The 115343-nt window shown below is 68.5% G+C and carries 98 protein-coding genes and 1 tRNA gene (2 of these 99 only partly in view); 46 read left to right on the top strand and 53 right to left on the bottom strand.

Annotated elements, in window-relative coordinates; translation table 11 throughout:
• Nucleotides 1–519, bottom strand: partial view of an ATP-binding cassette domain-containing protein gene (locus tag H7F51_RS06875; protein WP_185663491.1) — the 5' end (the start) only. It extends 1371 nt beyond the left edge of the window; only the first 519 of its 1890 coding nucleotides appear in the window; the start codon lies at nt 517–519; its stop codon lies beyond the left edge, outside the window.
• A gap of 86 nt (nt 520–605) precedes the next feature.
• Here H7F51_RS06875 and trhO point away from each other — a divergent pair, with 86 nt between their 5' ends.
• On the top strand, nt 606–1565 hold the full coding sequence (gene trhO / locus H7F51_RS06870; protein ID WP_185663490.1) for an oxygen-dependent tRNA uridine(34) hydroxylase TrhO: 960 nt from the start codon (nt 606–608) through the stop codon (nt 1563–1565).
• A gap of 92 nt (nt 1566–1657) precedes the next feature.
• Nucleotides 1658–2086, top strand: coding sequence for an organic hydroperoxide resistance protein (locus H7F51_RS06865; protein WP_185663489.1), 429 nt, complete (start codon nt 1658–1660; stop codon nt 2084–2086).
• 4 nt (nt 2087–2090) lie between these two features.
• Here H7F51_RS06865 and H7F51_RS06860 read toward each other — a convergent pair whose 3' ends face one another.
• From H7F51_RS06860 to H7F51_RS06845, 4 genes are all read right to left on the bottom strand, one after another.
• Entirely contained in the window at nt 2091–2636 is a 546-nt protein-coding gene (locus H7F51_RS06860) for a pseudouridine synthase (RefSeq protein WP_185663488.1), read from the bottom strand.
• 22 nt (nt 2637–2658) lie between these two features.
• The gene (locus H7F51_RS06855; protein WP_185663487.1) at nt 2659–3090 is read right to left on the bottom strand and encodes a reverse transcriptase-like protein; all 432 of its coding nucleotides are present in this window, start codon (nt 3088–3090) and stop codon (nt 2659–2661) included.
• Nucleotides 3062–3730: a polyamine aminopropyltransferase gene (locus H7F51_RS06850; RefSeq protein WP_425491012.1), complete on the bottom strand. Its 669-nt coding sequence runs from the start codon at nt 3728–3730 to the stop codon at nt 3062–3064. The genes H7F51_RS06855 and H7F51_RS06850 overlap by 29 nt, the downstream gene beginning before the upstream one ends.
• Before the next feature lie 215 nt (nt 3731–3945).
• Entirely contained in the window at nt 3946–4944 is a 999-nt protein-coding gene (locus tag H7F51_RS06845) for a hypothetical protein (protein ID WP_185663485.1), read from the bottom strand.
• Between the two features lie 304 nt (nt 4945–5248).
• Between H7F51_RS06845 and H7F51_RS06840 the strand changes: the two genes are divergently transcribed.
• Nucleotides 5249–6508 (top strand): cell wall hydrolase, encoded by a 1260-nt coding sequence (locus tag H7F51_RS06840; protein WP_343061237.1) that lies wholly within the window; start codon nt 5249–5251, stop codon nt 6506–6508.
• A 208-nt stretch (nt 6509–6716) separates the two neighbouring features.
• Nucleotides 6717–6956, top strand: a complete 240-nt coding sequence (locus tag H7F51_RS06835) for a hypothetical protein (RefSeq protein ID WP_185663484.1) — start codon at nt 6717–6719, stop codon at nt 6954–6956.
• Nucleotides 6957–6975: 19 nt separating this feature from the next.
• Here H7F51_RS06835 and H7F51_RS06830 read toward each other — a convergent pair whose 3' ends face one another.
• From H7F51_RS06830 to H7F51_RS06820, 3 genes are read right to left on the bottom strand one after another with little or no spacing between them, the layout of a single operon-like run.
• The gene (locus tag H7F51_RS06830; RefSeq protein ID WP_185663483.1) at nt 6976–8115 is read right to left on the bottom strand and encodes a glycosyltransferase; all 1140 of its coding nucleotides are present in this window, start codon (nt 8113–8115) and stop codon (nt 6976–6978) included.
• Nucleotides 8112–10244, bottom strand: coding sequence for a GumC family protein (locus H7F51_RS06825; RefSeq protein WP_185663482.1), 2133 nt, complete (start codon nt 10242–10244; stop codon nt 8112–8114). Before H7F51_RS06825 ends, H7F51_RS06830 begins: the two co-directional genes overlap by 4 nt.
• Before the next feature lie 49 nt (nt 10245–10293).
• The gene (locus tag H7F51_RS06820; protein ID WP_185663481.1) at nt 10294–11685 is read right to left on the bottom strand and encodes an outer membrane beta-barrel protein; all 1392 of its coding nucleotides are present in this window, start codon (nt 11683–11685) and stop codon (nt 10294–10296) included.
• 100 nt (nt 11686–11785) lie between these two features.
• On the opposite strand from H7F51_RS06820, the gene H7F51_RS06815 reads away from it, so the two are divergent.
• Nucleotides 11786–11926 (top strand): hypothetical protein, encoded by a 141-nt coding sequence (locus H7F51_RS06815; RefSeq protein WP_185663480.1) that lies wholly within the window; start codon nt 11786–11788, stop codon nt 11924–11926.
• An 18-nt stretch (nt 11927–11944) separates the two neighbouring features.
• On the opposite strand, the gene H7F51_RS06810 is transcribed toward H7F51_RS06815, so the two are convergent.
• Nucleotides 11945–12694, bottom strand: a complete 750-nt coding sequence (locus H7F51_RS06810) for a sugar transferase (RefSeq protein ID WP_185663479.1) — start codon at nt 12692–12694, stop codon at nt 11945–11947.
• Nucleotides 12695–12982: 288 nt separating this feature from the next.
• Between H7F51_RS06810 and H7F51_RS06805 the strand changes: the two genes are divergently transcribed.
• Both H7F51_RS06805 and H7F51_RS06800 read left to right on the top strand, forming a co-directional pair.
• Nucleotides 12983–13588, top strand: coding sequence for a polysaccharide biosynthesis/export family protein (locus H7F51_RS06805; RefSeq protein WP_185663478.1), 606 nt, complete (start codon nt 12983–12985; stop codon nt 13586–13588).
• A gap of 374 nt (nt 13589–13962) precedes the next feature.
• Nucleotides 13963–14484, top strand: a complete 522-nt coding sequence (locus tag H7F51_RS06800) for a LuxR C-terminal-related transcriptional regulator (protein ID WP_246447923.1) — start codon at nt 13963–13965, stop codon at nt 14482–14484.
• 10 nt (nt 14485–14494) lie between these two features.
• Here H7F51_RS06800 and H7F51_RS06795 read toward each other — a convergent pair whose 3' ends face one another.
• The 4 genes from H7F51_RS06795 to pdeM all read right to left on the bottom strand — a co-directional run bounded on the left by H7F51_RS06795 (nt 14495) and on the right by pdeM (nt 19139).
• The gene (locus H7F51_RS06795) at nt 14495–15118 is read right to left on the bottom strand and encodes a molybdenum ABC transporter ATP-binding protein (RefSeq protein WP_185663476.1); all 624 of its coding nucleotides are present in this window, start codon (nt 15116–15118) and stop codon (nt 14495–14497) included.
• Nucleotides 15108–15812 carry a molybdate ABC transporter permease subunit gene (gene modB / locus H7F51_RS06790; protein ID WP_185663582.1) on the bottom strand — a complete coding sequence of 235 codons (705 nt, stop codon included), beginning with the start codon at nt 15810–15812 and terminating at the stop codon, nt 15108–15110. Before modB ends, H7F51_RS06795 begins: the two co-directional genes overlap by 11 nt.
• A gap of 89 nt (nt 15813–15901) precedes the next feature.
• Complete coding sequence (locus H7F51_RS06785) at nt 15902–18271, bottom strand: TonB-dependent receptor (RefSeq protein ID WP_343061236.1); 2370 nt, start codon at nt 18269–18271, stop codon at nt 15902–15904.
• A gap of 187 nt (nt 18272–18458) precedes the next feature.
• The gene (gene pdeM, locus H7F51_RS06780; RefSeq protein ID WP_185663475.1) at nt 18459–19139 is read right to left on the bottom strand and encodes a ligase-associated DNA damage response endonuclease PdeM; all 681 of its coding nucleotides are present in this window, start codon (nt 19137–19139) and stop codon (nt 18459–18461) included.
• Nucleotides 19140–19207: 68 nt separating this feature from the next.
• Here pdeM and hemF point away from each other — a divergent pair, with 68 nt between their 5' ends.
• The gene (hemF, locus tag H7F51_RS06775) at nt 19208–20083 is read left to right on the top strand and encodes an oxygen-dependent coproporphyrinogen oxidase (protein ID WP_185663474.1); all 876 of its coding nucleotides are present in this window, start codon (nt 19208–19210) and stop codon (nt 20081–20083) included.
• Here hemF and H7F51_RS06770 read toward each other — a convergent pair.
• The gene (locus tag H7F51_RS06770; protein ID WP_185663473.1) at nt 20049–21335 is read right to left on the bottom strand and encodes a hypothetical protein; all 1287 of its coding nucleotides are present in this window, start codon (nt 21333–21335) and stop codon (nt 20049–20051) included. The genes hemF and H7F51_RS06770 overlap by 35 nt on opposite strands.
• A 118-nt stretch (nt 21336–21453) precedes the next feature.
• Between H7F51_RS06770 and H7F51_RS06765 the strand changes: the two genes are divergently transcribed.
• Nucleotides 21454–23547, top strand: a complete 2094-nt coding sequence (locus H7F51_RS06765; RefSeq protein WP_185663472.1) for a RelA/SpoT family protein — start codon at nt 21454–21456, stop codon at nt 23545–23547.
• Here the strand turns inward: H7F51_RS06765 and H7F51_RS06760 are convergent.
• Nucleotides 23544–23867: a DUF1905 domain-containing protein gene (locus tag H7F51_RS06760; protein WP_185663471.1), complete on the bottom strand. Its 324-nt coding sequence runs from the start codon at nt 23865–23867 to the stop codon at nt 23544–23546. The genes H7F51_RS06765 and H7F51_RS06760 overlap by 4 nt on opposite strands.
• A 75-nt stretch (nt 23868–23942) precedes the next feature.
• On the opposite strand from H7F51_RS06760, the gene H7F51_RS06755 reads away from it, so the two are divergent.
• Nucleotides 23943–24033: transfer RNA gene (locus H7F51_RS06755), tRNA-Ser, on the top strand.
• A gap of 251 nt (nt 24034–24284) precedes the next feature.
• Here the strand turns inward: H7F51_RS06755 and H7F51_RS06750 are convergent.
• Nucleotides 24285–25370: a YeiH family protein gene (locus tag H7F51_RS06750; protein ID WP_185663470.1), complete on the bottom strand. Its 1086-nt coding sequence runs from the start codon at nt 25368–25370 to the stop codon at nt 24285–24287.
• A 202-nt stretch (nt 25371–25572) separates the two neighbouring features.
• Between H7F51_RS06750 and H7F51_RS06745 the strand changes: the two genes are divergently transcribed.
• On the top strand, nt 25573–26760 hold the full coding sequence (locus H7F51_RS06745) for an MFS transporter (protein ID WP_185663580.1): 1188 nt from the start codon (nt 25573–25575) through the stop codon (nt 26758–26760).
• A 133-nt stretch (nt 26761–26893) separates the two neighbouring features.
• Here the strand turns inward: H7F51_RS06745 and H7F51_RS06740 are convergent, their stop codons facing one another.
• On the bottom strand, nt 26894–29233 hold the full coding sequence (locus H7F51_RS06740; RefSeq protein ID WP_185663469.1) for a TonB-dependent receptor: 2340 nt from the start codon (nt 29231–29233) through the stop codon (nt 26894–26896).
• 206 nt (nt 29234–29439) lie between these two features.
• On the opposite strand from H7F51_RS06740, the gene H7F51_RS06735 reads away from it, so the two are divergent.
• The 12 genes from H7F51_RS06735 to H7F51_RS06680 all read left to right on the top strand — a co-directional run bounded on the left by H7F51_RS06735 (nt 29440) and on the right by H7F51_RS06680 (nt 45561).
• Complete coding sequence (locus tag H7F51_RS06735) at nt 29440–31446, top strand: alpha-glucosidase (RefSeq protein ID WP_185663468.1); 2007 nt, start codon at nt 29440–29442, stop codon at nt 31444–31446.
• Complete coding sequence (locus H7F51_RS06730) at nt 31443–32501, top strand: LacI family DNA-binding transcriptional regulator (protein WP_185663467.1); 1059 nt, start codon at nt 31443–31445, stop codon at nt 32499–32501. The genes H7F51_RS06735 and H7F51_RS06730 overlap by 4 nt, the downstream gene beginning before the upstream one ends.
• The gene (locus H7F51_RS06725) at nt 32498–33412 is read left to right on the top strand and encodes an aldo/keto reductase (RefSeq protein ID WP_185663466.1); all 915 of its coding nucleotides are present in this window, start codon (nt 32498–32500) and stop codon (nt 33410–33412) included. The genes H7F51_RS06730 and H7F51_RS06725 overlap by 4 nt, the downstream gene beginning before the upstream one ends.
• A 123-nt stretch (nt 33413–33535) precedes the next feature.
• Nucleotides 33536–34624, top strand: coding sequence for an LLM class flavin-dependent oxidoreductase (locus H7F51_RS06720; protein ID WP_185663465.1), 1089 nt, complete (start codon nt 33536–33538; stop codon nt 34622–34624).
• Between the two features lie 18 nt (nt 34625–34642).
• Nucleotides 34643–36145 carry a glycerol-3-phosphate dehydrogenase gene (locus H7F51_RS06715; RefSeq protein WP_185663464.1) on the top strand — a complete coding sequence of 501 codons (1503 nt, stop codon included), beginning with the start codon at nt 34643–34645 and terminating at the stop codon, nt 36143–36145.
• Nucleotides 36127–36702, top strand: coding sequence for an NADPH-dependent FMN reductase (locus tag H7F51_RS06710; RefSeq protein ID WP_185663463.1), 576 nt, complete (start codon nt 36127–36129; stop codon nt 36700–36702). The genes H7F51_RS06715 and H7F51_RS06710 overlap by 19 nt, the downstream gene beginning before the upstream one ends.
• The gene (locus H7F51_RS06705; protein ID WP_185663462.1) at nt 36699–37313 is read left to right on the top strand and encodes a 3,4-dihydroxy-2-butanone-4-phosphate synthase; all 615 of its coding nucleotides are present in this window, start codon (nt 36699–36701) and stop codon (nt 37311–37313) included. Before H7F51_RS06710 ends, H7F51_RS06705 begins: the two co-directional genes overlap by 4 nt.
• A 37-nt stretch (nt 37314–37350) precedes the next feature.
• Nucleotides 37351–38832, top strand: coding sequence for a glycerol kinase GlpK (locus H7F51_RS06700; protein WP_185663579.1), 1482 nt, complete (start codon nt 37351–37353; stop codon nt 38830–38832).
• Between the two features lie 127 nt (nt 38833–38959).
• On the top strand, nt 38960–39625 hold the full coding sequence (locus H7F51_RS06695; RefSeq protein ID WP_185663461.1) for a response regulator transcription factor: 666 nt from the start codon (nt 38960–38962) through the stop codon (nt 39623–39625).
• Entirely contained in the window at nt 39622–40965 is a 1344-nt protein-coding gene (locus H7F51_RS06690; protein WP_185663460.1) for a sensor histidine kinase, read from the top strand. Before H7F51_RS06695 ends, H7F51_RS06690 begins: the two co-directional genes overlap by 4 nt.
• Before the next feature lie 299 nt (nt 40966–41264).
• Complete coding sequence (locus H7F51_RS06685; RefSeq protein ID WP_185663459.1) at nt 41265–44135, top strand: TonB-dependent receptor plug domain-containing protein; 2871 nt, start codon at nt 41265–41267, stop codon at nt 44133–44135.
• A 76-nt stretch (nt 44136–44211) separates the two neighbouring features.
• Nucleotides 44212–45561, top strand: a complete 1350-nt coding sequence (locus H7F51_RS06680; protein ID WP_185663458.1) for an alpha/beta fold hydrolase — start codon at nt 44212–44214, stop codon at nt 45559–45561.
• 68 nt (nt 45562–45629) lie between these two features.
• Here H7F51_RS06680 and allB read toward each other — a convergent pair whose 3' ends face one another.
• Together allB and H7F51_RS06670 are read right to left on the bottom strand one after the other, a co-directional pair.
• Nucleotides 45630–47045, bottom strand: coding sequence for an allantoinase AllB (gene allB, locus H7F51_RS06675; RefSeq protein WP_185663457.1), 1416 nt, complete (start codon nt 47043–47045; stop codon nt 45630–45632).
• Between the two features lie 54 nt (nt 47046–47099).
• The gene (locus tag H7F51_RS06670) at nt 47100–47891 is read right to left on the bottom strand and encodes an SDR family NAD(P)-dependent oxidoreductase (protein WP_185663456.1); all 792 of its coding nucleotides are present in this window, start codon (nt 47889–47891) and stop codon (nt 47100–47102) included.
• 163 nt (nt 47892–48054) lie between these two features.
• Between H7F51_RS06670 and H7F51_RS06665 the strand changes: the two genes are divergently transcribed.
• Nucleotides 48055–49041, top strand: coding sequence for a LysR substrate-binding domain-containing protein (locus H7F51_RS06665; RefSeq protein WP_185663455.1), 987 nt, complete (start codon nt 48055–48057; stop codon nt 49039–49041).
• Between the two features lie 13 nt (nt 49042–49054).
• Here H7F51_RS06665 and H7F51_RS06660 read toward each other — a convergent pair whose 3' ends face one another.
• Genes H7F51_RS06660 through H7F51_RS06650 form a run of 3 tightly spaced genes read right to left on the bottom strand, consistent with a single transcriptional unit; the run spans nt 49055 to nt 53800 of the window.
• Nucleotides 49055–50710 carry a hydantoinase B/oxoprolinase family protein gene (locus tag H7F51_RS06660; protein ID WP_185663454.1) on the bottom strand — a complete coding sequence of 552 codons (1656 nt, stop codon included), beginning with the start codon at nt 50708–50710 and terminating at the stop codon, nt 49055–49057.
• A complete protein-coding gene (locus H7F51_RS06655) occupies nt 50707–52809 on the bottom strand; it encodes a hydantoinase/oxoprolinase family protein (RefSeq protein ID WP_221774029.1) in 2103 nt (700 codons plus the stop codon). The genes H7F51_RS06660 and H7F51_RS06655 overlap by 4 nt, the downstream gene beginning before the upstream one ends.
• Complete coding sequence (locus tag H7F51_RS06650; protein WP_185663452.1) at nt 52802–53800, bottom strand: isopenicillin N synthase family dioxygenase; 999 nt, start codon at nt 53798–53800, stop codon at nt 52802–52804. Before H7F51_RS06650 ends, H7F51_RS06655 begins: the two co-directional genes overlap by 8 nt.
• Nucleotides 53801–54060: 260 nt before the next feature.
• Here H7F51_RS06650 and H7F51_RS06645 point away from each other — a divergent pair, with 260 nt between their 5' ends.
• The 4 genes from H7F51_RS06645 to H7F51_RS06630 are packed head-to-tail and all read left to right on the top strand — an operon-like array spanning nt 54061 to nt 57982.
• Complete coding sequence (locus tag H7F51_RS06645) at nt 54061–54852, top strand: SDR family NAD(P)-dependent oxidoreductase (RefSeq protein ID WP_185663451.1); 792 nt, start codon at nt 54061–54063, stop codon at nt 54850–54852.
• Between the two features lie 14 nt (nt 54853–54866).
• Nucleotides 54867–56066 (top strand): cystathionine beta-lyase, encoded by a 1200-nt coding sequence (metC, locus tag H7F51_RS06640; RefSeq protein WP_185663450.1) that lies wholly within the window; start codon nt 54867–54869, stop codon nt 56064–56066.
• Nucleotides 56067–56088: 22 nt separating this feature from the next.
• Complete coding sequence (locus tag H7F51_RS06635) at nt 56089–56505, top strand: DUF3830 family protein (RefSeq protein ID WP_185663449.1); 417 nt, start codon at nt 56089–56091, stop codon at nt 56503–56505.
• A gap of 4 nt (nt 56506–56509) precedes the next feature.
• Nucleotides 56510–57982 (top strand): aldehyde dehydrogenase family protein, encoded by a 1473-nt coding sequence (locus H7F51_RS06630; protein ID WP_185663448.1) that lies wholly within the window; start codon nt 56510–56512, stop codon nt 57980–57982.
• Nucleotides 57983–58047: 65 nt separating this feature from the next.
• On the opposite strand, the gene H7F51_RS06625 is transcribed toward H7F51_RS06630, so the two are convergent.
• Nucleotides 58048–58638: an LOG family protein gene (locus tag H7F51_RS06625; protein ID WP_185663447.1), complete on the bottom strand. Its 591-nt coding sequence runs from the start codon at nt 58636–58638 to the stop codon at nt 58048–58050.
• 200 nt (nt 58639–58838) lie between these two features.
• Here H7F51_RS06625 and H7F51_RS06620 point away from each other — a divergent pair, with 200 nt between their 5' ends.
• Nucleotides 58839–60164 carry an aromatic ring-hydroxylating dioxygenase subunit alpha gene (locus H7F51_RS06620; RefSeq protein WP_185663446.1) on the top strand — a complete coding sequence of 442 codons (1326 nt, stop codon included), beginning with the start codon at nt 58839–58841 and terminating at the stop codon, nt 60162–60164.
• Nucleotides 60161–61606 (top strand): type I glutamate--ammonia ligase, encoded by a 1446-nt coding sequence (locus H7F51_RS06615; RefSeq protein WP_185663445.1) that lies wholly within the window; start codon nt 60161–60163, stop codon nt 61604–61606. Before H7F51_RS06620 ends, H7F51_RS06615 begins: the two co-directional genes overlap by 4 nt.
• Before the next feature lie 81 nt (nt 61607–61687).
• Here the strand turns inward: H7F51_RS06615 and H7F51_RS06610 are convergent, their stop codons facing one another.
• Genes H7F51_RS06610 through H7F51_RS06600 form a run of 3 tightly spaced genes read right to left on the bottom strand, consistent with a single transcriptional unit; the run spans nt 61688 to nt 64193 of the window.
• Nucleotides 61688–62509, bottom strand: a complete 822-nt coding sequence (locus tag H7F51_RS06610) for an SDR family NAD(P)-dependent oxidoreductase (RefSeq protein ID WP_221774028.1) — start codon at nt 62507–62509, stop codon at nt 61688–61690.
• Nucleotides 62510–62511: 2 nt separating this feature from the next.
• Nucleotides 62512–63369 (bottom strand): phytanoyl-CoA dioxygenase family protein, encoded by an 858-nt coding sequence (locus H7F51_RS06605; protein ID WP_185663444.1) that lies wholly within the window; start codon nt 63367–63369, stop codon nt 62512–62514.
• A complete protein-coding gene (locus H7F51_RS06600) occupies nt 63366–64193 on the bottom strand; it encodes a D-glutamate cyclase family protein (protein ID WP_185663443.1) in 828 nt (275 codons plus the stop codon). Before H7F51_RS06600 ends, H7F51_RS06605 begins: the two co-directional genes overlap by 4 nt.
• Nucleotides 64194–64326: 133 nt before the next feature.
• Here H7F51_RS06600 and H7F51_RS06595 point away from each other — a divergent pair, with 133 nt between their 5' ends.
• Complete coding sequence (locus H7F51_RS06595; RefSeq protein WP_185663442.1) at nt 64327–65049, top strand: SDR family NAD(P)-dependent oxidoreductase; 723 nt, start codon at nt 64327–64329, stop codon at nt 65047–65049.
• 3 nt (nt 65050–65052) lie between these two features.
• On the opposite strand, the gene H7F51_RS06590 is transcribed toward H7F51_RS06595, so the two are convergent.
• Entirely contained in the window at nt 65053–66300 is a 1248-nt protein-coding gene (locus H7F51_RS06590) for an MFS transporter (protein WP_185663441.1), read from the bottom strand.
• Nucleotides 66301–66372: 72 nt separating this feature from the next.
• Complete coding sequence (locus H7F51_RS06585; RefSeq protein ID WP_185663440.1) at nt 66373–68703, bottom strand: TonB-dependent receptor; 2331 nt, start codon at nt 68701–68703, stop codon at nt 66373–66375.
• A gap of 351 nt (nt 68704–69054) precedes the next feature.
• On the opposite strand from H7F51_RS06585, the gene H7F51_RS06580 reads away from it, so the two are divergent.
• A complete protein-coding gene (locus H7F51_RS06580; RefSeq protein WP_185663439.1) occupies nt 69055–70548 on the top strand; it encodes an amidohydrolase family protein in 1494 nt (497 codons plus the stop codon).
• A 4-nt stretch (nt 70549–70552) separates the two neighbouring features.
• Here the strand turns inward: H7F51_RS06580 and H7F51_RS06575 are convergent, their stop codons facing one another.
• Genes H7F51_RS06575 through H7F51_RS06535 form a run of 9 tightly spaced genes read right to left on the bottom strand, consistent with a single transcriptional unit; the run spans nt 70553 to nt 77326 of the window.
• Entirely contained in the window at nt 70553–71881 is a 1329-nt protein-coding gene (locus H7F51_RS06575) for an amidohydrolase (RefSeq protein ID WP_185663438.1), read from the bottom strand.
• 3 nt (nt 71882–71884) lie between these two features.
• A complete protein-coding gene (locus H7F51_RS06570) occupies nt 71885–72433 on the bottom strand; it encodes a HupE/UreJ family protein (protein ID WP_185663437.1) in 549 nt (182 codons plus the stop codon).
• Nucleotides 72430–73074: an urease accessory protein UreG gene (ureG, locus tag H7F51_RS06565; protein ID WP_185663436.1), complete on the bottom strand. Its 645-nt coding sequence runs from the start codon at nt 73072–73074 to the stop codon at nt 72430–72432. Before ureG ends, H7F51_RS06570 begins: the two co-directional genes overlap by 4 nt.
• The gene (locus H7F51_RS06560) at nt 73071–73838 is read right to left on the bottom strand and encodes an urease accessory protein UreF (protein WP_246447921.1); all 768 of its coding nucleotides are present in this window, start codon (nt 73836–73838) and stop codon (nt 73071–73073) included. The genes ureG and H7F51_RS06560 overlap by 4 nt, the downstream gene beginning before the upstream one ends.
• Nucleotides 73741–74268: an urease accessory protein UreE gene (locus H7F51_RS06555; RefSeq protein WP_185663435.1), complete on the bottom strand. Its 528-nt coding sequence runs from the start codon at nt 74266–74268 to the stop codon at nt 73741–73743. Before H7F51_RS06555 ends, H7F51_RS06560 begins: the two co-directional genes overlap by 98 nt.
• A gap of 13 nt (nt 74269–74281) precedes the next feature.
• Complete coding sequence (gene ureC, locus H7F51_RS06550) at nt 74282–75994, bottom strand: urease subunit alpha (RefSeq protein ID WP_185663434.1); 1713 nt, start codon at nt 75992–75994, stop codon at nt 74282–74284.
• 1 nt (nt 75995) lies between these two features.
• The gene (locus H7F51_RS06545) at nt 75996–76301 is read right to left on the bottom strand and encodes an urease subunit beta (RefSeq protein ID WP_185663576.1); all 306 of its coding nucleotides are present in this window, start codon (nt 76299–76301) and stop codon (nt 75996–75998) included.
• Between the two features lie 25 nt (nt 76302–76326).
• Nucleotides 76327–76629, bottom strand: coding sequence for an urease subunit gamma (locus tag H7F51_RS06540; protein WP_185663433.1), 303 nt, complete (start codon nt 76627–76629; stop codon nt 76327–76329).
• 13 nt (nt 76630–76642) lie between these two features.
• A complete protein-coding gene (locus H7F51_RS06535) occupies nt 76643–77326 on the bottom strand; it encodes an urease accessory protein UreD (protein ID WP_343061233.1) in 684 nt (227 codons plus the stop codon).
• Between the two features lie 349 nt (nt 77327–77675).
• Here H7F51_RS06535 and H7F51_RS06530 point away from each other — a divergent pair, with 349 nt between their 5' ends.
• Nucleotides 77676–78683: an acyltransferase family protein gene (locus H7F51_RS06530; protein WP_185663432.1), complete on the top strand. Its 1008-nt coding sequence runs from the start codon at nt 77676–77678 to the stop codon at nt 78681–78683.
• A gap of 9 nt (nt 78684–78692) precedes the next feature.
• Here the strand turns inward: H7F51_RS06530 and H7F51_RS06525 are convergent, their stop codons facing one another.
• Together H7F51_RS06525 and H7F51_RS06520 are read right to left on the bottom strand one after the other, a co-directional pair.
• Nucleotides 78693–79589 carry a glycosyltransferase family 2 protein gene (locus H7F51_RS06525; protein ID WP_185663431.1) on the bottom strand — a complete coding sequence of 299 codons (897 nt, stop codon included), beginning with the start codon at nt 79587–79589 and terminating at the stop codon, nt 78693–78695.
• The gene (locus H7F51_RS06520) at nt 79586–80695 is read right to left on the bottom strand and encodes a glycosyltransferase family 4 protein (protein WP_185663430.1); all 1110 of its coding nucleotides are present in this window, start codon (nt 80693–80695) and stop codon (nt 79586–79588) included. The genes H7F51_RS06525 and H7F51_RS06520 overlap by 4 nt, the downstream gene beginning before the upstream one ends.
• A gap of 256 nt (nt 80696–80951) precedes the next feature.
• On the opposite strand from H7F51_RS06520, the gene H7F51_RS06515 reads away from it, so the two are divergent.
• The 3 genes from H7F51_RS06515 to H7F51_RS06505 all read left to right on the top strand — a co-directional run bounded on the left by H7F51_RS06515 (nt 80952) and on the right by H7F51_RS06505 (nt 83972).
• Complete coding sequence (locus tag H7F51_RS06515; protein ID WP_185663429.1) at nt 80952–82163, top strand: transglutaminase-like domain-containing protein; 1212 nt, start codon at nt 80952–80954, stop codon at nt 82161–82163.
• A gap of 106 nt (nt 82164–82269) precedes the next feature.
• A complete protein-coding gene (locus H7F51_RS06510) occupies nt 82270–82638 on the top strand; it encodes a hypothetical protein (protein WP_185663428.1) in 369 nt (122 codons plus the stop codon).
• Nucleotides 82635–83972 carry an SGNH/GDSL hydrolase family protein gene (locus H7F51_RS06505; RefSeq protein ID WP_185663427.1) on the top strand — a complete coding sequence of 446 codons (1338 nt, stop codon included), beginning with the start codon at nt 82635–82637 and terminating at the stop codon, nt 83970–83972. The genes H7F51_RS06510 and H7F51_RS06505 overlap by 4 nt, the downstream gene beginning before the upstream one ends.
• Before the next feature lie 24 nt (nt 83973–83996).
• Here H7F51_RS06505 and H7F51_RS06500 read toward each other — a convergent pair whose 3' ends face one another.
• Genes H7F51_RS06500 through H7F51_RS06475 form a run of 6 tightly spaced genes read right to left on the bottom strand, consistent with a single transcriptional unit; the run spans nt 83997 to nt 88921 of the window.
• Nucleotides 83997–84302: a lipoyl domain-containing protein gene (locus tag H7F51_RS06500; protein ID WP_185663426.1), complete on the bottom strand. Its 306-nt coding sequence runs from the start codon at nt 84300–84302 to the stop codon at nt 83997–83999.
• Between the two features lie 40 nt (nt 84303–84342).
• Entirely contained in the window at nt 84343–85326 is a 984-nt protein-coding gene (locus tag H7F51_RS06495) for an alpha-ketoacid dehydrogenase subunit beta (RefSeq protein ID WP_185663425.1), read from the bottom strand.
• Nucleotides 85316–86248: a thiamine pyrophosphate-dependent dehydrogenase E1 component subunit alpha gene (locus tag H7F51_RS06490; RefSeq protein ID WP_185663424.1), complete on the bottom strand. Its 933-nt coding sequence runs from the start codon at nt 86246–86248 to the stop codon at nt 85316–85318. The genes H7F51_RS06495 and H7F51_RS06490 overlap by 11 nt, the downstream gene beginning before the upstream one ends.
• Nucleotides 86245–87108: a hypothetical protein gene (locus tag H7F51_RS06485; protein WP_185663423.1), complete on the bottom strand. Its 864-nt coding sequence runs from the start codon at nt 87106–87108 to the stop codon at nt 86245–86247. Before H7F51_RS06485 ends, H7F51_RS06490 begins: the two co-directional genes overlap by 4 nt.
• The gene (locus tag H7F51_RS06480; protein WP_185663422.1) at nt 87108–88133 is read right to left on the bottom strand and encodes a glycosyltransferase family 2 protein; all 1026 of its coding nucleotides are present in this window, start codon (nt 88131–88133) and stop codon (nt 87108–87110) included. The genes H7F51_RS06485 and H7F51_RS06480 overlap by 1 nt, the downstream gene beginning before the upstream one ends.
• Nucleotides 88130–88921, bottom strand: a complete 792-nt coding sequence (locus H7F51_RS06475; protein ID WP_221774027.1) for an SGNH/GDSL hydrolase family protein — start codon at nt 88919–88921, stop codon at nt 88130–88132. Before H7F51_RS06475 ends, H7F51_RS06480 begins: the two co-directional genes overlap by 4 nt.
• A 331-nt stretch (nt 88922–89252) precedes the next feature.
• Between H7F51_RS06475 and H7F51_RS06470 the strand changes: the two genes are divergently transcribed.
• From H7F51_RS06470 to H7F51_RS06460, 3 genes are all read left to right on the top strand, one after another.
• A complete protein-coding gene (locus H7F51_RS06470; RefSeq protein WP_185663420.1) occupies nt 89253–90161 on the top strand; it encodes an alpha/beta hydrolase in 909 nt (302 codons plus the stop codon).
• Between the two features lie 125 nt (nt 90162–90286).
• Nucleotides 90287–92638 carry a membrane-bound PQQ-dependent dehydrogenase, glucose/quinate/shikimate family gene (locus H7F51_RS06465; RefSeq protein ID WP_185663419.1) on the top strand — a complete coding sequence of 784 codons (2352 nt, stop codon included), beginning with the start codon at nt 90287–90289 and terminating at the stop codon, nt 92636–92638.
• A 123-nt stretch (nt 92639–92761) separates the two neighbouring features.
• The gene (locus tag H7F51_RS06460) at nt 92762–94435 is read left to right on the top strand and encodes a hypothetical protein (RefSeq protein WP_185663418.1); all 1674 of its coding nucleotides are present in this window, start codon (nt 92762–92764) and stop codon (nt 94433–94435) included.
• On the opposite strand, the gene H7F51_RS06455 is transcribed toward H7F51_RS06460, so the two are convergent.
• Nucleotides 94399–94815: a GtrA family protein gene (locus H7F51_RS06455; protein ID WP_185663417.1), complete on the bottom strand. Its 417-nt coding sequence runs from the start codon at nt 94813–94815 to the stop codon at nt 94399–94401. The two genes, H7F51_RS06460 and H7F51_RS06455, sit on opposite strands and share 37 nt — an antisense overlap.
• A 105-nt stretch (nt 94816–94920) precedes the next feature.
• Between H7F51_RS06455 and H7F51_RS06450 the strand changes: the two genes are divergently transcribed.
• The 3 genes from H7F51_RS06450 to H7F51_RS06440 are packed head-to-tail and all read left to right on the top strand — an operon-like array spanning nt 94921 to nt 99439.
• A complete protein-coding gene (locus H7F51_RS06450) occupies nt 94921–96468 on the top strand; it encodes a hypothetical protein (RefSeq protein WP_185663416.1) in 1548 nt (515 codons plus the stop codon).
• On the top strand, nt 96465–97829 hold the full coding sequence (locus H7F51_RS06445) for an NAD-dependent epimerase/dehydratase family protein (RefSeq protein ID WP_185663415.1): 1365 nt from the start codon (nt 96465–96467) through the stop codon (nt 97827–97829). Before H7F51_RS06450 ends, H7F51_RS06445 begins: the two co-directional genes overlap by 4 nt.
• A complete protein-coding gene (locus H7F51_RS06440; protein ID WP_185663414.1) occupies nt 97826–99439 on the top strand; it encodes a GMC oxidoreductase in 1614 nt (537 codons plus the stop codon). The genes H7F51_RS06445 and H7F51_RS06440 overlap by 4 nt, the downstream gene beginning before the upstream one ends.
• Nucleotides 99440–99498: 59 nt before the next feature.
• Here H7F51_RS06440 and H7F51_RS06435 read toward each other — a convergent pair whose 3' ends face one another.
• Both H7F51_RS06435 and H7F51_RS06430 read right to left on the bottom strand, forming a co-directional pair.
• Nucleotides 99499–100503, bottom strand: a complete 1005-nt coding sequence (locus H7F51_RS06435; protein WP_185663413.1) for a glycosyltransferase family 2 protein — start codon at nt 100501–100503, stop codon at nt 99499–99501.
• A gap of 226 nt (nt 100504–100729) precedes the next feature.
• The gene (locus tag H7F51_RS06430; protein ID WP_185663412.1) at nt 100730–101977 is read right to left on the bottom strand and encodes an alpha/beta hydrolase; all 1248 of its coding nucleotides are present in this window, start codon (nt 101975–101977) and stop codon (nt 100730–100732) included.
• Between the two features lie 342 nt (nt 101978–102319).
• On the opposite strand from H7F51_RS06430, the gene H7F51_RS06425 reads away from it, so the two are divergent.
• The 3 genes from H7F51_RS06425 to H7F51_RS06415 all read left to right on the top strand — a co-directional run bounded on the left by H7F51_RS06425 (nt 102320) and on the right by H7F51_RS06415 (nt 106786).
• Nucleotides 102320–103765 (top strand): glycoside hydrolase, encoded by a 1446-nt coding sequence (locus tag H7F51_RS06425; RefSeq protein ID WP_185663411.1) that lies wholly within the window; start codon nt 102320–102322, stop codon nt 103763–103765.
• Nucleotides 103762–105348 carry a lipopolysaccharide biosynthesis protein gene (locus tag H7F51_RS06420; RefSeq protein WP_185663410.1) on the top strand — a complete coding sequence of 529 codons (1587 nt, stop codon included), beginning with the start codon at nt 103762–103764 and terminating at the stop codon, nt 105346–105348. The genes H7F51_RS06425 and H7F51_RS06420 overlap by 4 nt, the downstream gene beginning before the upstream one ends.
• Before the next feature lie 73 nt (nt 105349–105421).
• The gene (locus H7F51_RS06415; protein ID WP_185663409.1) at nt 105422–106786 is read left to right on the top strand and encodes a glycosyl hydrolase; all 1365 of its coding nucleotides are present in this window, start codon (nt 105422–105424) and stop codon (nt 106784–106786) included.
• A gap of 217 nt (nt 106787–107003) precedes the next feature.
• Here the strand turns inward: H7F51_RS06415 and H7F51_RS06410 are convergent, their stop codons facing one another.
• Nucleotides 107004–108281, bottom strand: a complete 1278-nt coding sequence (locus H7F51_RS06410) for a DUF3422 domain-containing protein (RefSeq protein WP_185663408.1) — start codon at nt 108279–108281, stop codon at nt 107004–107006.
• Nucleotides 108282–108417: 136 nt separating this feature from the next.
• Between H7F51_RS06410 and H7F51_RS18635 the strand changes: the two genes are divergently transcribed.
• Nucleotides 108418–109020, top strand: a complete 603-nt coding sequence (locus H7F51_RS18635; protein WP_246447918.1) for a c-type cytochrome — start codon at nt 108418–108420, stop codon at nt 109018–109020.
• 68 nt (nt 109021–109088) lie between these two features.
• Here the strand turns inward: H7F51_RS18635 and H7F51_RS06400 are convergent, their stop codons facing one another.
• The 4 genes from H7F51_RS06400 to H7F51_RS06385 form a co-directional block, all read right to left on the bottom strand.
• Complete coding sequence (locus H7F51_RS06400; RefSeq protein ID WP_185663407.1) at nt 109089–111365, bottom strand: TonB-dependent receptor; 2277 nt, start codon at nt 111363–111365, stop codon at nt 109089–109091.
• Nucleotides 111366–111420: 55 nt separating this feature from the next.
• Nucleotides 111421–111948: a cytochrome b gene (locus H7F51_RS06395; protein ID WP_185663406.1), complete on the bottom strand. Its 528-nt coding sequence runs from the start codon at nt 111946–111948 to the stop codon at nt 111421–111423.
• Nucleotides 111949–111950: 2 nt separating this feature from the next.
• Nucleotides 111951–114014, bottom strand: coding sequence for a TonB-dependent receptor (locus H7F51_RS06390; protein ID WP_185663405.1), 2064 nt, complete (start codon nt 114012–114014; stop codon nt 111951–111953).
• Nucleotides 114015–114107: 93 nt separating this feature from the next.
• On the bottom strand, nt 114108–115343 hold the 3' portion of the coding sequence (locus H7F51_RS06385; RefSeq protein WP_185663404.1) for a porin family protein. 159 nt of this gene lie beyond the right edge of the window; the window shows 1236 of its 1395 coding nt (coding positions 160–1395); its start codon lies off the right edge, out of view — the gene reads right to left on this strand; the stop codon is at nt 114108–114110.

The following is a 115343-nucleotide window of genomic DNA, read 5'->3' as shown; positions in this document are numbered from 1 at the left end:
CAGCAGGTCGGGCTGGGAGAACAGCAGGGCGGCCAGCGCCACGCGCATCCGCCAGCCGCCCGAGAAGCTTTCGAGCGGGCGGTGCTGGGCCTCCTCGTCGAAGCCGAGGCCGACGAGGATGCGCGCCGCGCGGCTGGGGGCGGAATGGGCCTCGATCGCAATCAGCCGCTCGTGAATTTCCGCGAGGCGGTGATGGTCGTGGTGGGTATCGTGCTCGAGCCGGTCGCTCTCGTCCAGCAGGGCGGCCCGTTCGACATCGGCGGCGAGGACGGTTTCGAACGGCGTGGCATCGCCGCCCGGCGCTTCCTGCGCGATATAGCCGAGGCGGCTGCCGCGCGGCATCGAGACATCGCCGCTGTCCGCCTCCAGCATGCCGGCGATCACCCGCACGAGGGTGGACTTGCCCGCGCCGTTGCGGCCGATCAGGCCGATCCGCCCGCGCGGGGGCAGCTTGGCCGTGGCCTCGTCGATGATGGTGCGGCCGCCGAGGCGGACGGTGATGCCGGAGATGTTGAGCATGGGGGCCGCCTAGCAGGACAGCCGGGGCAGCGAAAGGCGGCGCGTGAGGGGCGACGAGCCTTCGTTTTGGCGCTATGGGGCCCGCCATGCAGACTGCTCCGTCCGAATCCCCCGCCGCCGTGGTGGTGGCCGCGCTTTACCGTTTCGCCCGGTTCGATGACCCGGCCGCCCTGCGCGGGCCGCTGGAGCAGCTGTGCCGCGCGCAAGGCATTCGCGGCACGCTGCTGCTGGCGCGCGAAGGTATCAACGGCACGATCGCCGGGACAAGCGAGGGAATTGCCCGGGTGCTGGACCATGTCCGCGCCCTGCCCGACTGCGCCGGGCTGGACGTGAAGCTCTCTTCCGCCGCGGCCATGCCGTTTCACCGGATGAAGGTGCGCCTGAAGCGCGAGATCGTGACCATGGGCCAGCCGGACGTCGACCCGCGCGCCTCGGTCGGCACCTATGTCGAGGCGGGGGACTGGAACGCGCTGATCAGCGCTCCCGGCACGATCCTGATCGATACCCGCAACGACTATGAGGTGGAGCTGGGCACTTTCGCGGGGGCGATCGATCCGGAAACCGCCAGTTTCCGCGACTTTCCCGCGTGGTTCCGGCGCGAGCGGGAGCGGCTGCTGGGCAGCGGGAAAGCGCCCAGGGTGGCGATGTTCTGCACCGGGGGGATTCGCTGCGAGAAGTCCACCGCTTTCCTGAAGCAGGAGGGGATCGAGGAAGTCTATCACCTCAGGGGCGGAATCTTGAAGTATCTCGAGACCGTGCCCGAGGGCGAGAGCCTGTGGCAGGGCGAATGCTTCGTGTTCGACCAGCGGGTCTCGATCGGGCACGGGCTGGTGCAGGGCTCGCACGGGCTGTGCCATGCCTGCCGCCGCCCGGTGAGCGCTCAGGACTGCGCCTCGCCGCTCTATGAGGAAGGGGTTAGCTGCCCGGCCTGCCACGGCGAACGGACGGACGAGCAGCGCGCTTCCTACCGCGAGCGGCACCGGCAGGAACTGCTCGCCGCCGCGCGGGGCGTGGCCCATGTCGGCGCGGTGATCGAAACGGGCTGAGGGCTGGCATTTGCGCGGTTCGTGCCCAGATGGGGGGGGCGGACGGGAACGCTCCGGCATCCTCACGAACACCGCGCAGAAGGAACCAGCACATGTCAATCACGCCGCGATACACGACCAGCGCCACGGCCACCGGGGGCCGCGACGGCAAGGCCGAGACCGATGACGGGAGCTTCTCGGTCACGCTGGCCGTGCCGAAGGAACTGGGCGGCAACGGCGCGGGAAACAATCCCGAGCAGCTTTTCGCCTCGGGCTATGCGGCCTGTTTTCTTGGCGCGATGAAGGCCGGGGCGAGGCTAAACAAGGACCTGCCGCGCGTGCCCGACGATGCCACCGTGCAGGCGACCGTCGGCATCGGCCCGCGCAGCGACAAGGGTTTTGGCCTGACCGTGGCCCTGCTCGTCACCCTGCCCGGCGTGGACCGGGCCGCCGCCGAAGCGCTCGTGGCCGAGGCCGACACGATCTGCCCCTACAGCCATGCCGTGCGCGGAAACATCGAGGTCACCCTGACGGTCGCCTGACCGCTCAGGCTTCGGCCTCGCGCCATTCGCCGGGGGCGAGGCCCTCGACCGTCCAGTCCCCCACGGCCCAGCGCACGAGGCGGAGCGTGGGCAGGCCAACCGCCGCCGTCATCCGCCGGACCTGCCGGTTGCGGCCTTCGCGGATGGTCAGGCGCAGCCAATGGTCGGGCACCGACTTGCGGAAACGCACCGGCGGATCGCGCGGCCACAGGTCGGGGGTGTCGATCGCCTCAACCTCGGCCGGGCGGGTCGGGCCATCATTGAGCACGACGCCGCGGCGCAGCCGTTCGATGGCGGCTGGGTCGGGCGCGCCCTCGACCTGGACGAGGTAGGTCTTGGCCAGCTTGAAGCGCGGGTCGGCGATGCGGGCCTGGAGCCGGCCGTCGTCGGTCAGCAGCATGAGGCCCTCGCTGTCGCGGTCCAGCCGCCCGGCGGGATAGACGCCGGGGCACGCGATGTAGTCCGACAGGGTCTGCCGGGTGGTGGGCGAGCCCTTGTCGGTGAACTGCGAGAGCACGTCGAAAGGCTTGTTGAACAGGATCAGCGGCATCGCGTCATCTTACCCCTCGCCATCACAGCCGGCCGAAGGCGCGTTCGAGCGCGATCCCGGCGAGGTTCTGGGCGCGGCCGACATGGCGCAGGCGCAGGCGCGCGAAACCCTGCGCATCGGCGCGGAATTGCGCAAGGGCGGCGGCGAAACGGGCCCCGCGGCAGGGCGCGCGGCCCGAGGCCTGGGCCACGACCAGCGCCGAATCGCCGAGCAGGATGATGTCGCTCGCGCCAAGCTCCCGCGCCACCCGCAGGGCGTGGAGCAGGGCGAGCCATTCGGCATCGTTGTTGTCACCGTGGCCCAGCCCGCTCTCGAGCCAGACGCGCCCCCGCGCGGCGACCGCGCTCGACATCGCGCCGGGGTTGGGGCGGCAGGCGCCGTCGAACCACAGCTTGAGCGGGGCGGACGCGGCGGCGCCGCTCCGCTCAGGGCTTGCGGGCGAACCAGATGACATGGCGGGCCCCCTTGCCGTTCGGACGTTCGCGCACGACCACTTCGTCGACCGCGAAACCGGCCTTTTGCAGGCGCGCGGTGAAAGCCTTGTCCGGCTCGGCCGACCAGATCGCGAGAATCCCGCCGCGCGTGAGCGCGGCCCTGGCGGCGAGCAGGCCGTTCGGGCCGTAGAGGTGGTCATTTCCCGTGCGGGTCAGGCCGTCGGGCCCGTTATCGACATCGAGCAGGATCGCGTCATAGCCGCCGCGCGCCGCGCCGATCAGCATGGCGACATCGTCCTTGACCAGCACCACGCGCGGATCGTCGAGGCAGCCGGCGGTGAGGCCCGCCATCGGCCCGCGCGCCCAGTCGATGATCTCGGGGACCAGTTCGGCCACGGTCACCCCGGCATCGGGGCCGAGCACACCGAGCGCGGCGCGCAGGGTGAAGCCCATGCCGTAGCCGCCGATCAGGAACTGCGGGGCGGGGCGGCCGTCCAGCCGCTCGGCGGTCATCGTCGCCAGCGCCTGCTCGGAATGGCTGGCGCGCGAGCTCATCAGTTCGACTCGTTCGAGCATGATCGTATATTCGTGGCCGCGCCGCATCAGGCGCATTTCGGCGCCGCCGGGGATAAGGGCCGTGCCGACATGCTCGGGCGTGATCACCTGCTGCGCACTCCAAGCATTCGGCCCGCAAACTTCCGCGACCGATTCCGGGCGGCACGCTTCCCCGGGAAGAATGCCGCAATGCCGCGGAATGGAGCTGACCGGCTTGCACCCGTCGATGATGACTGTCGATCACGACTTCTGGCGGCCGCTCTAGCAGTATCGGCGGCGAATGCCAGTGCGGCGGGAGAGAAGCGGGCCGGGTCGGCCGATCAGGCGCAGCCGCCGACCAGCAGGTTGGCCGCCTTGGCCAGCAGGGCATTGCCCGGCGGGACTTCGCCCAGCACGGCGATCTCCCCGCCCGGCTGGCGGCGGGCGAGGATCAGGACGAATTCCTCTTCTCCCGAACCCAATTCGGCAAGCTCGCGGCGCGGGAATTCGCGCAGCCGCCTTGCCAGCGCGGCCTGAAGCTGGGGCCGGTCCGTCCGGGGCGCGCCTGGCCGGGCGCGGCGCAGGTCCCGCTCGGCCGCGACCGCGCCCTTGAGCCCGCCGGGGGCCTGCGCCAGCCATGGGGCAAGGGCGCCGCGCGCCAACCCGAGCCGGTTCGCCAAGGCGAGGACGGCGGCATATTCGGCCAGCCGGGTCTTGTCATAGTCGAACCCGAAGACGAGGCGGACCACGAGGCCCATGATCTTGCCCGGTTCGGCCACCGGGCCCTCGATCAGGCGGGCGAATTCGTCCGGTGCCGCGATCGCCCCGAGGGCGAAATCGTAAGCGCAGCCGACGGCATGGTAGAGCGCTTCGTGCGAGCGCCGTTCCGCCGCCCTGGCGAGGGCCGCCTGGTTGCGGGCGAGGACCAGCTGCCGGGCGAGCCCCGCATTGGCGGCTTCGCCGGTGCTCGGCGGCTCGGCCACCTGGCGCCCGGCCCGCGCCCGCGAGCGCTGCGGCGCAACGGCCACCTTGATGCAGGGGTCGGCCACCACAACGAACCGGGGCGGATCGGCGGGAAGCGCGACTTCCTGATCGAGCTCGAGCACCTCGAGGTCGCGAGCGCCAAGCTCGAGAATGTCTTCACCAAGGCCAACGGCGCCCGGCAGGCGCGCTTCAAGCACCGTCGGGTCGAGGGCGCCGGAAGCGAGCGGGGGGGCCGCCCTGCCCCACGTTTCGGGCGACATGGCGAGGAAGTCTACAATCTCGGTGTCGAGCAGCAGTTCGCTCGTCGGCATCCGCTCCCCGGCCCCGCTGAGGCCGCCCGGCCGCGATGAATTCATGGCGAATGTCTCCGCTTCGTGTCCGGCACCAGTGATCCGCCGGGGTGATCATCCGGGGCGATCTCCGGCAGGCCGGCGTGAAGGGACAGGATGTTCCCGGCCGGCTGGGGGTTCAAGCTGCCCATAGGGCGTAATCCGGTTGGCGCAGGCGGCGGGCCGCGCGGGACGGGGCGACCGCGCGGTGCAGCGCAACTTACACCCTAAGAGTGGGCGTCCTATCCCTATGCGACCTCCGCTGGTCACGCGGGAAATGGCACATTCGCGGCCTCGGACACCGCCGGGTGCGCTGCGGGAGCATGTGCCAGTGCCGAATGCAATTCACTCGACCCTCCTTGCCCTGCGCCATGATGAAAGCGCCACGCCGCGCTGGGCCGTGCTGGTCGCGGCCTCGGTCTTTGCCCTGACCTGCGCGGGACTGCAGGCCATCGCGCCCCGGCCGCTGGCCCCCATCGTGATGCCCGCGCCGCCCTCGGTGGGGGCGAGCGGGCTTGAGGCGAACGGGCTGGGCGCGCGCGGGCTTGGCGCCCCGGCGCTGGTTGCGCCGGCCGCCGCCGCAGGCCCGCCGCGGTCCCTGCCCCCGGACAAGCTGACGCCGGACAAGCTGGCGCCGATCGGCGACCTCGCCCAGCCGCGCCCGTTCTTCTTTTCCGGTAGCGCGAGCGCGCGGGACAGCGCCGTCACCTGCCTCGCCGCGGCGGCCTGGTACGAGGCGGGCAACGACCCGGACAGCCAGCGCTCGGTCATCCAGGTGGTACTCAACCGCCTGAAGCACCCCAGTTTCCCCAAGACGGTCTGCGGCGTGGTGCTGCAGGGATCGGAGCGGGCGAGCGGATGCCAGTTCACCTTTACCTGCGACGGCTCGCTCGGCCGCCGCCGGCCCTCGGCCCAGGCCTGGGCCATGGCGCGGCTGCGCGCCGTCGCCGCGCTCGACGGCGCGGTCGATGCCGACGTCCTGCAGGCGACGCACTACCACGCCGACTATGTCGCCCCGTGGTGGAGCCAGCAGCTCGAGCGGCTGGGCAGGGTCGGCCGCCACATCTTCTACCGCTGGCCCGGAGCCGGGGGCAAGCTGGGCGAGCGGATGCCCAAGGCACCGGCCGACGAGGCCGTGCCGGCGGCACTCATCCAGTCGTTGGCCGCCCGGTCGCTGACCGATGCCGCGAAGGCACCACTGCCGCAGAGCCCTGTGGCGGGGGGCAAGGTTCGCCCGGCCGCGCCTTACATCGCGCCGCAGCCGCTCGAGCATCCGGCCACGCTTTCGGCTGGCGGGACTTCGCTGGTGATCGCGGTCGACAGGGCCCTGCCTAGTGGCCGCTGGGCCATGGAAGCGCTGGCGCGGTGCTCTGGCCAGTCTGCCTGCCAGGTCTATGCCTATGCCGATGCGGACGAAGCCCGGCGCAATGCCGCCCTCTCCGACAAGCAGCGCGCGCGCCCGGACTTCATGCTGATCCGCGAGCGATCCTCGGGGATGACCCTCGCGCTATGGGACTGCGACAAGACTTCCCGCGCGGACAGCGCGCAGTGCCTGCCGGACGATACCAGCCAATTGCGACCCACCGCGTGAAATGGGGTGAGGCAGGGGGCCCTCTTTGGAATAGCCCCGTGCGCAATCCATACTTCCGATTAGCACGTTACGCCTTGGCGAAACTATATATATTGAATGAAATTCGGAATCATGAATTGCCAACCCTCACCATGCCTCAAATGGATGGGTAATTAAAATGACAAATTCATCCGATCGACCTTTCGATATTATAAGCGGATTACACGAATTGCTCCTACAGAACAGCAGCTCGGTCGCCCTTTCGGATTTTACCGAGGTCAGCGCAGCCATGCTCGAGGGCTACGCGAAGTTCGTCCGCGTGGGCCTGCCGGGCCAGACCGTTGCGCTGGCCATGTTGGGGGCAACGATCAATCTCTACGAAATGTTCGGAATGCGCGGCGACCTGCCCGAGATCCTGCGCGCCATGGCCAGCCGGATTGAGGCGGAAGACGAGGGCAAGCTGGCCTAGGCCGGACGGGCGGGCGGCTTCAGTCGACGCAGGCCAGCGCCGCCATCTTGAGGTCGAACTCTTCCGGGGCGAAGCGTTGGGCCTGGGCCACTGCCGCCGCAGGATCGAAATGGGGCAGGAAATGCTCCATCCCCGCGATCGCGGCATTGAGCGCTTCCGGGCTCTGCTCATCGAAAAACAGGCCGGTGCGGTGTTCGACCACGCTGTCGAGCACGCCGCCCCGCCCGTAGGCGACGACCGGACGGCCCGAGGCCATGGCCTCGACCGGGGTGATGCCGAAATCTTCCTCGGCGGTCATGACCAGCGCCTTGCAGCCCGCATAGGCCGCGCGCAACTGGTCGAAGCTCATCCGTTCGACGAAAGTGACGTTCGGCCCGGCGCGGGCGCGCAGGCTTCGGGCCATGCCCCCGGTGCCGACCATCACCAGCGGGCGGCCCGAGGCAGTGAAGGCATCGACCGCCAGATCCGGGCGCTTGTAGGGGACGAGCTGGCCGACCCAGAGGTAGAAATCGCCGGTTTGCGCGGCCGGGCTGAACAGGGCGGTATCCACCGGCGGATGGATCACCTCGGCGTCGCGCCGCCAGACCTTGGCGATGCGCTGGCGGATGAATTGCGAATTGGCGGCGAACCGGTCCACCCGCGCGCTGGAGGCGACATCCCAGGTGCGCAAGCGGTGGTAGAGGCCGGGCATGGCCAGCCGGGCGAGCGGGTTGGCCCGCGCCTTGTACTGGTGGTAATGGTCCCACAGGTAGCGCATCGGCGAATGGCAGTAGCAGAGGTGAAGACTGCCCGGATGGGTGATCACGCCCTTGGCCGGGCCCGCCTCGCTGCTGATCACGAGATCATAGCCGGTCAGGTCCAGCTCTTCGAGGGCGAGCGGCATCAGCGGCAGGTAATACTGGTAGAGCCGCCGCGAAAAGGGCAGGCGGTCGATGAAGCTCGTGTGGACCCGCGCCCCGGCGATCACCGGCGACATCGCCGCGCGATCATAGACATGGGTGAACAGGTCGGCCTGCGGATAGAGGCCGAGCAGCCGTTCGATCACCCGCTCCCCGCCGCGCATCGCTACCAGCCAGTAGTGCACGATGGCGACGCGCGGCTCGGAAAACGGACGCCGCGTGGCGCGCTGGATGTCTGCATCGCGCCACGCCGTGGTCATCGGTAATACTCGCTGTATTCGTTGTAGTAGAAGGCCGGATCGAGCCGCCCGAAGAAGGCGCGGCGGCGCAGGTCGACCTGGTTGAGGGTGATGCCGGCGACGTGGACCTGATCGGCCGGCAGGCGCCGCAGCGCCGCCTTGAGCGCGAAGACCGAGGTCTTGCGCCAGTGCGCCGCGACCACCACCGCATCGGCCTTGGCGGCGATCGTGCGGGTGAAGGCAATCGGCAGGACGGGCGGCAGGTCGAGCACGATCCGGTCGAACTTGCCGCGCAGCTGTTCGAGCAGATTCTGGAATTCCTCGCCGACCAGCAGGTGCTGGCTGTCCTCGTCGCTGGGCAGGACGGGCAGTATCCAGAACGACAGGTCCTCGTCGGCGGTCTCGAAATTGAGCGTGGCCTCGCCCTTGAGCACTTCGATCAGGCCGTTGCGACGCCCCGCAGTCTTGAGCAGGCGGCTGAGCCCGGCCCGGCGCAGGTCGCAATCGATCAGCATCGTGCGCAGGCCGCTGGCGGCATAGACATGGGCAAGGCAGCACGAGGTGACGGTCTTGCCCTCGCCCGGCAGGGCCGAGGTGATCGCCACGATCTGGGCCGAGCCGTGGCAGGCCTGGTCGAGCGAGGCGCCGAGCGCGCGGAAGGCCTCGGTGAAGACCGAGAAAGGCGCGGTGCGCACCTCGCCGATCGCGTGTGACTGGGCCGAGCCGATCGAGGCCAGCAGCGGGATCGAGGCGAGGAAACGGTGCCCGGTGAGGTTCTCGACCTCTTCCGGCGTGCTCAGCCCCTGGAACAGCGCTTCGGCGACATAGGCCGCCACGACGCCGAGGCCGAGGCCGATCACGGCGGCGAGGACGAGGTTGAGCTTGATGTTGGGGCTGACCGGGCCGGTTGGTAGGCCCGCCCATGTCAGCACCCGGGCGCTCGGCCGCTCGCTGCCCTCGGCCGCGAGGAGCTGCTTGTAGCTGTTGAGGTAGGTTTCGTAGATCGACTGCGACGCGGCGGCGCTGCGCTCCAGCTCGCTGAGGCCGACCATGGCCGCATTGTTCTCGGTCAGCTTCTGGCGGGCCGAGCCGAGACTGCCGCTGAGCGAGGCGAGGCGCTGGTCCGACACCTGCGAGCGGGCGCGCAGGTTGGAGACGACGCGCTGGATTTCCGCCTGGATCTGCTGGCGCACTTCGCCCAGCTGCTTCTGCGCCCGGATCAGTTCGGGATGGTTGGCGCCGTAGCGGGCCGAAAGGGTTGCCACTTGCGTGGCCGCCTCGGATTCCTGGGCGCGCAGCGAGGAAATGACCGCCGAGCCCAGCGCCTCGCCCACGTCATCGCCGTTCGAGCCCGCGCGCAATTGGCCAAGGGCGGTCTGCAGGCGGGCCTCGTCCTCGGCCGACTGGGCGCGGGCACGGGCCACTTCCTGATCGTAGTTGGAGATTTCCTGCTCGGTGAGCGAAGCGCCCGAAGTGCTCAGGAGGTTGTTGGCAATGCGATACTGCTGCAGCGCTTGCGTGTCGGCCGAGGCCTGGGTCCGCAGCTTGCTGAGGCGGCTTTCGACCTCGCGCCGCGCCTCGAGATTGCGCGACTGGTCGGCCTTCAGCTCCCACTCGGTAAACACCTGCGCATAGGTGTTGACGATGGTCATGGCGCTCTGGGCCGAGGCGGCGTCATAGGTGATCGTGAGGGCATAGCTGTCCCCGCTGCGCCGCGCGGACACGTGCCGCTCGAGATTGTCCACCACTTCGCGCCGGCCGTCCTCGGTCAGGCCATCGCCAAGGTTGAGCACCTGGGAGACGCGCTCGGCCATCTCCCGCGAGGTGATGATCTGGAGCTGGGTCTCGACCAGCTGGTTGCTGATCGCGTTCTGCCCGAGCTGGGTTGCGGCGACCTGACCGGCGGCGCTGACGTTGCTGTTCAGCATGACTTCCGACTGGGCGCGGAAGGTCTTGGGCATGAACAGGGACACCACCAGTACCACCACCATCACGGCGGCCATGACCAAGCCGATCAGCAGGGCCCGCCGGCGGAAGAACGACAGCGAACCCGACAGGTCGAGCTGGTCCCGGCCGCCCTGGGGCTCGCCGACCGCGGCGATTTCGCGGGATGCCGCCAGGGCGGGGACGAAGTTGGACTGGTGGTTCATGACAGTTTCCATCTTGCGCGGTTCTGCCGCATTCTTTTCGGACAGGTCTTCACGCGATCACCCGCAGCGAGAGCGAGGCGATCACGCCGTGATAGCTGCGGCCGGTCTGGCCGCCCGTCTGGTGCCGGTATCCTCCCGCAGCCGTGATGCCGACGCCGGGGGCGAGGCGGTATTGCGCCGTGACATTGGCATCGAACCGCCGATCGGTGCGGTCGATCGCCTGGTAGACCTCGCGCTGGTAGACGGCGCCCGCGCCGAGCAGGAGCCGGCTGGACTGGGCGTAGAGCGCTGAGAGGCGGTAGGTGGTGCGGAACAGGGCCGGGGTATCGAGGCGCGGACTGGCATCGATGGACCGTTCGACCCCGGCCTTGACCTGCCACCTGGGACGCGGCGTCCAGGTGCCGGCGAGGCGGTAGTTCAGCGCCTCGACCGGGCGGAACGGGCCGCCGCTGAAACCCTGCCGCAGATAGCCGGCACCGGCCTCGACATCGACCAGGCTGGTAACCCGGAAGCGGGCCCCGGCCAGCACGGCGAAGCCCGAGGAATTGCGCCCGCCCACGCCGGGCCCGGCCTGAGCGGGGACGTCATAGCTCAGCCGGTTGCCGGCCAATTCGGCGAAAACCGAGAAGCGCCCGCCGAGATCGAGATCGGAGCGGATGGAGCCCGCCTTGCGCACAAAGTTGCGGGCCGAAAGATCGACCGCGACACCGCCCAGCGAGGTTGGGTGGTAATTCACCTCCTCGATCGCTCCGTTCGCGGCGAACCTCAGCCGGTGTTGCCCCCGCGCGACCGAGAGGGCGTAGGTCTTGCGGGTGTAGGCGACCGGGTGATCGGTCAGGAACTGGTCGCCCGCCGAACCGCGCAGCTCGATCCCGCGAGCGATGCCGATGCTCGGCTTGACGTCGATCCAGCCGCCAAGCTCGGCGAGGCCGCTCAGCGACAGGTCCCATGTCTCGCTGTTCTCGCCGGTATAGTGGGCAAAGCGGCGCAGCTCGCCCGAGCCGCGCAGCTCGATCCGGTGACGCGGCAGGTCGGTGGCGAGGCTGACCGCCGGCCGCAGGGAAAAGACGGTGTCCGGCGTCTGCTTCTGCTCGAGGTTGTAGATGTTGGTATCATGCGCCGCGCCCCCGGCCGCCTCGGCATGGAGGACGAGGCCGGGGCCGAGGCGCAGGCCGGCGCCCGTCTCGGGCTCGAACATCTGGATCGGCGTGGTGACGGCGGCTTCCTGCGCGAAGGCTGCCCGCGGGCCGCTGATGGCGACGAAGAAGATCGCGAGACGGCAGAGCCAGGCCGGGCGGCGGATTTTCCGGCCAAGGTGCCCCAGCAGGATGACCTTGCGGGCCTCCCACCTGGGGCGGCGGCCTGCGCATGCCGCGAACAGGACGAGGACCAGCAGTTCGAGCGCGGCGGCAATCGCCCGCGCCGCCGGATTGCGGCGCAAATGGGGAACCGTTCGTCGCGGGCCGCCTAGCCGAATCGCGCCGCGCCCTCTCCGTCGGCTATGGCCTATCGCTCCCAAAGGGGCTATGAGCTCCCCCATTATGAGTATAGCCATCCGTATGAGCGAAGCCCATTCAGAGACGCCCATCAAGCGCGATCCGAAGCGCAGCTTCGGGCGCGGGCTCGTCTTCGCCTTGCCGGCCGCGATCGTGCTCTGGGCCGTCATCGCTCACCTGGCCTGAACTGCCGCGGGCCGCGCATCAGCAGGCGCCCCGCCCCAGCAGCACCGCCGGAACGGTCGCCGCAAGGATCTTGAGGTCGAGGCCGACACTGCGCCGGCGGGCATAGAGCACATCCGCCGCCACCCGCCGCTGATAGGTTACCGAGCTGCGCCCGGTGACCTGCCAGAGCCCGGTCAGGCCCGGCTTGAGCCCCAGGTAATAGTGCGCGAAACGGCCGTACTGCCCGATTTCGGCCGTGACCACGGGACGCGGGCCGACCAGGGTCATGCTGCCCAGCAGGACATTGACCAGTTGCGGCAGCTCATCGAGGCTCGACACCCGGAGCCAGTTACCGACCCGCGTGACCCGCGGGTCGCTGGCCAGCTTGTACCCCCGTTCCCATTCCGCCCTGATCCGCGAATCGGTCTCGATCAGCGCCTGCAGCCGCGTTTCGGCATCGACGCACATCGAGCGGAACTTCCAGCAGCGGAACAGCCGCCCGCCCCGGCCCACGCGGGTATGGGCGAAAAGCAATGGGCCGGGGTCGCTCAGCTGGATCATGAGCGCGATCAGCAGCAGCACGGGCGCGAGGATGATGATCAGCGCGATGCTGGCGACGATGTCGAAAATGCGACGGCTATCCAGCGCGCCCTCGTCAAGGTCGTCCCCTGCAAAAGGAACGTCAGCAAGGATCAGCTGGCGCTCGATATCCGATGCCGCCTTGAATTTGAGAGCCGGCCCGAGCCTACTGCTGCGCGCCTTCTCAAGGTCTATCTTCAATCCGTGCATCGTGCCCTGTTTCCTGGCTGGATGTCTTGGGCCGCCTGATCGGCGACCAGCGCGAGACACCCCCGAAGCCTGACAATTCCAGTTCACGATTTCGCAGTTTGACCCCGGCGACAAACGGGCATCGGGTGTATGGCTGTTTGACCCCAACGAGTAGCCGGATTTGCCCTTGGTCTGAGGGGGTCATCCGTGAGGATAATACCCCGCGGTTCCGGCTGATTATATCCTCGGCTCCGGCGCGACGAGTCGCCTTTTCGCTCTCCGCCTGGATTAGGACAAGGACCTGGGCGAATGTTCAGAATTGCTGGAAGCTCGAAGCTGTTTGGCGCCCACCTCGCGGCCGCCGCGCTGGCCGGAGCGATCGCCCTGCCGGCGCCCGCGACGGCCGGTTCGCAGGTGCTGCTCGCATCCGACCTCAACCGGCAACTCGATGCGGGATACCATGTCGCCGCCGGAGACAAGCTCAGGGTGACGGTCTTCGGCGAACCGACGCTGACCGGGGAATATGCGGTGGGCGTCGGCGGCGACCTGGCGCTGCCGCTGATCGACGCCATCCCGGCCGGCGGGAGCACGCCGAGGCAGCTGGCCCAGACGATCACGACCGCACTCAAGACCGGCGGCTACGTGCTCGACCCGAGGGTCTCGGTCGAAATCCTGCTGCATCGCCCGTTCTACATCCTGGGCGAGGTCAAGAACCCCGGCGAGTATCCCTACAGCGGCGACCTGACCTTCGAACAGGCCGTGGCGCGCGCCGGCGGTTTCACCGCACGGGCCAATCGCCGGACGGTTACACTGCGCCGCCAGAACTCCTCCGAACAGCAGCGAATCAAGCTGGGAGGAGTCGCTTTGAAGATTGCGCCTGGCGACACGATCACCGTCAATGAGTCGTTTTTCTGAAATGCGCTTGTCAAGGCACCACAATGGGACGATTATAGTTAATCCGTAGTTAATCCACTATTGTCTTGTTCTCGCATGTGCAGCATGTTCCGAACCAGACGGCTCGGGGCTGAGTCGTGAGGCCGGCTACGGCACAATAAAAAAACCATTCACTTCGGGAGCTCGCGCGTTTTCTGCAGGGGGAAAACATGACCAATTGCGTGTGCCTAATGAGCCGTAACGAGATTTCGCGGGAAGGACTCGCGCACTTTCTGCGATCGGAGCATTTCGACGTTGCCGTTTCCGCGGCCTGCCACGAAGAGATTCCCGCTTCTCTTGCCGGCACAGTATTTCTTGCCGTCGTCGATGAACCGTCTGCTGCTGAACAGCCCGGCATGGTCGAGACAATCCTGGCAAGTTTCGCAGATGCCAAGGTCGTCATTCTCGCGGAACGATTTGATCTTGAGGCGATGGTCGCCTGTTTTCGCGCCGGGGCCCAGGGCTACATCGTCAATGCCCTGCGGTCGCAGCCGCTGATGACCGCGCTGCGGCTCGTCTCTCTGGGCGAAAAGGTCATGCCCTCGGACCTGGCCGAGAGCCTGGGCCATCGGCAGTTCGCCGGCCCCTCGCCGATCACGGCCGAGACCGAGATCATGAACGCCAACATCTCCCCGCGCGAGCGGGACGTGTTGTGCTGCCTGATGGCCGGCTATCCCAACAAGTCGATCGCGCGGCAACTCGACGTGTGCGAGGCGACCATCAAGGTCCACGTCAAGTCGATCCTGCGCAAGCTCAAGGTCAGCAACCGCACCCAGGCCGCAATCTGGGCCAGCCACAACGGGCTTTCGGATGTCGACGTGGCGGTGGCGGCGGGGGCCGCGGCCGGACAGGAACTCGCCTTCGCGGCGATGATCTGAGCGGCGGCGCTCAATCGAGCCGGATCACCGTCGCCTCGAGCCGGTCGATCTCCGCCGGATCGTGGCTGACATAGAGGATCGGCAGGCGCAGTTCGTCACGGATGCGCGTCACCAGCCGCAGGATTTCCTCGCGCCGGGAATGATCGAGCGAGGACAGCGGCTCATCCATCGCCAGGAAAGCGGGGCCGGACAGCAGCGCCCGGCCGATCGCCACGCGCTGCGCTTCCCCGCCCGACAGGCTGGCCGGGGCGCGGTCGAGCAGATGCGCGATGCCGAGGAAATCGACCGCATCGCCAAGCGAGAGCCAACGTGCCTCGGGCCGCGCCAGCCGCCAGCCGAACAGCAGGTTGTCACGCACCTTGCGGTGGGGAAACAAGCGCAGGTCCTGAAACACGTAGCCGCAGCGGCGGCGCTCGGGCGGGAGGTTCACGCCCTTGGCGGAATCGAACAGGACTTCGCCCCCCACGACGATCCGCCCGGCGTCGGGGCGGACCAGCCCGGCCACCATGTCGAGCACGCTGGTCTTGCCCGCGCCCGAGGGGCCGAACAGGGCGGTGATCCCCTCCCCGCCGGAAAAGCGCGCGGCGATGGTCTTGCCGCCGCGGCGCAGGGTCAGGTCGACGTCAAAGGGCATGGCGCGCCCTGACCTCGCCCGCAGCGCCGCGCCGGACGAGCCATTCCGAGGCGACCAGCGCCATGATCGAGAGCAGGACCGAGAGGCCGGCCAGCCGCGCCACGGCGCTGTCGGCCCCCGGCACCTGCAGGGCGGCATAGATCGCCAGCGGCAGGGTCTGGGTTTCGCCGGGGATGTTGGAGACGAAGGTGATCGTCGCCCCGAATTCGCCGAGCGAGCGGGCGAAGCCGAGGACGACCCCGGCGAGGACGCCGGGCAGCGAGAGCGGCAGGGTGATCGCGGTGAAAGTGCGCCACGGCCCGGCGCCGAGCGTGCGCGCGGCCACTTCCAGCCGCCGGTCGACGGCTTCCAGCGAAAGGCGGATCACCCGCACCATCAGCGGCAGGGCCATGACCGCGCTGGCCAGCGCCGCCCCGGTCCAGCGGAACATCACGCTGAAGCCGAACGCCGCCTCCAGCGGGCGGCCGATCGGGCCGTTGGGGCCGAAGGCGAGCAGGAGCAGCCAGCCGGTGACCACCGGGGGCACGACCAGCGGCAGGTGGACCAGCGCGTCAAGCAGGACCTTGCCTGGAAAGCGCACCCGCGCCAGCAGCCAGGCGAGGGCAAAGGCGAAAGGCAGCGTCAGGCCGATGGCCAGGGCGCTCACCCTGAGGGAGAGCAAGACGATCTCCCATTCCTCGCTGCTCAGCCCCATGGTCATCCAGACTGCCGTTCTTTCCGCCCGCCCCGCGCGGGCTGCCCGTTTATATGGCCTGTGCGGCGCGGCACAACGCCTTGCACCGATCAGGTGTGCATGCGCAGGGTCACCCCAATAATCCGCGGATCGCCGGGAGTGCCGACGATCAGGCCACTGTTGCCGGTCTGCGCGGTGAGGTTCTGCATGTAGTTACGGTTGAACAAGTTGCGCGCGAACAGGTCGATCTCGACCCGCTCGCCCCGCCAGCCGATCGAGGCGTTGACCACGCTGTAGCCGGCGATGATCATGTAAGCCGAGGCCGAGGCATCGGCATAGGTGCTGGTCCGCGCAGAGACATCGGCATTGAGCACCAGCGAGCCCGAATGCCCGGCCAGCGGCAGGGGCGCGGCATATTGTCCGCCAAGCGAGCCCGACCATTCCGGCAGGCCCGACAGTGCCTTGCCGGTGAGGTTGCAACTCGCCGTACCCGAGCCGATCTGCTCGATCGGACAGGGGCCCTTGGGATAGTCGGCATAGCGGCCATGGGCCCACGACCCGGCCGCGCGCAGGGTGAACCGTGTGCCCAGCGCCAGCGCCGCGTCGATCTCCACGCCCTTGACCACCACCTTGGGGATATTGGCGAGATAGGCCCTGAGCGCCGCCGGGGCGACGGTATCGACCACATTGGCCTGATAGTCGGTCACGGCGACATGGTAAGCGTCGATGTTGAAGGTCAGCGCCTTGTTCAGCAGCTGGGTCTTGAGCCCGGCTTCCCAGGTGGTGTTGCGCTCGGGCCGGACCACGGCCGTGCCCTGCACCGGGGCCCCGGTGCTGTCGACCGGCAGGCCGGACATGTTGATCCCGCCCGACTTCGCGGCCTTCGCATAGCTGACATAGGCCATAACCCCGTCCCGCAGGGTCCAGGCGAGGTTGGCGCGGCCAGACAGGCTGCCATCGCTCACCGAGGCCGTATAGGATTGGGCGCGCAGGATCGACTGCTGGTCGTTGGCGAGCGCCGTGGTTCCCGCGAGCCCGCCGGAGGTGACCGAGAGGTAACTGCCGTCCTTGCTCTCGTAAGTGTTGCGCAGGCCCCCGGTCGCGGCGAGGCGCGGCAGGAGGTGCCATGTCACCTCGCCGAACACGCCGATCGTCTCGGCGGTGAAGCGGGTATCCCCCACGCTGCCGTAGCCATCGAGCAGGGCCGAGGTGCGGGTCGCGCTCGGCGCCAGCAGCCAGTAGGTGGCGAGCGGACCGTAGATCGAGGTCGGCCGGCCGGTGATCTTCTGGGTGAGGAAATAGAGCCCGCCGACATATTCGAGGCGCTGCTTGCCATTGGAGGCGATGCGCAGTTCCTGGCTGAACTGGTCGTGCCGCGAGGGGATGCGCTGGGTGGTCTGGATGGCGAGGCCGCTGTAGTCGCGGTCATTGTCCACCATCCAGTTCCAGAAGCGCCAGGCCGAGACCGAGGTCAGCGTCGCACTGCCGGCGTGCCATTCGGCAATGCCCGAAACGCCGCCCTCGCTGGTTGCGACGTTGAGGCGGGCGTCGATGTCGGTCAGACGGTCATAGGGGTTGGTGCTGGGCACGGTGTAGTTCTGCCCGGCGGCGAGGGCGGCATATTGCTGCGCCGCGGGCTTGAGCGTGGGCGCGACGCGGACATAGACCTGGGTGCAGCATTCGCCCCGGAAATCGGCCCAGTCACCGATCAGGCGGAAGCTGAAGTCCGCCCCGCTCCTGAACAGCAGCTGGCCGCGCAGGGTGCGGGTTTCCACCCCGTTCTGCCAGCGACCCAAACGCGTGTTGTAGATCACCCCGCCGCGCTTCGAATCCTGCCCGGAGAGGCGGAAGGCGAGCGTGTCGTCCACCAGAGGCCCGGTGACGCTGGCCTTGGCCTGGAGGAAACCGGCATTGCCGGCCGAGACTTCGGCATTCGCGCCAAAGACGAACTCCGGCGCCCTGGTCGTGACCTGGATCACCCCGGCCGTGGTATTCTTGCCGAACAGGGTGCCTTGCGGCCCGCGCAGGACCTCGACCTGATCGACATCGGCAAAGTCGAAGGCGGCCGTGGCATTGCGGGCGTGATAGACCTGATCGACATAGTAGCCGACCCCCGGCTCCAGACCGTCATTGGCCGAGCTGATCGCCAGCACGCTGCTGCCGAGGCCGCGGATCGTGTAGGAGGTGTTGCGCGGATTGGGCGAGGAATAATTGAGCGTCGGCACCAGCTGGCTAAGCCCGGCGGTGTTGACCGTATAGGTGCGCGTCAGGCTGTCTGTGCCGACCACGGTCATGGCAAGCGGCACGGTCTCGGCGCTTTCCTCGCGCCGCCGCGCGGTGACGACGAGGTCCAGGCCTCTGCCCCCACCATCCGCCTCCGCCGCAGGGGCGGCGGGCCGGGCCTCCTCGGCCCGTGCCGGCACAGACAGTACGGCCAAGGCCCCTGCCACGGCCGACAGGCACACCAATGTCTTGATCACTGAAACCCCTGCTTGCCTCTGCACCCGCCTGGCCGGATCGGGGCCAAACTCGCCTCATCGAGTGCTATATACCGTTGTATATAGCCTGTGGCAGTGGAGCAGGCGCAAGCCGAAAATGTTGCGCTTCCGATTTTTGTCGCGGTCGCGGCGGCAAGATCCCGCAAAAACCGTGCGCGAGGCGCGCGGTTCAGGCGGCGCGCCAGAGGGGGTATTGCACCAGCTTGCCGGCGGCGGGCAGGACCGCGTCGATCCGCCCGGCGGGCTGGAGCGCCCCGAGGATCGCGGGATCGGCCGCGTCCATCCCGCCAGTCAGCGTGCCGAAGGCCGGCAGGATCATGCGCCGTTCCGAGCGCACCGCGCAGGGCCGGGCGATCGCCCGGCCGCGCAGGGTAAGGCGCAGCTTGGGGTGGAAGTGCCCCGATAGTTCGGGCTCGGTCTCGCCCGGCCGCGCCTCGTGCCGCAGGTGAATGCCCGACACGGTGAGTTCTTCCACCAGCGCGCCAGCGACAGCCATGTCGGCATCGTGGTTGCCGGTGATCCACACCCAGTCCACCACCCGGACCAGCGCATCGAGCATACCGGCAGCGTGCGGCTCGAGCCGGTCCGGCCCGGCCTTGTCATGAAAGGAATCGCCCAGGCAATAGACCCGCCGCGCTCCGGTCTGCCGGATGGCGAGGGCCACGCGCTCCAGCGTCTCGCGGCTGTCGTAGGGCGGGAGGAACTGGCCGCCGCGCGCGAACCAGCTGGCCTTTTCAAGGTGCAGGTCGGCCACGAGCAGGGCCTGTTCGGCCGGCCAGAACAGCGCCGGGACGCCCTTTTCAGGGGCGGTCAGCGCAAATTCGTGTCCGGCGAACGAAAAGGGAACCATGGCTTTTTCTTGCCGGATGGCCCCGGGCTTGGCAAGGGCGCTGCGACGATCCGATCAAGGCAGCCGAAATGACCGACTGGAGCCCCTTCACCGCCCGCGCCAAGGACTGGTTCGAGAGCCTGCGCGACGCGATCTGCGCCGAGTTCGAGGCGATCGAGCGCGAGGCCGGGAGCGAGGCCGCCTTCGCCTATACCCCGTGGCAGCGCACCGGCGTCGGCGCCGAAAGCGGCGATGCGGCCGGTGATCTTGGCGGCGGCGTACAGGGCCTGATGAAGGGCAAGGTGTTCGAGAAGGTCGGGGTCAACGTCTCGACCGTCCACGGCAGCTTCAGCCCGGAATTCGCGAGGTCGATCAACGGGGCCGATCCGGAAAACCCGCGCTTCACCGCCACGGGCATCAGCCTGGTCGCGCACATGGCCAACCCCCACGTGCCCGCAGTGCACATGAACACCCGGTTTTTGACCACGACCAAGGCCTGGTTCGGCGGCGGGGCCGACCTCAACCCGCCCCTGCCCTATGCCGAGGACACGGCCGAGTTCCACGCGGCGATGCGGGCGGCCTGCGATGCCCACGGCGCGGATTACTACGAGAAGTACAAGGCCTGGGCCGACGACTATTTCTACATCCCGCACCGCAAGGTCCATCGCGGGGTGGGCGGGATCTTCTACGATCACCTCGAATGCGGGGACGATGCGGCCTGGGAGGCGAATTTCGCCTTTACGCAGGACGTGGGCCGGGCCTTCCTCGCGATCTTCCCCAAGCTGGTGCGGCGGCGGATGGGAATGGATTTCACCCCGGACGATAAGCGCCAGCAGCTGGAATGGCGCGGGCGCTATGCCGAGTTCAACCTCGTTTACGACCGGGGCACGCTGTTCGGGCTCAAGACCGGGGGCAATATCGACGCCATCCTCATGAGCCTGCCACCGGAAGCGAACTGGGCCTGAGCCGAAGGGCGATCCAGCCAGCTACCGGGCAATCGCGCAGCAGGGCGGTGGTCAGCGCCACGGTGTGGACCGCCAGCCACCACCACAGCGCCTCGCGCAGGAGAAAGCCGGGGATCGCCTCGATCAGGTGCTGGGCAAGGCCGGTGAAGGTGTAGGCGAGGGTCAGCACCTTGATCCGGAAGAAATCCATCCACAGCACGGCGAGCGCGACCCAGCACAGGCTGGCATAGCGGCGCGCGGCGCCGGTTTCTCTCAGGGCGACCAGAGCCGGCAGCATGAGCAGCATGTGGACCGCCCGGTAATTGATGTTCTGGGCGGTGAAGAAGGGCCCCAGCACCATGGCCGCGCCCGCGAGGGCAAAGACCCGTTCGGGCTGGGTGAGCGGGGAGATCGCGGCGCTGGCGGACGGGCGCAGGCCCAGGGCCGCGCCGAGCCCAAGGGCGGCGAGCGAGGCGATTACGGTGACGGCATGACCGGCGGCCACCGGTGCGCCGAGCATGACCAGCCCGCCGCCAAGGTTGGCCGCGCCGTAGACCATCCGGAAGGGCGAGCCGAAGGGGATCGTGCCCAGCGCCGAGGCCAGCTCGGCATGGTGCGCGGCGGCGAACAGCGCGGTGACGGCGAGGGCCGCTGCGGCGACGGCGAGGAACCGGCCCGGCGCCTCACGCAGGGCGAGCGCCATGGCGGCCAGCGGGAAATACTTGAGCAGGCCGGCCAGATAGATCGCCGCGTAACCGAGCAGCGCCGGGCGCCGCCGCGACAGCAGGGCCGCGCCGATGGCGACGAGGATGAATACCGCGAGGTCGTTGTTGGCCCGCTCGACCGCGAACAGGGTCACGCTCGACAGGACCCCGGCCGCGACCAGCCGCGCCCCCTGCGCGGTGCGGGCGGGCGGCAGCAGCAGCAGCGAGGCGAGGAAGGCGAGATCGAGCGCGATCCCGGCGGGCACGAGCCAACCGGTGGTGACCGGCAGGGCCGAGAGCCACAGCCAGGCGGGCGGATAGTCGAACTGGCGGCCCCAGGCGTCACACGGGTTGGTGACATAGGGATCGATCCCCCGGCCCTTGCATTCGATCCCGCTGAGCACACCGGCGAGGTCGCTGAAGGGATAGTCGCCCGGCCAGACGCCCCACTGGGTCTCGACCGCGTAGAACAACGCCTGCAGCCCGCCGACCCACAACAGCGCCATCACCGAGAAGGCGACAAGGCCTGCCAGCGCCGGGATCAGGCGATGCCGCGTGGTTTCCCTCATGCCGCTGCTTTCCCCCGATCACCCCTGCGCCGCTTTCGTGTACCGGCGGGCAGGCGATTGCTGCAAATGCAAAAACTGTGCTTGCCCTATGCCGGTGCTTGACCCCATCTAGAAAGCGATGTTGCGCCAGTATGAACTTGTCGAGCGTGTGAAAGCTTATGCCCCGGACGCCGATGAGGCGGTGCTGAACCGGGCCTATGTCTATACCGTGCAGAAGCACGGCAGCCAGAAGCGGGCGAGCGGCGACCCCTATTTCTCCCACCCGGTGGAAGTGGCGGGCCTGATGACCGAGCTGGAGCTGGACCAGGAGACGATCGTTACCGCCTTGCTCCACGACACGGTGGAGGACACCCTCGCCACGATCGAGGAGATCGACAAGCTGTTCGGGCCGGACGTGGCCCGGCTGGTCGACGGGGTCACCAAGCTCTCCAAGATCGAGGCGATGACCGAGAGCGAGCGGGCGGCGGAGAACCTCAGGAAGTTCCTGCTGGCGATGAGCGAGGACCTGCGCGTCCTGCTGGTCAAGCTGGCCGACCGCCTGCACAACATGCGCACGCTCCATTTCATCAAGAGCGAGGACAAGCGCCGCCGCATCGCCCGCGAGACGATGGAGATCTATGCTCCGCTGGCCGAGCGGGTGGGCATGTACGAATACATGCGCGAGATGCAACTGCTCGCCTTCGAGCAGATCGAGCCCGAGGCCTATGCCACGATCACCGGGCGGCTGGCGCAGATCCGCAGTTCCGAAGGCGGGCAGGTCGGCTCGATCGCGCTCCAGATCAAGCAGGCGCTGGCCGAGGCGGGGCTGAGGGTCGAGGTTTCAGGGCGCGAGAAGCACCCCTATTCGATCTGGAAGAAGATGGCCGAGCGGCACGTCTCGTTCGAGCAGATCACCGATATCATGGCCTTCCGCGTCGTCGTCGACTCGGTGGAGGAATGCTATGCCGCGCTCGGCGTTCTGCACCGGACCTGGCAGATGATCCCGGGGCGGTTCAAGGACTACATTTCTACCCCGAAATCCAACGGCTATCGCTCGCTCCACACCTCGCTGATCTTCCAGAAGGCGATGCGCATGGAGGTGCAGATCCGCACCCGCGACATGCACGAGACCAACGAGTTCGGCCTCGCCGCGCACTGGAGCTACAAGCAGGGCGGCATCCGCCCCGACGGGGAGACGCGCTGGCTGCGCGACCTGATCGAAATCGTCGATGCCAGCCACGATGCCGAGGAACTGCTCGAGCATACGCGCATGGCCATCTACCAGGACCGGATCTTCGCCTTCACCCCCAAGGGCCAGCTGCACCAGCTGCCCAAGGGCGCGACGCCGATCGACTTTGCCTATGCCGTCCACACCGATCTCGGCTCGATGGCGGTGGGGGCCAAGATCAACGGGCGGCACATGCCGCTGCGCACCCCGCTCGGCAATGGCGACGTGGTCGAGATCATCAAGAGCAAGACCTCCTCGCCCCAGCTGGCCTGGCTGAGCTTCGTGGTGACCGGCAAGGCCCGCGCCGCTATCCGCCGCGCCGTGCGTGCCAAGGAGCGCGAGGAAATCGCCGCGATCGGCCACAAGCTGTTCGACGAGATCGCCGGCCGCCTGCCGACCCGGGTGGGCAAGAAGGCGATCCGCGAGGCGGTGGGCCGGCTGGGCCTTGAGGACGAGGAAGACCTGATGGTCGCCATCGGCACGGCCAAGCTGTCCGATCGCGCGGTGATGGAGGCGCTGGTACCGGGCAGCGCGGCCAATCTGGCCGAGCCGGACGACTGGCCCAAGCAGGAGCGCGCCATCTCGATCCGCGGGCTGACCCCGGGCGTGGCCTTCAAGCTCGGCGAATGCTGCCACCCGGTGCCGGGCGACCGCATCGTTGGCCTCAGGCGCCCCGGCGAAGGGGTGGAGGTCCACGCGATCGACTGCATGAAGCTGGCCGACGGGGTGGATGCCGACTGGCTCGACCTGTCGTGGGGCGAGCGGACGACCGGCGCGATCGGCCAGATCCGCTGCGAGCTATACAACCGTCCCGGCACCCTGGCCGAGATGACCGGGATCTTCGCCAATGCGCGGGCGAACATCGTGCGGCTGGAAATGCTCCAGCGTGACGATCTTTTCGGGACCTACGAGGTGGACATCGAGGTGAGTGACCTTGCCCACCTGACGCGGATCGTCTCGGCCCTCAGGGCAAGCGAGGCCGTGGCGAGCGCCGACCGGCTCTAGAAACGCAGTTCCAGTTCGGCGGGCTCGCCCGCCGTGAGCCCTTCCGCCTTGCGCACGGCGGCCTTGACCGGGAGCAGCCATCCGGTGCTTCCGGCCGCGTCCTTCTGCGGGAAAACCGAGGTCTGCCACGTGCTGCCCCCGATCGTGGCCGAGACCTTGAGCGAGCCGAAGCCCCGCCCGAGGCCCTCAAGCCGGCGCATCAGCGCCGTTTCGGTAAGCTGGCCAGCGGCCGCGCCGGTGATGGTGACGAAGTGCCACACCCCACCCTTGGCGCCGGTCCAGACCCACAGCGGGCCGGTGAAGGCAATTTGTTCGCTCATCCCTGTGTGGTGCCACCGTCTCGCGCCTTGCGGAAGCGGCGATGTGGCGCTAGGGGCCTGCCTTCCAGTGCATGCGGAGCGGTGGCCGAGTGGTCGAAGGCGCTCGCCTGGAAAGTGAGTATACGTCAAAAGCGTATCGAGGGTTCGAATCCCTCCCGCTCCGCCATACCTGCTCCCCGATGGATGCAATGCCTGAGGCGAACGCCAGCGGCCAAATTGGAGCAGAGGTGCGCCCATGGGCGGCTCATCCGGTTGGACAGCATCCGGCACAAGGCAGATGCCAACATAATCGCTGGACCGAATCTCGGCGGCTTTCGAGAGCGCGATGTATTCGCCATCCGCAAAAACTGGCTCCAGGCACTTACCCTTGCCCCTGCCCCGCCCCTTCCGCTTGACAGCACCCCGGAGACACCTCCCTCACAGCAGGGCGATAGCAAAGGCAAGGGCGGCTGCGAAGCTGGCCAAAGTGGCGGTCACAACCGGAATTATGGCCCGCCAGCCAGCTTCGATCAGCAAGTCCATACGTGAACGCATCGCCGTGGCAGTGACCGCCAGAAGGAGGAGCGCCTTGGAAGCTGTCAGGGCTACCTGGCTGAACCTGGGGGGAATGTTGACTGTGCTGTTGATCAACAGGACCAAAAGGAAGGCGGTGATGAACCAGGGCATCGACAGTCGGCGCCAGAAGGAAGGCTTGGGCCCGTCCTTGCCGCCACCAAGCATGATGCTGGTCAGCGCAACGATCGGGCCGAGAAGGGCGACGCGCGCCAGTTTGACGATCGTGGCGTAGGAGCCTGCGACATCGGAAAATGCATATCCCCCGCCGATGGCCTGGGCGACATCGTGGATCGAGGCGCCGATCAGGAAGCCGGCCTCGCGGTCCGAAAGATGAAACTCTGCGGCGAGCAGGGGGTAGACCGACATGGCAAACGCGCTCGCCAGCGATATCCCCACCAGTGTCAGCGCGAACTGGGCCTGGCTCAATCGGTCCTTGCCGATCACGCCGTACAGGGCCAGCCCGGCACTGGCGCCGCAGATCGCCGTCGCGCCGCCGGCAAGAATTCCGGCATAGCGGGATTGGCCGGCGATGCCCGCGCCGAGCACGGCGGCGAAAAACGCGGCGATCATGACGGCAAGGAGCGCAATGAACGGGGTCAGGCCCAGCGCGCCGATCTGCGCCAGCGTAACCTGCAGGCCCAGGACGACAATGCCCAACCGCAGGCATGAGCGTGAGGCGAAATCCAGGCCCCGATGGGTGCGCACATCGTGCGAGATGAAGTTCAGCGAAAGACCCACCAGCAGACCGAGGAGAATGATGGGAAACCCGTAGTGATCCGATAGCCACGCCGCCGCGGCCGAACCAACGGCGCAGGCGGCCACGCCAGGGAACAGTGTCTCGCGCGGACGGACGGCCTGATCCGATGCCGTTTCGGCCAGTTGAAGCTCACCGAACAGATCCCCGCCATATGGCAGGTTCCAATCGCCCCCGGCGTGCTGTCCGGTCATTTCCACGTCTCCCGACTTGTTCTTGCGCCGGCCGTATGTCCGACGGTGTCATATTCGCTTTCCTTATCCTCCGCATGCGTTAGGGTGCAAGCCCAGAAGCGCTTGAGCGCCAGATTATTGGGAGAATGAAATGGCCGAATTACCGCGGGTGGAGGCATCCGCGCATCCCCAGGTTGACGCCAATCATGTGGCTTCCGGCGCGATGACGCTGCTCGTTGCGCTGCTGTTCCTGGGCAATGCGCTCAATTATGTTGATCGGCAGGTGCTGGCCCTGCTGAAACCGACATTGGAGGCGGAATTTAACTGGAGCGATGCCGACTATGCGCATCTCGGCTCCTCCTTCCAGGTTGCGGCAGCGGGCGCGCTCCTGTTCGTCGGCTGGTTCGTCGACAGGCTGGGCGTGCGGATCGCCTACGCCGTCGCGGTTACGGCATGGAGCATGGCCGGGATGGCCCATGCCCTCGCCGCGACCGTGCAACAGTTCGTGTCCGCACGGATCGTACTGGCCGTTGGGGAATCGGTGAGCACCCCCGCAGGATTGAAGGCTGCGGCCATCTACCTTCCCGCCACCAGGCGCAATTTCGCTATCGGACTCATTAACACTGCCCCCAATATCGGTGCGATCCTGACACCGATCCTGATTCCCCCCTTCGCCCTGGCCTTCGGCTGGAAGGCTGCCTTCCTGGTGACCGGCGGCCTTGGTTTCCTGTGGTTGATCGGCTGGATCTTCGGGACCGGCCGCTTGCAGCCGCTCGGCAACGTGCCGGAACGCGCACCGGTCCAATGGCGGATCTTGCTGCGCGATCGCCGCACCTGGACCGTGATCGGGGCAAAGGGCCTGACCGACTGCGTTTGGTGGTTCGTGCTGTTCTGGATGCCAGACTTCTTCAACCGCCAGTTCGGCATGGGGCAAGGCGCGCTGGGCTGGCCGATCGCGGTAATCTTCGGTCTGGCCGCGCTTGGCGCGATCACGTCGGGCGGGCTCTATCCCGTGTTGCTGTCGCGCGGATCGACGGTCGACGGCGCGCGCAAGATGTCCATGCTGTTCTATGCGCTGGTCGTGCTGGCCATGCCGCTGGCCTTGCTGACTGCCAATCCGTGGTTGGCCGCCGTGTTGATCGGCCTGGGGCTGTTTGCGCACCAGGGGTTCTCGACCAACATCTTCGGCATGACCACCGATATCGTTCCGGCAGTCCGGGTGGCGAGCGTCGTCGCGCTTGGCGCCGTGGCGGGCAATCTCTCGGGTACGGGCATTATCGAATTGGCCGGATGGTCGCTCGGCAACGGCTATGGCTATGTCCCGATGTTCGCCATTTGCGGTCTGGCCTATCTTGCCGCACTGGCCTTCATTCACCTGATGATCCCGCGGCTCGAACTCGCCAACCTGTGATCCGGCGGGTCTGAGATCCCGCAGGATCAGGTATGAAAAAGGGCTCGGCCCCATAAACCAAGGCCCCTCGTCCTGCGACGAGGGGCCTGTTTTTTTGGGGGTAAGGCCGCCGCTGGCGGCGGCCTTCGTCCGATCAGAAGTTCACGCGGCCGGTCAGCCCCCAATAGCGATCGGCGTCGCGCGGGATCTGGTAGCGGAAGGAGCCGCCCGGGCCGCCTGCCTGAACGGCGGAGATGTAGGACTGATCGAAGACGTTACGGACCTGGAAGGTCAGGCGGTACTTGTCGCTGGCATCGCCTATGCCAAGCGAGACATTGACAAGGCCGTAGGCCGGAATGGTGCCGAACTGGGTTTGCACCGTGTTGGGGGTAAAGAGCGAGATTTGCGAGGACTGGTAGTTACCCTGCACGCCGAAGAACACGTCGACGATGCTGCCGGTCCGCCAGCGGTAGTCGGCCGCGAGCGAGCCCTTCCATTCGGGGGCATAGGCCAGCTTGCTGCCCGGCGCGATGATCGCCGTGGGGGCCGCACCGGGGGCAACCTTGAACTGATCCACGTGGGCATTGGTATAGGCCAGGCCCCCGGTGATCGAAAGGTCGGAGACCGGGCGCCAGTTCAGGTCCATTTCAATGCCGCGGGTGGAAACCTCGCCCGCGTTGGTGAAGCGTGAAACAACCGAGCCGGCAACCAGATCGGGGTTGTTAGCCTGGAAATTGTGATACTTGGCGAAGAACCCGGCAATGTTCAGCGTCATCCTGCCATCCAGCAGGGTATTTTTCAGGCCCACTTCGAACGCGTCGGACGTTTCCGCATCGATCACGTTCGTGCCGGTCGCGCTCAGGTTGAAGAAGATGTTGTAGGCCGGGCCCTTGTAGCCCCGCGTGTAGCTGGCATAGGCCACCACATCGCGGCTGGCATCGAACTGGATCGCCGCCTTGCCCGACAGGTTGTCTTTGCTGGTCTTGTCCGTGAACGGAGCGGCCGGCTGGCCTGTGCCGCTGGTGGTGGCGGGGAAGCTGGGCGAGATGGCGGGACCAGCCAGGGTGGTGTTGCGGCTATGGAATACGGACAGCTCGTCATGGCTGTACCGCAGGCCGCCAACGATGCGCAGGCGATCGGTGAAGTTGACCGTGGCCTGGCCGAAAAGCGCGAAATTGCGGAAGGTCGAGCCGAACTGGGCAACCGCTGAGGGGAATGTCGACGGATCGGCATTGACGCTGCCGCAGGGGATCAGCGTATTGGCCGGCGCCGTTACCGCAGCATTGCAGACCACGTCGTCACGCTGGAAGGTGCGCTCGGAATATGCGCGCGAATAATAGGCGCCCAGCACATAATCCAGGAACTGCTTGCCCGGCGAAGTCAGGCGCAGTTCCTGCGTGAAGGTATTGGTCCGTTGCGGGCCGTTGTCGTGCAACTGGTTGAACCCGGCATAGGCGCGGTCGAGCCAGTCGCCATCGCGGATTTCGGTGTTGTTCCACTTGCGGTAGGACGTGATGCTGGTCAGCGTGTGGCTGCCCACCGCGATGTCTGCCTGGGCCGAAACGCCCCAGCCTTCTTCCTTGGTCGCGGTAATTAGATCCTGCGCCACCGCCCTGGTATCCGCGCCCTGAGGAGACGGAAGCACGTTGAAAGCGAGGCTGGTGGTCGGTACGCCTGCGCCGGTCAGCGCGCCGGTGCCGATGACCTCGGCGCAGCAATTGTCGTCATTCTTGTGATAGTCCGCCGCGACATAGATGCGCAGGTCTGCTGATGGATCGTACAGGACCTGACCGCGGGCGCCGTAATGCTTGTAGCCGTTGACCCAGGTATTGCGGGTGACGTTGCGGATGTTGCCGTCATATTCGCCATAAAAGCCGGTGAAGCGCCCGGCGAGGTCGGTGCCCAGCGGCACGTTGAGCACGGCCTTCGCCCGGAATTCGTTGCGGTCGAAGTAGCTGGCCTCGACGCTGCCGCCCAGTTCGTGCTTCGGCATCTGGGTGGTGATGTTGATCACGCCGGCCGACGCGTTCTTGCCGAACAGGGTGCCCTGCGGACCGCGCAGCACTTCCATCTGGGCAATATCGACAAGGTCGCTGAACGCCTCGCCCGAACGGGCATAGACCACGCCATCGACCACGGTCGAGACCGACGGTTCGCCGGCGATCGAGAACGTGGCCGTGCCGACCCCGCGCAGGAAGATGGTCTGGTTGAGCGTGGTGCCGGATTTCAGGAAGTTGAGCGAGGGCACCATCTGGGCGGCGCTTTCGATACTGGGCCGGGCGGCCTGGGCAAGCGCCTCGCCCGAAAGGACCGAAACCGCGAGCGGAACTTTCTGCAGGTTTTCCGAACGCTTCTGTGCCGTTACGACGATTTCGGCCACGGGCGCGTCGGACGCTTCCTCGGCGGCTGGATTGGCCTGTTGCGCATGGGCTGGCACTGCCAGTGCTGCGATGACGACGGGCAGCGCAGTCGACAGACGAAGCAAAGCTTTCATGGTTCTCTCCCTTCCCGCCGGGTGGCATGACTTCGCACCCGGTCATTCACCTGTGCGGCCTGGGCATTTTGCCTCTACCGCTTCGCTGCCTCTTGAATTGCGTCCAATGGCCCGATATGTCAAGCGGTGTCATGTCAGGGCGGCGACCAGCGCCTCCGACGACATGCAAGAGCGCCCCAAGCGCCGTTCCGGGAGAGTGAAGGCCAGTGGAAGTTCGAATTTCGGCAGCAGGCGGCGGGTTTGATCTGCATTTCGCGGAGAAAATCGTGTTGCGCCATCGCCCAGACTGTCCAGCGCTGGCCATGTCACGCGGCCATGCGCGCGTGACGATGAAGCTCGGCAATTTTCACATCGAGGACGAACCGTTCGACCGACTCGAGCCGTCGGAATGCGTGGTTTCGTTGAACAGCGTATCCTGGCTCAGCCAAGGCGAGCCCGTCGCGCGCCTCGATGTGCAGGGGAACACATTCTCGATCACGGCGCTGGATCCGGCCTACGACCGCCTGATCGTGCGGTTTCATGCCGAGGCCGATGAGACGGTGTGGGGCGGGGGCGAGCAGATGAGCTACCTTGCCCTGAACGGCCGCTCGTTCCCGATGTGGACCAGCGAACCGGGCGTCGGCCGGGACAAGACGACCGAACTGACCCGCCTGATGGACGAGCAGGCCATGGCGGGCGGTGATTACTGGAACACCAATTATCCGCAGCCGACGTTCATGACGTCGCGCTGGCTTGCCGTGCATCTCGATGCCAGCTGCTACAGCGTGATCGATTGCCGCGATCCGGCCTGGCACGGCGTGGAGACATGGAACTGCGCCGCACGGTTCGAGCTGTTCTCGGCCCAGGGGCCGATCGACCTGGTTTCCAGCCTTTCCCGCCGGTTTGGCCGTCAGCCGGCCCTGCCGGACTGGGCGATCAGCGGGGCGGTGGTCGGGCTCAAGGCCGGCGCACGCAGCTTCGAGCGGCTGGAGCATTACCTGGCGGCCGGAACCGCCGTATCGGCACTGTGGTGCGAAGACTGGGCGGGTGTGCGCGAAACGAGTTTCGGTCGCCGCCTGTTCTGGGATTGGCAACTGGGATCGCGCAGCGAACAGCGCTATCCCGGCTTGCGGGAGCGAATTGCCGACCTGGCCAGCCGCGACATCCGTTTCATGGCCTATGCCAACCCCTACCTCGCGGTTGACGGCGAACTCTTTGCCGAGGCACGGGCCGGGGGGCATTTCGCGCTCCGCCAGGACGATGACGAGCCCTACCTCGTCGATTTCGGTGAGTTCGACTGCGGCGTGGTCGACTTCACCCGGGCCGAGACGCGCGCATGGTTTGCCGAGCGCATCCTGGGACGGGAAATGCTCGACATCGGCATTCGCGGCTGGATGGCCGACTTTGGCGAATACCTGCCGACCGACGTTCGCCTGGCTGACGGCTCGGACCCCATGGAAGCGCACAATCGCTGGCCGGTTCTCTGGGCAGAAGTCAATGCCATGGCCGTGGCGTCGCGCGGGCTGACTGGCGATGCCGTGTTCTTCATGCGTGCCGGTTTTTCGGGAGTTCAGGCTCATTGCCCCCTGCTTTGGGCGGGCGATCAATCGGTCGATTTCACGCGCCACGACGGGATCGGCACGGTGATTACCGCCGCTCTTTCGGCGGGACTGCTCGGCAATGCCTACAGCCATTCGGACTGCGGCGGATACACTTCGCTCCATGGCAACGTGCGAAGCGCGGAATTGCTTGAGCGCTGGGCCGAATTGGCGGCTTTCGCGCCCGTCATGCGCAGCCACGAGGGCAATCGCCCGGACAGCAACCTGCAGTACGATTCCACCCCCGAATTGCTGACATGCTTCGCGCGGTGGAGCCGGGTACACGCGCGGCTTGCACCCTATGTGCGCCACCTTTGCAACGAGGCTGCAACGACCGGGCTGCCGCTCCAGCGGCCGATGTTCCTCCACTATCCGGGCGATGCAACTTTGCGGGCCGTGCAGACGCAATACCTCTATGGCCAGGACCTGCTGGTAGCGCCTGTCATCGAGGAAGGGGCAAATATGCGTGAAGTAATCCTGCCGGGACCAGGAGTCTGGCGGCATGTATGGACCGGGCAGGACCATCAGCCGGGCACGCACCAGGTTGCGGCCCCGATCGGTCAGCCTCCGGTATTCTATCGGCCCGGCAGCGCATTTGCCGATCACTTCGCCAGCCTGCCGGAGGCACTGGCATGAGTGATTACCGTTCCCCCGACAATTCCAAGAGCGCGCGAAGCGGAACCGAGCGCGCCAACATCCGCGACGTGGCCGCCAAGGCAGGGGTTGCGGTGAAGACGGTCAGTCGGGTGCTCAACGGCCATCCTTATGTGAGTGCCGACACGCGGGCGCGGATCGAGGCGGTCATGCAGGAACTCGACTTCCGTCCCAGCATTGCCGCGCGAATTCTTTCGGGATCGAAATCGAACCAGATTGCGCTGATCTACGACAATCACAGCCCCTACTACATGTTCCAGATCCAGACCGGGTGCTGGGAAGTCTGCAAGGAGCAGAATATTCGCCTCCTGGCCCAGCCCGTGGACGTCAGCGATCCCGATGTGGGCGAACAGGTGCGCGGACTGGTCACGGAAACCCACGTCGATGGCATCATCCTGTCCTCGCCGGTGACGGATTGCGAGCGGGTCTTGCGAATGCTCGAAACGCTGGACCTGCCCTTTGTCCGCATTTCCCCGGGGACCAACCATGCGCTGACAAGCTCGGTCTTCATGGACGATACGCAGGCCGCGGACGACATGACGACCCATCTGGTCAATGCCGGGCATCGGCGCATCGGCTTCATCAAGGGCCACCAGAGCCACATGGCCTCCGAGGACCGCTTGTTTGGCTACCGCCGGGCGCTCGACCGGGCCGGGATCAAGTTCGAGCCGGCGCTGGTACAAGAGGGTGAGTTCGATTTCGACAGTGGCGTCCGTGCTGCGCAGGCGCTGCTGGGACTGCCCGACCGGCCGACCGCGATCTTCGCATCAAACGACGACATGGCCGCCGGCGTCCTGGCCGAGGCGCATTGCCGGGGCATCGATCTGCCGCGCGAGCTGTCGGTCGCCGGATTCGATGACACGACCCTGGCGAGGACGGTTTGGCCGCCACTGACCACCATCCACCAGCCAATGGCGGAGCTTGGCCGCACGGCCACGGAGATCCTGATCTCCGGCGGAGAATTAACGCACCGCCGCTTGCCTCATATCCTCATCGAGCGCGCATCTGTCGCGCCGCCATACAGGAAGACACCATGAGCCAACTGCCCCTGCCCCACCCCACCCGCATGCTGGGCGACAGCGGCATCGCCATTTCGTCGATCGCCTGGGGAATGTGGCGCCTGGCCGAAGGCAATCGCACGGTTTCCGAAGCGACGCATCTGGTGAACACCGCGCTGGATGCCGGAATAACCCTGCTTGATACCGCGGACATCTACGGGTTTGACGGGAAGAGCGGCTTTGGGGACGCCGAGGCTCTGCTCGGCCAAGTACTGGCCGGCGATCCGTCGCTGCGCGGGAGAATGGTGCTGGCGACCAAGGGCGGAATCCTGCCGCCCCTGCCCTATGACCAGAGCACGACCTACCTGGCCGAGGCGATCGACGCCTCGCTGCGCCGGATGCAGGTCGATTGCATCGACCTGTGGCAGGTGCACCGCCCGGACATCCTCGCCCACCCGCAGGAAGTGGCGCGCGCGCTGGACGATGCCGTTGCCGCCGGCAAGGTTCGCACGCTCGGCGTGTCGAATTTCACGATCCACCAGGTTGCGGCCTTGTCGAGCTTCCTGGGGCACAAGCTGGTATCGACCCAGCCGGAAATCAGTCCGCTGCGCATAGCCTGCCTTGAGAATGGCGAGCTGGACCAGGCCATGACCATGGGGCTCGTCCCACTGGCATGGTCGCCGCTCGGCGGCGGCCGGCTGGCCGATCCCCGCAGCGCCAGCGAAAAGGCCGTGGCGGCGACGCTTGACAGCGTGGCCCGCGACCAGGGCGTTTCGCGGACGGTGGCCGCATACAGCTGGTTGATGGCGCACCCGGCCGGCATCGTTCCCATCATCGGTTCGCAGACCCCGGCGCGGATCGTCGAGGGGCTGGCCGCGGGCCAGGTCCGCTGGACCAAGCAGGAATGGTATGCGGTGCTGGTGGCCGCACGGGGCGAACCTTTGCCCTGAACCGGGATTTCCGGCGCACCGCACCGAACACGGTGGGGCGCCAACAGATCGGATTGCATGCGACGCGCTCGCTTCGGGTGAAGTGACGATGGCGGGCGCCAGAACGTGAGAGAGGATATCGAGATGGCTGAACAGAAATGCGAGATCGCCTGGTTTTCAGCGCTCTGCGACGACGACTATGAGTTTCTCGGGGTTCCCGACCGCTACCTGCAATCCAGCTGGGAACACTGCCGCAATATCGTCATGCGGGCCGAGGAAGGCGGCTTCGACAATATCCTCCTGCCATCGGGCTATCAGCTCGGCCTCGACACCACGGCATTTGCCGCGGCGGTGGCGACGCAGGTGCGGCGCATGAAGTTGCTGTGGGCAACGCGCATCGGCGAGGACTGGCCGCCGCAGCTGGCACGCCGGATCGCCACGCTGGAGCGGATCCTCGGGCCCAACGCGGCGGGCACGGGCGGACGGCTCAACGTCAACGTCATCTCTTCCGACATGCCCGGCGAGAAGCTGGAGAGCGGCCCGCGCTATGCCCGTGCCACCGAAGTGATGAAGATCGTGCGCACCCTGCTGAACGGGGAGCATCTCGACCATCAGGGCGAGTTCTACCAGCTCAAGCTCGATCCGCCGCGCATCGGCACGATTTCGGGGACCTGTCCGGCATTCTATTTTGGCGGCCTGAGCCACGAGGCGCGCGAATGTGCGGCCGAAGGTTGCGACGTCTACCTGATGTGGCCCGACACGATGGACAAGGTGCGCGAGACGATCGCGGACATGAAGGCGCGTGCCGCCCGCTTCGGCCGGACGCTGAAGTTCGGATACCGCGTCCACGTTGTCGTGCGCGAAACCGAGGACGAGGCGCGCCGTTATGCCGATCGCCTCCTGTCCAAGCTGGACGAGGAAGCGGGCAAGGCGATCCGGGAAAAGTCGCTCGACGCCAAGAACTTCGGCGTGCAGCGCCAGGCCGAACTGCGCGGCGCGGCGGACGGCGACGGCTTCGTCGAGGAAAACCTGTGGACCGGCATCGGACGAGCCCGATCGGGCTGCGGTGCCGCGATCGTGGGCACGCCCGACCAGGTGCTCGCCAAATTGCGCGCCTACCAGGCGGAAGGAATCGAGGCATTCATCCTGTCGGGCTATCCCCATGCGCAGGAGGCCGACCTTTTTGCGCGCCATGTCCTGCCGCGCATCCAGCATGGGCCCCTGGAAGGCTGACCGGCGAAAGATTGCATCATGGCGAACGACATGTTCGATCTCGTTGTAGTGGGCGGCGGCGTGAACGGCTGCGGCATCGCGCGCGATGCCGCAGGCCGCGGTGCGCGCGTGCTGCTGCTGGAGGCCGGCGACCTTGCGAGCGGGACCTCTTCGGCTTCGACCAAGCTCATCCACGGCGGCCTTCGTTACCTGGAGCACTATGAGTTCGGGCTGGTCCGCGAGTCCCTCACCGAACGGGAGCGGCTCTGGGCGATTGCCCCGCACATCATCCGGCCCATGCGGTTCATCCTGCCTTATGTGGCAGGCTTGCGGCCGCGCTGGCTGCTGCGCCTGGGGCTGTTCGTCTACGATCACATTGGCGGTCGCAAGCGGCTGCCTGCGACGGAGACGGTTCGCCTGCCCGGGCACGTCGGCGGTGAACCGCTCAAGAGCGAGTTCAAATCAGCCTTCATCTATTCGGATTGCTGGGTGGATGATGCCCGGCTGGTCGTGCTCAATGCCCGCGACGCGGCCGATCGCGGCGCCGAGGTGCGCACGCGCTGCGAGGTCGAGCAGTTGGAGCGGTTGGCGGATCGCTGGCGCATTGCCACCAACCAGGGGGTTTTCGAAGCTCGCGCGGTGGTGAACGCGGCAGGCCCGGCAGTGCTCGACCTGCTGGGCCGTGCGGGACTGCACGGCGACCGGCGCATGCGCCTGGTTCGCGGATCGCACATCGTCGTGCGGCGGATCTTCGAGCATGATTTCAGTTATTTCTTCCAGCTGCCCGACGGGCGGATCTTCTTCGCGATCCCCTACGAGCAGGATTTCACGCTGATCGGGACGACCGACCGGGATCATCAGGACGGCCTCGGCAAGGTGCGGGCGAGCGCGGAAGAAATCGCCTATCTGTGCGAGGGCGCCAATCGGTATTTCCGCAAGCAGATTGCTCCGGGCGATGTCGTCTGGTCGTACTCGGGGGTGCGTCCCCTGCTTGACGACGGGTCGAGCAAGCCCGAGGCCGCCACGCGCGGCTACCGGCTGGAACTGTCCGACCCTGCGGAAGGGCCGCCACTGCTGTCGGTATTCGGCGGCAAGATCACGACCTATCGCCACCTTGCCGAGGAAGCGGTCGACAAGCTCGCTTCGCGGCTGGAGCCGCTGCGCCAGCCGCACTGGACCGGCAATGCGGCCTTGCCAGGCGGCGATTTCGAGGTTGGCGACGTGCCCCGTTTGATTGCGGACCTGACGCGGCGCTATCCATTTCTCGCGCCGGCCTGGGCGCTGCGCCTGGCGCGCAGCTATGGCACACTGGCAACGGACATCCTGGGCGATGCCAAGGAACTTGCCGATTGCGGGCAACATTTCGGGGCTGGTCTCACCGAGCGGGAGGTGCGCTATCTTGCGGCGCGCGAGTGGGCGCGAACTGCCGACGACATACTCTGGCGCCGGACCAAGCTCGGCCTCCGGTTGAACGCGGCGCAATCAGCGGCCCTTGCAGCATTTCTAGATGGAGAGGAACCGGTATGGCGCTCAGCATCGTAGCAATCGGCGGAACGGTTTCGGCCGGAAGCACCACCGAACTGGCCCTGCGCCTTTCCGCGGCGCGAGCCGGGACACACGGTGCGCAGGTTTCGGTATTCGGGGGCGAATATCTTGCCGCGCTTCCCCATTATCGCAGCGCGGCGCATCGGCCGGGCGATGGCGAGGCCCTCGTCGAGGCGGTCCGGTCTGCGGACGGGATAATCATCGCTGCGCCGGGCTATCACGGTTCGATTTCCGGGCTGGTCAAGAACGGACTCGACTATCTCGAGGACCTCGCCAAGGATGCGAGACCCTATCTCGACGGGCGGCCCGTTGGCCTCATCGCAACGGCCTATGGCGATCAGGCGACCATGAGCACGATGAACACGCTGCGCAGCATCGTGCACGCATTGCGGGGATGGCCAACGCCCATGGGGGCAACGGTGCGAACCTATACCGGCCTGTTCTCGCCCAATGGCGAATGCCTCGATGACAGGGCCAGGATGCAGCTTGAGATCGTCGGAGATCAGGTTGTCCAGGGGGCACTGGGCTTCGCCGGCCAGAGAGCCGCGCTGTGACGCGCCTCCAGACAGCGCTCGACGCCATCGGCGAGGGCAAGATCATCGTCATCACCGGCGACAGGCTGCGTGGCGGCGACATCGATTTTGCCATTGCGGCAAGGCACGTGACCCCCGATGCGGTCAACTTCATGGCGACGCATGGCCGAGGGCTGATCTGCCTCGCGATCACGCCGTCACGCGCGGTGCGGCTCGGGATCAGTTTGCTTACCGCCGGGGCGGAACGGCAATCGGGCAGGCCGTTCGGCCGATCGATCGAAGCGCGGAGCGGCGTGACGACCGGCATATCGGCGGCCGACAGGGCCGAAACGATCCGCGTTGCGACAACGGAGGGCAAGACCGGCGACGATCTGGTTTCGCCCGGTCATGTGTTTCCCTTGATCACGGTGGCTGGCGGAGTGCGCGAAAGGCCTGCTGCCGCCGAGGCCGCGATCGACCTGTGCCGCCTGGCGGGCGCGGGTGAGGCCGCCGTGATTTGCTCGATCATGCGCGACGACGGGGAAATGGCCCGCGTTGACGACATCGCGGACCTTATCGCCAAACACGACATTGCGGTGGCCGACATCACGGAACTGCTCGCAGCGCTCGATCAGGCAAATGGTGGCAGTTGATACCGGGGCGGTCAGCCAGAGAAATCGGAGAGGCATGGTGCAGGAACGTCCACTTCTTATCATCGACGAAGGGACAACGTCGACCCGGGCGATCCTATATTCGGTCGCCGGAGAGATACTGGGGATCAGCCGGCGCGATATTACGCAATATTATCCGTCGGAAGGCCGCGTCGAGCACGATGCGGCCGAGATCTGGGACAAGACGCTGGCCTGCGCCCGGGACATGGTTGCCCAAGCTGGCGGTGGCGACCGGATCGGCGCAATCGGGATAACCAACCAGCGAGAAACGGTCGTGGCGTGGGATCGCAAGACCGGTACGCCATTGACGCGGGCGATCGTCTGGCAGGATCGCCGTACGGCGGAGCGGTGCCGGGAACTGCGCGATGCCGGTCATGAACCCATGATCCAGGAGCGCACCGGCTTGCTGGTCGATCCGTATTTCTCGGCGACCAAGATGGCGTGGATCCTGGAGCATGAGCCGCTGGCCCGGGAACTCGGCGACCGCCTCGCGTTCGGTACGGTCGAAAGCTGGCTGGTGTGGAACCTGACGGGCGGTCTCCACATCACGGATGCCAGCAATGCCAGCCGAACGATGCTGATGCCGATCGCGGGCAACGACTGGGATGACGAACTGCTTAAGCTTCATGGCGTTGCGCGCTCAAGCCTGCCGGAAATCGTCGACATGGCAGGGCAATTCGGGTCGACCCGTGCCGACCTCCTGGGGGCGGCGATCCCGATCTGCGGGCTTGCCGGCGATCAGCAGGCGGCGACCATAGGGCAAAATTGCCGGGCGCCTGGCGACGTGAAGGTCACGCTCGGGACAGGGGCATTTGTCCTCGCAAATGCCGGTTTCAAGCCGCCGCGCTCGACTCATCGCCTGCTTGGCACCGTGCTCACGCAGCTTCAGGGCGAGAGGGTCTATGCGCTCGAGGGCTCGATTTTCGTCGCGGGCAGCCTGGTGAAGTGGCTGCGCGATGAAATGCACATGGTGGGTTCGGCGGCGGAAACCGAGAGCCTGGCGACCTCGGTGCCCGATAATGGCGGCGTCTGCATCCTGCCCGCCCTGTCCGGGCTCGGCGCGCCACACTGGCGCGCGAATGTTCGCGGCGTGATTGCCGGGCTTTCCCACGCCACCGGCCGCGCGCACATCGTGCGCGCCGCGCTTGAGGCCATGGCGCACCAGATGCACGATCTCAAGCAGGCCTACGAAGGCGATGGGTGTGCGTGGCGGACGCTGCGGCTTGATGGCGGCATGAGCGCCAACAACTGGGTGGCGCAGGACCTGGCGGACGTGCTGGACCTGCCGGTGGAGCGGCCGCGGGACGTCGAGACGACCGCTTTGGGCGCTGCCATGCTGGCAAGCGTTGGATGCGGCTATGATGCATCGTTGCAGCAGGCAGGCCGGATGCGCCCGGAGGTGTCGTACTTTGCGCCGAGGATGGAGGAAGAGCGCCGCGCGGCGCGCCTTGAGCTGTGGCACGAATTGCTGACGAGCCAGCTGGCACAATGCGCCGCTTGATTTGACGGGCCAGCGGCAACCGGAATGTACCGGCATGGCGCTCACCCTCGCAATCAAGCGCCCGGGGCATGGTTTGAATGTCCCGGCGCATCCCCGTCCCGGTAGCGTGGGAGCGGGGAGATGAACGATGAAGATCCTGCTTGCCGAGGACGATCCGGAACTGGCCGAAGCTCTCGTCCGCCTGTTCCAGCGCGAAGGCCTGACCATCGATGTCGCTCGCAACGGCGAGGACGCAGTCCATCTCGGGCGCAGCGAGGCCTATGACTGCGCCGTGCTCGATCTTGGCTTGCCCAGGCTCGACGGCCTGGAGGTCCTGCGGGAATGGCGCCGGGCGGGGCTCTCGTGCCCCACGCTGATCCTGACGGCGCGTGACGGGTGGAGCGACAAGGAAGCGGGCTTTACCGCCGGGGCCGACGATTACCTGACCAAGCCGTTCCTGGCCAAGGAACTGCTGCTGCGCCTCAAGGCCCTCGTGCGGCGGTCGCGCGGGCCGGCGGACCGGGTGATCCGTTGCGGCCGGCTGAGCCAGGATATCCTGAGCGGGGCGTTCTACATGGGCGAGGACATCCTCTCGCTCACCGCGTTTGAAACGCGGCTGCTGGAGAAGCTGCTGCACAACAAGGAAATCGTGGTCCAGCGCAGTTCGCTGAGCGACTATCTCTATGGCTATGCCGACGATGTGGAGAGCAATTCGCTCGACGTGATCATTGGCCGTCTGCGCCGCAAGATCGGCCGCGAAATGATCGAGACGGTGCGCGGTCTTGGCTATCGGCTGACAGCCCGGCAAGGATGAAGCTGCGCCTGACCATTCATCAGCGCATGGCGCTGGTGGCGATCATCGTGCCGGCGGCGGCCGTCTACACCGCGTCCTACGTCACGACCACCGTGGTCGGGCTGGCGATGATGCGCAACCTCGACGACAAGATCGATTCAGAAGTGCGCATACTCGAGCGCGCGGTGGGAGCGGATGGCCGGCTAGAGCGCGGGATGCTCTATCCCTTTCCCGAACTGCAGCATCCCGCCAACGGCTGGGGCTGGCAGGTGACCTCGGCGCGCGGGAGCTGGCAGGGCGGCGAGCCACTGCTCAATGCCCGGGCGCCGGATGTGCAGCGCAACGCGGTGGACAACATCGTGACGGTGTTCGGCGAGAATCCCGAGGGCCAGGCCATGCACGCCCGAAGCAGGGTGGCGCGTCATCCCACGGGCCCGGTAACGGTCACCGTCATGGCCCCGAACTTGCTGGTGGACCGGGCCATCGCCGATACCCGCCGCGTGCTGACCGAGGCACTCCTTGCCGCCTATGCCCTGCTGGTCGTCGGTGCCGGGCTGGTCGTGCGCTTTGGCCTGCGCCCGTTGCGGCAACTGGCTGCCGAGGTTTCCGACGTGCGCATGGGCAAGGCGCCCGCCTTGTCGGCGGGCCTGCCGGGAGACATCAGCGCGGTGGCGAGCGAGGTCAACGCCCTGATCTCGCGCAACGATGCTGCGCTGGAGGCGGCGCGGCGCAATGCGGCGAACCTCGCCCACGCCATCAAGACCCCGCTGTCCACGCTGTCGCTCGAACTTGAAATGCACCAGGCGGATCCGAAAAGCCTCGCACTGGTGGCGGAGATCGGCCAGCGCGTGACCCATCATCTGCGGCGCGCGCGCCACGCCGGCGCGGCGCTCGGCACAAGGGCAAACGCCAATGTGGCCGAGACGGCCGAGCGGATGCGCGCCACGATGGCGATGATCGGCGGCAACACAGGCGCGGCGATCGTGCTTGAGATACCCGATCCCACCCCGGTCGCGGTCGATCCCGAGGATCTTGGCGAAATGCTCGGCAACCTGATCGAGAACGCCTGCCGATTTGCCGCTACCCGGGTGACCGTTGCGGCGCAAAGCGCAGGCGCGCGCGTCCGGATCGCGGTGGAAGATGATGGCCCCGGCATCCCCGGCGATCAACTCGAACGCGTGGTACAGCCCGGCGTCAGGCTTGACGAGGTTGCCGGAGGCTATGGGCTCGGCCTGTCGATCGTGCGTGAACTGGCGGATCTCTATGGCGGTTCGCTCTCTCTGGCGCGTTCGCCCCGCTTCGGCGGCCTGCGGGCGGTGCTGGATCTGCCCTGCCGCGCGCAAGGGCATCAGCCGGTTTGAGCTTGCTAGTGCGCCTCGGCGCAATGCCGCGCGACGAAATTCGGCTCATTCACATTCGGTTTAAATTGCCGCCGCAAGTTCGCATCGCAGAACAGGCCGGGCCGATCAGCCCGGCATCAAGGGAGCGGTAAGGCATCGCGCCGCGGGCGCGAATTCCAGTCATCCGCCAGATTTTGGCCGTCCGGACCTGTCCGGCCGGAACGAACCCTTGCGCCCGTGCCGCCAGCTGCATGGGCCGCCGAGGGCCGGAGAAACAGGCGGGCGCCGGATTGGCGCCGGCCAAGCAAGAGGGGAATGACATGACGAGGAACGCAGGGGCCCGGCTGCTGGGCAGCACGATCCTGATCGCGGCAAGCGTGGCGCTGTGCGGCGGCGCACAGGCGCAGGAAACGCCCGCCGATGCGCCGAACGCGCAGGACATCGTGGTGACCGGTTCGCGCCTGATCACCAACGGCAACAACAGCCCGACCCCGGTCACCGTGGCCTCGGCCGAGGAACTGCTCCGCACCCAGCCGACCACGCTGGTCGCCAGTCTCAATGCCCTGCCCGAATTCGCCGGTTCGAAGGGGCCTTCGTCGGGTTCGCAGTCGGGGCCGCCCAATGGCGGCAATGGCGCGGCCTCGCTGATCAACCTGCGCAACCTGACCCCCGATCGCACGCTGATCCTGCTCGATGGCCAGCGCTTCCCGCCCACCCTGTTCACCGGCGGCGTCGACGTCGACGCGATTCCCGAAATGCTGATCCAGCGGGTCGACGTGGTGACCGGCGGCGTCTCGGCGGTATATGGTTCCGACGCGGTGGCCGGCGTGGTCAACTTCGTCACCGACAAGACCTTCAAGGGCGTCAAGGTCATCGCCCAGTCGGGCATCTCCACTTACGGCGATGATTTCAGCTACAAGCTGGGCGTGGCAGCCGGCGGCAATCTGGGTGACAACCTCCACGTCGAAGGCAGCGTCAGCCGTTATCACGACGATGGCGTGCTCTCCCGGCAGGACCGGGCCTGGCTCAACAACTATGCCTTCGGCGGCAATGGCACCGCCGCCAATCCCTACACCCTTTACGGCAACGTCCGTCAGTCGAACCGCTCGTTCGGCGGCCTGATCTCGTGCGGCACCTGTTCGCTCAACGGCTACGTGTTCAACGCCAATGGGGTGGCGACCGCGTTCAATCACGGTGTTTCCACCAGTGGCAACAACACCGAAGTCGGCGGTGACGGCGCCTACAACGACTCGGGCATCAAGTCGCCGCTGACGGCCGACCAGATATTCCTGCGCGCCGATTACCAGGCCGACGGCGGCCCGCACATGTTCATCCAGGGCGCCTGGAACCACAAGAAGAACCTGCAGTACTACGGCTGGGCGACGCTCAACAACGTCACCCTGTCGAGCACCAATCCCTATCTGACCTCCGACCTGCAGACCGCCCTGAGCGCGGGCGGCTCCACCTTCAAGCTGACCAAGATCTTCAGCCAGGCGCCGCTGATGGCCAACAATGCCGATGAGAAGCAGCTCTATCTCAACACCGGCATCGACGGCGATCTGGGCAAGTTCGGCTGGGCCCTGACCGGCACTTACGCCGATACCAAGCTGGTCGACACGATCACCAACAACCCCGACAACCAGCACATCGCCGAAGCGCTCGACACCGTGCTTGACGGCAGCGGCAACGTGGTCTGCCGGGCCAAGCTCAACGGCACCGATCCCTCGTGCGTCCCGCTCAATCCGTTCGGGCCGACCTCGGCCAGCGCCGCGGCCATGTCCTATGTCCTCGGGACCACGCACCTCAACGTCCACACCAAGTTCTACGACGTGCTCGGCCATATCGACGGTACGCTGTTCGACCTGCCGGCCGGGCCGTTCAAGGCCTCGCTTTCGGGCGAATGGCGCAAGGTCACGCTGCAGTACGATACCGATCATCCGTTCGACGAATATGTCTCCTGCCCCTATACGCCGCTGGCCAACTGCAACACGGCATCGAGCCGTTATGGCCAGGTCTATGGCAACCGGTCGGAAATCGCCCAGTACGTGAAGGAAGGCGCGCTCGAGGTGAGCGTTCCGCTGCTGGGCAACCTGCCGCTGGTGCGGGACCTGACCTTCAGCGGCGCGGCCCGCTACACCAGCTATTCGAACGCCGGGGACTACTGGACCTGGAAGGCCGGGCTGATCTGGAAGCTGACCGACGGCCTGACCGCGCGCGGCACGCTCTCCCGCGATATTCACGCGCCGACGCTGTACCAGATGTACCAGGCGATCAGCATCGTGCCCAGCACCGGCACCGACTACCTGACCGGCGCGGGCAACGTGGCCTACAACACGGTCAACAAGGGCAACCCGAACCTGAAGGCGGAAAAGGGCATCACCCGGTCGGCCGGGATCGTGTGGCAGCCGGGCAGCCTGCCGGGCTTCAGCCTCGCGTTCGACACGTTCTACATCAAGGTGAAGGACGCAATCCAGCAGGTGCGCGGCTGGGACCAGGCGGTGCAGAACGCTTGCTACGCCACGGCTTCGACCGGCTATGATTCGCCCTATTGCAGCCTGCAGACCCGTCCAGCCGGCTTCACCTCGACGGCGACGACCAACAACGTCACCGCCATCGCCGCGCAGTATCTCAACATCGCCTCGGTCTCCACTTACGGCTTCGACATGGAGCTGAACTATCGCGGCGAAGTGGCGGGCCGTCCGGCCTCGTTCCGCCTGCTCGGGGTGTACCAGCCGCACATCCGCATCCTGCAGCCGGGCGTTACCCCGTTCGACTGCGGCGATGCCGCCAACTGCGCCGCGAACTACCAGGCCACGGCAGCCCTGCGTATCACCGCCTCGGCGCACTACGAGGTGACCAGCGGCTTCGCGGTCGACCTGCAGGAACGGTTCCGCGGTGCCATGCAGAACACCGGCCAGGTGGCCAGCTCCTATAACAGCAACGGCGCGAGCATCATCTATGCCAGCAGCGTCAAGCCGCTGGCCTATACGGACCTGACCTTCACCTTCAAGGTCGATGCGCCGGCCCATCCGGAGTTCTTCGTCAACGTGACCAACCTGTTCAACACCCAGCCGCCGCTGACCGCCGGTTCGGGCAACGACGGCGCCGGCGGCCCGGGGCAAGGCTGGGCCAATGCCTTCGACGATCCGGTCGGCCGCTATTTCACCGCCGGCATCCGCGCCCGGTTCTGATCTCCCTCGAGGACGCGCGCCATGCGACCCGGCGCGCGTCCTCACCCCGTTTTCTGCCCCACCTGCAAGGAACCAATTGAACGTGCCCCCATTCCGCCGACTTGCCCGTCTCGCTTCCGCAACCGCCCTCGCGCTGGGGCTCACCCAGCCCGGGCTTGCCGCGGCGCAGGAGCAACCGATCCGCACCACTTTCGTGCGCCATGCCTCGGCCGTGCTCGGCCTGCTTTACGAGCCCGCCACGCCGGGGCCGCGCGCGAAGATCGGCGTGCTGGTCACGCATGGGGGTGACTATCTGGCGTTCCCGGCCTGCTCCGAACTGGCCAAGCGCGGTTACCGCGTTCTGTGCGAATACCCCAGCGGCGACGATTTCGACCGTACGCTCAAGGAAACCGGCATGGCCATGACCTGGCTGAAGCAGGTGCCGGGCGTGGAAAAGACCGTGCTGCTGGGCCACAGCGGCGGCGCCACGATCGTGACCGCCTACCAGGCCATCGCCGAAAACGGGATCGCCTTCTGCCAGGCGGCGGAAAAGATCCACAAGTGCCCCGACAATCTCGCCGGCCTGCCCAAGGCCGACGGCGTGGTCCTGCCCGATGCCAATATCGGCAATGCGGCGATGATGCTGTTCAGCATCGATCCGGCCGTGACCGACGAGACCACCGGGATGAAGACCGATCCCGCGCTGGACATGTTCAACCCGGCCAACGGCTACCGCAAGGGCGGGACCGCCTATAGCCCGGAATTCACCCGCCGCTTCTTCGCCGCCGAGGCTGCCCGCTACAATCGGCTGGTCGGCTATGCCGAGCAGCGCCTGGCCCTGATCGAGGCCGGCAAGGGCCGGTACAGCGACGACGAACCGCTCGATATTCCGGGGGCCAGTTCGCTGGGTCCGAACAACAAGCTCTATTCGCAGGACACCCGGCTGCTGTCGTCATCGCGCGAAGCCTGGCCATTGTTCCACAAGGATGGATCGACCAGCACCGGGATCGTCCATTCGGTGCGCGTGGCCGAGCCGGTCGAACCCAAAACCGCCAGTTTCGGCTTCGCGGCGATGAAGACCACGGTGCGCAAGTTCCTGTCGGGTTCGGCGATCCGGGTCGATCCGGACTTCCACTATGACGAGCACGCCGTGCACGGGGTTCACTGGACTTCGACCTATGCCAGCCCTCCGGGCAATGTGGAGCAGGTTTCCGTGCCGCTGCTGACCCTTGGCATGACCGGGCACTGGGAAGGCCTTGCCGCCGAGGAAATCTACAACCACGCGAAAAGCGCGGACAAGTCGATCGGCTTCATCGAGGGTGCAAGCCACATGCTCGACACCTGCAAGGCCTGCGAAACCACGCCGGGCCAGTTCGGCGACACGACGAAGACCACCTTCGACGCGATCGATGCCTGGTTGAGCAAGGCCGGGCGCTTCCTGCCCTGAAACTGAAGCGGCGTTGGCATGGGCGGTCACCTACCCCCGCCAGCGCCGCCCGTATCGGTGCCCCCCGTTCAGGGACGCCTGGCGAGAATGGCCGCCGTGGTCGTGTGGGTGTTGCGCGGGGTCGGGGTCGGCATCTGCTGGACGCGGCGCACGTTGAGCCCGTGCCCCTTGGCCTCGGTGCACAGCTCGCCGTCGCGCATCACGAAGCGGCCGCGCACCAGGGTGTGGATCGGCGCGCCCTTGGCGGTCCAGCCGTGGAAGGGGGTCGAATTGCCCTTCGACTGGAGCTCGCCCGATTCGACCACGGTCTCGCGGTCAAGGTCGACGATCACGATGTCGGCGTCCGAGCCCGGCAGCAACGCACCCTTGCGCGGATAGAGGCCGAAGGCCTTGGCCGGGGCGAGCGAGGTCATCCGCACGTACTGGGTGATCGGCATCCGCCCGGCCACGACCTGGCTCAGCATCAGCGGCATCTGGGTCTGGACGCCGGTGAAGCCGCAGTCCGCGCTCCAGATGTCCTCGCGGTGCTTCTCGTCGTGGCTGTGGGGGGCATGGTCGGTGGCGATCATGTCGATCGTGCCGTCGGCCACGCCCTGCCACAGCTGGTCCTGGTGAACCTTCTCGCGCACCGGCGGGTTCACGCGGATCAGCGACTTCTTGTCGGTATAGGCATGCTCGTCGAGCAGGAGGTAGTGCGGGCAGGTCTCGGCGGTGATGTCCACCCCGCGGGCCTTGGCCTCGCGCAGCGGACGCAGTTCGTCGCCCGAGGAAACGTGCAGGATGTGGATGCGCGCGCCGGTCCATTCGGCGAGGATCGCGGCGCGCGCCACGGCTTCGACCGCCACGACCGGCGGCCGCGCGTCGAGGTGCGCGAGGGGATCGCACCGGCCGGCAGCCTGCAGCTTCGTCTGGCGGCGAGCCATGATCGAGGCGTTTTCGGCATGAAGCGCAACCCGGTAGCCATGCTTGGCCACGATCTCGAACCCTTCGAGGATCGCGCCCGACGGCGGCGAGGGCAGGTTGCCGAAGGTATTGCCCATGAAGCACTTGAAGGCCGCCACGCCGCCTTCGATCAGGGCTTCGAGATGGTCGAGATTGTCCTCTCCGAGGAGGCCGTAGATGCCGAAATCGACATAGGCCGCCTCGGCCGACTTGAGCTTGAGGTTGAGCGCCTCCACCGTGCCCGTCGGCGGGTTGGTGTTGGGCATCTCGAACACCGTGGTCACCCCGCCCATGGCCGCGCTGGCCGTGCCGGTTTCCCAGGTTTCCTTGTGGGTATAGCCCGGATCGCGGAAGTGGACATGGGCGTCGATCGCGCCAGGCAGGAGGTACTTGCCTGCGGCGTCGAGCACCTCGCGGGCCTCGGGCATCGCCTCGGCCCCGCCGATCGCCAGGATCGCGCCGTCCTTGATCGCGATCGAGGCGGGGAACATGGCGCTGTCGGTGACGAGCGTCGCGCCGTTGATGACGAGGTCGGCAATCATGGCAGTCTCTTTCATTCTCGGGGCGCCGGCGAGCGAGTCGCCCGCGCCATCATCTCACAGGGCGGCCCAGCCGCCATCCACCGGCAGGTCGACCCCGGTGATCTGGCGTGAGGCGTCGGAGGCGAGGAACAGGCAGGCATTGGCCACGTCCTCGGCCTGGCTGATCCGGCGCAGGGCATATTCGGCGGCGTGCTCGGCGATCGCCTCGTCTTCGGTGATCCCGCGCGCGGCGGCCATGCCCGGCATGACCTTCGTGCGAAAGCGCGGCCCGTCGACCATGCCGGGGGCGACGATGTTGACATTGACGTTGTGCGGGCCCGCCTCGATCGCGGTCGACTTGGTGATCCCGCGCAGGCCCCACTTCGAGGCCGAATAGGCCATCCGCCCGGCGCGGCCGTGCATCCCGAAAGTGCCGCCGACGTTGACGATCTTGCCATAGCGCCGCGCGATCATGCCCGGCAGGACGGCGCGCATCATGTGGAAGCAGCCGGCCATGTTGAGCCGCACGATCTCGTCGAAGGCCTCGGGGCTGGTCTCCCAGGCCGGGATGCCGACCGGGCCGGTGCCCCCCGCGACATTGACCAGCACGTCGATCTGGCCGAGCGCGGCGAGCACGGCGGCGGCGGCTTTCTCGCAATCGGCGGCGTCGGTCACATCGCAGGAAAATACGGAAATGCGATCAGCAAATTCACTGTATTCCTGCTTCAATACTTCAAGAGCATTCAGATCACGGCCAATAACTGCGACGAACGAACCTTCCGAACAGAACGCCTTGGTTATTGCAGGGCCCATTCCTTTGCCCGCACCAGTAATAAGCGTAACTTTTCCGGATAACCCAAGGTCCATAAAATGCCCCGAACGATGAATGAATTATTCTGAATACTTCTGACGATCTCGATTGATTTCTTGACGTCTTGGAAACTTCGTGCTCATGCATAGGCCATGACCCGTTGCCCTAGCTGTGCTAAAACAGCAGCGCATCGGTGCCGAAAACCGAACGGAGACAATCGTGGCTCTGCGCAATCAAAGGATCTGGGCCTACATTGACGAGGTGGCCCGCGCCGGCTCCGTCCGCCAGGCGGCGGAGCGGCTGAACATGACCCCGTCGGCCCTGTTGCGCCGCATCCAGGACGTGGAGCACGACCTGTCTGCCCCGCTGTTCGAGCGGCATTCGCTGGGGGTGCGGCTGACGGCGGCGGGCGAACTGTTCATCCGCTGGATCCGCACCCAGTCGGCCGAACTGGCGCGGGTCTATTCGCAGATCGAGGAACTGGGCGGGCTGCAGCGCGGCGACATCCGCATCGCCTGCAGCCATGCCGTGGCGCGTTCGTTCGTGCTGCGCCACGTGGTCGATTTCCGCAACCGCTACCCCAATCTCAAGTTCAAGATCATGGTCACCGACCATGTCCGCGCGGTCCGCGCGCTGACCGAGTACGAGATCGACCTTGCCCTGATTTTCCGCCCGCTGCGCCATCCCGAGCTGCAGCCGATCCTCTCGGTCGGGCAGGGCCTGCTGGCGATCATGGCGGCCGATCATCCGCTCGCGGCCAAGGCGGTGCTGCGCCTGCGCGAATGCGCGCAGTACGACCTCGCCATGCCCGACATCGCCTTCGGCGGGCGCGAGATCATCGAGAGCCGCCTCGCCAACAGCTCGGTCAAGCCGAACGTGGTGGTCGAGGCCAACAATTTCGACGTGCTGGGCGAGATCGTCGCGGCGAGCGACCTGATCACCTTCCAGATCGATATCGGCGCCGCCATCTGGGAAAACGATCCGCGCTTCGCCGTGCGCCGGATCAGCGACCTCGACCGCACCTATGGCCCGCTGGTTCTGGGCCAGCTCAAGGGCCGCCCGCTGCCGCTCGCCGCCGCCAAGTTCGCCGAACAGCTTGCCGGCGACCTGCACAATTGCCGCACCCTGCCGATGACGGACATGCCGCCGTTCGAGGCGGAGGACGATTACGACGATCGCCCGGTCCCGCTCGAACCGGAAGGCTGAGCAGTTAGGGCCCCTACTCGATCCCGTAGGTAGCGCGCGCCGCCTCGGCGGAAATGAACCCCTCGGCCAGATCGGCGGCCACGGCCTCGCGCTCGCGCGCCAGCGGATCGCCCTGCCCCGCGCCGCCCGGCACGTCGAGCACCAGCCGTTCGCCCGCCGGGATCTCCTGCCGGCCCTTGCCGCGCATTTCGCTGCCCGAGGCGAGGCGGACCACGCCCGCCGAACCGTCGCCGCCGCCATCGCGGCCGCGCGCCGGATGGTCGACCCGCTCGAACATGGCCAGCACCTCGAACGGGCTGCCGTCGCGCATCGCCACCTCGACCCGCTGGCCCAGCCCACCGCGCTGCGCGCCCACGCCGCCACTGTCGGGCAGCAGTTCCTTGCGCCAGATCACGATCGGGGCGCCGTGCTCGGTCACCTCGACCGGCATGGCCCGGACCCCGCTGGGGAAAGCCGTGCCTGAGAGGCCATCCTGCCCCGGCCGCGCGCCCGATCCGCCGGAATTGAAGAAGATCGTATCGAACAGTTCGCCCGGCTGGCCTTGCTGCTCGGCCGGAAGGCGCCCGCGCAGCTGCACGCTCCACAGGCACGAACTGCCCTCGACCGGAACCCGGCCGGGAATGGCCTGCGAGAGGCAGCCGAACACGAGATCGGGCAGCATCTGCCCGACGATGTGGCGCGCCGCCACCGGCCAGGGCCGCTGGACGTTGAGGATCGAGCCTTCGGGTGCGGTCACCTCGAACGGGGCGAGCGCGCCGGCATTGTTGGGCACGTCCGGGCTGATCACGCAGCGCAGGGCGAAGACGGTGTAGGCGCGGCAATAGTTGAGCACCACGTTGATCCCGCGCGGCAGGCAGGGATCGGAGCCGGCATAGTCGACCAGCACCTTCTCGCCGTCGATGGTCAGCGTGGCACGCAGGGTGACCGGGCGATCGTACCCGTCGATGGTCAGGCTGCTGCTCCAGCTGCCCTGCGGCAGGCGCGCGATCTCGGTGCGCGAGGCGGCGAGCGACTGGTCGACGATATAGTCGGCCACGCCCTGCAGGTCGGCCATGGCGAATTCGCCCAGCATGGCCGAAAGGCGGCGTACGGCGGCATTGTTGCTGGTGACATAGGACAGGATGTCGCCCCGCACCTGCAAGGGCGTGCGCACGTTCTGGCAGATGATCTCGAGCAGCGGCTCGTTGAGCTCGCCCGCGCTGGCGAGCTTCATCAGCGGGATCTGGATCCCCTCCTCATAGATCGAGCGGCCGTCCGGCCCCTGCCCCAGCCCGCCGATGTCGACCTGGTGGCAGCAGACCCCGAACAGGCCGACCAGCCTGCCGCCATGGAACGCGGGCGAGACCACGGTCACGTCGTGGAGGTGCCCGGCAGTCAGCCACGGATCGTTGGTGATGAAGTGATCGCCCGCCTGCATGGTGGCGAGCGGAAAGCGGTCGATGAAGTGGCGCACGCCCGCCGCCATCGAATTGACGTGGCCCGGCGTGCCGGTCACGGCCTCGGCGATCAGGCGGCCTTCAAGGTCGAACAGCGCGGCGGAGAGGTCGCCGGCATCGCGCACCGTGGTGGAAAAGGCCGTGCGCATCAGGGTCTGCGCCTGTTCTTCGACGATGGCGATCAGGCGGGTCCAGATGACCTGGCTGCGCAGTTCGGAAAGGGCCTGGCTCATGCTTGAGTCTCCGCAGGGCGGCGGGTGAGAACGAGATAGCGGTTGCCGTCCATCCGCGCATCGAAGCGCGGCGAGACGACCGTGGTGGTTTCCCGCTCGGTGATCAGCGCCGGGCCGCGCACGCCGTCGCCCGGCTCCATCCCCTCGCGCGAGACGACCGCGAAGGGCATGGCCACGCCCGCGTCGGGATCGATCACCTCGCGGAAGGTGTCGGGCTCGATCCAGCGCCCGGCCGGAACGGCGCCGGGCGCGGCGCCCTGCCAGACCGAGGCCGAGACGGCGACGCGGAAGGTGAGCAGCTCCACCGGCAGGTCGAGCGCCTGGTTGCCATATTGCTGGCGATAGGCCGCCTCGAAGCGGGCGCGCAGTTGGCCGACGTCGGCCAGGCCGCCCTCGGGCAGGTCGAAGGGAATCTCGAAGCCCTGCCCCTGATAACGCCCGAGCGCCACGCGCCGTTCGCCCTGCGCCGCGCCGGGCGCGCCCTTGTCGACCAGCGCGCGGGCCTGCTCGGCCATGCCGTCCAGCAGCAGGTTGAGCGCTCCGAGATCGGCACCGTCGACCAGTTGCAGGTGATGGCTGCGCGCCACCTCGTAGCTTACCGGCGCGCGCAGGAAGCCCACGGCCGAGCCGACGCCCGCCCCCGCCGGGATGATCACTTCGTTGATCCCGAGCTTTTCGGCGAACCGCGCGGCATGAAGCGGCGCCGCCCCGCCGAAGGCGATCAGGCTGCGCTCCTCCAGCGTCGTGCCCTGCTCCACCGCATGGACCCGCGCCGCCCCGGCCATGGTCTCGTCAACGATCTCGCTGACCCCCACGGCAAGGGTCTCGGCCTTGCCGTCCCAGATGCCGAGCGCGGAAAGCGCCGCCAGCGAAGCCGCCGGGTTCAGCGTCACCTTGCCGCCGGCAAAGCGGGCGGGCTCGATCCGGCCGAGCACGATGTCGGCATCGGTCACGGTCGGGCGCGTACCGCCCCGGCCATAGGCCGCCGGGCCCGGCTCCGACCCGGCGCTGTGCGGGCCGACGGCGAGCCGCCCGGCCCGGTCGACCGAGGCGATCGAGCCGCCGCCCGCGCCGATTTCCAGCATTTCCACCACGGGAATGCGCAGCGGCAGGCCCGAACCCTTGCGGAAGCGGTGAGCCCGGCCAACCTCGAAGACCTGCGAGGTCTGGGGGCGATAGTCGTCGATCAGGCAGATCTTGGCCGTGGTCCCGCCCACGTCGAGCGCGAGGACCCGCGCCGCGCCGCGCTCGGCCGCCACGGAAGCGGCGAAGATCGCCCCGCCCGCCGGGCCGCTTTCCACCAGCCGCACCGGAAAGCGCGCGGCGATGTCCACCGTGGTCAGCCCGCCGGAGGACAGCATCAGGTAAAGCGGGCAGGCAAAGCCGAGTTCGCCGAGGCGCCCTTCGAGCCGCCGCAGATAGGCATCGACGATCGGCTGGACATAGGCATTGGCCACCGTGGTCGAGAAGCGCTCGTACTCGCGCATTTCCGGCGAGACTTCGCTGGACAGCGAGAGGCTTACACCCGGAATTTCCTCGGCGAGGATTTCCGCCGCGCGCTGCTCGTGCGCCGGATTGGCATAGGCATGGAGGAAAGCGACCGCGACCGAGCGGATGCCCTCGGCCCGGAATGTCGCCGCCGCCGCGCGAACCGCGCCTTCGTCGAGCCCCAGCAGGACCTGCCCGGTCGCGGCCATCCGCTCGGGCACGCCGAGGCGCAGCCGCCGGGGCACCAGCGCCTCGGGCTTTTCCATGGCGATGTCGTACTGGTCGAACCGGCTCTCGGTGCCGAGCGCCAGCACGTCGCGGAAGCCCTCGGTGGTGAGCAGGGCCGTCGCCACGCCGCGCCGTTCGATCAGGGCATTGGTCGCCAGAGTCGTGCCATGCACCACCAGCTCGACATCGGCCGGGGTCAGCCCGGCCTCGGCCAGCAGCAGCTGCACCCCTTCGAGCAGGGCCCGCTCGGGCGCGTCGTAAGTGGTCAGGATCTTGGTCGAATGACGGCCCGTGGCGGTTTCCAGCACGACGTCGGTGAAAGTGCCGCCGATGTCGGCGCCGATCCGCGCGCGGGGCGCGGTCTGGTCAGGAAGATCAGCCATAGATTTCATGCGGGTTCTTGGAGAGGGTTGCATAGAAACGGGCGAGATGATCGGCCACCTTCACCGCCGGATAGGCCGGCGCATCGCCGGCCAGTTCGGGCAGGGGCGCCACCACCACCGAACGGTCGGGATTGGCGAAATAGGGCACGGACAGGCGCTCCTCCCCGGCGCGGTTGCGCACCCGGTGGAGGTTGGAGAGGAACCGGCCGTTGGACCACCACATCATCATGTCGCCGACGTTGATGGTATAGGCGCCTTCGACCGGCGGGGCCTTGATCCAGGCCCCATCGCGGCGCTTGACCTCCAGCCCGCCGACCTCGCCCTGGGCGAGGATCGTGAACGGGCCCTCGTCGGTGTGCGGCACCATGTTGGAAACCTCGTCGTCCGCCCCGGCGGGCAGCAGCGGATAGTAGTTCATCGACAACTGCGAGGCGGGATGGCGGAACCAATCGTCGAAGCGGTGCTCGGGCAGGCCGAGGCCGAGCGCGAAGGCCCGCAGCAATTCGCGCGAGAGGATGACCATCGCCTCGAGATAGGCTTCGCTGGCGCGGCGGAATTCCGGCATGTCGGCGGGAAAGCGGTTGGGCTGGTCGAAGATCGCCGCGTGCTCCATGTCCTCGGGATCGGCAGGCCATTCGTGCTGCATGCGGTATTGCTCGAACAGGCGGGTGTTGCGCGAAAAACCGTCGGCATCGGGGGCGCCGATCCAGCCGCGATACCATTCGGGCGTGGCCGCGCTGCCGGCCCGCTCGGCCTTGGGCCGGGCGAAGAAGGCGCGGGCCGCGGCGAACACGTCGTCGCGCGCCGCCTCGGGCACGCCGTGACCGGTGAGGTAGAAAAAGCCGATCTCCTCGCAGGCCGCGGCGATCGCGTCGGCCACGGCCTGCCGCTCCCCGGCGCTGCCGGACAGGAACGGCGCGAAATCGATCACCGGCACTTCATCGAGCGAAATCGCCCGGGCAGCGGAAACATCGTCGGCGGAACGGCTCATCGATAGGCTCCATCGCAGCGCGGCAGCGGGACATTGCGGGCCCCGCCAGCCGCCTCGAACGACTGGCCGCGACTGGGCGGCCCGTTCGACAGGTCCTATGCCTAAGCCAACACCGGACCTTCGCGCGTTGTTTTTTTGGTACTGCCCCGCTGCCGAAACTTCACCTTGGCGCAACACGGGGTGCAGATTAGTCCGGATGCTGTAGATAGCCGGGAACGGGCGGTGCCCAGCCGCGCGAGCAGCAGGACGACGCGCACGAGATGACGGTCAGCGACGATCACAACGGATCGATCTCCGGCATGACCATCGCCATCACCGGCGGCACGCGCGGGCTCGGGCTCGCGCTGGCCCACGGCCTCGTCGCCGCTGGCGCACGCGTGGCCCTGATCGGGCGAGACGCGGCGGGCGGGCAGGCGGCTGCCGCGGCCGTGGGCGGCAATGCCCGCGCCTATGCCGCCGACGTGACCGACATGGCCGCGCTCACCGCCGCCTTCGCCACCATCGCCGCCGACATGGGCGTGCCCGGCGCCCTGGTCTGCGCGGCGGGCGTCAGTTCGGGCAAGGCGCCGATCTGGGAAAACGGCGAGGCGGCCTATCGCCACTGCTTCGACATCAACGTGCTCGGCGTGATCAACGCGCTCGGCGCCGCGCTCCCCGGCATGGTCGCGCGCGGCTCGGGCCAGGTGGTGGTGATCGGCGGCACCTATGGCCACAAGGGCGTGGCCGGGCAGGGCATCTATGCCGCCTCGAAATGGGCGGTGCGCGGGCTCGTCCGCTCGGCCGCGCTCGATGCCGCGCCGCACGGGATCCGGGTCAACATGGTCTCGCCCGGCGGGATCGATGGCGAGCGCCTGCGCCGCCTGTTCCGCGAATCCGCCGCGCGGAGCGGCGAGGAGCCGGACGCGCCCTACAACCGCTTCGTCGCCAGCACCGCGCTCGGCCGGCTGGTGAGCGAGGAAGACGTCGCCCGCGCCGTGCTCCACCTGCTGGGGCCGGGCGGACGGATGATGACCGGGCAGGACATCGTCGTCGATTCCGGTACGATTATCTGAGGAGTTCGCACGCAATGAAGACCGATCTTTCGCGCTTCGGCCGGGGCACGCAGACCCTGCACGCCGGGCGCGATCCCTCCGCCAATTTCGGGGTGGTCAATCCGCCGGTCTATCACTGCTCGACCGTGCTGTTCGAAAGCGTCGAGGAACTGCTCGAAACCCGGCGCGACCGCGCCTCGGGCGCTTACGAGGGCTTCACTTACGGGCGCGAGGGCACGGCCACGACCCGCGCCTTCGAGGATGCCGTCACCCTGCTCGAAGGCGGCTACCGCGCGGTCACCACCAGCTGCGGCCTCGGCGCGATCTGCGCCTCGCTCACCGCCTTCCTCTCGGCCGGTGACCACCTGCTGATCGTAGACAGCCTCTATGGCCCGGCCCGGGCCTTCTGCGAGGATTTCCTGCGCAAGTTCGGGGTCGAGATCACCTATTACCGCCCATCGGTCGGCGCCGGGATCGAGGCGCTGATCCAGCCCAACACCAAGGTCATCTACCTCGAAAGCCCCGGCTCGCTGACCTTCGAGATGACTGACGTCCCGGCCATCACCAAGATCGCCCGGGCGCGCGGGATCAAGACCGTGTTCGACAACACCTGGGGCAGCCCGGTCAATTTCCGCCCGCTCGAACACGGGGTCGACGTTTCGGTCAACGCCGCCACCAAGTATATCTCGGGCCATTCCGACCTGATGCTCGGCATCGCCGTCTGCACCAAGGAGGCGTTCATCCCGGTCAAGGCCACGGCCTCGGGCAGCGGCTACTGCGGCGGGCCGGACGATGTCTACATGGCCCTGCGCGGCTTGCGCACCCTGCCGCTCAGGATGAAGCAGCACCACCAGTCTGCCCTCACCATCGCCGAATGGCTCCAGGCCCGCCCCGAAGTGGCGCGGGTGATGTATCCGGCCCTGCCCTCCGACCCCGGCCACGCCATCTGGAAGCGCGACTATGACGGCGCCTCGGGCCTGTTCGGGATCGTGCTCAATGCCTGCACCGACAAGCAGTTCGCGGCGATGCTCGATCACATGGACCTGTTCAAGCTCGGCTATTCGTGGGGCGGCTACGAAAGCCTCGTCGTGCCCACCTACCCGTCCGACCTGCGCTCGGCCGTGACATGGGAAGCGCCGGGGCCGTCGATCCGGCTCCATGTCGGCCTCGAAGAGGTTGATGACCTGATCGGCGACCTCGAACGCGGCTTCGCCCGCCTCCACGCCGCTGCCTGAACGCAATTTACGGAGACTTGCCATGACCCTCGTCGCCATCAAGGCCGGCCCTTACCACTTCACCGCCCGGCTCGAGGAAGACCTCGCCCCGGTCACCGCCGCCCGGTTCAAGGCCATGCTGCCTTACGAGGAAAAGGTGATCCACGTCCGCTGGAGCGGCGAGGGCGTGTGGATTCCGATGGGCGACCAGCCCTATGATCTCCCTTGGGAAAACCCCACGCGCCACCCCGCGCCGGGCGAGTTCATCTTCTACCCCGGCGGCTACAGCGAGACCGAGATCCTGCTCGCCTATGGCGGGGTGGCTTTCGCCAGCAAGCTGGGGCCGCTCGCCGGCATCCACTTCATGACCGTGGTCGAAGGCAAGGAAAACCTCGCCGCGCTCGGCAAGAAGACCCTGTGGGAAGGCGCCCAGTCGATCAGCTTCGCGCTCAAGGATTGATCCGATGGCCCGCCCCGCCTTCCTCACCGGCCAGCCCCACGGTCTCCTGATCGGCGGGCAATGGGCCCCGGCCCTGTCCGGCGAGACCATCTCCTCGCACAACCCGGCCACGGGCGAGCACCTCGCCGATTTCGCGCGGGGCGCGGCGGGAGACATTGACCGCGCCGTCGCCGCCGCCCGCGCCGCCTTCGAAAGCGGCCCCTGGCCGCGCTTCTCGCCGTCCGAGCGGCAGGCGCTGCTGCTGCGCCTCGCCGATCTGGTCGCGCGCGAGGCCGAGCAATTCGCCACGCTCGATACGCTCGACATGGGCTCGCCCATTCGCCACACCCGCGGCTCGGTCGCCATGCTGACAGACCTGCTGCGCTACTATGCCGGCATGGCCCGCGGCATCGAAGGCCTCACCGCCGCTCCTTCCATGCCGGACATGTTCGCCTGCACGGTCAAGGAACCGGTCGGCGTCTGCGGCGCCATCATCCCGTGGAACGGCCCGCTCTGGGCCAGCGTGCTCAAGCTCGGCCCGGTTCTGGCGACCGGCTGCACCCTCGTCCTCAAGCCCGCCGAAGATGCCTCGCTCGCCCCGCTCCTGCTCGGCCAGCTGGCGCTCGAGGCGGGAGTTCCGGCCGGCGTGTTCAACGTCGTCACCGGCCTCGGCGCGGAGGCGGGCGCTGCGCTCGCCGCTCATCCGGGGGTGGACAAGCTGGCCTTCACCGGGTCCGACGCCACCGGCCGCGCGATAATGGCGGCGGCGGCCGGCACGCTCAAGCGCCTCAGCCTCGAACTCGGCGGCAAGTCGCCCAACATCGTGTTTGCCGATGCCGACCTTGCCAAGGCGGCGCAGATGGCCGCCATCGCCGCCTTCGCCAATTCCGGGCAGATCTGCAGCGCCGGCACCCGCCTTTTCGTCGAACGCTCCGTGGCCAGCGATTTCGCCGCCGAGGTCGCCCGCCACGCCTCTGCGCTCAAGCTCGGCAACGGCCTCGATCCCGAGATCGACCTCGGTCCCCTCGTCTCGGCCCGCCAGCTGGCGCGGGTCAGCGGCTACATGGACGAGGCCCGAGCCGAGGGCGCGGGCGCGGTCTGCGGCGGCGCGCGGGCGGAGGAGGGCGACCTCGCCAAGGGCTTCTTCTTCCCGCCCACGGTGCTTTCGGGCGCGACCGACCAGATGCGCGCCGTGCGCGAGGAAATCTTCGGCCCGATCCTCGCCGTACTTCCGTTCGACCATGAGGACGAGGTGATCCAGCGCGCCAATGCCACGCCGTTCGGCCTCGGCGCCGGGCTGTGGACCGGCAACGTCGGCCGCGCCCACCGCCTCGCCCGGCGGCTGCGCGCGGGCTCGGTCTGGGTCAATTGCTACAACGCGATCGACCCGGCCATGCCCTCGGGCGGGATCAAGGCCAGCGGACAGGGCCGCGAATATGGCAAGGCCCACCTCGAGGAGCACCTCGAGACCAAGTCGCTGTGGATCGCAACCGATTGATCTGAGACACGCGACATTGCGAGGGACAAAGCCCCGCGGCAATCCAGAGCGGCTCTCTCAGACGCTCACATCCACTTGGCGACGCTGGGCTTCTCGAACACGGCCAGCTTGTCGATCAGCGCATCGGCGTCGGGATCGAGCGCGATCCCCTCGCGGTGCGCGGGAGGCAGGAACTTGCGCGCTATCATCGTGTCGATGAAGCCCATGAAGGCGTCGTAATAACCGTCGACGTTGAGCAGGCCGACTGGCTTGTCGACATCGCCGAGCTGGTTGAGGGTCCAGGCCTCCATGAATTCCTCGGCCGTGCCGATCCCGCCGGGGAGCGCTATGCAGGCATCGGCCAGATCGAGCATCCGCTCCTTGCGCGCGCGCATCCCGTCGGCGATCTCGCTGGCGCTGAGAGTGGGGTGAAGATGCCCCTTCTCGTGCAGCCGCCGGGTGATCACCCCGTGCACCTTCCCGCCACCGGCCAGCGCGGCATCGGCAAGGATGCCCATCAGCCCCTTGTGCGTGCCGCCATAGACGATCCCGATCCCGCGCCGGGCCAGCGCGCCGCCCAGCTCGGCCGCCGCTTCCTTGTAGGCCTCGCCCTCGCCCACGTTGGAGCCGCAGAAGATCGCGATGGTGCGCAGGGTCCGGGCAGGCGTGGCGGTCATGGCTGCGGTCGTTTCCGATAGGAGGATTGGGGAGCCACGGGGTTAGCCCAGCGCCCGCCCCGTGGCAACGACGGGGCCCCGCGCAGGCATGACCCATTCGGCAACGCCGTGCAGCCGAACAGGCAACACACAGGAACCGCGAACAGAGGCACAGTCAGCCCCGCACGGCCCCCGCGCGCCCCAACCTGACAGAGCCCGCCATGACCCCCGAACAGAACGACCTGATCACCCTGTCCAAACCCGGCACCCCGCTGGGCGACCTGCTGCGCCGCTACTGGCAGCCGGTGGCGATCAGCGACGAGCTGGAGGGGGCCCGGCCCCTGAAGGCGGTCAAGCTGCTGGGGCAGGACCTTGTCCTGTTCCGCGACGAGGCGGGCCAGCTCGGGCTGGTCGACCGCGACTGCCCGCATCGCGGCGCCGACCTTGCCTTCGGGCGGCTCGAAGACGGCGGCCTGCGCTGCCCGTTCCACGGCTGGCTGTTCGATGTGAACGGCAAGTGCCTCGAAACCCCGGCCGAGCCCAACCCGGCCTTCTGCAACCGGATCAGGCAGAAGGCTTACCCGGTGCGCGAACGGGGCGGGATGATCTTCGCCTGGCTCGGCCCGGTCGATGAAAACGGCGAACCGCCGGCCCTCCCCGCGCTCGATTGCCTCACGGCGCCCGACAGCCATGTCTTCTCGTTCAAGGGCTATCTCGACTGCAACTGGCTCCAGGCGCTCGAAGTGGGCATGGACCCGGCCCACGCCTCGTTCCTCCACCGCTACTTCGAGGACGCCGAGGCCGACGCCTCCTACGGCAAGCAGTTCCGCGCCCATTCGACCGACAGCGACCTGCCGATGACCAAGGTCCTGCGCGAATACGACTGCCCCGAGATCGCCGTCGCCTCCACCGACAGCGGCCTGCGCATCACCACCCTGCGCCATCTCGACGGCGGCGATACCCACGTGCGGATCACCAATGTCCTGTTCCCGCAGGCCTTCGTGATCCCGCTGTCCTCGACCATGACAATCACCCAGTGGCACGTGCCGATCGACGATCACAGCTGCTACTGGTATGCCATGTTCACCAGCTTCGCCGAGCCGGTGGACAAGCCGCTGATGCGCGAACAGCGCCTCCAGCTCTATACCCTGCCGGACTACATGCCGCGCGTCGGCCGCCACAACGACTGGGGCTTCGACCCGGCCGAGCAGAGAATGCGCACTTTCACCGGCATGGGCGAGGACATCAACGTCCATGACCAGTGGGCAGTCGAAAGCCAGGGCCGGATCCAGGACCGCACCCGCGAGCACCTCGGTACGACCGACAAGGCGATCGTCGCATACCGGGTCATGCTGATCGGCCAGATCAAGCAGCTGCAGAAGGGTGAGAGCCCGCTGGCGCTCGCCGCGGGCGGCGATGCGGCGACGGGCCCGGCCACGATCGACGGCGTGGCCCCGGCCGGCACCTCGCCCGACAGCTACTGGCGCGAAGCGGTCAGCCGCCTGCGCGCCGAAGCCTCGTGGGACGTTCCGGTTCTCGCCCTGTGAGCGCGGCTGGCTTCATCGCCGGGCACGGCCTGTGGAGCGCGGCCCAGGCCGAGGCTGCCGCCGAGCTGCCGCGCCGGCTCGAGGCCGAGGGCATCCATTCGGTCCGCCTCTCCTTCCCCGATCTCCACGGCATCCTGCGCGGCAAGACCGTGATGGCCGCCGCCCTGCCCGGCGCGCTCAAGCACGGCCTGTCGATCACGTCCAGCCTGTGGCTCAAGGACACTTCGCACCGCACCGTGGTCCCGGTCTTCTCCGCCGGGGCCGGGATCGGCCGCGCCGACCTGCAGGGCGCGGGCGATCTCGTCATGGTTCCCGATCCGCTCAGCCTGCGCCTGCTGCCGTGGGCGCCGGGCACGGCATGGATGCTGTGCGACCTGGCCTTTGCCGATGGCACGCCCTTCGTCTGGTCGCCGCGCCGCATCGCCCTTGCCGCCGCCGAGCGGCTGGCCGCGCGCGGGCTCGAATTCGTCAGCGGGCTGGAGGTCGAATTCCACCTCACCCGCATGGTCGATCCGCGCCTCGGCCTTGCCGACGCGGGCCAGCCCGGCACGCCGCCCGATGTCGAACTGCTCCACCAGGGCTATGCCTATCTGACCGAGCAGCGCTACGACACGATCGAGCCGGTGCTCGACATCCTGCGCCGCGATTGCGAGGCGCTCGGCTTGCCGCTGATCTCGATGGAGCTGGAATTCGGGCCGAGCCAGGTCGAATTCGTGTTCGGCCCGCAGAGCGGCCTCGCTTCGGCCGACGACATGACCCTGTTCCGCAATGCCGCCAAGCAGATCGCGCGGCGCCACGGCTATCACGCCAGCTTCATGTGCCGCCCGGCCCTGCCCGAGGCCATGTCGAGCGGCTGGCACCTCCACCAGTCGCTGCGCCGCGCGAATGACGGCACCAATGCCTTCGCCCGTCCCGATGGCCGGCCCGGCCTGTCGGAAACCGGCCGCCACTACCTCGCCGGGCTTCTGGCCGAGGCGGCCGGGGCCATGCCGCTGACCACGCCGACGATCAACGGCTACAAGCGTTACCGCGCCAATTCGCTCGCGCCCGACCGGATCGCCTGGGGCGAGGACAATCGCGGCGCCATGCTCCGCGTCCTCGCCAAAGGCGAGGCGGGCGCCACCCGGATCGAGAACCGCGTCGGCGAACCCGCCGCCAACCCCTATCTCTACCTCGCCTCGCAGATGATCTCCGGCCTCGCCGGGATCGAGGCGGGCCTGACCCCGCCCGAGGCGGTCGACAGCCCCTATACGGCCGAGGCCCCGCGACTGCCTGGCAGCCTCGAGGCCGCGCTCGGCCAACTCGATGCCAGCGCGGTCCTGCGCGCCGGGCTGGGCGACGGGTTCACCGACCATTTCCTGCGGATCAAGCGCGCCGAAGTCGCCCGCTACAACACCGCGGTGACCGACTGGGAACACCGCGAGTACTTCGACCTGTTCTGACCATAGCCCGGGCCAATCGGGTCGCACAGGAAACCCCCGGTCAGCCCTGCTGGCCGGGGGTTTACCTTACCACCGCCGCGCTCAGAGGACCGTCGCGCCGCCGTCGATCACCAGTTCCTGGCCCGTGATGTTCCGCCCGCCGGGGCCGACCAGATACATGACCATGGCCACGATATCCTCGGCCTCGCTCGGCTTGCCCAGCGGAATGCCCATATTGGCCACGTAAGCGCGCAGGGCCTCGTCCTCGCTGATCCCGCCCGCCTCGGCCTGAGCCTTCCAGTTGGCCTTCATCCGCGGAATCGCGATAGGCCCCGGGGCGATGTAGTTGACCGTCACCCCGTCCGGCCCGGCTTCCAGCGCGGCGCTGCGGGTCAGCCCGCGCAGGCCCCACTTCGAGGCGCTGTAGCTCGACCGGCCCGCCCGGCCGCGCATCCCGTGATTGCCGCCGATGTTGACGATCCGCCCGCGCCCCGCGCCGCGCATCACCGGCAGCAGCCGGCTCATCACGATGAACGGCGCGCGCAGGTTCGTGGCCACGGTGCTGTCGAAATCGGCAAGGCTGTACTGCCCGATCGGCGGCGAGAGCGGCCCGGTCGTGCCCGCCGCATTGACCACCACCTCGATCCGCCCGTCGCTCCAGTCCAGCAGCCGGTCCAGCGCCGCCTCGAGCTGATCGGCCTCGCGCACGTCGGCGCCCAGCACCAGCGCACGGCGGCCCATGGCGGCGATCTCTACGGCCAGCTCCTCCAGCGCATCGACCCGCCGGCCGAGCACCGCCACGTCATGGCCCGCCGCGGCAAGAGCCAGCGCGATCTCGCGCCCGGTCCCCGCGCTGGCGCCGGTGACGAAGGCCGCCCCGGCGGTCTCGCCCGCTCTCACGTTTACGTTTGCTGGCACGCTCACGGTTACTGGGCCCCGGCGAAAAAGCGCCGGCCCGACCCCGCCTGGATCTTGTAGATCGACGAGCCCGCGCGGCTCGGGAAAGGCAGCTTCACATAGTTCGCCTCGAACCGCACCTCGCTGGTCGACGGCCCGCAGACGATGCGCGAATCATATTCCTCCCAATCCACCTTGTAGAACAGCGGAAAGGCGTCGCTCGCGGCATATTCGTAGAACAGGATGCGGCGCGGATCGCCCGAGAGGTTCACGCTCGATCCGTGCAGGGTCATCGGGTGATGGAACGAGACCGTGCCCGGAGGCCCTTCGAGCAGGGCCGCCTTGCTCATGTCCACCTGCTCGGCCAGCACCGCGCCGACGAAGTAACCGTCCTCGTCGTGGTGGTCGATCAGCGGCCCCTTGTGGCTGCCCTCGATCACCTGCATCGCGCCGTTGGCAGCCGAGGCGCCGTCGATCAGGATCGAGGCGACGGTCGTGCTCATGTTGGTGTGCGGGGCGAAGGCCCAGTCCTGGTGCCATTCCAGCGCCGCGCCGCCCTTGGCCGACTTCATGTTGATCTTGGTGTGGTTGAGCCGGATGTTCGGCCCGATCAACCGCTTGGCCAGCGCCATCAGCATCTCGTTTCCGGCGAGCGCGGCATAGAACGGATCGATCCGGTTGGGCTTCTTGATCCGCTGCACCGTGCGCTTGCCCTCGAGGTCGGTCTCGAAGTCGTACCAGGCATTGTCCTCGGCCACGTCCGCCGCATCGGCCTCGACCCGGTCGGTCAGGGCGCGCAGCTCGTCGAGCACGGGGCCCTCCAGCAGGCCCGGCAGGACGACATAGCCGTGAGTGTCGTAGTGCTCGATGGCTTCATCGAGGGTCATGCGTAGTCCTCCGGCAAAGGCAGGTCGGTAACGACCATGTGGGCCTTGTAGTGGGTGATGGCGAGGGGCAGGCGCGCGGCGCGCACGGCGTTCTGGCCGGTCGCGCCGCAGGCCCAGAACACGGGCAGCTCGCCGGGCAGCACGCGCTTCATGCCGTGCCCGCCGTAGCTGCGTTCAAGGTCGGCGATGCCGAGGTCTTCCGGCAGGCCGAGCGAGACCGGCGCCCCGTGGAACCCGGGATGGCGCGCGGAAATCAGCGTGGCCCGGATCGCGTCGGCCGGGGTCAGCGCCCGCATCGAGACGATCAGCTTGCCGCCGAAGGGCCCCGCCGCCACGGTGTCGCGGTCGGTCTCGTACATGGCCGAAACGTCGCCTTCCTCAAGGTGGCGCAGCCGCACCCCGTGCCGCTGGAGCAGCGCCTCGAACGAGAACGAGCAGCCGATCACGAAGGGCACGAGGTCGTCGCGCCAGAAGGGGGAGGCATCGCGCGGGGTCTCGACCAGTTCGCCGTCGCGGAACACCATGTAGCCGCCGGTATCGCGGGCAATGTCGAGGTCGGCGGCGATGGCCGGAATGTCGCGCCGCCCCGGCTCGCCCCGGCCGAGCAGCGGCAGGGCCTCGGGATTGGCGCGGGCATAGTCCTCGAAGGCGTCGGCATGGTCCGCCGGTACGGCAATCAGGTTGCCCTGCACGTAATTTCGGGCGACGAGGTTGGTGAACCCGGTAAAGCGCCCCTCGCGGATCGCGCGGCGCACGGCGCGCGGATCGGCCGTGTCGAACCCGGGATCGGCGTCTTGCGCGGCTTGGGGCGAACCTGTGCTCATGGCATATTCCTACCAAGCGCGAGGCCGCGCGGGGGTTGCTTTTTTCGGTCCCCCGCGTTGCCTCTCCTGCGCTATTTACCCCCTGCCGAATACCGGAAAAGGAAACACCCCCCATGTCCGGAGCGTGCCTGCCATGAAGACTCACGCGATCATCGGCGGCTGTGCCGGGCTCGGCGGCGCGCTGGCCCGCGCCCTGATCGAGGGCGGAGACGCCGTCTGGCTGGCCGACGATCCTGCCGCGCTGCCCGGTGCGCCGGAAGGGCCCCGGCTCTACCCGCTCGACCTTGCCGACCCGCAGGCCCCGGCCCGGTTCCTCGCCGCGATCGCAGGGGCGGGCAAGGGGCTCGACAGCCTGATCATTGCCGCCTCGCTGATGCAAGGCGCCCCCCTGGAAGAGTGGACCGTGGCGGACTGGGACCGCGCCGCCGCGATCAACCTGCGCCTGCCCTTCCTCGCCGCGCAGGCCGCCGCCGGGCTTCTTTCCGCGCGGGCGGGCAGCATCGTGCTGGTCTCCTCCACCGCCACCCTGCGCGGCCAGCCGCTCAGCCATGCCTATCAGGCGACCAAGGCGGGCCTTGCCGGCCTGCTGCGCAGCCTCGCGGCCGAGCTTGGCCCACGCGGGATTCGGGTCAACATGGTCCTGCCCGGCTGGATCGACACGCCGCAGACCGCCGCGTTCTGGTCCGCCAGGTCCGACCCGCAAGCGGCCCGCGCCCTGATCGACGCGCGCATTCCGCTCCAGCGCCACGGCTCGGCGCAGGAAGTCGCCGCCGCGCTGCGCTGGCTGGTCTCGGATGGGGCAAGCTACGTCAGCGGGGCCATGCTCCCGCTCGATGGCGGCGATACGGCGGTCTGAAACTCAGGCGGTCAAACCGCCGCGCGCCATCACCCCCGCCCGCCGCAGCGCGATCTGCGCCACGGCCAGCCCGGCCACGGCCACGGCCACATAGGCGTGCCAGCCCGAAACCCCGAAATAGATCGTCGGCGTCAGGAACGAGGCGAGCGAGACGAACTGGTTGACGATCCCCGCTGCCTGCCCCGCCCCGCCCGCGCGCTCGGCCACTTGCGGCAACAGCGCCATGCAGATGCCCGACAGCGCCCCGAAAGCGAAGATCCAGGCCATCAGCCCGGCCACGGCCAGCGCCAGCGGGCTCGCCGGAAAGAACAGCAGCACCTGCGCCAGCGCGCCAACCATGGCCATGATGAAATAGAGCCGCAGCGGGGCGGTCCGCCGCGCCAGCAGGGCCCCGGTCACCGTGCTCCCGGCCAGCACGGCGATGATCTTGGCCCCGGCCACGATCCCGGCCGAAGCTGCGAGCGAGACCCCCCGCGTCTGGGCAAGGTAGCCGGCAGCGACCAGGCTGGTGCCATAGGAAATCATGTTGGGCAGGGCCGCGGCCAGCGCCAGCAGCAGCAGGACCGGGCTCGACAGCCCCATCTTGAGCCGCGCGAACGGGGTCAGGCCATCACGCCGCGCGGCCGAGGCGACCTGCGGCAGGACCACGGCCCCCAGCGCGCAGGCGAGCATGACCACGCCGTGCGCGGCAAAGGCGATCCGCCAGTCGGCCCACTGCGCGATCATCGCCGACAGCAGCAGTCCGGCGGAAAAGCCGGCCGGGGCATAGGTCGCCCACAGGGCCAGCCCCCGGGCGCGCAGGCTGCCCTCGAGGCTGGTCATCAGCATGGCCGCGCCGCCGTTGAGCACGCCGACATAGGCCAGCCCGGCGAGGACCATGGCAAAGTCGAACAGCCACAGGGTCGGGGCCTTGATCATCAGGAAGTCGGCCAGCGCCAGCAGCAGCGGCGCCAGCAACAGCACGCGGCGCGGCCCCAGCCGGTCGACCAGCCCCCCGCCCAGCGTGGAAGTGATCGCGGCGGGGAGCGAAAACAGCGAGATGGTCCAGCCGATCGCAGCCGGAGCGCTCGAAAAGTCCCGCGCCACGATCGCGGTCAGCGGGGAAAGCATGCCGACCATGGCCATGGAGCCGAGGCCGATGGTATAGACGAGGGCGAGGGTGAAGACCTGCCGGCTCCGGCCCTGCCACCCCGCGAGCGGCCCGGTCGCCGCGGCCAGCGAGGCGACCTGTTCTGGAGAGCCCTGGGTCACGTCTCGCCTTCCGATTGAGTTAAGCGAAGAAGGCGCCGGATCGCTCCGGCGCCTTCCCGGGAGTATTCGGGATCAGTTGCGGAACTGCAAGGTCAGGCCGAAGGTCCGCGGCCGGTAGGACTGCGCATAGAACAGCGTACCGGTCGAGGAGTCGTGCCCGCGGCCCAGCAGGTCGCGCGAGTTGGTCAGGTTGTCGATGAACAGCGAGGCGTCGACCCCGCCCTTGCGCAGGCCCACGCGCAGCTGGACATAGTCCTTGCCGGGCAGGGCATAGAGCGCGGCGTCATAGCCGAAGGTGCCGACCGCCGAAGGGATGGTGTCAGTGCTGGTGAAAGTATAGTCCACCCGCGCATAGCCATCGGTGCTCGAAGAGATCGGCGCCTCGAAGTTGGCATAGGCATGGCCGGTCCACAGCGGGCCGTTGATCCGCTCCCCGGCGGCGCGCAGCAGGATGCCGTTCGACTGGTAGACGTTGGCGGCATAGTGAATGTCGGTGTAGCCGACGTTGCCGCCCACGGTCACGCCCTGCACCGGCTTGGCCTCGAGCGACAGTTCCGCGCCCTTGCCCTTGGCATTGCCGAGGTTCGAGACGAAGACGAAGCCGCAGTTCATGCGCACGGCCTGCTGGATATTCTTCCAGTCGACCGCATAGCCGCTCACGTCATAGGCCAGCTTGCCCCCGAACAGGCGGCCCTTGCTGCCCACTTCGTAGGACCACATCGAGTCCGACTTGTAAGTGGTCGGGATGGTCGAGGTGGTCAGGCCCAGCGTGGCGAGGTTGGCCGCGCAGGATTCCGGCAGGGTGCTGGGCTGCGAACCGGCCGGGCGGAAGCCCTTGCTGACCGCGGTGTAGAGCATGGCATCGTCGTTCACCTGGTACTTGGCGGCGAACTTGGGCGTCCACGATCCCTCGTTGTTGGCCGAGCGGACCGTGGTGCGCACGCCAAGGTTGCTCGAACCGTCCTTGGTCTCGACGAATTCGGAATCGACCTTGGTATAGCGCACCGCGGCGGTCAGGGTCAGCTTGCTGGTCGGCTTGATGTCAACGCTGCCGAAGCCGGCATACTGGCTGTCGGTCGCCTTGATGATGTCGACCAGGCTGTAGCGGCCCTGGTACTGCTGGAAGCCGCTGACCAGCACGCCCGGGATGCGGCCCGAGGAGGTGTAGTTCGAATAGTCCTGGATCGAGTGCTGGTAATAGGCACCGACCGACCAGTCGACCAGCGGGTTATTGTACGAGAAGGCGCGGAGTTCCTGCGAGAAATTGCTCTGCTTGAGCGTCAGGAAATCGTCCATGTTGGTGATGTCCTTGTTCGCGTAGGTCCCGAAGGGCGTGCCCGAACGAAGGGTCGAGAAATAGGTCGCGTAGTTGAGCGTCTGCTCAAGGTCGCGCTTGAGGTACGAGGTGTTGGACACCACCGTGACCTTGCCCAGCTTCAGCTCGCCGCCGAGCGAGGGCAGCAGCATCCGGTCCTTGGTCGGCTCCGTGGTATAGACGCCGGTGTGATAGTCGCCGGCCGCTGGGCTGCCATAGCCCTGCCAGAAGTCGTCACGGGCGTTCTGGTAGAGGTTCTGGTAGAATATCTTCGGGGTGAAGGTCAGGTTCTCGGTCGGCTTCCAGGTCAGGGCGGCGCGGGCCACGATGTTGTCCTGGTAGTTGACGTCCTTGGCCGAGACGTTGTCCGTGCCCTGGGTCACCTGGTCGACATAGCCGCCGACGTGCTGGTACCAGACGCTGCCGCGCGCCGCGACGGTTTCCGAGATCGGCCCGCCCATGGCAAGGCCCGCCTCATAGCTCGGCGCGCCGTGCTCGGTGACCGAGAACTGGCTGCGGGCATAGATGTCGGTCTTGGTGAAGCTCGGGCTCGGCGTGATGAAGCGCACCGCGCCGCCTTCCGAGCTGGCGCCGAACAGCGTGCCCTGCGGGCCGCGCAGCACTTCCACGCGGTCGAGGTCGAACACGCGCGGATAGGGGTTGCCGCCGAAGTAGCCGATGTTGCGGATCTGGATCGGCGTATCGTCAAGGTAGATCGCCGTGGTCGAGGAGCCGACGTCCGACTTGAGCCCGCGGATCGCGATGTTGGTGCCGTTGTTGCCGACCACGCCCGCCGTGCTGGTGAACTGTAGCGCCGGGGTAATGCGCGCGATGTCGGAAATCGAACGGATGCCCTGGGCATCCATGTCCTTTTGCGAATAGGCCGCGATCGACAGCGGCACCTTGCTCAGGTTCTCGTCGCGGCGCTGGGCGGTGACGACGATGTCGCCGGACGTGTCATCGACAGCCTCGGCGGCGTGGGCCGTGCCCGCGAGAAGGGCCACGGGGGCCACCGTGGCGGCCAGCGAGAGGCCGATCCACCGGCGAGCGCCCTTGCGGTGAACGGGCAACGAAGAAACTTGCGACATGATGCTGATCCCTCTTGTTCTGTTGCCTCCCGCAGACCCCGTCTACGCCCGCGCCTCTTGCGAAGCGGAGCGCCGCCGCAATTGTCGCGGCGCGGTTGCCTTGCAGGGCGGCTGCGCCCCGCATGCACCTCGATCGTACCCTGGATTTCCTGCCAAGCGGGCCTTGTCGAAACCCAAGGTGTTTCACAAATCCCCGTCACGCTATTGCAACAAACGAACAGGGCCGTTGCTATTCTTGCGCGCTTGCAGTCAGCCTCCGTCACCGCGTTCGCAGATGCGAACCGGCCCATGGCGCAACCGGCATCGCCCGGGGCTGGCATGGCGGCGATCCGAGGCCTAGCCTCGCCGCCGATGACCGCTAACTCCACCCCGCCCCGCACCTTGCGCGTCGGCGCCGTGCTGCCCTCCGCCGGCAGCGCTCCGCTGGGCCCTCACGCCATCGAACTGACCGCGGACGGGCGCATCGCCGCACTGTTGCCGCTTGACGGGGCCGCCCTCACGCCCGGCGAAGCCGCGCTCCTCGCCATGCCCGCGCTGGCCAATGCCCACGATCACGGCCGGGGCCTGCGCACCCAGGCCTGCGGGATTGCGGATGCCCCGCTCGAGGCGTGGATGGTCGATCTCGCCCGCCAGCCCCGCGTCGATCCCTACGACACGGCCGCCCTCGCCTTTGCCCGGATGGCGGGTTCGGGGGTCGCGGCGGTCTATCACTGCCACAACACCCAGTCTTCCGCCGATCTTCTGGCCGAGGCCGAGGCCGTGTCGCGCGCCGCGCGCGATGTCGGCATCCGCGCCGCCTTCGGCTGGCCGTTCTTCGATGCCAATCCGCTGGTCTATGGCTCGCACGCGGCCCTGGCCGCATGGTTTCCGCCCGAACAGCGCGAGGGCATCGCGGCCATGGACCGGGCCCTGCGCGACTGCGCCACCAACATGGCCCTGTTCGATCAGGCCCGCGCCTTCGAGCATCCCCTCTTCGCCCTGCACTATCACCCGGTCGCCCCGCAGTGGGCGAGGCCTGAAACCCTCGCCGCCATCGCCCGCGCCTCGGCGGAAAACGGCCGCCGGGTCCACACCCACCTGCTCGAAACCCGCCTCCAGCGCGAATGGGCCGATCACCACTTCCCGCAAGGCTTCGTGAACTGGCTCGATTCCATCGGCCTGCTTTCGCCCCGCCTCACCGTGGCTCACGGCGTCTGGCTGCGCGAGGACGAGATTGCCCTGCTGGCAGCGCGCGGCGTGACCGTCGCGGTCAACGTCTCGTCCAACCTGCGCCTGTGCTCGGGCCTGCCTCCGCTGGCCGAACTGCGGGCGGGCGCGGTCCCGGTCGGCCTCGGGCTCGACGGCATGGCGCTCGACGACGACGAGGACATGCTGCGCGAACTGCGCCTCGCTCACCTCCTGATGAGCCAGCCCTGCCGCCACCAGCAGGGCCCGGTCGCCCGGCCCGACCCCGCCACGGCGCTCAAGGCGGCATGGGAAGGCGGGCGCGCGGCGATCCTCGGCGCCGATGGCGGCGGGCGGATCGTCCCGGGCGCCCCGGCCGACCTGCTGCTGCTTGATCGCCGGACCATGGCGGCGGATTGCCTCGATGGACTGCCGGCCGATCCCGCATGGCTGCTCGCCCGCGCCGCCCGCGCCCATGTCGCCCGCCTGCTGGTCGGCGGGCGCGAGGTGGTCCGCGCGGGGCAGGTCACCGGGGTGGACGAGGCGGCGCTTTCGGCCCGGCTGGTCGCCGCCGCCAGCGCGGCCCGCGCCGCGAGCCCACCCGATCCGAACCGCATCGCCGCGGCGGCGGCGGCGGCCGCGGCCTTCTACCAGTCCGGCCTGCACCGCCGGCCGGACTGAACGCTCACTTGCCCGCAACCATCAGCGCCGCCAGCACCAGCGTTTCCATGCCCGTCCGGATCGAGATCTCCGGGTCCGGCGCGAAAAAGGGCGAATGGTTGACCGGCACCGGCTTGCCCTCGGCCTTGTACTTCGCCTCGACCGCCGGAAGGGTGCCACCAATGCTGAAGTAGACCGAGTGGACCTTGCCGCCCTCGGCGAATTCGGAATAGTCCTCGCTCGCGGTCCAGCCCGGCTCGCTTGCCGGGATCAGCACCACGCGCGGCTGGCCCAGCGCCCGGGTCAGCACCTGCGCCGAGCGGGCCGACAGCCCCGCCTCGTTACTGACCGAACTGGTGCCGTAGCGGTGCACCACCTCGGGCGGCGGGGCCTTGGCCATCAGCGCGCTCGCCTTGGCCGTGACGTCGATCCCCTCCAGCAATTGCGCGCGCACCTGCGGATCGTAGGACCGCACGGTGAGCAGCAGTTCGGCCTCGTCGGGGATGATGTTGCCCACGGTCCCGGCATGGAAGGCGCCGACCGTGATCACGCCGAATTTCATCGGGTCCTTCTGGCGGCTGACCACGCTCTGCACGTCGGTCACGAACCGCGCGCCCATCACCACCGGGTCGATGCTCTTGTCCGGCATCGAGCCATGCGCGCCCTGCCCGTGGAACACGATCTTCACCGCATCGCTGGCCGAGGTGGCATAGCCCTCCTTGATCGTCACCTTGCCTGCCGTGTCCGGGCCGACATGGGCGGCAAAGGCATAGTCCGGGCGCGGGAATTTCGTGTAGAGCCCGTCGGCCAGCATGGCCTTGGCGCCCGAGACGACCTCCTCGGCCGGCTGGGCGACCATGACCAGCGTGCCGTGCCACTGCCCCTTCATCGCCGCCAGCGCCCCGGCCGCGCCGATCCACCAGGCCATGTGGACGTCATGGCCGCAGGAATGGGCAACGAAGCCCAGCTTCCCGCCGCTCTCCTGCTGGGCCCGGCTGGCATAGGGGAGCCCGGTCTTTTCCTCCATCGGCAGGCCATCAAGCTCGGTGCGCAGCAGCACGACCGGGCCCGGCCCGTTGCGCAGCACGCCGACCACGCCGGTCTTGCCCACCCCCTCGCTCACCTCGAAGCCCAGTTCCCTGAGCCGCGCCGCCAGCACGCCCGCCGTGCGCTGCTCCTGAAAGGCCAGTTCGGGATGCTGGTGAATGTCGCGGTAGAGCGCCTCCAGCCCCGGCCAGGCCTTGGCGAACTGCGCGTCCACCGCCGCGCGCTGCGCCGCCGGATCGGACCTTGCCGCCACGGGCGCCGCGATCAGGGCAAGGGCCGAGGCCGCGATCCATCCGCTACGCCGCATAAGTCAGGCCCCTCGCGCAGCGACGGAACGGCGGCGCAAGACCGCCTTGCCGGCCGCGAACAGCAACAGGCCGAGCCCCTGCAGGGCAGCCGCGCTGACGAGGAAGCCGATCACGAACCCGGTCCCGGCGGCGCCGTCCGGCGCTTCGATGCCATGCGCGAAGCCGTGGGCAAGGCCGGCCAGCCCGGCAAGGCCCGCGGCCAGCGTCAGCGGCGGGCGCAGGCGCAGCGCGAAGGCCGCCGCCAGTGCCGCCAGCGTCACCGCGATCAGCCCCTCGGCCAGCGGCGCCGTAACCATGTCGGCCATGGCGAAACCCGCCAGCATGGCCCCGGTCAGCACCAGCGGCAGGACCCGCGCGAACCGGGCGCCGAGGGCCCCGGCCCACAGCCCCGCGATCAGCAGGGCGGCGATGTGATCGGCGCCGGTCAGCGGATGGAGCAGCCCTTCGGCGAGGCCCCCGCCGCTCCCGTGGCCGGGGTGGGCCATGGCCGTGCCGGGCAGGGCCAGAAAGGCGGCAAGGGCAATCGCGGTCTTGGGAATGGCGCGGGTCATGCAGGGCTCCTTTGCGGGTCACCAGCTGGATTCAGGCCGCCGGCGGTGACGATGAACTGGATGATCTCGGCCGTGCCGATATTGTCCTTGAGGTTGGTGAACAGGAACGGCCGCTCGCCGCGCATCTTGCGCGCGTCGCGGTCCATCACCTCGAGGCTGGCGCCGACCAGCGGGGCAAGATCGATCTTGTTGATGATCAGCAGGTCCGAACGGGTGATGCCCGGACCGCCCTTGCGCGGGATCTTGTCGCCGGCGCTCACGTCGATCACGTAGATCGTGATGTCAGCCAGTTCCGGGCTGAAGGTCGCGGCCAGGTTGTCTCCCCCGCTCTCGATGAAGATCAGCTCCAACCCGGGAAAGCGTCTGGCCATCTGGTCCACCGCGGCCAGGTTGATGCTGGCATCCTCGCGGATCGCGGTATGCGGGCAGCCGCCGGTTTCCACACCCATGATCCGCTCCGGCACCAGCGCGCCCGACCGGGTGAGGAATTCGGCGTCCTCGCGGGTGTAGATGTCGTTGGTGATCGCCGCGATGTTCCAGTGGTCGCGCATCGCCTTGCACAGCCGGTCGGTCAGCGCGGTCTTGCCCGAGCCGACCGGGCCGCCGATGCCCACGCGCAGGGGGCCGTTGTATGATGTCATGAGCGGAAAAGCCTCGTGTAAAGCGTTTCGTGGTGGAAGGAGTAGAGTTCGAGCACGGGCGTCGCCGTGCCGAGATCGTCGAGCGGGCAGGCGCGGGCGCGGGCGGCGATGCCGCCGATAACCTGCCCGATCGCGGCCATGGCGCGCTGCCCGTCGGTCTGGCCGAGCGGCACCAGCCGCACCCCCGCCGAGATGAGATTGGCCGCCGTACTGTGCAGAAAACCATGGATCGCCGCGGCCGGCGCAATCCCGTGCGCCGCGCAGGCAAGCGCAAAGACCGCGGCATGGGCGCAGGGATGCTCGCCCAGCCGCTCGGCAAAGGCATCGAGCGCCGGATGAGGCCAGGCCTTGCGCACGACCGAGAGAAAGGCCGCGCCCTGCTGATGGCTTTCCAGCGCCGTCTCGCTGCTGGCCCTGAAGGCGGCGCCCAGTTCGGCCACGGCATCGAAAGCGGCGGGATCGTGTGCGAGTTCCATCGCCCGCGCGATCAGCACGGCATCGACCCAGCCGCCACCGCGCGCGATCACCGCCTCGACATAGTCCACCAGTTCGCCCCAACGCCGCACGTCCCCGGCATCGACCGCCGTTTCCAGCCCGTGGCTGTACGTGAACCCCCCGATCGGCAGCGACGGGGAGGTCCAGGCCAGCAGCAGGTGCAGGGCCGGCTCAGTGAGCATGGTGGTGATGGTGGCCATGGTCATGGTGGTGGTCGTGGTCGTGGTCGTGATCGTGATCGTGCCCGTGCGAATGCCCTTCGCCGGCATAGGCCCCGCCCTCGGGCGTGAACGGCGCCCGGATCAGCGCCACCTCGGCGCCGAGCCCGCGCAGCATGTCGAGGATCACCCGGTCATGGCGCAGCAGGATGCGGTCGGCGTGGAGCTCGGCCGGCAGGTGGCGGTTGCCGATGTGCCAAGCCAGCCGCAGCAGGTCGTGCCCCGCGCCCGCGCGCACTTCCATCAGTTCTTCCGGCTCGGCCTCGATCCGCACGGTCCGCCCGTCGGTCAGCTTCAGCCCGTCACCGTGGCGCAGCACGGCCGCGCTCGGCAGGTCGAGCAGGAAATCGGTGCCGCCCCGCGCGACATAGCGAAAGCGGCGGCGATGGCGCGCGTCATAGTCGAGCACGATGAAATCGTCGGCACGGGCGGCATCCCAGTGGCCGGCGGCAAGAATCTGGCGGGCAGCAAGATCGGTCATCGGCTGGGCCTTCTCAGAACAGGAAATAGCGCTGGGCGAAGGGCAATTCCGCCGCCGGCTCGCAGGTCAGCAATTCGCCGTCGGCGCGCACCTCGTAAGTCTCGGGATCGACCGCGATGTCCGGCAGGGCCGAATTGTGGATCATCGATTCTTTGGAAATCCCGCCCCGCGTGTTGACCACGGCCTCGAGCGGTCGCTCCAGCCCCAGCCGCCCGGCCACGTCCTGCGCGATCCCCGCGGCCGAGACGAAATGCAGCGCCGATTGCACCCCGGCCTTGCCCAGCGCGCCGAACATCGGCCGGTAATGGACCGGCTGCGGGGTCGGGATCGAGGCATTGGGATCGCCCATCGGCGCGGCGGCGATGGAGCCGCCCTTGATCACCATATCGGGCTTGGTGGCGAAGAAGGCCGGGGACCACAGCACGAGATCGGCCAGCTTGCCCACCTCGACCGAGCCGACCACGTGGCTGATCCCGTGCGCGATGGCCGGGTTGATCGTGTATTTCGCCACATAGCGCCGGACGCGCATGTTGTCGGCCTCGGCATCGTCGCCGGCAAGCGCCCCGCGCTGGACCTTCATCTTGTGCGCGGTCTGCCAGCAACGAATGATCGTTTCGCCCACCCGGCCCATGGCCTGGCTGTCGGACGACATCATCGAGAAGGCGCCAAGATCGTGGAGTATGTCCTCGGCGGCGATGGTCTCCTTGCGGATGCGGCTCTCGGCAAAGGCCACGTCCTCGGCAATGCGCGGGTCGAGGTGATGGCACACCATCAGCATGTCGAGATGCTCGTCGAGCGTGTTGACCGTGTAGGGCCGGGTCGGATTGGTCGAGGAGGGCAGGACATTGGCCAGCCCCGCCACGCGGATGATGTCGGGCGCATGGCCGCCGCCCGCGCCCTCGGTATGAAAGGCGTGGATCGTCCGCCCCTTGAAGGCAGCGATAGTGCTCTCGACGAAGCCGCTCTCGTTCAGCGTATCGGTGTGGAGCGTGACCTGGATGTCATGGCGGTCGGCCACGGTCAGGCAGCAGTCGATCGCCGCCGGGGTCGTGCCCCAGTCCTCGTGCAGCTTGAGGCCGCAGGCGCCTGCGAGGATCATCTCCTCCAGCGCATCGGGGCGGCTGGCATTGCCCTTGCCGAACAGGCCGAAGTTCATCGGCAGGCTTTCCAGCGACTGCAGCATCCGCCCGATGTGCCAGGCCCCCGGCGTGCAGGTCGTGGCGAGCGTGCCGTGGGCCGGGCCCGTGCCCCCGCCGAGCATGGTGGTCACCCCAGCATTCAGCGCCTCGTCCACCTGCTGCGGGCAGATGAAATGGATGTGCGCATCGATCGCGCCGGCGGTGAGAATGCGGCCCTCGCCGGCGATGATCTCGGTGCCGGGGCCGATCGGGATGGTGATGGCGGGCTGGGTATCGGGATTGCCCGCCTTGCCGATTGCGCTGATCCGCCCGTCGCGGATCGCCACGTCGGCCTTCACGATGCCCCAGTGATCAAGGATCACCGCATTGGTGATCACCGTGTCGGGCGCGCCCTCGGCGCGGGTGATCTGGCTCTGGCCCATGCCATCGCGGATCACCTTGCCGCCGCCGAACTTCACCTCCTCGCCATAAGTGGTGAAATCGCGCTCGACCCGGATCAGCAGGGCGGAATCGCCCAACCGGATGCGGTCGCCCACGGTCGGCCCGAACATGGCGGCATAGGCGGCGCGAGACAGCGATACCGGCATGTCAGAGCGCTCCCATCACGTCGCCGCGAAATCCGGTCACGATGCGCTTGCCGGCAAACGGGATCAGGCGGACCTTGCGCCGCTGCCCCGGCTCGAAACGGATCGCGGTCCCGCTCGGAATGTCCAGCCGCATCCCGCGCGCCGCCGCCCGGTCGAAGGCGAGACCCGGATTGGTCTCGGCAAAATGGTAATGGCTGCCCACCTGCACCGGCCGGTCGCCGGTATTGGCCACGTCGATCTCGATCGCGTCGCGTCCTGCGTTGAGCAGGATCTCGCCTTCGGCGCAGAGGATTTCGCCCGGAATCATCCTGGAGGTCATGGCTCGGCTCCCTTCACCGGATCGGCTTGTGGACGGTCACCAGCTTGGTGCCGTCGGGAAAGGTGGCTTCCACCTGAATTTCGTGAATCATCTCGGCGATCCCGTCCATGACCTGATCGCGGGTCAGCACGTGGCCGCCGCTCGCCATCAGGTCCGCCACCGAGCGCCCGTCGCGCGCGCCTTCCACCACGTGTTCGGTGATCAGGGCCACGGCTTCGGGATGGTTGAGCCTGACCCCGCGCTCCAGCCGGCCGCGCGCGACCATGGCCGCCACGGCGACCAGCAGCTTGTCCTTTTCCCGTGGGGTCAGTTGCACAGCTCTTGTCCCTTCAACATGTCCACAGCGCCGGCAGGCGCGGCGCCAGTCCGAATGCCGCCGCGCGCAGGGCCGCGGTGGCGGCCATCACCTGCTCGCGCAGGGCCTGGGCATCGGCCATGGACCAGCGCAGCACCACTATCCCATCTAGGCAAGACGCCCCGCCGTGCGGCGCCGGCGCCAATTCGCGCGCCAGATCAAGATAGCCCGCCGCTCCCGGCCCGGCATAGACCAGCGTCGCCATGGCCCGCGCCCCGCCAAGGCCGAACGGACGAGCCGCGATCTCCGCGACGTCACCGCCAAGGTGCAGGCCATCGGCCCAGACCAGCCGTCCGTCCCGCCGAATGCGCCAGGCATCGTGGACCAGCCCGCGCGAAAAGGTTTCGCCCATCGCCGACCGGCCCAGCACCAGCGTCTCCACCGCCAGCAGCGCGCCGTCGCCCACAAGATCGGCCTCCAGCCGCCGCCGCAGCCGCGTGCCGTCGAACAGGATCGCCTCCTGCCCCAGCCATTCGCACCGCCCGCCGTCACCCACCGCGATGCGCGTCTCGACCCGGATGTCGGGCTCTTCCGGCAGGACCCTGTAGAGCTTTTCCGCCGCCTGCGTCGTCACGCTGCCCCGCGCGCCGGGATCCACGGCGATGTCCAAGGACACCCGGTCGCCGCCGGTCAGCCCCCCGCTCGTGGTCAGGCTCACGGCCAGCGGGAATTCACCGGCCGCGGCAACCGGAAAGAGAAACCGGCACGGCGCCCGCTGGTAAAGATCCCGAATGCCCGCCGCGCCAAAGACCAGCCGCGCATGGCCGGAAAGGCGCTGATTCCGGGCGGGAACCGCGTTCAGTGGACTGGCCCGCTGCTGGATCCGGGGAACTGGTGCATTGCCCGCAAGCTAGTCAGCCCGCCCCGCCCCCGACTGTAGCGCGTTTCGCAACACGGCGTTGCCCTCCGGCGCGCAAAATCGCAGGCCGCGAGCGGTAATCCACCCTTTGCGGTTGCGCTTCCCGCTCGATCCATGAAAGTCTGCCGAATCCATTGCAGGGGCAGGCATGCAATCGCAGCGCATCCTCCACATCGATGTCGCGCGCGGGCTTGGCATCATCCTCGTGGTGCTCGGCCACGCCGAACGCGGCCTTGCCTCCGCCCGGATCGCCGATCCGCAGGCATGGCAGATGTTCGACATGGGCCTCTACACCTTCCACATGCCGCTGTTCATGCTCCTCGCCGGGCTCAACGTGCCCGGATCGCTGGCCAAGGGACGCAGGTCCTTCATCACGGGCAAGCTGTGGACCGTGGGCTATCCCTACGTGCTGTGGTCGCTGGTCCAGGTCAGCCTGCTGGTCGCCATGGCCGGGCACACCAACAGCGCGGGGCAATGGTCAAGCCTGCTGCGGATCGGGTGGGATCCGGTCAGCCCGTTCTGGTTCCTCTATGCCCTGCTGGTCTACATGCTGGTGGTCGCCGCCACCGGCGTCCGGACGGCCGTGCTGGTGCCGCTGGCCGGGCTGGGCCTGATCGCCAGCGCTTTCGTCCCCGGCGACGGCATTGCCCGCCAGCTTTGCTATCAGGCGCCCTTCTTCGTGATCGGCGTGGTGGCCGCGGATGCGATCAAGGGCTGGACCGCGCGCGCGCCGCTGCTCTGGGCGGCGGGGTTTGCCACGGCATGGCTGGCCGCGTTCCGGTTCGTGCCGGTGCAGGGCGATGCGCCCTATCTCACGCCCGTTGCCTTTCCGGCGGCCTGCGCAGGGATCGCCTGCATGTTCGCGGTGGCCCAGGCATTCGGCGGGCGGGCGCAGGCCCTGCTCGCGCGCCTCGGGCAAATGTCGATGACGATCTACGTCATGCACATCCTCGCCACGGCCGGAACCCGGATCATCATGGTCCGGGCGCAGGTCGAGGCGCCGGCGATCGTCTACCTGATCGCCTGCACCGCCATGGGCCTGGCCGCGCCGGTCATCGTCCATCTGGTGCTGGAGCGCATGGGCCTCCTGCCCGCCTTCGGCCTTGCCCGCCCCCGGCCCGAGCGTCGCGGCTCCCTGCCCGCCGCGGCGGCCTGACCGGACCCGTCAAAGCTCCTCGATCCGCTCGGGGGTCAGGCGCCCGCGCACGGCATCGAACAGGCCGAGCCAGTTGCCCTTGGCCCGCCCCCTGCGGTCGACCCATGGCTCGGGGCGGAGCAACTTCAGATGGTTGGCGAGGATGTTCCTGATCATCAACCGGGCGGCAAAGCCGATCGGCATGGTCCCTTTCGCCGCGAGGTAGACCGGGTTGATCACCTGCGAATAGCCAAGGCGCAGGCCCGGCGTGCGCCCGTGCTTCACGCCCTGGTGCACCCCGGCGAAGGCGGGCGTCATCACCAGCCGCCCGCGCGGCCGGAGCGCCATCGAGAAGTCGATGTCCTCCTGCCAGCCATAAAGCGCGAGCCGCTCGTCGAACCGGGTCGGGCCAATGGCCGCGCCGCGATAGGCCATGTTGCAGCCGTAAAGCCCGATCCGGTCCTCGCGGATCTCGCAAGGGAAATCGCCGCGATCATCGTGTTCCGCCACGATCCGCATGGCCTCCTCGGCGCCGATGCCGCTGGTGTTGATGCCGTCGGCAAGGACCAGCCCGGTTGCCCCCACCACGTCGGCGTGGGCGCGAAAGAAGCCGGCCACCTTCTCCACGCTCAGCAGCGAGGGCACGTAGTCGTCGTCGAAGAACACGACGATGTCATAGCCGCCGCCCAGCCAGTCCAGCGCGGCATTGCGCTGGCGGGGCAGGCCCTTGCGCCCGAACACGGCCTTGACCCGGTCGGTCTCGGCAAACCCCTCGGGCAGGTCGGCGGCCGCGGTCACCGAGAACAGCAGGACGGCGGGCAGGACCGTCTGCCGCGCCATCCGCTCGATCATCCGGTCGATCAGGTCCGGCCGGCCAAGGCTGGCGATCACCACCGCGACCGTGAGTTCGCCCCCCGCCTCGCTCATGATCCCTCCGATCGGCCCGGTTCGAGCCCGTCAAGAACCTCCAGCAGGCGCAGGGCGGCACGGCGCCAGGTGAACTGCCCGGCCCGGTCCCGCCCCGCCGCGCCAAGCGCGGCGCGCCGGTCGCCGTCCGCCGCCAGCCCGGCCAGAACCCCGGCCCAGGCCGCATCATCGTGCGGGTCGGCATAGAGCGCCGCCGCGCCGCAGACCTCGGGCAGGGCGCCGCAGGGCGCGCAGACCGCCGGCGTCCCCAGCAGCATGGCCTCGAGCGGCGGCAGGCCGAAGCCTTCGGTGGTCGAAGGAAAGGCCAGCGCGCAGGCGCCCTCCATCAGCGCGCGCAGTTCGCCGTCGCTCACCCGCCCGGCGAAGACCACGCCGGGTGGCACCGCGTGCCCCTCCGCCACGAAGGCCTCGCGGGTGGCGGAGCCGAACAGCACCAGCTTCACCCCGGCCAGTTCCGGGCGGGCGAAGGCCCTGAGCAGAACTGCGATGTTCTTGTGTTCCTGCGTCGTGGCAAGGGCGAGGACGTAGCTCTCCCCGGCCAGCGCCAGCCGCGTCACGGCGGCCGGGTCGGCCGCCACGCGCAAAACGTGGTCCACTCCATTGTGAACCGTGTGAATGCGCTCTAGCGGAGCCAGCCCAGCCCGCGCCAATTGCCCGCGCGAGAAATCGGAAACGGTGAGCAGGGCCCGGTTGCGGCGGCCCAGCACGGTCTGCACCACCCTGTACCACGCGCGAAAGGCGAAGGTGTAGGATCTGGGCGAGAGCATCACCTGCGCGTCATGAATCATGGTCACGGCATTGCCGGCCAGCATCGGGCCGACATTGCACAGGCTGAGCAGGACCGGCCGCCCTTGCCGCGCGGGAAGGGTCAATTGCTCCCACGGGATGCTGTCGAAAGGTCCGATCTGGCGGGTTGCCAGGCTCAGGGAGCGGGCCGCATCCCCGCCGTCGCGCGAATGCCACACCTCGAACCGGCGCCCGCGCAGCTGCGGGGCCTGCGCGGCTTCGAGGTCGGCCAGCGCGTTGCAGATCTCGTAGGCAACCCGGTGCACGCCGGTCATCGGCGCGCGCAGGAACTTGCCGTTGACGATGACATCGGGCGGCATCGGCGGCCTGGTCCGGGCGGCAAGGCCCGCTGGGGTGGGAATCTCTTGCAAATCTGCCCCGCTCTGAAAGGGATTCTGGCGCGACTATGCCATCATGATCGCCCGTGCGCGACCGCCGATCCCGATCCCGCGTGCTGCATTGCGTCATATTATGGCACGTTCGCTCGCTCGGCCGGTTCCACCCCGAGGCCCGCCGTTGCGGCCACCCGCCCGAGCGGTTACAAAACCACAGGCGCAGCCGGCGGGGGGCAATCGGTTGATCGAGGCGACAGGCCAGGCATTCGGAGACAGGTATCGGACGCTGACCGAGGCGCAGGTCATCGCCACCATGCTGCTCGAAGGTCACGCCCATTGCCCCGACCTTGCCGCCGCCAGCGCCGAGGCGGCCAGCGCGCTAGGCCGTCTCGCCAGGGCCGGGCTCGGTCGGCGCCAGAATGGTAATGGTTACCTCTACGACCCGGTCGAAGTCGCCACTTTCGTGAAGCTCGCCGGGCTGCGCGAAGAGGACGATTACTGGGAGCGCTGCTACGTCGCCACGCTGCGCCGGTTCGTCACCGACCTTGCCGCAGAAACCGCCTCCACGCGCCGGGTCCGCTATCGGCGCCATTTCGATACGAGCCGGATCGAAGCGGGCAAGACCCTGCGCCTGCGGATGCCCCTGCCGCTGGCCGGCCGCTATGCGGGGCTCGCGGTCAGCCCCGAACTTCCGGCCGAGGCCGCCGGCCACCGGGTCAGCGACGGGCGCCTCGAGGTCCGCGTCGCCGCCTCGGGCGCGGCCGAAATCGCGCTCGGGGCCAGGCTCGATCTCGAACTGGGTCCGCCGCCCTGCGAAGGGCCCGCCGAGGGCGACCTCTACCTGCGCGCGAAGGAAGGCCTCGTCGTCATATCCCCCGCCGTCGCCGAACTTGCCCTCCGCCTCTCCGGCACCGGCACCCCCCACCGCGCCGCCGTCCGGGCCTTCTGGGAATACCTCGTCGGGAATTTCATCTTCTGCCCGGTCCACTACGATCAGGTCCCGGCCGAGGCCCCGCTCGACTGGGTTCTCGAAAAGCGGGTCTACGACTGCCAGCTGGCCTCCGCCCTGCTGGTCGGCCTGTGCCGGGCGCGCGGCATCCCGGCGCGGCTGGTCGGCGGGCATTTCCTCTATCGCCGCTCCCCCACCAACCATTACTGGGCCGAGGTCTGGCTCGATGACAGCGGCTGGACCCCGTTCGACTTCATCGGCTGGGACCTGTCGCGCGGCGGGCGGGACGAAGACTGGCGCGACCGTTTCGCCGGACAGGTCGATCCGCGCCTGATCACCGAATGCCTGCCGCAATCGTTCACCGGGGCCATCGGCGTGCCCATCCCCGAGATCTGGTTCATGCTGCGCACGATGGAGGGCACCGGGGCCCAGCTGCGTCTCGCCGGCGCGAACGGGGAGACCGTCTACCGCGACAGTGTCGCCATACTGGAAGCACCGGCCTGATCATCCTTAATTGCCACAGGGGTGGAATTGACCGGCTCCCTTTTCTCCCATGTAATGAACTCATTGTGCATCGCTGCATTGGCGCCGCCGCGACAGGGGAACCGCAATGATCTTCGAGGTCTCGCTAGGACAGATCGTACCGCAGATGAGCGGCGCCACTGTCGAATGCGTCCACGCCCGGCCGGGCGACATGCTGGCGATGGGCAGCAAGCTGGTCGATCTCAGCGTCGACCTCAGCCGGGCCTTTGCCCAGGAATGCCCGCCGGTCTCCTACTACCGCGTGGTCCTGCGCGAGAAGGCCTGCCTGCGCGCGCTCACGGTGAAACCGGGCGAGGCGCTTGACGTGGGCGAACTCGTCGCCCTGTTCAGCACCGATCCGGCCGAGCCGCTGGACCAGACGCCCGAACGGGCGCTCCGCACGACCGTCGCGGGGATCATGCATCACGAGAACATGTTCAGCGGGCAGCAGCTGTGACCCTCGTGCCTCTGGCCCTGGGGCCGCTGGAGGCAACGGGGTTCCGGATACTGCGCTCCGGGGTGCGCTGGCTGGTGGCCGATGGGCAGTGGTGCGAAAAGGACCGGCCGATCGGCTATTTCAACGTCAGCCTCGAGCCTGCCGGACGGCTGCCCGTCGGCCAGCCCCGCTTCGCCGATGAAATGGACCTGCAGGTCGCTTTCGCGCCGCGCGTGTCCGGGCGGCTGAAGCTGGATGACGGCCACGATCGCGGCGGATACCTCAACATCCGCAGCATCGAGCCGTGGGACCCGGCGGCGCGGATCGCCCATGTCGAGACTGGCGAGGCCCCGGATGACGGAACGGCCACGACCCTGCGCCTGCTCATGCTGGCCGGGCGCCGCATGACGGCGCTGGCCGATGTCCATTCGGGCCTGCTGCCGGGCTGGCACAGCCGGTCGCGCGGCTGGTGGGGCGAGCCGGGCGAGACCCCGCGCACCCTGCTCAGCCTCGGGGTCTGCGACGTCGCCGGCGTGGTGCTCGGCGGCCAGGCCGCCTTCACCGAAATGTTCGAGATGGCGCGCGGCGCCCTGCAGATGGTCCATGTCCCCGATCATCCGATCGCCCCCTGCGTGCCGATTCTCATCGACCAGCTCGAGCGCACGCCCGCGCAATATGAGGCCATCGCCCGCGACATTCACGGTCACTTCGGCGCCCTCGCCGATCCCCTCACGGCGGACGACTGGATATTCCTCGGCGCGGTGCTGGCGGTGCTGAAGAATTGCCCGATCCGGGATCGCCATGACGCGTTCACTTCCGGCGGCCTGCAACAGCTCGGCCCGGCCGAGGCGGTGATCCTCTCGCTCGCGGTCGAGCCGCAGTCCATCCTGCGCCACCGCCGGCTCGGTTATCACATGCACGTGATGCGGCATCACCAGGCCGCGGCCGGCCCGGCAGTCCGGTCATGGCTGGCCAGCGCCTTCGAGACGGTCAAGCGCCCGGTCGAGGCGATCCGGCGCGACTACGAGACGCTGGTCGATCTCGTCCGCAAGCAGACCGGCGCGCGCATCATGTGTCTCAACCGGATGTCGACCTCCGGGCACGAGGATATCGCCAGCTACCTCGGCTTCGACGCCCCGCTGAGCGACACCCTGTCGACCGTCGCAGCCAAGGAAATGAACGTGATGCTGAGCGAGGTCGCGGCCTCGCACGGCCTCGACGTCATCGATCTCGATGCGGCGGCGGCCGAAATCGGCGGCGCCGAGCACGTGCCGGACGGTATCCATCAGAGCGGCCTCCTGCAGACCATCCTGCGCCGGGAAATCCTCGATCTCCTCGAAGCCCCCCGCGCCTGAGCCCGCCCCCGGGGCAGGCCCGTCTCAGAGCACGTCGAACTCGACCACCAGCTCATCCGACGGCGTCTCGCCGTCAGGCAGGGCCTCGTCCGCGCCGTCGCTGAACATCGCCAGGCACAGCCCGACCTGGCGCCAGTCTCCCGCATCGGCCAACACCGAACGCAGGACCCCCGCCTGCCCGGCCCGGACCTCGACCACGGCCTTGTGGGTTTCCAGCTCGACGATCAAGTCGCCGCTCTCGAAGCTCGCACCGGGCTCGCCATGCCACTCGAGAATGCGGATTTCCTCGACGCCGGGAACGGCAGCAGGGACGGACAACTGGTAGATCAAATGCGCCTCCGGGCTATGCAGAAAGAAGGATGACCGGCGATCATGGCCGCACGAGGGCGCGGATGGCCGCGGCGCTTCGGGCCGGATCAGGAATGCAGGCCGCTTCCAGCACCGGGTTCGACGATACCGGCGCCGGCAGGGCGCCCAGCCGCGACCACGGCCGGTTGCCGATGCGCGCGAAGATCCGCGTCGCCACTTCCACGCCCACGCCGCAGGTGACCTGCCCTTCCTCGAGCGTGAACAGGCGCCCCGTTCGCTCGACCGATGCGGCCAGCGTCTCGACGTCCATCGGCGCGAGCGAGCGCAGGTCGATCACCTCGCACGACAGCCCTTCCCCAGCCAGCAGGTCCGCCGCCTCTAGCGCCACCCGCACCATGTAACCGTGGCAGACCACGCTGACGTCGGTACCCTCGCGCCGGATCGCGGCCTGCCCGAACGGCACGATCGCCGGTTCGACCGGGACATTGCCGGGGGTCGGGAACAGGCGCTTGTGATCGATATAGACCACCGGCCCGTCGCTGCGCAGGGCGGATTTCATCAGGCCGTAAGCATCGGCGGGAGTCGATGGGGCCACCACCTTGAGCCCGGGCACGCTCATCAGCCAGGCCTCGATGCATTGCGAATGGGCCACGCCCTGCCCCTGTGCCCCGGCCGTGGTCTTGACCACCATCGGCGCGGTCAGGGCGCCGGCCGTCTTGTAGCGCAGCTTGGCCGCATAGTTGATGAGGGCATCGAAACCCAGCATCAGGAAGTCCATGTAAGTGATCACGGCCAGCGGCCGGAACCCCGCCGCCGCCGCCCCGGCGGCAATGCCGATCGTGGCGGCCTCGGCCACGGGCGTATCGCGCATCCGCTCGGGGCCGAAAATGGCGAACAGCCCGTCGAACTCGCGGTAGGAGCCGCCGAATGAGCCGACGTCCTGCCCGAGGACGAAGATCCTGGGATCGCGCGCCATTTCCTCCTCGACCGCCCGCCTCACGGCCTCGCGGAAGAACATCCGCGTCGTTGCCAGCTCAGTCGACATCGGCCAGCACCTCCGCCGGATCGGGATAGGGCGAGGCATCGGCGAAGACCATCGCCGCCCGGGCGCGCTCCAGGGCTTCCTCGCGTAGGCCCGCGATTTCCATCTCCCCCAGCAAGCCCTCGCCCTGAAGGCGCGCAATCTCCCGCTCGATCGGGCAGCGCAGGCGCAGGCTGGCCAGTTCATCGCGCGAGCGGGTTTCGCGCGCCGTGGTCGAGTGGGAGCGCAGGCGGATCGACGACATCTCCAGGAACGCCGGCCCCCTACCGGAGCGGACATGCTCCGCCGCCTCCCGCGCTGCCGCTGCCGCGGCCACCATGTCGAGGCCATCGACCGACCGCGCCGGCATGCCGAAAACGGCGCCGACATCGCAGATCCGCCGCGCCGCGTTCGACGCCTCGCGCGGGGTCGAGACCGACAGCTGGTTGTTGTTGCACACGAACAGGATCGGCAATTCCCACAAGGCGGCGATGTTCAGCGTCTCGTAAAGTGCGCCCGCCGCGCTGGCCCCATCGCCGAACAGGATCGCCACGATCCCCGGCTCCCCCGCCATCTTGCGCGCCAGCGCCACCCCGGCGGCCACGCTGATATTGCCGCCGACGACCGCGTGAGAGCCGAAGAAACCCTGCTCCGGCGCCGCAAAGTGCCCGCGCCCGGCGCGCCCCCGGTTCATCCCGGCGGTCTTGCCCAGCAGTTCGGCCATCAGCATCCCCGGATTGACCCCGCGCGCAAGGGCCGGGCCGATCGACCGCCCCCCGGTCAGCAGCTGGTCGTCCGCCGTCAGGGCCGAGGCGAGGGCGACCGCCACCGCCTCCTCGCCCGAGGAGAGCAGCTGGAAGCCGTGCGCCTTGCGCGCCGAGAGGCCATCCTCGAAGGCGCGGATGAGCAACATCGCGCGCAGGCGGCCGATGGGATCGTCGGTCATGCCGTCCGCCCCTGTGCCGCGCCCTGCCGCAAGGCCGAGAGGAGGAGAGCGAGGCTGTCCTTCAGCCCCCGGCGGCGCAGGGCCCCGACCAGCCGCCCCAGCGCTTCGCGCGGGCCGATCCGTCCCGTCAGGATCTGCCGGACCAGCCACGAGGCATGTTCCTGCTGGATCGCGCCGCTGCGCATCAGCACCCGCTGGCGGCTCCGCCCCGTGCCCAGCGCGATGATGTCTGACGGTGAGAGCGCCTCGGCCGGCCGGATGGCCGGCTTCTGGGCCCCGAGCCGCGCCCGGGCCCGCTCCTGCGCCTCGAACGAAACGCAGGCATCGAGGCCATTGGCGGCAAGCGTCATCGCCAGCTCGTGGCCGACCACTTCGGCCGCAAGGTCCCCGCCGAGGCGATGGTCGGTCTGGAGACTCCTCCCCCCGATGTCGGCAATCACCCGGTCCACATCGACGACGATGGCCCCATAAGCGCGGGACAGCTCGGTCGCCAGCAGGTTGAGGCGCCGCACGCGCAGCAGCATGGCCTGTCCGCTCTCGCTTGCCCGGTCCGCCAGGCCGCGAAAGACCGTCATGACAAAGACCGGATCGCCGCTGTCGGCAAGGCTGGCGAAGGTCTGGTGCAGCAGCGCCTCGGTCTCGGCCCACGGCCGGCCCTCGTCCTCCGCCAAGGGCAGCAACGATACCATGCGGATCGCCCCCGCCGGCGCGCTGACAACCTCGGCCAAGCCTGCATCGGCCCGGCAGGCGAACGTCACCCCGTCCCCGGCCATGGCCGGGGCGAGCAGGTGGTCGATCGCATGGGCCGCGATCCGCCGCTCCTGCGCGCCAAGGCAAGCGAAGATGGCCAGTTCCGGCATCAGGCGGCCAGTTCGGCCAGGCAGCCGGCAATATAGGCCTCGCGCACCGCCCCGCGTCCGGTCATTCCCGCCAGCGGCGCCGCGCGGCGGGCCAGTTCCGCCAGCGACAGGATGCGCGCCGCTTCGGGTAGGGGCGAATTGTCGCCGATGCTCTGCCAGAACAGCGGGAGCAGGGCGACCACGGCATCGGGATGCTCGCGGTAGAAGATCTCCTCCCATTCGAGATCGTCGAGCGGATCACGCCAGCCGCTGCGGTGAGTCATGTGATAGCTGCGCGCCGTGGTCGGCTTCATCGTCATGCCCGCGCGGCAGAGCCGCAGCGCCAGCTCGCGGTGCTCGTTGATGCTGATGTCGGGGTGAAATCCGCCGGAGCGCAGGAAGGCCCCGCGCGAAAGCGACTGGTTGGAGCCCGAAGCCGCGGCCCACAGCACCCCGCAGTCGCCCGGCGCGCGCAGTGCCTCCATCTCGAGATCGTAGAGCTTACGCGGGCCAAAGCCCGGGTAGATCCCCGGCTGGGCGCGGCTGTCCACCTCGTGAAAGGCGCTGCTGATCTGGCTGCGCGTGACGAGATTGCGCGCGCGGTCCTTGTCCGACATGCGCGCCACCCGCTCTTCCTCGCCGGGCTGGGGCGTACCCGCCTCGGGATCGCGGAACGGCCGGGTGCAGCGCAGGTGAAAGGTCTCGCCGCGCACCACCAGATCGTCCCCGCCGCGATGGACCGCCAGATGCCGCGCCACGAATTCGGGCTCGGCCAGCGTATCCCCGTCAAGGAAGATCAGGATGTCGCCCGTGGCCCGCGCGGCCCCGGCATTGGCAGCGGCAGACCGCCCGGTCGGCCGCTCGTTGCGAACATGGACAAGATCGAGCGCCCCCGCCGCCTCGGCCACGACCTCGCCGGTATGGTCCGAGGAACCGTCGTTGACGACGACGACTTCGCAAGGCGCGCTCTGGCCGGCGAGCGATGTCAGGGTCAGCCGCAGCCGGTCGGCCTCGTCCTTCGAGCGGATCACCACGCTTGCCTTCATTGCCCGGCGCCCCCCTCTTCCATGATCCCGTAATCGTCGAGAATGCGAACGACCTCCTCCGCCACGCACTGGTAGCCGAGCGGGGTGAGGTGCATCGCGTCGACCTTCATCGTGTCGGCGCCTTTGCGCGCGACGATCCCGTCAAGGTCGACGATCGAGATGCCGATGGCCTGCGACAGTTCGATCAGCGCGAGGTTGAACCGCCTGATCCGCGTCGAATAGGTGTCGTCCAGCCCGAGATGGCAATGCACCATGTCGCCCGGAATGGCGGGCGACATGTTGTAGACCAGCACCGGCACGTCCGCGGCCTCGCGTAGCCGTTCCACCACGCCCTCGAGATTGGCCATCGCGGCCTCGACCGTGGACAGGCCCGCAGCCTCGAAATTGTCGCGCAGCCAGGCGCGGTCGCTTTCCGGCCAGACCGAGGTGTCGGCCGGATACAACAGGAACCCTTCTTCCTTGTGCCGCAGGATCGGCGCGGCGACATCGGGCAGGATCGAGAGGATCACCGCATCGACCGGCGTGGTGAAGAGCTTGTCGCTGAACTGGCCGGGCAGGGGATAGCTGCCCAGCGCCAGGTCGCGGTCCGCCAGGGCCTGCGGAACATGGCCGTCCGCCGCCAGCAGGGCATCGAACCGGGTCAGGGTCTCGTGCTTCATGCGGATGCGCGCCTCCGGATGGCTGTGGCGCAGGCATTCGTTGACGCCGTTCCACAGCAGTTCCCCGCCGATCCGGCAGGAATGCAGGGAATCGTGAACATCGACATTCCCCTTCGCAAAAAGCGTCACCCGCCTCACCAACGAAAACCCGCCAACTTGCCCGCGCAGCGAGACATCACACCAACCGATCCAGTAAATCCGGGACCAGCGCCCCGTCCGTCACGCAACATGAACTTGCCCCACCTGCCCGACGCAATGTTCTGAAAATGTATAATGTTATTCGGGCCGGCACCAGCATTCGGGCCGGGGCAAAGGGGCTAACCAAATAGTCCCCGCGCCGCGGCGAGCCCCCTCTTTCGGGCTATTTCAACTCGGCGCGCCGCCTTCTAACCTTGGCGCAATGCCGCGCGGCCGAAGCCATCGCGCCGCCGCATCCGTGCCGGAGGTGAAGGAGGGAACGATGCGCTTCGGCCGATGGCCCGCCCTCTCAGCCGCCGCTCTGGTCGCCGCCGCCCTCGTCGCCGCGATCGGGCTGCGCGGCGCGTTCCGGATCGACCGGAACCAGGCCGCCGAACCGATGAGCGACCTCGCCGTCCACCGCGACATCGCCTATGCCCCGGGCGATCGGCGCGCCTTGGACATCTACGCCCCCGCCCGGCCGGGGCCGCCGCGCGCGGTGATCGTCTATCTCTACGGCGGCGCCTGGACCTCGGGCGCCAAGGCGCAATATGCCTGGGTCGGGGCCGGTCTCGCGCGGCAGGGCTATGTCGCGGTCATCCCCGACTACCGCATATACCCCCCGGCAACCTGGCCAAGCTTCCTGCAGGACAGCGCCCGGGCCCTCGCCTTCGTCAAGGCCCACATCGCGCAATATGGCGGCGATCCGGCCAAATTGGTCCTCGTCGGCCATTCGTCGGGCGCCTTCAATGCGCTCAGCCTCGCGGTGGAGCCCCGCTGGCTGGACGAGGCTGGGCTGGATGCCCGCCGCGATCTCAAGGCGGTGATCGGCCTGTCCGGGGTCTACAACATGCTCCCGCTGCACGGCGAGAATGAGAACGCCATCTTCGCGCCCAGCACCGGCTACGCGGAAATGAAGCACCACGTCGACGGGAAGTCCCCGCCGCTGCTGCTGCTGGTCGGAGCGGCGGACAGGATCGCGGGCCGGGAAGAGAGCGAGCAGATGGCGGCGCGGGTGCGCGAAAAGGGCGGCGCGGCCGAGCTGATCGTCTATCCCGGCCTCCAGCACGACGACACACAGGCCGCATTCGGCAAGGCCCAGGATGCCCCGCCAACCACGATCCGGGCCGACATCGCGCGCTTCCTTGCCGCGCAGGGCGTGAACCTAACGCAAGCGGCCCCGGGTTCCTGAAGGGGGGAGGGTCCATACCTCGGAATAGCTTTCCGCCCGCGCCGCGGATCGGGGCTATCAAGACCGCACCACACCGGGGCTTCGATCGGGTTTCGCCTGCCGCCCCGGCCAGATGGCGTGAGGTCATGGCGCGGCAGATTTCCTCGGCATCATTCTATCTGCTTGCGGCCGGCACCGCCCTGGCGGGGCTGTTTCTGGCAGCCTTGGGCGCCCAGCTCGCATGGGCGGGCGGAAGCGCCTTCTATGCCTTGAGCGGCGCGCTGCTGCTCCTTGCCGGCCTGCAACTGGCGCGCCGCCGCCTCTCGGCCATCCACCTCACCGCGCTCAATTTCGCCGCCACCTGGGCCTGGGCCATCCACGAGGTCGGGCTCGACGGCTGGGCGCTGCTCCCCCGCGTCGATTTCATCTCGGTCCTGCTCCCCCTGTTCCTGCTGCCTTTCGTCCGTAGCCGGCTCGCCCCGGAACCCAGCGGCAGCCAGCTGGCCGGGATCAGGCGCGGCTATGCCATCGGCGCCCAGGCCGTCCTGGGCGGGGTGGCGCTGCTCGTCGCCCTGCGGCCCGGCTGGGCCGAAGGCTCGGGGCCCGGCCCCGCCATCGCCCCGCGATCCGCCGGGGCCCCGGTCGCCGCCGGCTGGGCCTATCCGGGGCAGGACCCGGGCGGAGCGCGATTCTCCGACCTGTACCAGATCGATCGCGGCAATGTCGGCAAGTTGCAGCGGGTCTGGACCTACCGCGAACCCGTGCCCCAGGCCGATACCCCCGGCCTCGCCTTCAAGGACGAGGCCGTGCCGCTGCAGGTCGATGGCAAGCTGTTCGCCTGCACGGGCAACGACACGGTCATCGCGCTGGATGCCGAAACCGGCCGCCTGCTCTGGCGGCACGATCCCCGCGTCCGCTTGCAAGGCGTGCTGAGCGGGATCTGCCGGGGCGTCGCCTATCATGACGGCACCACCGCCGCCGGCGCACCCTCATCTTCCTGCGCCAAACGCATCATGCTCGCCACGCTCGATGCCCGGCTGATCGCGCTCGACGCCGGAACCGGCCGCCCATGCCCGGATTTCGGCCAAGGCGGCGAAGTGTCGCTCCGTCAGGGCATCGAACCGATCGTTCCCGGCCAGTATTACCAGACCTCCCCTCCGGCCATCGTCAATGGCCTCGCCGTGATCGGCGGGCTGGTGCAGGACAACCAGTCGACCGGGGAGCCCTCCGGCGTGATCCGCGCCTTCGACGTCCGCACCGGGGCGCTCGCCTGGGCCTGGGACCTCGGACGGCCCGGAGATGCCAGCGCGGCGCCCGTGCCCGCCCCCTATACCCGCGGCACGCCGAATTCCTGGACCCTGCTCAGCGCCGACCCAGATCTGGGCCTCGTCTATGTGCCCACCGGCAATGCCACGCCCGATTTCGTGGGCAGCCACCGCAAGCCGCTGTGGGAGAAATTCGCCAGCTCCATCGTCGCGCTCGACGTGAAGACCGGGCGGGTGCGCTGGTCCTACCAGTTCGTGCATCACGACCTGTGGGATTACGACACGTCGGCCCAGCCCGTGCTGTTCGACATGCCGACCCAAAGCGGCCCGGTCCCCGCGCTGCTGCAGGCCACCAAGCACGGGCAGCTGTTCGTCCTCGATCGCCGCACTGGCCAGCCGCTGACCGGGGTGATCGAAAAGCCCGTGCCGCAAACCGATGTCCCCGGCGAATGGACCGCGCGCACCCAGCCGTTTTCCGTCGGCATGCCCAGCGTCGATGGGCCCGCGCTCAACGAGCGGTCCATGTGGGGCATCTCGCCGTTCGACCAGCTCCTGTGCCGGCGCAAGTTCCATGCCCTGCGCTACGACGGCGTGTTCACGCCGCCCTCGCTGCGGGGCTCGATCTTCTATCCCAGCCAGCTGGGCGGGGTCGATTGGGGCGGCGTCTCGGTCGACAAGGGGCGCGGGCTGCTGATCGTGCCCTCCACCCGCTTCGCCACCGTAACCCGGCTGGAGCCGAGGAGCGACGGCGCGGACTACGCCTATCCCCAGGCGGGAACGCCTTACGGGGTCGTGGGAGGCCCCTTCATGACCGCGCTGGGCGTGCCGTGCCAATCCCCGCCCTACAGCACGCTGACCGCGATCGACCTGCGCAGCCGCAAGGTCGTCTGGGAACGACCGCTCGGCACGGCCGAGGAGATCGGGCCGCTGGGCGTCGCCTCCCACCTGCCCTTCACCATCGGCGCGCCGCCGGTGGTGGGCGGCCCGATCACCACGGCGGGCGACCTCGTCTTCATCGGCGCCGTGGGCGACCGGCGCCTGCGGGCGATAGACAGCCTGACCGGAAAAGAACTGTGGTCGGACAAGCTCCCGGCCGGCAACCAGGCCACCCCGATCACTTACCGCGCCCCGCGCTCGGGCCGGCAGATGGTGGTCATCGTCTCGGGCGGAAGGGCCAGCCTGTTCGGTGCGGGCAACATGCCCTTCCACGTCGTCGCCTATGCCCTCAGATGAGCGCGCCGGCGGCCGGCTTCACATTTGGCTGATACTCCAAAGATCAGGTGCCAGCCGCCATGGCCGCGCTGTACTGTTCCCGGCGCGAGCAAAGCGCGTGGCGGTCCTCCCGCCCGGAGGTGCATGGACATCGAACGGAGCCTGACTTTTCCCGCCCGGCCAGCCCCGGCAAGGCACCGCGCGCCGCTCGGCGCCCTCCGGTCGGCCGGGCAGGCGATGACCTTGCTGCTGGCCGCAGCCTGCGCGATCACCGCCCTGCATGCGCTGTCCTCGCTCGCCCTGCCCTTCGGGTGGGATCAGGGCATCATGGCCTCGGTCGGATCGTCCTATGTCCACGGCGGCCTGCCCTATGCGGACAGCTGGGACATGAAGGGGCCGGCGGCCTACCTGCCCTACACCCTCGCCGAATTTCTCTTCGGCCGGACCATGTGGGGGGTCAGGATTCTCGACGTGGTGATCGTCGGCCTCGGCGCCTTCTGCCTCGGCCAGTCGGTCCGCGCGCTGACGAACGCGCTGATCGGCACCAGCGCCGCCTTTGCCTTCTACTACTGGATCGCGGCGGGCGGCTGGTTCTTCACCGCCGCGCCGGAAAGCTGGGCGGCTGCCGCCTGCGTGCTGGCAATCGCGCCGCTGCTCACCGCGCCGTCCGCCCCCACGCATCGGCAACTGGCCCTGTCCGGGCTGCTGATCGGCGGGGTCGGCCTGATCAAGCCGGTCTACCTCGCCGTCGGCATTGCCCCGCTGCTGGCAATTGCCCTCGCCCCGGGAATATCGCTGCGGCGGCGCGCGGCGCTGGCGCTCACCCTCGGCCTCGGCTCCGCTCTGCCGGTGATCGGCGCGGGCCTTTACTTCGCCAGCAAGGGCGGACTGGCCCGGGCGATCGAGGTGCACATCCTTTACCCGGTCTCGACCTATTCCCACCTCCCGACCGGAACGAGCCTGACCGAGGGGATCGCCACCTTCCTGGCCCGGCCGGTGGTCGCCCTCCTCTGCCCGTTCATCGCGCTGGGGGTCTGGTCATGGCGCCGGCAGCCGCAGATTCTCTGGCCGGTACTGGGCTGGATCGCCGCGATGGTCCTCGCCGTCATCCTTCAGGGAAAGTACTACTATTATCAATGGGTTCCCTGCTATGCGCCGCTACTGCTGCTCGCCGCGGGCGGCATCCATACCCTGTTGCAGGACGGGCCGCAGGCAGACGGGGCGCGGGCAGGCGCCGGCCGGTTCATCGCCGCGGCCGCCGCGATAACCCTCGCCGCACAGGTCTGCGCCATGCCGCTGCGCGATACGGCCAAGTTCCTCTACTACTTCGCGCTCGAACGCGCGCCCGACCGCTATTACGCCTCGTTCCACTTCGCGCCGGACAATGCCTCCGGCGCGCGGATCTACGAGGTCGCGGCGGAGCGCGAAGCGGCCCGCTACATCGCCGCCCATACCGGCCCGGCCGATCCGGTCTTCGTCTGGGGCAACGACGCGACCGTCCAGTACCTCGCCGATCGCCCCAACCCGACGCGCTTTTCCTTTGAAATGCCGCTGAGCCTCGACGGCGAATATCGCGCCGCCTACCGCGCCGAGGCCATGGCCGCCTTCCACCGGGCCCCGCCGGTCTATTTCGTCGCGGGCATGAACTGGTGGGCCGCCGATACCAAGGCGCAGTCCCTCGCCCGGTTTCCCGAACTCGCGGCCTTCGTGAAGGCGCACTACCATCTCGAGAAAAGCATCGGCACGCTCGACCTCTACCGGCTCGATCAGACCGGACTCGCTCATTTGCGGAAGACGATGAACCTCGAAGCCAGATAGTTCCAGATGAAGGCCAGCACGGTCGCGACCAGCTGGGCGAAGATATAGGGTGTGGCAAGATGGGTAAGCAGGGCAACGGTGCCGACGTTGATGGCCAGGCCGAAGGCAAGGCTGACATAGTTCTTGAGCAGGGCCGAAGTGAAATTCAGCCGCACGCGGAACGTGAAGACGCTGTTGAGCACAAAGCTCGCAAAGGCGGCGACGATGAAACCGCACAGCGTGCCGGCAACCGGATCAACCCCGCCCAGTTCCACCAGCGCGACCAGCACGCCGTAGTGAACGGCCGTGCCGACCACCCCCACGGCGGCGAAGCGCAAGATCTCGGATTTCGGCGCCAGCGCGGTCAGGGTGCTTTCGTCTTGGACGAGGCAGTCGGGCATTGGACCATCCTGGCAATTGCAGTGGCGGCTTGCCCGCGATGCTAACGGCGTGCGCCGGCGATGTTGAGTGATCATCAGGGGTAGGCGATGGAATTGGCGGCGAGTTTGATTGGTGCGTCGAGGCCGGTTCCGGCCCGCTCATGGCCGGCGCTCGCCCTCGCGGCGGCCGGGCTGCTCACCCTCGTCTATGCCGCCGCCTCGCTGGCCCTGCCCTTCGGCTGGGATCACGGCATCATCGCCTCGGTCGGCTCCTCCTATGTCCACGGCGGCCTGCCCTATGTCGACAGCTGGGACATGAAGGGGCCCGCCGCCTACCTGCCGTTTTCCCTGGCCGAATTCCTGTTCGGCCCGACCATGTGGGGCATCCGGCTGGTCGACCTCGCCTTCTGGTCCATCGCAGGCTTCGTGATCTTCGCGCGCGTCGGCGCCCTCACCACCCGCCCGATCGGGGCTTGGGCGGCGCTGGCCACTTACCTCTGGATCGCATCGGCGGGATGGTTCTTCACGGCGGCCCCGGAATCGTGGGTCACCACCAGCCTGATCGTGGCGTTCACCCCCTTGCTCGCGGCGGAGCGAACCGCCGCGCGAACCTGCGCGATGGCCGGCTTCTTCATCGCCTGCGCCGGGCTGGTGAAGCCGTTCTACTTCACCTTCGGCCTGATCCCGCTCGCGGTCTGCGCGCTGGCCCCGGGCGCCGGATGGAAGCACCGCGCCGCCCTGGCCTCGGCACTGGCGCTGGGCGCCGCCATCCCGCCCGCGCTGATCGGCGGCTACTTCGCCCTGCGCGGCGGCCTCCCGCAGCTGATCGAGGTCCACCTGCTCTACCCGCTGACGACCTATCTCGATGCCGCCTCGGGCTGGAACGTGGCGATGCACGGCGTGGCGGCCTCCCTGCTCAGGACGCCCGTGATCTGCGCTGCATTGCTGGCGCTGGGCACCCTGCCGAACTGGCGCGCGCAATGGCGCCCCCTCGCCATCCTCGCCGCGTGGTTCGCGATCGCCCTGTTCTGCGTCGTCATCCAGAAGAAGTATTACACCTACCACTGGTTTCCGGCCTACCCGCCGCTGTTCATCGCGGCGGCCCTTGGCCTCCACGCCCTGTCCTCCGGGCGGAGCGGACATCGCCTGTACCCGGCGGCGGCCCTCGCTCTGGCCGGGATTGCCCTCGTGGCAACGGCCGCGCGCCCGCTCAGGGACGCCGGGCGACTGGCCTGGTACCGCCTCGCCGAACGGGCCCCGGACCGGTACTATGCGGCCTACAGCTTCCGGCTCTACGACAGCGCGGATGAAATGGCCGCCGCCCGCTACATCGCCGCGCACACGGCACCGCAAGACGGCGTCTATGTCTGGGGCAGCGACGCGACCGTCGCCTACCTCGCCGACCGGCCCGATCCCGCCCGCTTCACCTTCGCCATGCCGCTGGCCATGCCGGGGCAATACCGCGCGGCATACCGGGATCAGGCCGCCCGCCAGCTGGCGCTCCATCCGCCGGTCTACTTCGTCTCCGGCATCTCGTGGGACGGCCTCGCCCGGGCCAGCGATTCCCTCGCAGACTTCCCGTGGATGGCCGGGTTCCTCGCCCGAAACTACCGGCTGGAAAAGTCCTTCGGCGTGATCGACCTCTACCGGCTGAAGGATCGTCCCCGGCCATGAAGGGCACCCTTTTCCTGACCGGCGGCAGCGGCTTCATCGGCAGCGCCTTGCGGGCGCGGCTGGCACAGGGCGCCTGGGATCTGCGCTGCCTCTCGCGCCAAGCGCCGGCGGCGGACGACGGCACGGCCTACGTCACGGGTGACCTGCTCTCTCCCGAGACCTACCGCGACGCTCTTTCGGGTGCCGACGTCGCCGTGCATCTCGCCGCCAGCGTGGGCAAGGTCTCCCCGAAGGAGCACTGGCGCGTGAACCTCGAAGGCACCCGCGCCCTGATCGGCGCCTGCCGCCAGAGCGGCGTGAGCCACATCCTCCACGTCAGCACGATCGCCGCCGGCTACCCGGACCAGGCGTTCTACCCCTATGCGCAAAGCAAGGCCGCGGCCGAGGCTCTGGTGCGCGAGAGCGGGCTGGCCTTCACCATCCTGCGCCCCACCGTGGTGCTCGGCCCCCGCTCGCCGGCCTGGGCCAGCCTACGCCGCATCGCCCGCCTCCCGGTCATTCCCCTGCCGCAGGGTGCGCGCGCCGTGCGCATCCAGCCGGTCGACGTGGACGAGGTGGCGCGGGCCATCGCCATCGTCCTCGACGAATGGCGCTTCGCCGGGGAGACGCTGGACGTCGGCGGCGCCGATCCGGAAATGCTCGGCGATTTTCTCCGCGCCGTGCGCAGGTCCACCGGGGGAGCGGCAGCGCGGCTGGTCCGCGTGCCGCTGGCGCCGACAAGGCTGGCCCTTGCCGCGCTCGAACCGGTGCTGCGCCCGGTCCTGCCGCTCACCGCCGGGCAACTGGCCCTCTTCGCCAACGACAGCACGGCCACGCCCAACTGGCTGATGGACCGCCTGCGGCCCCATTCACCGCCCCTGCCCGACCTGCTGGACCGCCTCGCGGGCCCGCCCTTGGCGGAAGGCCCCTTGCCCCCGGCGCCCGCCGATGACCCTGAGGATGCCGCCGCAGAATGCGAGGTGTTCGCTCGCTATCTCACCGGCATGCCGCCCGAGGCCGATACCCTGCGCCACTATCTCGCGGCGCTGCAGGCCCACGGCCTCACCGCCACGGCGCCCCTGTCCGACTTTGACCGGACATCGCTCCGGCTGGCGCGCAAGGGCGAGTGGATGGCGCGCTGCATCGATGCCTATTGCGCCCTGTTCGCCCGGCGCGGCGCCCTGCGGCGCAGGCTGATCATCCTCGCCGCCATCCTCGAAAACCGCGCGCCCACCAACGCCCTGTTCGAGGCCCCGCAGGCGCGCGGCGTGATCGGCACCGGCCTTGCCCTCGCCGCGACCGGGGCGACCTTTTCGCTGGCGCTGGCCTGCGGGGCGGCATCGCTCGGCGTGGCCCGCCTCGCGCGGGCCGGGCGCGCATGAAGATCCTCGTCGTCGGCTCTGGCCCCAGCGGCCTGCACTTCGCCCTCACCGCCCTGCGCAAGGGGCACGCGGTGACCATGCTCGACGTCGGCAACACACGTCCGGCCATCGCCGCGCCGGCCGAAAGCTTCATGGGCCTGAAACGCAGCCTGCCGGACCCGGTCGAATATTTCCTCGGCGCCGAATATGGCGGCATCACCCTGCCCAGCCCGAACCCGACCGACGATCCGGAATATTACGGCCTGCCGCCTTCGAAGGACTATGTCTTCGCGCCCGATCCCCGCTTCCGGTTCCGGGGAGACGGCATCACCCCGCTGCGCTCCTTCGCGGCGGGCGGACTGGCCGAATGCTGGACCGGCGGCAGCTACCCCTTCGACGATGACGACCTCGCCGACTTCCCCTTCACCCATGCCGCAATCGCGCCTTACTACGGCGAAGTGGCAAGGCGGATCGGCGTCGGCGGCGAGGAGGGAGACGACCTGGCCTATGCCCATCACGATAACCTGAGCGCGCCAACCCCACTCGATGCCAGCGCCGCCCTGCTCGCCGCGCGTTACGCCAGCCGGCGCGAGAGGTTGCAGGCCAGGCACGGCGTGCGCTTCGGCCGCTCGCGCCAAGCCGTGCTGACCAGCGCGCACGGCGAGCGGGAAGCCTGCCGCTCCTGCGGTCGCTGCCTCTGGGGCTGCCCCAACGGCGCGCTCTACACCCCCTCGATCACCCTGCGCGAATGCATGGCCTTCGAAACCTTCGCTTACCGCTCCGGCCAGTTCGTCAGTCACTTCGAAACCGACGGCGGGGGCGGCCTCGCCGGGGCGGTGACCTTCCCGGTCACGGGCGGCGCGGCGGAGCGGTTCACGGCCGACGTCCACGTCCTCGCCGCCGGCGCGATCGGCACGTCGAACCTGGTCCTGCGCACCCAGTACAAGGCCAGCGGCGAAATCGTGCGGTTGGAGGGGCTGATGGACAATCGCCAGGTCCTCGCCCCCTTCTTCAACCTGGCGATGCTCGGGCGGCCTTACGAGCCGGATTCCTACCAGTACCACCAGCTGGCATTCGGCCTGCCGCAGGAGCGGCCACGGCACTACGTCCACGGACAGGTGACGACGCTGAAGACCGGCGCGGCGCATCCGGTGCTGCAAAGCCTGCCGCTGGACATCCGCTCGGCCACGGGGGTCCTGCGCGCCCTGCGCTCGGGGCTGGGCGTCGCCAACCTCAACTATGCCGATACACGGCGGGCGGGCAATTATCTCACCCTGTCGGCTGACGGCCAAGAATGGCCGGCCCTGACCGCGCGGTACCGCCCCGCCCCGGAAGAAGCCGCCGAGATCAAGGCTACGCTGCGCAAGGTCGGGCGCTTCTTCGCCGCCATCGGCGCGCCCTTCGTGCCCGGGATGGCCCACGTCCGGCCGATCGGCGCGGGCGTCCACTATGGCGGAACCCTGCCGATGTCTGCGGAAAAGCGCGAATGGTCAGTCTCGCCGCAGGGCCAGTCGCACGACTTTGCCAACCTCTATGTGGTGGACGGCGCCGCCTTCCCGTTCATGCCGGCCAAGAACCTCACCTTCACGCTGATGGCCAACGCCGCGCGCATTGCCGATAGCCTCTGCTGACGCCGACTGCCTGTGCTGACGCTGGCGGCCTGTGCTGACCGCGGTCCTGGCCTGAAACCTCAGGCCACGCTCTTCGGCTGGGCGGCCCCCTGGATGGCATGAAGCGGGGGCTGCAAGGCGCCTTCGCTGCGCTTGATTTCCTCGATGATGAACAGCGGCCGGTTTTTCGACTGCATGTAGAGCCGGCCGAGATATTCGCCGATCACCCCCAGCACCAAAAGCTGCGTGCTGCCGAGGATCAGCATCGGGGCCATGATCGTGGTCCAGCCGCGAATGGCGATGCCGGCGAAATAGGAATAGGCCGCCCAGCCCATCATGCAGATGCCGACCAAAGCGGCGAGCAGGCCGAGATAGGTCGCCATCCGCAGCGGAACGGTCGAAAAGCCGGTAATCGCGTCGATGGCGAAACGGATCATCGCCTTGACCGGGTAATGCGTCGTGCCGGCAAAGCGGGCGTGGCGGTGGTATTGCAGCGGCACCTGCTTGTAGCCGATCCAGCTGACCAGCCCGCGCACGAACCGGTGCTGCTCCGGCAGGCGGTTGAGCTCGTCCAGCACGGGGCGGCTCATCAGGCGGAAATCGCCGGTATTGGGGGGAATGTTGACGTCCACCAGCTTGCCCAGGATGCGATAGAACAGATCGGCGGTGAACCTCTTGAACGCGGATTCTCCGTCGCGCGCGGTGCGCTGGCCATAGACCACGTCGGCCCCGCCATCCATCAGGGCCATCATGTCGTGCAGCAGTTCCGGCGGGTCCTGCAGGTCCGCGTCGATGATCAGGACGCGCTCGCCCCGGCAGATGTTGAGCCCGGCGGTCAGGGCCAGCTGGTGACCGTGATTGCGCGAGAGGAACACGCCGACCACGTGCGGATCGGCGGCGCAAAGCTCGCCGATGATCGCGCGGGTCCGGTCGCGGGAGCCATCGTCGATCAGGACGATCTCGAAATCCCAGCCCACCGCCTGCCGGCATACGCCGACCAGCCGCTGGTGCAGTTCATGGAGCACGCCCTCCTCGTTGTAGCATGGTGCGACTATGGACAGTGCTGGGCGGGCCGTTTCGGTCATCACGGAGTACCTTCAATTCGGAACTCGGAACGCAGGCCGCAACGAATTCGGTAGCGCTCCTCCACACTCGCCGGAATTCGCCAAAGCATGAAGCCGATCGCGGCCTGCAATGGTCTTGATACAATTTCCCCGGCGGCATTGGCTATTGGGAAGGCGGGTAGGCGCCCGCGCGCCGATCTAGCTCGCAGGGGAAGGGTCTCCCACAATAGGGATTACCCCCCAAGCATTAGGACCCGGCCGGAACCGGGTCGCGCCAGCCGAAATTCCCGCCGGGAACGAGGCCGATGCCGCGCAGGGTCTCGACCCTCGGCAGGCGCGGCCCGGCCCGGCCGATCAGCGTCATCGGGCGGCCCCGGAGATGCCCGTCAAGGAAGTCGAGGATGTAGGAATCGGCCGCATCGAACGTGGTGTTCGGATCGTTGAGCAACCACAGCCGCGATGCGTGCGGCTCGAACAGGGCATCGCTGAAACTGCCGTGAGCCGTTCCGGTAATGCGGATTCCCGCACTCCCGGCCCGGGCCGCCAGGGCCGCCTGCTGCTGGAGATGGCGGGCCATCAGCCGCGCGTTGAACATGTCCCGCGGCTTGCCCGAAGTCAGATCGGACATGGCCGGAACCGCATCGTTGCTCCTGATATAGAGGTAGGGCGCCCGCATCTGTCCGGCCGCCGCCCGCCCGAACAGCGAACCATCAAGGCTGATCACCGCGGCAACGCGGGGATCGATCATCGCCGCCTCGGCCGCGGTCGCGCCGCCGAACGAAAAGCCCATGAAGGCAACCGCCCGGTGGTCGACAAGGCCGTTCCAGCCCGATGCCTCCGGCCGGGCGGCGCAGGCAGCCAGCCAATCGAGGCCCGCCAGCGCCTTGCGCGCCTGAAGGCCGACCCGCAGGTCGTTCAGCGCCACGGTCCGGTCATAGTCGGCCTGGCTCGCATAGAGCCAGTCGTGCAATCGCGCCTGTTCCTGCCGCGCGTCAGCGTCCCGCCGGGGGCGGTCGAGGCCGATGTCGTCGAAGGCCGCCACGATGTAACCGTGTGCGGCAAGATGGCGGAGCCGGACGGAGTTGTCGTCCCGCGCGCCCTTGAAGTGCGGCATGTAAAGTACGATGCGCCGCTTTTCTCCCTCGGCCGCCGCCAGCGGAAGCCCGTCAAGGCCCGAACAATCGGAGACGATGGCCGCCCCCGCCCTCCCCGGCCGCGCGGGAAGCCAGAGGTCGAACCCGATCGGCCCGCTCACCGTGGCCCGATAGACCGGATAGGGGCCGGGCGAACCGGGCGCCCTTGCCTGAGCAAGGAGAAAGGGCGCAAGCGCTGCCCCGCCGATGCCGAGTCCGACCAGCAGCAGACCCGGCCGCCACCGGGCGGAGACAAGGCCGCAGCAGCCCAGCGCAAGCAGGCCCAGCCCGACCGCGAGCGGCGCGGTCCAGCACAGCTCGCCGCTGAGAAGCACGAAAAGGCGGTCAAGGATCGCGTTCATCGCTAGCTGCAGAATCCAGCCGAGCCCGGCCGGGCATCCGCGCCCGCGGGTTCGGCCTTCAGGCTAGCAGACGAGGCCCTGCCGGTAACGCGCGCCATCGGCTTGCCCCGTCATGAGGACCCGTCCCCGCAAAATTCGGCCAGACCTCATCCATCCGGACTACCCCGAAAGTATCAGCCCGCCGCCGCCGGGCGCGAGCAGTTCCCGCGCTAACACTTATGCGTCATGGCCTGCCGCCCGCGCGCGGTGATACCTCCCGGCCATGCCTTACTCACCCCCAGTGCGGTATTGCGGGTTCCGGGATCATCCCGCGCGGGCGCGCCCCGGCAGGCGGAGGCAGCCATGCAACTGACCTTCATCGGGATGATCCAGCTTGTCCTCGGCGGCCTGGTCATCCTCGTCGGCCGGCCCGGCAGCACGCTGGTCTTCCTGCTCTTCAGCGCCCTGTTCGAGGGGTCGGCCGCCCTCGTCCTGCCCGCGCTGGGGGGCTCCACCGTGCCGCCGGTGCAATTCGCGCTGCCCTTCGTCCTCATGCGGATATTCGCCCCCAAGGGCGGGCTTTCCGGCTATTTCCCCGATGCCTTGCGCGCCAACCTGTGGCTTGCCCTGTTCTGCTTCTACGGCGTGGCCCTGTCCTACCTCGGCCCGCGCCTGTTCGGCGGCACTGTCAACGTCGCGCCGATGAAGACGCCGATGACCGAGAACCTGTTCTTCGTCGTGCCCCTCGCGCCCACCACACAGAACCTCAACGCCGGCATCTACATGACCAGCGCGCTGCTCCTGGCACTCTGCGCCTATATCCTCGCCCGGTGCGAAGGGGCCCAGAAGGCACTGGTCTCCGCGTCGATCGGCTGCGGCTGGTTCCTGATCGCCACCGGCCTGCTCGATGTCGCCGGGCGCGGCACGCCGATCGAGGATTTCCTCAAGCTGTTCCGCAACGGCAACTATGAACAGATGAGCGCGGAAGTGGACGGCATGGTCAGGATCGCCGGGATCATGCCCGAATCCTCCACCTATGCCGGGGCCTGCTTCGTGTTCCTGATGGTGAACGCGGAAATGTGGTACCGCTCCATCGCGGTTCGCAGCACGGCCCCGGTTGCACTGGCGCTGATGCTGATGCTGGTGCTCAGCACCTCGTCGACCGCCTATGTCGCACTGGCGAGCTATGCCGCCTTCTTCATCCTGCGCGCGCTGCTCCTGCCGGGGCTGGCCCCCCGGGGCAAGCTGCAGGAAACCTTGGTGCTGGTCGGCGCGGCCGTGTTCCTCGCCGCCGTGGCGATGGCGATCCTGCCCCGGATGCTCGACGCCGTGTCGGGCACGGTCCTGTCGATGACTGTCGAGAAGTCGGCGAGCAGTTCCGGCCAGCAGCGGCTGTTCTGGGCGGGGCAGGGCCTGACCCTCGCCCGCGCCACCTTCGGCATCGGCGTCGGGCCGGGCAGCTTCCGGTCGTCCAGCAACATCATGGCGATCCTCGGCTCGATGGGCGTGATCGGCATTCTGTCCTACATTCTCTACCTGCTGGCCGTGTTCCAGCCCGCGCGCCGCTCAAGCTACGGCCTGGGCGACGACGCGGCCCAGACGCTCGGCGGGGCGCTCGCCAGCGCCGCGATCCTCGGCCTGATCCCCGCCGCGGTCACCTCGCCCATCGCCAACCCGGCCGCGACCTTCTCGCTTCTTGCCGGAGCGGCGCTCGCCATCCGCCCTGCCCGGCCCGCGCGGCGCAAGGAGCGGTCCGCCGCCGCCGGGGAACGGGCAGCCGTCCCCGCCGCGATCGCCCGCCGGCGATGACCGCGCCCCAGCCGGAAGACGGCCGCATCGGGCCAGCGGCAGAAGCGGTCCCGCGCCCGGCCGACCCGGACCTGCGGCATGGCACCGTCCAGGGGGTCTTCTCCCTCGGCACCGTTCGCATGGGCACCAACCTTGCCGGGGCGCTGGCTCTCGTCATCCTCGCCCATCTCCTCACCCCGCGGGATTTCGGCATCGTCGCCATTGCCAGCGCGGTGCTCGGCGTGGTCCAGTCCAGTACCGAACTCTCGCTGTCGCAGGCCCTGATCCAGAAGGACCAGGTGCGCCCCAGCCAGGTCGACACGGCCTGGACCATGTCGCTGATCCGCTCGGTCCTGCTGGTCCTGCTGTTCCTCGCCATCGCCTGGCCGCTGTCGCTTATCTACGCGGTCCCCGGCCTGATCCCCGTCCTGGTGGTTTCCGGCGCGACCGGCGCCGTGCTCGGCCTGCAGAACCCGTTCATCATTCTCGTCACCAAGGACCTGCGCTTCTGGCCGCTGGCGATCTACCTGCTGGCCCTCAAGGTCCTCAGCCTCGGCCTTGCCATCGCGCTGGCGCTGATGCTGCGCTCATACTGGGCGATCATCGCCGGCAATGCCCTCGGGGCCGTCATCGTCACGGTCTGGAGCTACCTGCTCGTGCCCTACCGGCCACGCTTCTGCCTGCGCGATGCCCGCGACATCTGGTCCTTTTCCGGGTGGATGTTCTTCAAGCAGGTGGTCGAGACGCTCAACTGGCGGATCGACCAGCTGATCATCGGCGCGGTCGTCTCCAAGCCCGCGCTCGGCATCTATGCCATGGCGGACAGCCTCGCCGTGATCCCCGCGCGGGAAACGCTCCATCCCATCCGCTGGGTGCTGTTCCCCAGCTTCGCCAATCTGACGCATGATGCCGAGCGGCTGAAGAAGGCCTGCCTGCGCGCCCAGTCGACCCTGCCGATGGTCGCCGCGCCGCTCGGCATCGGCCTGGCCCTCGTCGCCGAACCGGCGGTTCAGGTCATGCTCGGCCCGCAATGGAGTGCGGCCACCCCGTTCGTCAGCATCGCCGCGATCCTCTATACCTTCAGCACCTTCAGCGTGGCCCTGCAGCCGGCGGCCATGGCCGTCGGCCGCACCCGCCTGCTGTTCCTCCAGCAGGTGCTGGCCCTCGCGGTCAAGGTGCCGCTGCTCGTCGCGGGCCTCCTTGTCGGCGGCCTGCTCGGCGCGGCGCTCGGGCGCTGCCTGGCCGAGCTTCTGTCCACCCTGTTCGAGATGGTCGCCACCCGGATTCTCACCGGGATCAGGGTCGCCGCCCAGCTGGCCGCCCATGCCACCACGATCGCGGGCCTGATCGCCATGGCCGCCGCCATCCTGCCGCTGCGCCACCTGCTTCGCGCCGATGGCTGGCCTGCGCTGCTCCAGCTCGCGCTCGAGGTCACGGCCGGCGGCTTGGGCTACGTCGGGGCGGTGCTGGCGATCTGGCATGTCACCGGACGGCGCGACGGCCCGGTGACCGAGCTGCTGCACGTCGCCGCCCGCGCCGGGTCAGCCCTGCAAGGCAAAGCCGGCCTGCGCCGGCTGCGCGCGGCAACGGCGCCGAGCCGGTGAGCCGCCCGCCCGGCCCCGCGCCCGCACGGGAATGAAGGCGAAGCGCCCTGCGCCGCGATCCGGTCCGGCCGCCATGCCGTTCGGGATCGCTGCCCTGGCCGCGCTGCTGATTGCCCTCCCCCTGCCCGGGTCGACCGCCCGGTCGGCGCCCGAACCGGCCATGACCACGGCCCTCCCGACCGAAGTCTTTCTCGAATCCATCGGGGTCGTCTCGACCTTCCCGGATCGCGGCCAGCCGATCGAGGAAACCATCAGGATGGTCCGGTTCGGCGGATTTCGCTGGGTCCGCGCCGGCATCGAAGGGCTGAGCGAGAACGGGCCGACCACGCTCGCCACCCTGCTGCGGCTGCACCGCGAAACCGGCGTGAAGTTCAGCTGGGGCCTCGTCAGCGGCGGGAACGACCTGCCCCGCCTGCTCCGCACCGGGCGCGAGCTGGCCGGATCGGATGCCCTGCTCGCTTTCGAAGGGCTCAACGAACCGAACAACTGGCCCGTCACCTATCAGGGCGAGACCGGCGGCGGGCAGGACCGTTCGTGGCTGCCGGTGGCGAAGCTCCAGCGCGATCTCTACACGGCGGTCAAGGCCGATCCCCTGCTCGCGCGCTACCCGGTCTGGACCGTCTCCGAACCCGGCGCGCAGACCGACAACGTCGGCCTCCAGTTCCTCGAGATCCCGCCATGGGCCTCGACCCCCATGCCCGCCGGGACCAGGTATGCCGACTTCGCCAACGTCCACAACTACATCTACCATCCCCACTCCCCCGAGCCGGCCGACAACAAGGTCTGGAACGCGGCGGCCCCGGGCCCGGAAGCGAGAGTGGACGGGCTCTACGGCAATTACGGGCGGACCTGGCGCAACTGGTTCACCGGCTATACGCAGGCCCGGCTCGATGCCCTGCCCCGCGTCACGACCGAGACCGGCGCCGCGATAACCGGCACGATCACCGAGGAGGTTCACGGGCGCAGCCTGCTCACCCTCTACCTCGCCCAGTTCCGGCGCGGCTACAGCTACACCTCGGTCTACCTGCTGCGGGACCGGACCGATGAGGCGGGCAATCAGGCCTTCGGCTTCTTCCGGCGCGACTATTCGCCGCGCCCGGCCGCGCTCTACCTGCACAACCTGACCACCATCCTCGCCGATCGCGGCCGCATCGGCCGCCCCGGCCGGCTCGACTATGCCATCGCCAACCGGCCCGAGACCGTCCACGAACTCCTGCTCCAACGCCGCGACGGGGCGTTCCAGCTGGTTATCTGGGGCGAACGGGTGCGCGGCGCGGACCACATCGCGATCACCTTCGGTCAGGAACGCCCCGCCGTCACGATCTACGACCCGACGGTCGGCGCCCGGCCGCTGCGGAGCCTGACCAAGGTGCGCCGAGTCGACCTCACCCTCGCCAACCACCCCTACGTGATCGAGATCGCCCCCCGCGCGCGGTGAAGGGGCCACCCCGCACAAACCGCTTTCCTACATCGCGCCCCGCTGTCAGCTTCCGCTTCGCGAGCCTGATCGGCCCGTTCCTTGAACCGTCAGACAAGCGCGTCCGGTTGGACAAGTGTCACCCATGCACTCTGCGCAAAACGCGCGGAATTTCGCCATTCCGGCGCGAACTCAGGGTGACACTCGTGTCACCCTCGCCGCTGCGTCAGGACAGGGCCTAGTCCAGCACCCGCCGTTTGAGCACATGCAGCCCCAGCCACACGCCCGCCACCGTGCAGGGGGTCAGTACGGCCAGCCAGGGCCCGGCATGGACCCCCGGCAGCACGGCCTCGGCCCCGTCGAGGACGTGGCCGACGAGACTGATCGCATAGTAGCTCAGCGCGACGACCGAGAGCCCCTCGACCAGTTGCTGGAGCCGCAACTGGCGCGCCGAATTGCGCTCCATCGAAGCGAGCAGCCGTCCGTTCTGGTTCTCGATCCGGGTCTCGATCCGGGTCCGCAGCAGCGAGACGAACCGCGCCAGCCGCTCCGCCAGCTGCTCGGCGCGACGGCGATGGGCCGCGCAGGTCCGCACCGCCGGTAGCAGGCGGCGCTGGGTGAAATCCGCCAGCGAAAGGTGATCCGGCACCGGGCGGACGGCAAGGCCGGCCAGCCGTTCCTCGACGATCGCCGCATAGGCCTCGGCCGCGCCCATGCGGAAGTCGGAAGCCGCCCCATGCGCAACCAGTCGCAGCGACAGGGCGCTGACCTCTTCCAGCAGGGCATCGTCGGTCACCTCGGGCCGGGCCATGTCGCGGCTGACCGCCTCGAGGCCGCGCTCGATCCCGTCGAGCGCCGCCCACCCTTCGCGCGCCACCGGCAGGCCGAGCAGCGCGAGATTGCGGTAATTGCCCAGCTCCTGCAGCCCCTGCACCGCGCGGGCCAGCGGATGACCGCGCAGCCCGTTCGCCGCCACCAGCAGCACGCCGAAGCCGTCATCCCGCAGCGCGAAATCCGACCAGATCCGCGCCCCCGGCCCCGCCATCCCCGGCCCGCCCACGTGGCACGATACCAGGTCGGCGGAGAGGAAACCGAGCCCCGGCAGCAGCTCCCCGGCCGCCGCCTCGTCCTCGACCAGCACCACCCGGGTCGCGCGCATGACCTCGCCTGGCAGCGCCTCGGCCGCGTCGAGCAGCCCGGCCAGCCCGCTGTCTCCGCGCATGGCAAGCGCCGGCCCGCTGCCCTCGAGAAACAGGGTGAAGGTCGTCGCCTCGCTGTGGCGCTCCCAGCAGAACCGCACCCCCGGCGCCACGGTGCCGATCAGGTGGCGCTGGCCCGGCGCGGGCGGCTCGCCCCCGGCCAGGCGGCCGAGCATGACGCGCTCTGCCTCGCGCGCCTCGCCCTCGCCGACGAGGCGCAGGTACTGGATCACCGAAGCCGGGGCGCAAAGGCGCGGCCAGCGCCGCAAGTGCATCTCGGCCACCACCGCCCGGCGCAAGGCATGTTCTGCGCGCATGTCGCGTCCTTCCCGTTCCGGGTCACTAGACCACCGCGCACGGCACCCGCCCACCGGGCCGAAAGTGCAATAGCGTGCCGACCGGCGCCCATGCCAAGGCGAGGGCAAGAACCATACGCCTCGGGAGACGACCGAAATGCGCCTGTACCCAGCCCTGAGCCTGACCGCCCTCAGCCTCGCCGCCCTCACCCTTGCCGCCTGCTCGGCCGAGCCGGCACCGCAGGAGGCCGTTACCAGCGAAGCTGCCACCGATCCGGCCAGCGCGGCCGCCACCGGAGAGGCCGCGGCCAGCCCCAGCCCTGCCGTCAGCGCGGCCGCAGCGCCCACAACAGCGGCAAGCCCCAAGGCGGCCGATGCCGCCGCGCTGGTCGCTCCCGCCAAGGCCGCCGCCGCGGAGGTCCCGGCCGTCAAGCCCGCGGCCGCCAAGCAGATTGCCGCCGCGCCGCCGGTCGCCCCCGCCACCTTCGCCCGCTGCACCGTCTGCCACAGCGCCGAGAAGGGCGCGGCCGACAAGCTCGGCCCCAACCTCTGGGGCGTCTATGGCCACAAGGCCGGCCAGGGCAGCTTCAGCTATTCCCCTGCGCTCAAGGCCGCCGGGCTGACCCTCGACGAGCCGACCCTCGACAAGTGGCTGGAAAACCCCCGCGCGCTGGTGCCAGACAATATCATGAGCTTCCCAGGCCTGAAGGACCCCGCCAAGCGCCAGGAGATCATCGACTATCTCAAGCAGCTCCACTGAGAAAAAACGACGCAGCACTGGGCCGGGGAAGGTCGCATGGCCTTCCCCGGCCCAGTGCCGTCCCGTCCCTAGAACCGCGCCCGCAGCGAGACCGTCAGCCGGCGCGGCGCCGCCGGGGCGAGAGCGCGCGGGTCGCTGGCGCCCGGCGCCTCGGCCATGTCGATGTCGCCGATCTCCGCGAACGTCCCGGCCGTGACGTAGCGCCGGTCCAGCAGGTTGCGCACCTGCGCCGCCAGTTCGATCCCCGGTGCCAGCGCAATCCGCCCGTCAAGGTCGAACACCGCGTAAGGCGCGGTCGGCGCCGTGTCGTTGCCCTCGTCGCCAAGGAGATATTGCCCCGAGCGCGCCCGCATGGTCAGGCCGACCTGCCAGCCCGCGCCCTGCCGGACCGCGTTCAGGTCCAGCGCATGACGCGGCACGCCCGGCAGCCGGTCCCCCCGCCGGACCGCGATCTCGCCGTCGTCGTCCGCCGCCGGGTTGTTCGGGCTGGACATGGTGAAACCCTCGCGGAAGCGCGCATCGGTCAGGGCATAGCTGGCGGACAGCCGCCACCCGCGCCCCGCCCCGTCCAGCCGCTGCCACTCGGCCGAAGCCTCGATGCCCTGCCGCCGGCTCCGGCCCAGATTGGCGAAATAAGCGCGCCCGCGCACGCCGGAGGCGATCATGCGGATGTCATGGCGCGTATCGGCGCGCCACAGCCCGAGCCGCCACGACATGCCGCGCCCCTCGCCCGAGAGGCCGAGCTTCCAGTTGCGCGCCGTCACCGGCACCAGCGGCGGGTCGGAGACGAAGAAATTGGCCAGGGTGCAGGGCGCCTCGGGGTCGGCGCAGGACAGTTCGGCCGGGGTCGGGTTGCGGCCGGTAAGCGAGAACCCGGCGCTGGCCCGCACCTTTGGCGTCAGGGCATAGTCGAGTTCGATCGAAGGATTGAGCCGGGTGAAGACATGGTGCCCATCCAGCGCCGCGCCGATCCGGTCGTCGAGCGTCACGGCATTGCGCGACCAGCGCGCCCCCGCCTCGACCGACAGGCGCCGGGTCAGCGGCAGTTCCGCACTGGCGAAGAGCGCGACGTCACTCATCCGGTTGACGAGGTCGACCGGCTGGATCGCCCCGTCCTCGGAGGTCACGACCGGCCCCAGCCCGGTGACCACGCGGTCCGCCCCGAGCACGCCCAGCTCGCTGGTGGCGGTGAAGCGCGTCCGGGCCCATTCCGCCACCATGCCCAGGGCAAGGCGGCGCGTGCCTTTCGCAGTCTCACGCTGGTCGCGCCATTGCAGCATGGCGCCGCCGCTATGGGTCTGCTCGTCGCCGCGGTTGAACACGGCGTAGCGGCTCGTCACCGGCACCGCAGCCAGCGGCGCCCCGTTCGAGAGCAGCGGTTCTTCGAACTCGCCGTCATCATCTTCGAGGCAGAGCAGCCCCGCATCATCCTCGCAGGGCCCGAAATCGGCCAGGTCGCCGTTGGCGCTGCGGCGCGAGAGCGCCTGGAAATGCGCGGTCAGCTCGATCCGCCCGGTCGATCCCACATCGATCCACGGCGCCGCCACCACGCGGGCGAAGCGGGTGCGGGTAACGTCCGGCCGGGTGAAGACCGCGCGCCAGTCCGCCGCCAGCAGTTCCACCGGCGCCACGCCGTTGCCGGTCAGGCGGCTTGCCGCGGCAAGGCCAGACAGTTCGATGCCCCAGCCCTCGTCGCTGTGCTGCCCCTTGGCGAAGAGGCGGCCGAGCGTCGACGGACTACCGGCCCGCCAGCCCGGATCGTGGCGCGCCTCGGCCACGATCAACAGATTGTCGCGCTGTCCTCCCAGCCCCAGCGATAGCGCTCCGCCATGACCGCCGATGGAGTCGACGTCGCTTTCCGCCCTCAGGCCCGCGAGGCTCACCCCGTCGCCGGTCTGGAGCAGGAGCGACCCGGCCAGCGCATTGCGCCCCAGCACCGGGCTGGCCTCGTTGAGCTGGACCGAAACCAGCGCCGCCTCGGGCAGCAGGTCCATCAGCACCACATCGCCGAAAGGCTGGTTGAAGCGCACCCCGTCGAGATAGACCGCCAGCCCCTGCTCCGAGCCCTGCAAGGCCGAAGCGGAAAAGCCGCGCCAGCCGATCGCGGCCTGCCACGGATTGCCGGTCGCCTCGCCCAGCGTCAGGCCGGGCACCCCGCGCTCGAGCGCGCGGGCGAGATCGGGGCGGGCGCTGGCGTCCAGCGCCTCCGGGCCAAGCCTGCGGGCCTCGTCAAGGTCGATCGCGCCGCCGGGCGCGGTGACCACGATCGGCCCGTCTGCCTCGGCCCAAACCGGCACCGCCGTGGTCGTGAGCAGCAACAGGCAAGATCCGGCCTTCCAGTTCATCCTCGTCCCCCGCGCCCTTCCGGCGCCTTCCTTTCCGGCCCCGCGGGGCCGGGTGCTACAGCATCCGGCGCAGTATCCCGTCCCGGATCACGAAGTGATGGCGCAGCGCCGCCGCGATGTGGCCCAGCGCGAGGACCAGCAGGACCCAGCCGCCGATTTCATGAAACTCCCGCCCCGCGACATGGAGCGCGCTGTCCTTGACGACGGCCAGCTTCGGCCAGTCGAACAGGCCGAACCATGCCAGCGGCCGGGTGCCAGCCGAAGACATGATCCACCCGCTCAGCGGCATCAGCACCATGAAGAGGTAAAGCGCCGCGTGCACCGCCCGGGCCGCGCCCACCTCGAAAGCCGTCATGGTCGCGGGATAGGGCGGCGCGGTCCAGGTCAGGCGCAGCGCCAGCCGCAGGACCGAGAGCACCAGCACGGTCAGCCCGACCGACTTGTGCACCGGGATCAGGTTGATCACGTCCTCGAGCGGATCGTGCAGCAGGCCCGTGGCAAGGTTGAACAGGATCAGCGCCGCGATGGTCCAGTGCAGCACCCGCGCGCGCAGGGCATATTTGAGATCGAGGCCAGTCGTCATGGTCACAGGCTCCAGTTGATGCCGGCCCAGAGCGTACGAGGCGCCCCAAGGTCGATGGAACCTCCCTGATTGCGGGTTATTATGGCCTTGTCGAACAGGTTTTCCGCGCGCAGCACCAGGCTGGCGCGCCCCGCCAGCGGAATGCGGGCATAGGCATCGAGCGTGGTCGCTGCAGGCAGGACGTCAGTCTGCAGGTCGTCCTCAAACTGCCTGCCGACATGGTGCAGCGTCGCCGAGAGCAGCCAGCCCTCGGCCGGCACCAGGCCCACGGTTGCCGAAGCGGCGAAAGCGGGCGTCTGCGCGGGCCGCATCCCGGTCAGCGGCGAGGCGGCGCCATTGCGCAGTTCCGCATCGCTCCACGCGAGCGAGGCATCGAGCCGCAAGGCCCCCCGCGCGGCATGAGCGCTCACCTCGACCCCGCGCGACTGGATCATGCCCACGTTCTGGCGCTGGCGCAGGTTGGTGCCGATGGTGACATTGGCGATCGCATCGCGGATCTCATTGTCGAAGATCGTTAGGCTCAGCCGCACGTCCTTCGCCGGAGTAAAGTCCAACCCCGCCTCGTAGCCGCGCAGCCGCTCGTTGCGCAGCGCCGCATTGGCCTGGGTCGTCACCGGGAACACGCTGAACGGGCGGTAGAGTTCGTTCAACGTCGGCTGGCGCAGGCCGGTATAGGCCGCCGCGCGCAGATCGATCATCGCCCCGGCGTGAACCAGCGCCCCCGCCCGCCAGGTCGCGGTCCATTCGCTGCGGTCGGCATAGGCGGTCCGGCTGGTGAGCGCGCCCGCGCCGTCGCGGACCTCGTAATAGCCGCCGGCCACGCGGGTGCGGTCGGCGCGCAGCCCGCCGGTCAGCACCAGCCCGCCCAGCGTCCAGTCCCCGTCCGCATAAAGGCCAGCATCGCTGTTGACGCCCCCCGCCTGCCGCCGCGCGCTGATCGCCCCGGCGGCATTGATCGCGTTCTCGCGCGCCGCGCCATCCGCCCGGCGCCAGTCCGCGCCCAGCCGCAGCCCCAGCCCGGCGCCGAGCGGCGGGCGCACTTCCAGCTTCCCGCCCAGCCCGCTCGAGGGGGTCTTGTACTGATCAAGCACCGGCTTGAAGGTCGAGGATGAGACCGTCACGCTGCTGAAATTGCGCAGTTGCACGCTGCCCAGCAGGTCGAACTGCCAGCGCCCCCGGCCGACGAGGCGCAGGCTGAAGTCCTGCCCCTCGCTGGCGCTGTCGGCCCCGGCGAAACGCAGGGTCCGGTTGTCCCGAAAGACCAGGGCGCGTGTCTGGATCTCCATGCTGCCCGAAAGCGGCGCGGCGGCGCGCAGCCCGGCCGACCACGAGGCGAAGCGCGCCGGCACGCTGGCGGCCACGCGCTGGCTGGCCGGCGTGGTCCAGAAGCCTTCGCCCCGGTCCCAGCGCCCGGACAGGACGAAGAACCCCGACCCCAGCCGCGGCGCCAGGGCGGCGCTGGCCGAAGTCTCGCCGCGCTGGTTCACAAACAGACCGGCGGAGGCGAGGCCAAGCTGGTCCGGCCCGGCGCTCTCCAGCGCGATCGTGCCCGAAAGCGCTCCGGCGCCGAACGGGCCCGAACCGCCGCCCCGCGTCACCCGCGCTGCCCGCAGGGTCTCAGGGCTGAGCGCGGAATAGGGGATATAACCGAAGAACGGATCGGCCATCGGCACCCCGTCGAGCAGGACCAGCGTCCGGCTCGAGGCATTGCCGCCCAGCGCGCGCAGGGTAGCGCCTTGGGCTGATGGGTTCGACGAGCGGCTGTCCGAACGGCGGAACTGCTGGAACCCGGCAATCGAGGATAGCGCGTCCTCGATCCGGTCGGATGCGGTCGCGGTCAGTGCCTCGCGCCCGATCTCGGTGGTGGAGTAGGCGGTGGTGCCCGCCGTCTCGGCCAGGCCCTGCCCGGAAACGACGATCTCGCGCCCTGCCGCATCGGCCTCGGCCGCGGCATCGCCTTCCGCCGCGTGCGCGCAACAGGGCAGCGCGGCGGCGAGTGACAGGGGCAGCACGAAGGCGCGGGTGGTCCGGGCGCGGCGCCCGGCGGCAAGGAAAGTGTCAACCATATGCTGCGACCTCAACGGTGACATGAAAACTGGCGGGAAGGCTTCCGGCGCCCCACGGATGGGCAGGGACGCCGGAAGCCGGTCCCGGGCGGATCAGAAGAACAGGATCCCGCCCACAGCCACGGCATCGCTCTCGGCACGGTTGCCGGAGTGAGCCACCGACTTCGAATGGATGTACTCGCTGATCAGCGTCACCCAGCTGGTCAGGTTGTAGCGGACCTGTCCGACATAGCTCGAATTGACCCGGACGAGGTTGGGATTGGCAAGAGCATCGGCGGCATTGGCATGGCGAAGCGAGGATTCGCCGTAGCTGCCGCCCACCGCCAGCTTGCCGAACGTGGCCAGCGCCTGGGCGTAGAAACCGTGGCTCTTGCGCGGATTGCCGAAGACATCGGTATCGAACAGGCCGAACACGGTCGTGCCGAGGCCCTTGGCGGTGTAGTAATATCCGGTCAGCGCGACCGGGCCGACCGTCACCTTGCCGCCAAAGTCGATCCCCTGCCCGGTAAAGCTGCCGCCGGCCACCATGTCGTGCTTCTGGGTCACGCCCGAAACCCACAGGTGCGTGGCGACGCCGCCGAAATTGCCGTCATGGGTCAGCTTGGCCTGGAAGCCCGGTGAGCCGTTGCCCTGGGCGGGCCCGGTCAACGACGAGAGCGGCTGGAACACCCCGGCCGAGAACTGCGCCCCGCCGAACTTGGGCGAGGAATAGGTGATCTGCGGCTGGAAGTCGGTGTAGATGTAGCCGCTGCCGATCCGCCCGAGGGTGGTGTTGGCCGGCGCGACGTTCCCGCCCGGCGCGCCCGACGACAGCAGGGTGATGTCGTTCAGGATCGCCTCCGAACCGAACAGGCCGATGTCGCGGCCGATCTTGATCGTGCCGAAGCCCGGCTTGCCGAAGGTCAGGTAGGTCTGGCGAAAGTCGATCCCGGCTGTGGCCAGCGCGGTCGGCTGCCCGCCGTTGTTGGCGCCCAGCGTGCCCCATGCGGCCGAGTTGATCCCCGGATACATGCCGAAGAAGGCGCCGATGTCCCAGCCTTCCTGCTTGGTCGAGACCGAGACGGTGAGGAAGCCCGGCAGCAGGCCGTTGCGGACCGCGCTGGAGTTCTTGGTGCCGACGCTGGCGATGCCGCCGGTCACCGCAGTCGTGGCCGAGGGCGTGCCGGGATTGTCGTGCACGTAGAAACCGTTGACCGAGCCGCCGAACTTGATCGTGGCCGGCCCGACCTCGAGCCCGATGCCGCTCTCGGTCATCCGCACGAAGCGGCTCGTGTCCGCGTTCCCGGCGGCGCCGGACGCGGCCGGCGGCGGCGCTGCCTGCTCGGCCCG

The organism is Novosphingobium flavum (assembly GCF_014230315.1).
Classification (GTDB): Bacteria; Pseudomonadota; Alphaproteobacteria; order Sphingomonadales; family Sphingomonadaceae; genus Novosphingobium; species Novosphingobium flavum.
Note: the sequence above shows the minus strand (reverse complement) of the source record. Positions and strands in the feature narration are given on the sequence as shown.

Coding starts and splice junctions, on each gene's coding strand:
- trhO (WP_185663490.1), top strand. CDS start 606: ATGCAGACTGCTCCGTCCGAATCCCCCGCCGCCGTGGTGGTGGCCGCG.
- H7F51_RS06865 (WP_185663489.1), top strand. CDS start 1,658: ATGTCAATCACGCCGCGATACACGACCAGCGCCACGGCCACCGGGGGC.
- H7F51_RS06860 (WP_185663488.1), bottom strand. CDS start 2,636: ATGCCGCTGATCCTGTTCAACAAGCCTTTCGACGTGCTCTCGCAGTTC.
- H7F51_RS06855 (WP_185663487.1), bottom strand. CDS start 3,090: ATGTCATCTGGTTCGCCCGCAAGCCCTGAGCGGAGCGGCGCCGCCGCG.
- H7F51_RS06845 (WP_185663485.1), bottom strand. CDS start 4,944: ATGAATTCATCGCGGCCGGGCGGCCTCAGCGGGGCCGGGGAGCGGATG.
- H7F51_RS06830 (WP_185663483.1), bottom strand. CDS start 8,115: ATGACCACGGCGTGGCGCGATGCAGACATCCAGCGCGCCACGCGGCGT.
- H7F51_RS06825 (WP_185663482.1), bottom strand. CDS start 10,244: ATGAACCACCAGTCCAACTTCGTCCCCGCCCTGGCGGCATCCCGCGAA.
- H7F51_RS06815 (WP_185663480.1), top strand. CDS start 11,786: ATGAGTATAGCCATCCGTATGAGCGAAGCCCATTCAGAGACGCCCATC.
- H7F51_RS06810 (WP_185663479.1), bottom strand. CDS start 12,694: ATGCACGGATTGAAGATAGACCTTGAGAAGGCGCGCAGCAGTAGGCTC.
- H7F51_RS06805 (WP_185663478.1), top strand. CDS start 12,983: ATGTTCAGAATTGCTGGAAGCTCGAAGCTGTTTGGCGCCCACCTCGCG.
- H7F51_RS06800 (WP_246447923.1), top strand. CDS start 13,963: ATGGTCGAGACAATCCTGGCAAGTTTCGCAGATGCCAAGGTCGTCATT.
- H7F51_RS06795 (WP_185663476.1), bottom strand. CDS start 15,118: ATGCCCTTTGACGTCGACCTGACCCTGCGCCGCGGCGGCAAGACCATC.
- modB (WP_185663582.1), bottom strand. CDS start 15,812: ATGGGGCTGAGCAGCGAGGAATGGGAGATCGTCTTGCTCTCCCTCAGG.
- pdeM (WP_185663475.1), bottom strand. CDS start 19,139: ATGGTTCCCTTTTCGTTCGCCGGACACGAATTTGCGCTGACCGCCCCT.
- hemF (WP_185663474.1), top strand. CDS start 19,208: ATGACCGACTGGAGCCCCTTCACCGCCCGCGCCAAGGACTGGTTCGAG.
- H7F51_RS06770 (WP_185663473.1), bottom strand. CDS start 21,335: ATGAGGGAAACCACGCGGCATCGCCTGATCCCGGCGCTGGCAGGCCTT.
- H7F51_RS06765 (WP_185663472.1), top strand. CDS start 21,454: ATGTTGCGCCAGTATGAACTTGTCGAGCGTGTGAAAGCTTATGCCCCG.
- H7F51_RS06760 (WP_185663471.1), bottom strand. CDS start 23,867: ATGAGCGAACAAATTGCCTTCACCGGCCCGCTGTGGGTCTGGACCGGC.
- H7F51_RS06750 (WP_185663470.1), bottom strand. CDS start 25,370: ATGACCGGACAGCACGCCGGGGGCGATTGGAACCTGCCATATGGCGGG.
- H7F51_RS06745 (WP_185663580.1), top strand. CDS start 25,573: ATGACGCTGCTCGTTGCGCTGCTGTTCCTGGGCAATGCGCTCAATTAT.
- H7F51_RS06740 (WP_185663469.1), bottom strand. CDS start 29,233: ATGAAAGCTTTGCTTCGTCTGTCGACTGCGCTGCCCGTCGTCATCGCA.
- H7F51_RS06730 (WP_185663467.1), top strand. CDS start 31,443: ATGAGTGATTACCGTTCCCCCGACAATTCCAAGAGCGCGCGAAGCGGA.
- H7F51_RS06725 (WP_185663466.1), top strand. CDS start 32,498: ATGAGCCAACTGCCCCTGCCCCACCCCACCCGCATGCTGGGCGACAGC.
- H7F51_RS06720 (WP_185663465.1), top strand. CDS start 33,536: ATGGCTGAACAGAAATGCGAGATCGCCTGGTTTTCAGCGCTCTGCGAC.
- H7F51_RS06715 (WP_185663464.1), top strand. CDS start 34,643: ATGGCGAACGACATGTTCGATCTCGTTGTAGTGGGCGGCGGCGTGAAC.
- H7F51_RS06710 (WP_185663463.1), top strand. CDS start 36,127: ATGGCGCTCAGCATCGTAGCAATCGGCGGAACGGTTTCGGCCGGAAGC.
- H7F51_RS06695 (WP_185663461.1), top strand. CDS start 38,960: ATGAAGATCCTGCTTGCCGAGGACGATCCGGAACTGGCCGAAGCTCTC.
- H7F51_RS06690 (WP_185663460.1), top strand. CDS start 39,622: ATGAAGCTGCGCCTGACCATTCATCAGCGCATGGCGCTGGTGGCGATC.
- H7F51_RS06685 (WP_185663459.1), top strand. CDS start 41,265: ATGACGAGGAACGCAGGGGCCCGGCTGCTGGGCAGCACGATCCTGATC.
- allB (WP_185663457.1), bottom strand. CDS start 47,045: ATGATTGCCGACCTCGTCATCAACGGCGCGACGCTCGTCACCGACAGC.
- H7F51_RS06670 (WP_185663456.1), bottom strand. CDS start 47,891: ATGGACCTTGGGTTATCCGGAAAAGTTACGCTTATTACTGGTGCGGGC.
- H7F51_RS06660 (WP_185663454.1), bottom strand. CDS start 50,710: ATGAGCCAGGCCCTTTCCGAACTGCGCAGCCAGGTCATCTGGACCCGC.
- H7F51_RS06655 (WP_221774029.1), bottom strand. CDS start 52,809: ATGGCTGATCTTCCTGACCAGACCGCGCCCCGCGCGCGGATCGGCGCC.
- H7F51_RS06650 (WP_185663452.1), bottom strand. CDS start 53,800: ATGAGCCGTTCCGCCGACGATGTTTCCGCTGCCCGGGCGATTTCGCTC.
- H7F51_RS06645 (WP_185663451.1), top strand. CDS start 54,061: ATGACGGTCAGCGACGATCACAACGGATCGATCTCCGGCATGACCATC.
- metC (WP_185663450.1), top strand. CDS start 54,867: ATGAAGACCGATCTTTCGCGCTTCGGCCGGGGCACGCAGACCCTGCAC.
- H7F51_RS06635 (WP_185663449.1), top strand. CDS start 56,089: ATGACCCTCGTCGCCATCAAGGCCGGCCCTTACCACTTCACCGCCCGG.
- H7F51_RS06630 (WP_185663448.1), top strand. CDS start 56,510: ATGGCCCGCCCCGCCTTCCTCACCGGCCAGCCCCACGGTCTCCTGATC.
- H7F51_RS06625 (WP_185663447.1), bottom strand. CDS start 58,638: ATGACCGCCACGCCTGCCCGGACCCTGCGCACCATCGCGATCTTCTGC.
- H7F51_RS06620 (WP_185663446.1), top strand. CDS start 58,839: ATGACCCCCGAACAGAACGACCTGATCACCCTGTCCAAACCCGGCACC.
- H7F51_RS06605 (WP_185663444.1), bottom strand. CDS start 63,369: ATGACCCTCGATGAAGCCATCGAGCACTACGACACTCACGGCTATGTC.
- H7F51_RS06600 (WP_185663443.1), bottom strand. CDS start 64,193: ATGAGCACAGGTTCGCCCCAAGCCGCGCAAGACGCCGATCCCGGGTTC.
- H7F51_RS06595 (WP_185663442.1), top strand. CDS start 64,327: ATGAAGACTCACGCGATCATCGGCGGCTGTGCCGGGCTCGGCGGCGCG.
- H7F51_RS06585 (WP_185663440.1), bottom strand. CDS start 68,703: ATGTCGCAAGTTTCTTCGTTGCCCGTTCACCGCAAGGGCGCTCGCCGG.
- H7F51_RS06580 (WP_185663439.1), top strand. CDS start 69,055: ATGACCGCTAACTCCACCCCGCCCCGCACCTTGCGCGTCGGCGCCGTG.
- H7F51_RS06575 (WP_185663438.1), bottom strand. CDS start 71,881: ATGCGGCGTAGCGGATGGATCGCGGCCTCGGCCCTTGCCCTGATCGCG.
- H7F51_RS06570 (WP_185663437.1), bottom strand. CDS start 72,433: ATGACCCGCGCCATTCCCAAGACCGCGATTGCCCTTGCCGCCTTTCTG.
- ureG (WP_185663436.1), bottom strand. CDS start 73,074: ATGACATCATACAACGGCCCCCTGCGCGTGGGCATCGGCGGCCCGGTC.
- H7F51_RS06560 (WP_246447921.1), bottom strand. CDS start 73,838: ATGCCGGCGAAGGGCATTCGCACGGGCACGATCACGATCACGACCACG.
- H7F51_RS06555 (WP_185663435.1), bottom strand. CDS start 74,268: ATGACCGATCTTGCTGCCCGCCAGATTCTTGCCGCCGGCCACTGGGAT.
- ureC (WP_185663434.1), bottom strand. CDS start 75,994: ATGCCGGTATCGCTGTCTCGCGCCGCCTATGCCGCCATGTTCGGGCCG.
- H7F51_RS06545 (WP_185663576.1), bottom strand. CDS start 76,301: ATGATTCCGGGCGAAATCCTCTGCGCCGAAGGCGAGATCCTGCTCAAC.
- H7F51_RS06530 (WP_185663432.1), top strand. CDS start 77,676: ATGCAATCGCAGCGCATCCTCCACATCGATGTCGCGCGCGGGCTTGGC.
- H7F51_RS06525 (WP_185663431.1), bottom strand. CDS start 79,589: ATGAGCGAGGCGGGGGGCGAACTCACGGTCGCGGTGGTGATCGCCAGC.
- H7F51_RS06520 (WP_185663430.1), bottom strand. CDS start 80,695: ATGCCGCCCGATGTCATCGTCAACGGCAAGTTCCTGCGCGCGCCGATG.
- H7F51_RS06510 (WP_185663428.1), top strand. CDS start 82,270: ATGATCTTCGAGGTCTCGCTAGGACAGATCGTACCGCAGATGAGCGGC.
- H7F51_RS06495 (WP_185663425.1), bottom strand. CDS start 85,326: ATGTCGACTGAGCTGGCAACGACGCGGATGTTCTTCCGCGAGGCCGTG.
- H7F51_RS06490 (WP_185663424.1), bottom strand. CDS start 86,248: ATGACCGACGATCCCATCGGCCGCCTGCGCGCGATGTTGCTCATCCGC.
- H7F51_RS06485 (WP_185663423.1), bottom strand. CDS start 87,108: ATGCCGGAACTGGCCATCTTCGCTTGCCTTGGCGCGCAGGAGCGGCGG.
- H7F51_RS06480 (WP_185663422.1), bottom strand. CDS start 88,133: ATGAAGGCAAGCGTGGTGATCCGCTCGAAGGACGAGGCCGACCGGCTG.
- H7F51_RS06470 (WP_185663420.1), top strand. CDS start 89,253: ATGCGCTTCGGCCGATGGCCCGCCCTCTCAGCCGCCGCTCTGGTCGCC.
- H7F51_RS06465 (WP_185663419.1), top strand. CDS start 90,287: ATGGCGCGGCAGATTTCCTCGGCATCATTCTATCTGCTTGCGGCCGGC.
- H7F51_RS06460 (WP_185663418.1), top strand. CDS start 92,762: ATGGACATCGAACGGAGCCTGACTTTTCCCGCCCGGCCAGCCCCGGCA.
- H7F51_RS06455 (WP_185663417.1), bottom strand. CDS start 94,815: ATGCCCGACTGCCTCGTCCAAGACGAAAGCACCCTGACCGCGCTGGCG.
- H7F51_RS06445 (WP_185663415.1), top strand. CDS start 96,465: ATGAAGGGCACCCTTTTCCTGACCGGCGGCAGCGGCTTCATCGGCAGC.
- H7F51_RS06440 (WP_185663414.1), top strand. CDS start 97,826: ATGAAGATCCTCGTCGTCGGCTCTGGCCCCAGCGGCCTGCACTTCGCC.
- H7F51_RS06435 (WP_185663413.1), bottom strand. CDS start 100,503: ATGACCGAAACGGCCCGCCCAGCACTGTCCATAGTCGCACCATGCTAC.
- H7F51_RS06430 (WP_185663412.1), bottom strand. CDS start 101,977: ATGAACGCGATCCTTGACCGCCTTTTCGTGCTTCTCAGCGGCGAGCTG.
- H7F51_RS06425 (WP_185663411.1), top strand. CDS start 102,320: ATGCAACTGACCTTCATCGGGATGATCCAGCTTGTCCTCGGCGGCCTG.
- H7F51_RS06420 (WP_185663410.1), top strand. CDS start 103,762: ATGACCGCGCCCCAGCCGGAAGACGGCCGCATCGGGCCAGCGGCAGAA.
- H7F51_RS06415 (WP_185663409.1), top strand. CDS start 105,422: ATGCCGTTCGGGATCGCTGCCCTGGCCGCGCTGCTGATTGCCCTCCCC.
- H7F51_RS06410 (WP_185663408.1), bottom strand. CDS start 108,281: ATGCGCGCAGAACATGCCTTGCGCCGGGCGGTGGTGGCCGAGATGCAC.
- H7F51_RS18635 (WP_246447918.1), top strand. CDS start 108,418: ATGCGCCTGTACCCAGCCCTGAGCCTGACCGCCCTCAGCCTCGCCGCC.
- H7F51_RS06400 (WP_185663407.1), bottom strand. CDS start 111,365: ATGAACTGGAAGGCCGGATCTTGCCTGTTGCTGCTCACGACCACGGCG.
- H7F51_RS06395 (WP_185663406.1), bottom strand. CDS start 111,948: ATGACGACTGGCCTCGATCTCAAATATGCCCTGCGCGCGCGGGTGCTG.
- H7F51_RS06390 (WP_185663405.1), bottom strand. CDS start 114,014: ATGGTTGACACTTTCCTTGCCGCCGGGCGCCGCGCCCGGACCACCCGC.